The organism is Shewanella morhuae (genome assembly GCF_003028295.1).
GTDB classification, from domain to species: domain Bacteria; phylum Pseudomonadota; class Gammaproteobacteria; order Enterobacterales; family Shewanellaceae; genus Shewanella; species Shewanella morhuae.
Genome location: NZ_PYSG01000002.1, coordinates 519,045 through 634,387, shown reverse-complemented (window position 1 = coordinate 634,387; position 115,343 = coordinate 519,045). Strand labels below are relative to the sequence as shown.

Annotated in this window: 99 protein-coding genes, 1 other RNA gene, 1 pseudogene and 1 other annotated feature (2 of these 102 cut by a window edge); of the genes and pseudogenes, 36 read left to right on the top strand and 65 right to left on the bottom strand. The window is 42.9% G+C overall.

Annotated elements, in window-relative coordinates; all coding sequences use genetic code 11:
- Nucleotides 1–539, bottom strand: partial view of an EAL domain-containing protein gene (locus C9I43_RS03320; protein WP_107882089.1) — the start only. It extends 2,509 nt beyond the left edge of the window; 539 of the gene's 3,048 nt are visible here — the first part of the coding sequence; its start codon is at nucleotides 537–539; its stop codon lies beyond the left edge, outside the window.
- Nucleotides 540–1,056: 517 nt separating this feature from the next.
- Between C9I43_RS03320 and C9I43_RS03315 the strand changes: the two genes are divergently transcribed.
- Entirely contained in the window at nucleotides 1,057–1,692 is a 636-nt protein-coding gene (locus tag C9I43_RS03315) for a peptidylprolyl isomerase (protein ID WP_107882087.1), read from the top strand.
- 96 nt (nucleotides 1,693–1,788) lie between these two features.
- Here C9I43_RS03315 and C9I43_RS03310 read toward each other — a convergent pair whose 3' ends face one another.
- The 6 genes from C9I43_RS03310 to betI form a co-directional block, all read right to left on the bottom strand.
- Nucleotides 1,789–2,265 carry a MarR family winged helix-turn-helix transcriptional regulator gene (locus tag C9I43_RS03310; RefSeq protein WP_076496882.1) on the bottom strand — a complete coding sequence of 159 codons (477 nt, stop codon included), beginning with the start codon at nucleotides 2,263–2,265 and terminating at the stop codon, nucleotides 1,789–1,791.
- A gap of 91 nt (nucleotides 2,266–2,356) precedes the next feature.
- Nucleotides 2,357–3,076 (bottom strand): TorF family putative porin, encoded by a 720-nt coding sequence (locus C9I43_RS03305; RefSeq protein WP_373455337.1) that lies wholly within the window; start codon nucleotides 3,074–3,076, stop codon nucleotides 2,357–2,359.
- Nucleotides 3,076–4,293 (bottom strand): choline transporter, encoded by a 1,218-nt coding sequence (locus C9I43_RS03300; protein WP_107882085.1) that lies wholly within the window; start codon nucleotides 4,291–4,293, stop codon nucleotides 3,076–3,078. The genes C9I43_RS03305 and C9I43_RS03300 overlap by 1 nt, the downstream gene beginning before the upstream one ends.
- A 322-nt stretch (nucleotides 4,294–4,615) precedes the next feature.
- The gene (gene betA / locus C9I43_RS03295) at nucleotides 4,616–6,301 is read right to left on the bottom strand and encodes a choline dehydrogenase (RefSeq protein WP_107882083.1); all 1,686 of its coding nucleotides are present in this window, start codon (nucleotides 6,299–6,301) and stop codon (nucleotides 4,616–4,618) included.
- Nucleotides 6,302–6,311: 10 nt separating this feature from the next.
- On the bottom strand, nucleotides 6,312–7,775 hold the full coding sequence (gene betB, locus C9I43_RS03290; RefSeq protein WP_107882081.1) for a betaine-aldehyde dehydrogenase: 1,464 nt from the start codon (nucleotides 7,773–7,775) through the stop codon (nucleotides 6,312–6,314).
- Nucleotides 7,766–8,371, bottom strand: coding sequence for a transcriptional regulator BetI (gene betI / locus C9I43_RS03285; protein ID WP_076496887.1), 606 nt, complete (start codon nucleotides 8,369–8,371; stop codon nucleotides 7,766–7,768). Before betI ends, betB begins: the two co-directional genes overlap by 10 nt.
- 615 nt (nucleotides 8,372–8,986) lie before the next feature.
- Between betI and yiaY the strand changes: the two genes are divergently transcribed.
- From yiaY to C9I43_RS03270, 3 genes are all read left to right on the top strand, one after another.
- Nucleotides 8,987–10,135 carry an L-threonine dehydrogenase gene (yiaY, locus tag C9I43_RS03280; protein ID WP_107882079.1) on the top strand — a complete coding sequence of 383 codons (1,149 nt, stop codon included), beginning with the start codon at nucleotides 8,987–8,989 and terminating at the stop codon, nucleotides 10,133–10,135.
- Nucleotides 10,136–10,816: 681 nt separating this feature from the next.
- Nucleotides 10,817–11,182 carry a cytoplasmic protein gene (locus C9I43_RS03275; protein ID WP_076496889.1) on the top strand — a complete coding sequence of 122 codons (366 nt, stop codon included), beginning with the start codon at nucleotides 10,817–10,819 and terminating at the stop codon, nucleotides 11,180–11,182.
- A 260-nt stretch (nucleotides 11,183–11,442) separates the two neighbouring features.
- Nucleotides 11,443–11,649: a hypothetical protein gene (locus tag C9I43_RS03270; RefSeq protein WP_107882077.1), complete on the top strand. Its 207-nt coding sequence runs from the start codon at nucleotides 11,443–11,445 to the stop codon at nucleotides 11,647–11,649.
- Between the two features lie 103 nt (nucleotides 11,650–11,752).
- On the opposite strand, the gene C9I43_RS03265 is transcribed toward C9I43_RS03270, so the two are convergent.
- The 3 genes from C9I43_RS03265 to aceB form a co-directional block, all read right to left on the bottom strand.
- Nucleotides 11,753–12,121, bottom strand: coding sequence for an acyl-CoA thioesterase (locus C9I43_RS03265; RefSeq protein ID WP_076496891.1), 369 nt, complete (start codon nucleotides 12,119–12,121; stop codon nucleotides 11,753–11,755).
- A 516-nt stretch (nucleotides 12,122–12,637) separates the two neighbouring features.
- Nucleotides 12,638–13,975: an isocitrate lyase gene (gene aceA / locus C9I43_RS03260; protein WP_076496892.1), complete on the bottom strand. Its 1,338-nt coding sequence runs from the start codon at nucleotides 13,973–13,975 to the stop codon at nucleotides 12,638–12,640.
- A gap of 138 nt (nucleotides 13,976–14,113) precedes the next feature.
- Nucleotides 14,114–15,763 (bottom strand): malate synthase A, encoded by a 1,650-nt coding sequence (aceB, locus tag C9I43_RS03255; RefSeq protein ID WP_076496893.1) that lies wholly within the window; start codon nucleotides 15,761–15,763, stop codon nucleotides 14,114–14,116.
- Between the two features lie 865 nt (nucleotides 15,764–16,628).
- Here aceB and C9I43_RS03250 point away from each other — a divergent pair.
- Nucleotides 16,629–19,070 (top strand): TonB-dependent receptor, encoded by a 2,442-nt coding sequence (locus C9I43_RS03250; protein WP_107882075.1) that lies wholly within the window; start codon nucleotides 16,629–16,631, stop codon nucleotides 19,068–19,070.
- 95 nt (nucleotides 19,071–19,165) lie between these two features.
- Here C9I43_RS03250 and C9I43_RS03245 read toward each other — a convergent pair whose 3' ends face one another.
- The 4 genes from C9I43_RS03245 to C9I43_RS03230 form a co-directional block, all read right to left on the bottom strand.
- The gene (locus C9I43_RS03245; RefSeq protein ID WP_107882073.1) at nucleotides 19,166–20,935 is read right to left on the bottom strand and encodes a monovalent cation:proton antiporter-2 (CPA2) family protein; all 1,770 of its coding nucleotides are present in this window, start codon (nucleotides 20,933–20,935) and stop codon (nucleotides 19,166–19,168) included.
- A 311-nt stretch (nucleotides 20,936–21,246) separates the two neighbouring features.
- Nucleotides 21,247–22,995, bottom strand: a complete 1,749-nt coding sequence (locus C9I43_RS03240; RefSeq protein WP_107884016.1) for a GGDEF domain-containing protein — start codon at nucleotides 22,993–22,995, stop codon at nucleotides 21,247–21,249.
- A 48-nt stretch (nucleotides 22,996–23,043) separates the two neighbouring features.
- Nucleotides 23,044–23,259 (bottom strand): hypothetical protein, encoded by a 216-nt coding sequence (locus C9I43_RS03235; protein ID WP_107882071.1) that lies wholly within the window; start codon nucleotides 23,257–23,259, stop codon nucleotides 23,044–23,046.
- Between the two features lie 59 nt (nucleotides 23,260–23,318).
- On the bottom strand, nucleotides 23,319–24,110 hold the full coding sequence (locus C9I43_RS03230; RefSeq protein WP_107882069.1) for an SAM-dependent methyltransferase: 792 nt from the start codon (nucleotides 24,108–24,110) through the stop codon (nucleotides 23,319–23,321).
- 429 nt (nucleotides 24,111–24,539) lie between these two features.
- Between C9I43_RS03230 and C9I43_RS03225 the strand changes: the two genes are divergently transcribed.
- Entirely contained in the window at nucleotides 24,540–25,031 is a 492-nt protein-coding gene (locus tag C9I43_RS03225) for an outer membrane protein assembly factor BamE (protein WP_107884014.1), read from the top strand.
- 140 nt (nucleotides 25,032–25,171) lie between these two features.
- Here the strand turns inward: C9I43_RS03225 and C9I43_RS03220 are convergent, their stop codons facing one another.
- Together C9I43_RS03220 and C9I43_RS03215 are read right to left on the bottom strand one after the other, a co-directional pair.
- On the bottom strand, nucleotides 25,172–25,504 hold the full coding sequence (locus tag C9I43_RS03220; protein WP_107882067.1) for an RnfH family protein: 333 nt from the start codon (nucleotides 25,502–25,504) through the stop codon (nucleotides 25,172–25,174).
- Entirely contained in the window at nucleotides 25,494–25,931 is a 438-nt protein-coding gene (locus C9I43_RS03215) for a type II toxin-antitoxin system RatA family toxin (RefSeq protein WP_076496899.1), read from the bottom strand. The genes C9I43_RS03220 and C9I43_RS03215 overlap by 11 nt, the downstream gene beginning before the upstream one ends.
- Before the next feature lie 283 nt (nucleotides 25,932–26,214).
- On the opposite strand from C9I43_RS03215, the gene smpB reads away from it, so the two are divergent.
- Nucleotides 26,215–26,706, top strand: coding sequence for an SsrA-binding protein SmpB (gene smpB / locus C9I43_RS03210; RefSeq protein ID WP_076496900.1), 492 nt, complete (start codon nucleotides 26,215–26,217; stop codon nucleotides 26,704–26,706).
- Nucleotides 26,707–26,777: 71 nt separating this feature from the next.
- Nucleotides 26,778–27,133, top strand: a transfer-messenger RNA (tmRNA) gene (gene ssrA / locus C9I43_RS03205).
- Between the two features lie 144 nt (nucleotides 27,134–27,277).
- On the opposite strand, the gene C9I43_RS03200 is transcribed toward ssrA, so the two are convergent.
- On the bottom strand, nucleotides 27,278–27,502 hold the full coding sequence (locus C9I43_RS03200; protein ID WP_107884012.1) for a TIGR02922 family protein: 225 nt from the start codon (nucleotides 27,500–27,502) through the stop codon (nucleotides 27,278–27,280).
- A gap of 305 nt (nucleotides 27,503–27,807) precedes the next feature.
- On the bottom strand, nucleotides 27,808–29,376 hold the full coding sequence (locus C9I43_RS03195) for a methyl-accepting chemotaxis protein (protein WP_107882065.1): 1,569 nt from the start codon (nucleotides 29,374–29,376) through the stop codon (nucleotides 27,808–27,810).
- A 410-nt stretch (nucleotides 29,377–29,786) separates the two neighbouring features.
- On the opposite strand from C9I43_RS03195, the gene C9I43_RS03190 reads away from it, so the two are divergent.
- Nucleotides 29,787–30,509 carry a YebC/PmpR family DNA-binding transcriptional regulator gene (locus C9I43_RS03190; RefSeq protein WP_107882063.1) on the top strand — a complete coding sequence of 241 codons (723 nt, stop codon included), beginning with the start codon at nucleotides 29,787–29,789 and terminating at the stop codon, nucleotides 30,507–30,509.
- A 227-nt stretch (nucleotides 30,510–30,736) separates the two neighbouring features.
- On the opposite strand, the gene hpf (C9I43_RS03185) is transcribed toward C9I43_RS03190, so the two are convergent.
- Nucleotides 30,737–31,093, bottom strand: a complete 357-nt coding sequence (gene hpf / locus C9I43_RS03185) for a ribosome hibernation-promoting factor, HPF/YfiA family (RefSeq protein ID WP_076496903.1) — start codon at nucleotides 31,091–31,093, stop codon at nucleotides 30,737–30,739.
- 835 nt (nucleotides 31,094–31,928) lie between these two features.
- On the opposite strand from hpf (C9I43_RS03185), the gene C9I43_RS03175 reads away from it, so the two are divergent.
- The 4 genes from C9I43_RS03175 to C9I43_RS03160 all read left to right on the top strand — a co-directional run bounded on the left by C9I43_RS03175 (nucleotide 31,929) and on the right by C9I43_RS03160 (nucleotide 34,848).
- Nucleotides 31,929–32,303 (top strand): DUF3649 domain-containing protein, encoded by a 375-nt coding sequence (locus tag C9I43_RS03175; RefSeq protein WP_076496905.1) that lies wholly within the window; start codon nucleotides 31,929–31,931, stop codon nucleotides 32,301–32,303.
- A gap of 1 nt (nucleotide 32,304) precedes the next feature.
- Nucleotides 32,305–33,969 carry a PepSY-associated TM helix domain-containing protein gene (locus C9I43_RS03170; protein WP_107882059.1) on the top strand — a complete coding sequence of 555 codons (1,665 nt, stop codon included), beginning with the start codon at nucleotides 32,305–32,307 and terminating at the stop codon, nucleotides 33,967–33,969.
- The gene (locus C9I43_RS03165; RefSeq protein WP_107882057.1) at nucleotides 33,966–34,316 is read left to right on the top strand and encodes a DUF3325 domain-containing protein; all 351 of its coding nucleotides are present in this window, start codon (nucleotides 33,966–33,968) and stop codon (nucleotides 34,314–34,316) included. Before C9I43_RS03170 ends, C9I43_RS03165 begins: the two co-directional genes overlap by 4 nt.
- 94 nt (nucleotides 34,317–34,410) lie before the next feature.
- Nucleotides 34,411–34,848, top strand: coding sequence for an OsmC family protein (locus C9I43_RS03160; protein ID WP_107882055.1), 438 nt, complete (start codon nucleotides 34,411–34,413; stop codon nucleotides 34,846–34,848).
- A 350-nt stretch (nucleotides 34,849–35,198) separates the two neighbouring features.
- Here C9I43_RS03160 and C9I43_RS03155 read toward each other — a convergent pair whose 3' ends face one another.
- The 4 genes from C9I43_RS03155 to thrA form a co-directional block, all read right to left on the bottom strand.
- Nucleotides 35,199–38,483: a S41 family peptidase gene (locus C9I43_RS03155; RefSeq protein ID WP_107882053.1), complete on the bottom strand. Its 3,285-nt coding sequence runs from the start codon at nucleotides 38,481–38,483 to the stop codon at nucleotides 35,199–35,201.
- Nucleotides 38,484–38,815: 332 nt separating this feature from the next.
- Nucleotides 38,816–40,099 carry a threonine synthase gene (gene thrC, locus C9I43_RS03150; protein ID WP_107882052.1) on the bottom strand — a complete coding sequence of 428 codons (1,284 nt, stop codon included), beginning with the start codon at nucleotides 40,097–40,099 and terminating at the stop codon, nucleotides 38,816–38,818.
- Nucleotides 40,100–40,185: 86 nt separating this feature from the next.
- Complete coding sequence (gene thrB, locus C9I43_RS03145) at nucleotides 40,186–41,148, bottom strand: homoserine kinase (protein WP_107882050.1); 963 nt, start codon at nucleotides 41,146–41,148, stop codon at nucleotides 40,186–40,188.
- Nucleotides 41,145–43,613 carry a bifunctional aspartate kinase/homoserine dehydrogenase I gene (thrA, locus tag C9I43_RS03140; protein ID WP_107882048.1) on the bottom strand — a complete coding sequence of 823 codons (2,469 nt, stop codon included), beginning with the start codon at nucleotides 43,611–43,613 and terminating at the stop codon, nucleotides 41,145–41,147. Before thrA ends, thrB begins: the two co-directional genes overlap by 4 nt.
- Nucleotides 43,614–44,239: 626 nt before the next feature.
- Between thrA and slyD the strand changes: the two genes are divergently transcribed.
- The gene (slyD, locus tag C9I43_RS03130; RefSeq protein ID WP_076496913.1) at nucleotides 44,240–44,899 is read left to right on the top strand and encodes a peptidylprolyl isomerase; all 660 of its coding nucleotides are present in this window, start codon (nucleotides 44,240–44,242) and stop codon (nucleotides 44,897–44,899) included.
- Between the two features lie 186 nt (nucleotides 44,900–45,085).
- Here slyD and trpR read toward each other — a convergent pair whose 3' ends face one another.
- Nucleotides 45,086–45,361: a trp operon repressor gene (trpR, locus tag C9I43_RS03125; RefSeq protein ID WP_076496914.1), complete on the bottom strand. Its 276-nt coding sequence runs from the start codon at nucleotides 45,359–45,361 to the stop codon at nucleotides 45,086–45,088.
- Between the two features lie 189 nt (nucleotides 45,362–45,550).
- Between trpR and C9I43_RS03120 the strand changes: the two genes are divergently transcribed.
- Entirely contained in the window at nucleotides 45,551–46,000 is a 450-nt protein-coding gene (locus C9I43_RS03120; RefSeq protein WP_076496915.1) for a c-type cytochrome, read from the top strand.
- Between the two features lie 78 nt (nucleotides 46,001–46,078).
- On the opposite strand, the gene C9I43_RS03115 is transcribed toward C9I43_RS03120, so the two are convergent.
- A complete protein-coding gene (locus C9I43_RS03115) occupies nucleotides 46,079–46,771 on the bottom strand; it encodes a cytochrome b/b6 domain-containing protein (protein WP_107882046.1) in 693 nt (230 codons plus the stop codon).
- Between the two features lie 299 nt (nucleotides 46,772–47,070).
- Here C9I43_RS03115 and hpf (C9I43_RS03110) point away from each other — a divergent pair, with 299 nt between their 5' ends.
- Both hpf (C9I43_RS03110) and C9I43_RS03105 read left to right on the top strand, forming a co-directional pair.
- Nucleotides 47,071–47,439 carry a ribosome hibernation-promoting factor, HPF/YfiA family gene (gene hpf / locus C9I43_RS03110; protein WP_107882044.1) on the top strand — a complete coding sequence of 123 codons (369 nt, stop codon included), beginning with the start codon at nucleotides 47,071–47,073 and terminating at the stop codon, nucleotides 47,437–47,439.
- A gap of 1,459 nt (nucleotides 47,440–48,898) precedes the next feature.
- Nucleotides 48,899–49,015: a sequence feature (Phe leader region), on the top strand.
- Between the two features lie 41 nt (nucleotides 49,016–49,056).
- Nucleotides 49,057–51,051: a chorismate mutase gene (locus C9I43_RS03105; RefSeq protein WP_107882042.1), complete on the top strand. Its 1,995-nt coding sequence runs from the start codon at nucleotides 49,057–49,059 to the stop codon at nucleotides 51,049–51,051.
- Between the two features lie 130 nt (nucleotides 51,052–51,181).
- Here C9I43_RS03105 and C9I43_RS03100 read toward each other — a convergent pair whose 3' ends face one another.
- The 11 genes from C9I43_RS03100 to ffh form a co-directional block, all read right to left on the bottom strand.
- A complete protein-coding gene (locus tag C9I43_RS03100) occupies nucleotides 51,182–52,486 on the bottom strand; it encodes a cation:proton antiporter (protein ID WP_076496919.1) in 1,305 nt (434 codons plus the stop codon).
- A 43-nt stretch (nucleotides 52,487–52,529) separates the two neighbouring features.
- The gene (locus tag C9I43_RS03095; protein WP_076496920.1) at nucleotides 52,530–52,865 is read right to left on the bottom strand and encodes a hypothetical protein; all 336 of its coding nucleotides are present in this window, start codon (nucleotides 52,863–52,865) and stop codon (nucleotides 52,530–52,532) included.
- 166 nt (nucleotides 52,866–53,031) lie between these two features.
- Entirely contained in the window at nucleotides 53,032–54,150 is a 1,119-nt protein-coding gene (locus C9I43_RS03090) for an FAD-binding oxidoreductase (RefSeq protein WP_107882040.1), read from the bottom strand.
- A 76-nt stretch (nucleotides 54,151–54,226) separates the two neighbouring features.
- Complete coding sequence (gene hcp, locus C9I43_RS03085) at nucleotides 54,227–55,891, bottom strand: hydroxylamine reductase (RefSeq protein WP_107882038.1); 1,665 nt, start codon at nucleotides 55,889–55,891, stop codon at nucleotides 54,227–54,229.
- A gap of 241 nt (nucleotides 55,892–56,132) precedes the next feature.
- Complete coding sequence (gene tyrA / locus C9I43_RS03080) at nucleotides 56,133–57,272, bottom strand: bifunctional chorismate mutase/prephenate dehydrogenase (protein WP_076496923.1); 1,140 nt, start codon at nucleotides 57,270–57,272, stop codon at nucleotides 56,133–56,135.
- 28 nt (nucleotides 57,273–57,300) lie between these two features.
- The gene (locus C9I43_RS03075) at nucleotides 57,301–58,392 is read right to left on the bottom strand and encodes a 3-deoxy-7-phosphoheptulonate synthase (protein ID WP_107882036.1); all 1,092 of its coding nucleotides are present in this window, start codon (nucleotides 58,390–58,392) and stop codon (nucleotides 57,301–57,303) included.
- 255 nt (nucleotides 58,393–58,647) lie between these two features.
- A complete protein-coding gene (gene rplS / locus C9I43_RS03070; RefSeq protein WP_076496925.1) occupies nucleotides 58,648–59,001 on the bottom strand; it encodes a 50S ribosomal protein L19 in 354 nt (117 codons plus the stop codon).
- Nucleotides 59,002–59,035: 34 nt separating this feature from the next.
- Complete coding sequence (gene trmD, locus C9I43_RS03065) at nucleotides 59,036–59,782, bottom strand: tRNA (guanosine(37)-N1)-methyltransferase TrmD (RefSeq protein WP_107882034.1); 747 nt, start codon at nucleotides 59,780–59,782, stop codon at nucleotides 59,036–59,038.
- A 15-nt stretch (nucleotides 59,783–59,797) separates the two neighbouring features.
- Nucleotides 59,798–60,328, bottom strand: a complete 531-nt coding sequence (rimM, locus tag C9I43_RS03060) for a ribosome maturation factor RimM (protein WP_107882032.1) — start codon at nucleotides 60,326–60,328, stop codon at nucleotides 59,798–59,800.
- Between the two features lie 20 nt (nucleotides 60,329–60,348).
- Complete coding sequence (gene rpsP, locus C9I43_RS03055; protein ID WP_006080788.1) at nucleotides 60,349–60,600, bottom strand: 30S ribosomal protein S16; 252 nt, start codon at nucleotides 60,598–60,600, stop codon at nucleotides 60,349–60,351.
- Between the two features lie 217 nt (nucleotides 60,601–60,817).
- The gene (gene ffh, locus C9I43_RS03050; protein ID WP_076496928.1) at nucleotides 60,818–62,191 is read right to left on the bottom strand and encodes a signal recognition particle protein; all 1,374 of its coding nucleotides are present in this window, start codon (nucleotides 62,189–62,191) and stop codon (nucleotides 60,818–60,820) included.
- 304 nt (nucleotides 62,192–62,495) lie between these two features.
- On the opposite strand from ffh, the gene C9I43_RS03045 reads away from it, so the two are divergent.
- Nucleotides 62,496–63,284 (top strand): cytochrome C assembly family protein, encoded by a 789-nt coding sequence (locus C9I43_RS03045; RefSeq protein WP_076496929.1) that lies wholly within the window; start codon nucleotides 62,496–62,498, stop codon nucleotides 63,282–63,284.
- A gap of 99 nt (nucleotides 63,285–63,383) precedes the next feature.
- A pseudogene (locus C9I43_RS03040) lies at nucleotides 63,384–64,657 on the top strand (HlyC/CorC family transporter).
- A 98-nt stretch (nucleotides 64,658–64,755) separates the two neighbouring features.
- Here the strand turns inward: C9I43_RS03040 and C9I43_RS03035 are convergent.
- From C9I43_RS03035 to rpoE, 12 genes are all read right to left on the bottom strand, one after another.
- Nucleotides 64,756–65,280 carry an Mpo1 family 2-hydroxy fatty acid dioxygenase gene (locus C9I43_RS03035; protein ID WP_107882030.1) on the bottom strand — a complete coding sequence of 175 codons (525 nt, stop codon included), beginning with the start codon at nucleotides 65,278–65,280 and terminating at the stop codon, nucleotides 64,756–64,758.
- Nucleotides 65,281–65,474: 194 nt separating this feature from the next.
- On the bottom strand, nucleotides 65,475–65,858 hold the full coding sequence (acpS, locus tag C9I43_RS03030) for a holo-ACP synthase (protein ID WP_107882028.1): 384 nt from the start codon (nucleotides 65,856–65,858) through the stop codon (nucleotides 65,475–65,477).
- Nucleotides 65,858–66,595 (bottom strand): pyridoxine 5'-phosphate synthase, encoded by a 738-nt coding sequence (gene pdxJ / locus C9I43_RS03025; RefSeq protein ID WP_107882026.1) that lies wholly within the window; start codon nucleotides 66,593–66,595, stop codon nucleotides 65,858–65,860. The genes acpS and pdxJ overlap by 1 nt, the downstream gene beginning before the upstream one ends.
- 70 nt (nucleotides 66,596–66,665) lie before the next feature.
- A complete protein-coding gene (recO, locus tag C9I43_RS03020; RefSeq protein ID WP_107882024.1) occupies nucleotides 66,666–67,376 on the bottom strand; it encodes a DNA repair protein RecO in 711 nt (236 codons plus the stop codon).
- 26 nt (nucleotides 67,377–67,402) lie between these two features.
- Nucleotides 67,403–68,419: a GTPase Era gene (gene era, locus C9I43_RS03015; protein WP_107882022.1), complete on the bottom strand. Its 1,017-nt coding sequence runs from the start codon at nucleotides 68,417–68,419 to the stop codon at nucleotides 67,403–67,405.
- The gene (gene rnc / locus C9I43_RS03010; RefSeq protein WP_107882020.1) at nucleotides 68,416–69,096 is read right to left on the bottom strand and encodes a ribonuclease III; all 681 of its coding nucleotides are present in this window, start codon (nucleotides 69,094–69,096) and stop codon (nucleotides 68,416–68,418) included. The genes era and rnc overlap by 4 nt, the downstream gene beginning before the upstream one ends.
- Before the next feature lies 1 nt (nucleotide 69,097).
- Entirely contained in the window at nucleotides 69,098–70,015 is a 918-nt protein-coding gene (gene lepB / locus C9I43_RS03005) for a signal peptidase I (RefSeq protein WP_076496937.1), read from the bottom strand.
- 185 nt (nucleotides 70,016–70,200) lie between these two features.
- Entirely contained in the window at nucleotides 70,201–71,991 is a 1,791-nt protein-coding gene (gene lepA, locus C9I43_RS03000) for a translation elongation factor 4 (protein ID WP_107882018.1), read from the bottom strand.
- 166 nt (nucleotides 71,992–72,157) lie between these two features.
- Complete coding sequence (locus C9I43_RS02995; RefSeq protein WP_076496939.1) at nucleotides 72,158–72,631, bottom strand: SoxR reducing system RseC family protein; 474 nt, start codon at nucleotides 72,629–72,631, stop codon at nucleotides 72,158–72,160.
- 10 nt (nucleotides 72,632–72,641) lie between these two features.
- Nucleotides 72,642–73,574, bottom strand: coding sequence for a MucB/RseB C-terminal domain-containing protein (locus C9I43_RS02990; RefSeq protein ID WP_107882016.1), 933 nt, complete (start codon nucleotides 73,572–73,574; stop codon nucleotides 72,642–72,644).
- Nucleotides 73,575–73,589: 15 nt separating this feature from the next.
- A complete protein-coding gene (locus C9I43_RS02985; RefSeq protein ID WP_107882014.1) occupies nucleotides 73,590–74,195 on the bottom strand; it encodes a sigma-E factor negative regulatory protein in 606 nt (201 codons plus the stop codon).
- Between the two features lie 26 nt (nucleotides 74,196–74,221).
- Nucleotides 74,222–74,800, bottom strand: a complete 579-nt coding sequence (gene rpoE / locus C9I43_RS02980) for an RNA polymerase sigma factor RpoE (RefSeq protein WP_076496942.1) — start codon at nucleotides 74,798–74,800, stop codon at nucleotides 74,222–74,224.
- A 189-nt stretch (nucleotides 74,801–74,989) separates the two neighbouring features.
- On the opposite strand from rpoE, the gene nadB reads away from it, so the two are divergent.
- Nucleotides 74,990–76,603 carry an L-aspartate oxidase gene (nadB, locus tag C9I43_RS02975; protein ID WP_076496943.1) on the top strand — a complete coding sequence of 538 codons (1,614 nt, stop codon included), beginning with the start codon at nucleotides 74,990–74,992 and terminating at the stop codon, nucleotides 76,601–76,603.
- Nucleotides 76,604–76,633: 30 nt separating this feature from the next.
- Here nadB and C9I43_RS02970 read toward each other — a convergent pair whose 3' ends face one another.
- The 10 genes from C9I43_RS02970 to rppH all read right to left on the bottom strand — a co-directional run bounded on the left by C9I43_RS02970 (nucleotide 76,634) and on the right by rppH (nucleotide 85,303).
- A complete protein-coding gene (locus tag C9I43_RS02970) occupies nucleotides 76,634–77,074 on the bottom strand; it encodes a protein YgfX (protein ID WP_107882012.1) in 441 nt (146 codons plus the stop codon).
- Nucleotides 77,055–77,303, bottom strand: a complete 249-nt coding sequence (locus C9I43_RS02965) for an FAD assembly factor SdhE (RefSeq protein ID WP_107882010.1) — start codon at nucleotides 77,301–77,303, stop codon at nucleotides 77,055–77,057. Before C9I43_RS02965 ends, C9I43_RS02970 begins: the two co-directional genes overlap by 20 nt.
- Before the next feature lie 86 nt (nucleotides 77,304–77,389).
- Entirely contained in the window at nucleotides 77,390–78,295 is a 906-nt protein-coding gene (gene nhaR, locus C9I43_RS02960; RefSeq protein ID WP_076496946.1) for a transcriptional activator NhaR, read from the bottom strand.
- Nucleotides 78,296–78,351: 56 nt separating this feature from the next.
- Nucleotides 78,352–78,738 (bottom strand): hypothetical protein, encoded by a 387-nt coding sequence (locus C9I43_RS02955; protein WP_076496947.1) that lies wholly within the window; start codon nucleotides 78,736–78,738, stop codon nucleotides 78,352–78,354.
- A gap of 2 nt (nucleotides 78,739–78,740) precedes the next feature.
- On the bottom strand, nucleotides 78,741–79,910 hold the full coding sequence (gene nhaA, locus C9I43_RS02950; RefSeq protein ID WP_076496948.1) for a Na+/H+ antiporter NhaA: 1,170 nt from the start codon (nucleotides 79,908–79,910) through the stop codon (nucleotides 78,741–78,743).
- Between the two features lie 117 nt (nucleotides 79,911–80,027).
- Nucleotides 80,028–80,822, bottom strand: coding sequence for a thymidylate synthase (thyA, locus tag C9I43_RS02945; protein WP_076496949.1), 795 nt, complete (start codon nucleotides 80,820–80,822; stop codon nucleotides 80,028–80,030).
- Nucleotides 80,822–81,628: a prolipoprotein diacylglyceryl transferase gene (gene lgt, locus C9I43_RS02940; protein ID WP_107882007.1), complete on the bottom strand. Its 807-nt coding sequence runs from the start codon at nucleotides 81,626–81,628 to the stop codon at nucleotides 80,822–80,824. The genes thyA and lgt overlap by 1 nt, the downstream gene beginning before the upstream one ends.
- 36 nt (nucleotides 81,629–81,664) lie before the next feature.
- A complete protein-coding gene (locus tag C9I43_RS02935) occupies nucleotides 81,665–82,465 on the bottom strand; it encodes a sulfite exporter TauE/SafE family protein (RefSeq protein ID WP_107882005.1) in 801 nt (266 codons plus the stop codon).
- 55 nt (nucleotides 82,466–82,520) lie between these two features.
- On the bottom strand, nucleotides 82,521–84,755 hold the full coding sequence (ptsP, locus tag C9I43_RS02930) for a phosphoenolpyruvate--protein phosphotransferase (RefSeq protein ID WP_107882003.1): 2,235 nt from the start codon (nucleotides 84,753–84,755) through the stop codon (nucleotides 82,521–82,523).
- A 23-nt stretch (nucleotides 84,756–84,778) separates the two neighbouring features.
- Nucleotides 84,779–85,303 (bottom strand): RNA pyrophosphohydrolase, encoded by a 525-nt coding sequence (gene rppH / locus C9I43_RS02925; RefSeq protein WP_076496953.1) that lies wholly within the window; start codon nucleotides 85,301–85,303, stop codon nucleotides 84,779–84,781.
- A gap of 689 nt (nucleotides 85,304–85,992) precedes the next feature.
- Here rppH and mutH point away from each other — a divergent pair.
- Nucleotides 85,993–86,664: a DNA mismatch repair endonuclease MutH gene (gene mutH, locus C9I43_RS02920; RefSeq protein WP_076496954.1), complete on the top strand. Its 672-nt coding sequence runs from the start codon at nucleotides 85,993–85,995 to the stop codon at nucleotides 86,662–86,664.
- Between the two features lie 122 nt (nucleotides 86,665–86,786).
- Entirely contained in the window at nucleotides 86,787–87,854 is a 1,068-nt protein-coding gene (locus C9I43_RS02915; protein WP_107882001.1) for an adenylate/guanylate cyclase domain-containing protein, read from the top strand.
- Nucleotides 87,855–87,896: 42 nt separating this feature from the next.
- Here C9I43_RS02915 and oxyR read toward each other — a convergent pair whose 3' ends face one another.
- Entirely contained in the window at nucleotides 87,897–88,808 is a 912-nt protein-coding gene (oxyR, locus tag C9I43_RS02910) for a hydrogen peroxide-inducible genes transcriptional activator OxyR (protein WP_107881999.1), read from the bottom strand.
- Between the two features lie 252 nt (nucleotides 88,809–89,060).
- On the bottom strand, nucleotides 89,061–89,426 hold the full coding sequence (locus C9I43_RS02905) for an Hpt domain-containing protein (RefSeq protein ID WP_076496957.1): 366 nt from the start codon (nucleotides 89,424–89,426) through the stop codon (nucleotides 89,061–89,063).
- 961 nt (nucleotides 89,427–90,387) lie between these two features.
- Here C9I43_RS02905 and gltB point away from each other — a divergent pair.
- The 8 genes from gltB to C9I43_RS02865 all read left to right on the top strand — a co-directional run bounded on the left by gltB (nucleotide 90,388) and on the right by C9I43_RS02865 (nucleotide 100,383).
- Nucleotides 90,388–94,836, top strand: a complete 4,449-nt coding sequence (gene gltB, locus C9I43_RS02900; protein WP_107881997.1) for a glutamate synthase large subunit — start codon at nucleotides 90,388–90,390, stop codon at nucleotides 94,834–94,836.
- Nucleotides 94,837–94,842: 6 nt separating this feature from the next.
- Nucleotides 94,843–96,303, top strand: coding sequence for a glutamate synthase small subunit GltD family protein (locus C9I43_RS02895; RefSeq protein ID WP_107881994.1), 1,461 nt, complete (start codon nucleotides 94,843–94,845; stop codon nucleotides 96,301–96,303).
- A 256-nt stretch (nucleotides 96,304–96,559) separates the two neighbouring features.
- Nucleotides 96,560–97,264 (top strand): 5'-methylthioadenosine/adenosylhomocysteine nucleosidase, encoded by a 705-nt coding sequence (locus tag C9I43_RS02890; RefSeq protein ID WP_076496960.1) that lies wholly within the window; start codon nucleotides 96,560–96,562, stop codon nucleotides 97,262–97,264.
- Nucleotides 97,265–97,292: 28 nt separating this feature from the next.
- The gene (locus C9I43_RS02885) at nucleotides 97,293–98,282 is read left to right on the top strand and encodes a cobalamin biosynthesis protein CobD/CbiB (protein WP_107881992.1); all 990 of its coding nucleotides are present in this window, start codon (nucleotides 97,293–97,295) and stop codon (nucleotides 98,280–98,282) included.
- Between the two features lie 54 nt (nucleotides 98,283–98,336).
- Nucleotides 98,337–98,714 (top strand): DUF2721 domain-containing protein, encoded by a 378-nt coding sequence (locus C9I43_RS02880; RefSeq protein ID WP_076497074.1) that lies wholly within the window; start codon nucleotides 98,337–98,339, stop codon nucleotides 98,712–98,714.
- Nucleotides 98,711–99,337, top strand: a complete 627-nt coding sequence (locus tag C9I43_RS02875; protein WP_076496962.1) for a trimeric intracellular cation channel family protein — start codon at nucleotides 98,711–98,713, stop codon at nucleotides 99,335–99,337. Before C9I43_RS02880 ends, C9I43_RS02875 begins: the two co-directional genes overlap by 4 nt.
- A gap of 1 nt (nucleotide 99,338) precedes the next feature.
- On the top strand, nucleotides 99,339–99,830 hold the full coding sequence (locus C9I43_RS02870; protein WP_107881990.1) for a nuclear transport factor 2 family protein: 492 nt from the start codon (nucleotides 99,339–99,341) through the stop codon (nucleotides 99,828–99,830).
- A 124-nt stretch (nucleotides 99,831–99,954) separates the two neighbouring features.
- A complete protein-coding gene (locus C9I43_RS02865; protein WP_107881988.1) occupies nucleotides 99,955–100,383 on the top strand; it encodes a hypothetical protein in 429 nt (142 codons plus the stop codon).
- 85 nt (nucleotides 100,384–100,468) lie between these two features.
- Here the strand turns inward: C9I43_RS02865 and tyrS are convergent, their stop codons facing one another.
- Nucleotides 100,469–101,662 (bottom strand): tyrosine--tRNA ligase, encoded by a 1,194-nt coding sequence (tyrS, locus tag C9I43_RS02860; protein WP_107881986.1) that lies wholly within the window; start codon nucleotides 101,660–101,662, stop codon nucleotides 100,469–100,471.
- A gap of 126 nt (nucleotides 101,663–101,788) precedes the next feature.
- Here tyrS and C9I43_RS02855 point away from each other — a divergent pair, with 126 nt between their 5' ends.
- Together C9I43_RS02855 and C9I43_RS02850 are read left to right on the top strand one after the other, a co-directional pair.
- Nucleotides 101,789–103,195 carry a peptidoglycan DD-metalloendopeptidase family protein gene (locus C9I43_RS02855; protein WP_076496966.1) on the top strand — a complete coding sequence of 469 codons (1,407 nt, stop codon included), beginning with the start codon at nucleotides 101,789–101,791 and terminating at the stop codon, nucleotides 103,193–103,195.
- 19 nt (nucleotides 103,196–103,214) lie between these two features.
- Nucleotides 103,215–104,324: an anhydro-N-acetylmuramic acid kinase gene (locus C9I43_RS02850; protein WP_076496967.1), complete on the top strand. Its 1,110-nt coding sequence runs from the start codon at nucleotides 103,215–103,217 to the stop codon at nucleotides 104,322–104,324.
- Nucleotides 104,325–104,347: 23 nt separating this feature from the next.
- On the opposite strand, the gene C9I43_RS02845 is transcribed toward C9I43_RS02850, so the two are convergent.
- Nucleotides 104,348–106,507, bottom strand: coding sequence for a winged helix-turn-helix domain-containing protein (locus C9I43_RS02845; RefSeq protein ID WP_258191700.1), 2,160 nt, complete (start codon nucleotides 106,505–106,507; stop codon nucleotides 104,348–104,350).
- 304 nt (nucleotides 106,508–106,811) lie between these two features.
- On the opposite strand from C9I43_RS02845, the gene C9I43_RS02840 reads away from it, so the two are divergent.
- Nucleotides 106,812–109,226 carry an alpha/beta hydrolase family protein gene (locus C9I43_RS02840; protein WP_107881982.1) on the top strand — a complete coding sequence of 805 codons (2,415 nt, stop codon included), beginning with the start codon at nucleotides 106,812–106,814 and terminating at the stop codon, nucleotides 109,224–109,226.
- A 73-nt stretch (nucleotides 109,227–109,299) separates the two neighbouring features.
- Here C9I43_RS02840 and C9I43_RS02835 read toward each other — a convergent pair whose 3' ends face one another.
- Nucleotides 109,300–112,332: a TonB-dependent receptor plug domain-containing protein gene (locus tag C9I43_RS02835; RefSeq protein WP_107881980.1), complete on the bottom strand. Its 3,033-nt coding sequence runs from the start codon at nucleotides 112,330–112,332 to the stop codon at nucleotides 109,300–109,302.
- Between the two features lie 659 nt (nucleotides 112,333–112,991).
- On the opposite strand from C9I43_RS02835, the gene C9I43_RS02830 reads away from it, so the two are divergent.
- On the top strand, nucleotides 112,992–113,372 hold the full coding sequence (locus tag C9I43_RS02830) for a DUF2750 domain-containing protein (protein ID WP_076497075.1): 381 nt from the start codon (nucleotides 112,992–112,994) through the stop codon (nucleotides 113,370–113,372).
- 25 nt (nucleotides 113,373–113,397) lie between these two features.
- Nucleotides 113,398–113,844 carry a hypothetical protein gene (locus C9I43_RS02825; protein ID WP_181317844.1) on the top strand — a complete coding sequence of 149 codons (447 nt, stop codon included), beginning with the start codon at nucleotides 113,398–113,400 and terminating at the stop codon, nucleotides 113,842–113,844.
- Between the two features lie 98 nt (nucleotides 113,845–113,942).
- Here the strand turns inward: C9I43_RS02825 and erpA are convergent, their stop codons facing one another.
- Nucleotides 113,943–114,293, bottom strand: coding sequence for an iron-sulfur cluster insertion protein ErpA (erpA, locus tag C9I43_RS02820; protein WP_076496972.1), 351 nt, complete (start codon nucleotides 114,291–114,293; stop codon nucleotides 113,943–113,945).
- A complete protein-coding gene (locus tag C9I43_RS02815; RefSeq protein WP_107881976.1) occupies nucleotides 114,286–115,086 on the bottom strand; it encodes a DUF6776 family protein in 801 nt (266 codons plus the stop codon). Before C9I43_RS02815 ends, erpA begins: the two co-directional genes overlap by 8 nt.
- A 74-nt stretch (nucleotides 115,087–115,160) precedes the next feature.
- Between C9I43_RS02815 and C9I43_RS02810 the strand changes: the two genes are divergently transcribed.
- A protein-coding gene (locus C9I43_RS02810) for a chloride channel protein (RefSeq protein ID WP_107881974.1) crosses the window boundary here: on the top strand, nucleotides 115,161–115,343 show its start. 1,542 nt of this gene lie beyond the right edge of the window; 183 of the gene's 1,725 nt are visible here — the first part of the coding sequence; its start codon is at nucleotides 115,161–115,163; its stop codon lies off the right edge, out of view.

Genomic DNA, 115,343 nt, shown 5'->3' with positions numbered 1-115,343 from the left:
GTGGCGATGGGATATATGGTCAATACCGGCAAGGTGATGTTACTGAGTATGGATAAGGCGTCTGCGATAGGTAAAAAGAAGAAGAACCACAGCAACATCACTATATGGACAGTGTAAGCAAAAAGAAAAATTTCCAAATCTGAAATGTTGGCTAGCTTAGACTTACTGTATTGGCGCCATAGTATTCCAATGACGCCAGATGAAACTATGGTAGCAACACCGAGCCACATTGCAGTGCCACCAATACTGATGCGATACAGCCCTGTCATCACCACGGCAACAAAGGTCGGAACACCGCCAAAAAAAAGGCCTGAAACACATAAAATAACCGAACGAGTATCAAACACAAAACCAGGTTTATACACCCACGATGTGCTCATAATTGTGATACCAACACCGCCAATCAGCAGCCCAATCACAATGCGCCACAGTAAATAATACTGTCGTTGATGTTTTTTAGGGATCACGTCATACAAAAAGACCAATGCCAGCATTAAAGCCGCATTTTGTACTAACGGGAAGATAATACTTTTATCCATAACCTAGAGAGCGACTCCAAAAATAAGTGGGGTGAATGCTATTTAAATATTTCACTAAATAGTGTAGCAGAATCACTTAGAAATCATGTGTTAATTCTATTAACTGCATCACAATTTAGCCTAGGCAGTGTGGATATTCAGGGTTGTTTTTTTGCAGTAATTTAGCCGGGTTTTATGCAAGGTAAAGCCCATGTGGTGTAGTTATTCTATATAAACGGAGCCTAACACAGCAGAAACATCAGTCAAAAATAGCCCAAAGTGATCGTCTGGCAAGCTTTTACATTATTGATCAAACCTATCTACCTCATCACTCACAAAAACCAATGCAACACTTTGTATCAATGACGTTTTTATCTTGAATAACCTATTACACCTCTGCCATCATCTATAAACACACAAAATACAAACATAACTATAACATTGCGGGTTTATTGATATTGCTGACGCACCAGCAGCAAGTTAATGCTTGTCCGGCCACATTATAAAAAATGACCATAATAAATAATAGGGATATGAAATGAATAAGTTTACCGGATTGCTACTCACTGCTAGCTTAAGTTTAGGGCTGCTAGGTTGTGATGGCAGCGTTGACGACAATAGCACTCCTGTTCCCCCAACACCGTCACCAACGCCACCGACATTATCTGCTGATGTGTGTTATTTGATGAACACTACCAAAGGTAATATCACCCTCGCGATTGACTTAACGAACATGCCTATTACTGGCAAAAACTTTAAGCAGTATGTCGATAAATCTTTCTATAACGGCACGCTATTCCATAGAACAGTCAATAATTTTATGATCCAAGGCGGTGGTTTTACTACAGGGCTTAAAAGTAAACCCACCAGCGCAGCTATCAAGAATGAAGCTGCTATCGGCATTAGTAATAAACGCGGCACTATTGCAATGGCAAGAGGCCAAGCATCTGATACTGCAACATCACAGTTCTATATCAACGTGTTAGATAATTCTCAATTGGATGCATCCGCTGATAAGTTTGGTTACGCCGTATTTGGCAAAGTGGTGGATGGTATGGATGTTGCCGATCAGATAAGCATAGTAAAAACAACCACGATTGATGGTTTCAGAGATACCCCGGTACAAGAAATTTTGATTAACTCCGTAACTGAAACAAGCTGTCCTGCGGCCTAAAAGCGATACGATAAAATCAAAAAAGCACTGAGAATTCAGTGCTTTTTTATTTTAGTACTTTTATCTTTAAAAATTTATCTCAGAATTAATCGAAACTTATTCATCACCCTGGATTTTGCCAACCAGTAGCATAGGCGCTGCATCAATTTTATCGGCGTCCATCATAGTCGCGATGCGCTCAACGGCCGAGAGTAATTGACTCTGCTCCCACTGTTCAAGATTTTGATAACGTTTAATAAAATGCTCTTGCAATGGTTTGGGTGAATCTTGTAATAATACACGCCCCGCATCACTAAGATATAAATGTACCTTACGCTTATCGGTTTCACTGCGTTGGCGGATAACCAAACCCCGCCCCTCAAGACGATCGATAATGGTCGTCACCGTCGCAGGACTCAAGGTAATTTCTTCCGCCACGGTTTTCGCTAATGGCGCATCCAATTGGGCGATTTTTTGCATCACGATCAATTGCGGCCCAGTTAAACCTGAATGTTTATTCAGTTGGCGAGAATGAATGTCGATAGCGCGTATAACACGGCGCAGCGAAATGAGCAGTTGTTCGTACTTTTCCATAATGTCCCATCCAAGTAGTCCAGTGCACCTTACCAGAAAGTGCCACTGAACTCACCCACAGGAAGGACTTTTGCAGTAAAAGTCCTCTCGCTTACAACATGAATTGACGCGATACCGACAACACTAGACGCTCGTCACTGGTGTCTAAGTTCATACTGGTATCTTCAGCAGCCAGACTGAAATTAAAACCACTCCAATCGGTCATATAAGCAATGCGATAATGATTAAAGGATTTACCACCGTCCCATGACCATCTATCTTCATCAAGTGACGTCGAGCGATCAACACTTAGGCGAATATCATGACCTTCAGCGATGCTAATCGTATGGCCGAGCAACATAGTATAATGCCCGCCGCCTAAGCCAAAGTAATCCCACGTATAGGTTAACTTAGCTTCAGAGTGACCCAAGGAAGTATCGTAGCCCAGCTTGCTATATAACTCTGGATAGTTGTAGTCATCAGAAAACGAATCACCATGGTAAGTATAATAAGCCAGACCAATATCGAGATTTAGCTGTTCACTCAGTTGATAAACTTTACCCGCATAGGCATCAAGCTCTAACCATGTGTCATCATCACCACCAAAATCGACGTTAGAGGTAAAACTCCCCACGTACCAGCCAGAATCAAAACCGTAATCCAAACTTCCTTGTAGCGCGGGGCCGTTGTCAGTTTGGCTGACACCGTTAAAAGTGTAATCCGAAGTTGCCTTAATGGTCGCCGATAACTGGGCATTCGCCGCTGCCGGTATTAGTAATAATCCAGCGACAATAGAGTAAAGATATATTGATTTCATTGTAGATTTTTCCATTAATTGGCTAACTCAATTTTAGTAAAGTCGATTTTATTCTCTTTGGGCGAGCGCTCAATCACGCTCACTGTGGATAATTGTGTCATCACAATATAGCCAAAACAGCTAAAGATCAGTCCAAGCGAAACAGCACCAACCCATTGGATTTCAAGAAAATCTAATTTGAAAAGTAAGGTTAAGCTGCACAGTAGCACTAAATTAAAGCTCATATATTTCAGCTTACCAAAACGTTCAATGGTTAGATTTAGGTTGTCGGTATAAAGACGAATAAGTGAATCTAATGAATTAATCACAAAGGTCACGCCAACGATCACCATCGCTAAATTATAGAAACCCGAGGTATCTAAGCCATTAGCGCTGTAGTAATAAAGTACTGTGAACCAAATTGCGATAGGGATAGAGGGAAACACCATCATGGCTAACAACACTTGATAAGTTTTCATCCCGCCGACAAAGCGTGAGGTAAATTGCCCAATCATAATGCTCCACGCAAACCACCAAAATAGATAAAACTCATGGTAGTCATTGATGGGTAATACAAACTTTTGAATATTACCGAAGTAGTCACCTAGTAAGGCAAAGGTGGTAAAGAATTCACCCACACTCGAATCGGCCGATAAAAAGGCATTGCCCCACATCACAGTAATCAAACCTAAAAACAACCAAGTGCTAGTTAAACTCAAAATTCGCACATAACGTATGCTGGTACTGGAATATATCGCTGCGGCAATCACTATAAAAACGATTAAGTAGAAACTACTTATAATCGTTTTTCCATCACCTAACTCGGGTAAATACCAAGGTAAATTGCTCAGTAATAAATAGGCAGTAAAAGCACAAGTACCAATAATGACGACATTATTAATCAGTTTTATCAGCGGGATTTCAAAATACTTAACTCTGGGTTCGATCACGCAAAAATAGAAACAGGTTAAAAAGTAAAAGCCCCAAATCAAAAAGGCCCAAAAGCCAAACTCTAGCGCCAATGGATTGGTAAAGCCGTATTCAGGATTCGCTGCCACATTGGCATAACCGGCAAATTCGGTCAGCGGAAACATGATCAAGCCGACATCTAAGCCTGAGGTAAATAGAATCGCAATAAAGGTGAACGTACGTACCGGCGTCACGCCGATACAACGGATATTGCCCCAACGATAAACAATAAATGCGATGGCAGTAAACGTGAACAGTATTCCTGCAGATAATAACCAGGTCATAAGATGCACTCCACCCCAGTTGATACTGGGTAAAAGTAGGCATGAGGGTATAAATCCATAAAATATAACTCCATGTTTTTATTTAATAATAAAAACTGAACTATTTTTAAAGGCAGCAACTTGCCCTCAAGCCTTAAATATCGCTACTTAAAAACACTTTGCGATAGTTAAACCCTGATAGATGTTCAGTCGTGAAAGTGATCATATGCAGAGCAACTGCGGGTTGACCGACCCTTTCGATAACGTGACTCATTAAAGCCACTTTTAAATGCAAGACTCTAGTCCGCCATTAAGACGAACTAGCGTTAAAACAAACCTATGCTTAATTTGTAGCAGTACTTCTTTGTGTGGTTTGCCAAGCATCTGCAACAATAACGGCACAGTCTACTGGCGCTAACATCTCCACCTCTAAAATCATATCCGCAGCACGCTCGGCTAACATGATGGTCGGCGCATTTAAATTACCGTTCGGAATAGTCGGAAAAATCGAAGAATCCACTACACGTAACCCCTGTAAACCATGTACCCGGGTTTGCGGGTCAACCACAGCCATCGCATCTGTGCCCATCTTGCACGAGCAAGAAGGATGGTATGCACTTTCAACCGATTGGCGCACAAAGGCATCGATTTGCGCATCGGTTTGTATTGCCGTTCCTGGCTGAATTTCTTCCCCTCGATACTCATCAAATGGTGTTTGATTAATGATCTCGCGGGTTAAGCGCACGCAGGCTCTAAAACCTTCAATATCATCGGGATGTTGTAAATAATTGAATTGAATTTTTGGCGCAATCTTAGGATCTGCCGACACTAACGTAACCGCACCACGGCTTTTAGGTTTGTTATGACCCACATGCACCTGAAAGCCATGGCCAGCAAAGGCTTCTTTGCCATCGTAGCGCATAGCTGCAGGTAAAAAGTGGTATTGTAAATCAGGCCACTCAAGGCCTGCTTTTGAACGAATAAAACCACAGGACTCAAAGTGATTAGTCGCGCCTAATCCAGATTTATCTAATATCCAGCGAGCCCCAATTAAGCCTTTACTGAGTGGATCTAATTTGCCATTAAGAGAGATAGGTTTAAGGCATTTGAATTGAAAATAAAATTCTAAATGATCCTGTAAATTCTGACCGACACCGGGTAATGCATGCTGTAACTCAACCCCTGCATCAGCCAATATTTGGGGATCGCCAATACCCGATAATTGTAGTAAATGCGGCGAACCTATTGAACCTGCGGCTAAAATGACTTCTTTATTACAGCGTATGTCTTCAACGCTGCCTTTGTGTTCTATGCGAACGCCAACGGCTGTTTGTCCTTCCAATAACACCTTATGCACTAAGGCGTGAGTTACAACCGTAAGGTTACGTCTAGCCATTGCTGGGCGTAAATAAGCATTAGCCGTCGACCAGCGCACGCCTTTTTTTACTGTCATATGCATAGGGCCAAAACCCTCTTGCTGCGCCGCATTATAATCGGTAGTCGATAAATACCCCGCCGCAATGCCTGCATCAATAAAGGCTTGATATAACGGATTTTGCATCTGATTACCGTTATTAACCCCTAACGGCCCAGATTCGCCGCGGTACTCATCACCACCAAAGGCCCAGGTTTCCGCTCTCTTAAAATAAGGTAAGCAATGGCTATAATCCCAATCTGTCGCCCCTTGCGCCTGCCACTCATCAAAATCACGAGCATGACCGCGGACATACACCATACCGTTAATTGATGATGAACCGCCAAGCACCTTGCCACGGGGGCAATGCATTTTGCGGTTATTTAAATGCGGCTCAGGCTGCGTTTCAAACTGCCAAGCATATTTAGGGCTATTCATCGGGATAGACAACGCGGTTGGCATTTGAATAAAAATACTCTTATCACTGCCACCGGTTTCTAATAACAATACTTCGTTTTTAGGATCCTTTGACAAACGATTAGCCAGTACACAACCAGCAGAACCAGCGCCGACTATGATGTAGTTATAATATCTTTGTGGGATTGATGCGGCCAAAATAGGCTCCTTAAAATGGGCTTTCTAAGGGCTGTAGACCCACGTAAACAGCTTTAACTTGCGTGTAATGCTTGAGTGTCTCACTGCCGTTTTCTCGACCAATACCCGACAACTTATAACCCCCAACCGGCATTTCTGCAGGTGATGCGCCATAGGCATTAATCCAGCAAATTCCGGCTTGTAGCTGATGGATAACTCGGTGAGCACGGCTGATATCTTGGGTAAATACTCCAGCAGCTAAGCCCATGGCAGTATTATTTGCCCGAGCAATCACTTCGGCTTCATCTTTAAAGGTGAGCACCGACATCACAGGGCCAAAGATTTCTTCTTGGCAGATACGCATGTCATCGGTGCAATTAGTGAAGATGGTCGGGGCAACAAAGTAACCGTTAGGCGCATTATCCGGCGTTAACGCCGTGCCACCGGTAAGTAATGTTGCACCATCGTCGAGACCTTGCTGAATATAATCGAGCACTTTTTGTTGGTGATCTTTAGAGATCAGTGCGCCAAAGTTAGTCTCAGGTGACATAGGATCGCCAACGACTATATTGGCTTGGGTACGCGCGAGCAGTTTTTCAATAAAACTAGGATAAACAGACTCATGGATAAATACCCGAGTCCCGTTTGTACAGACTTCACCTTGGGTATAGAAGTTACCGAGCATGGCGCCTGAAACGGCATTATCGATATCGGCATCATCAAACACGATAAGCGGCGACTTACCGCCAAGCTCCATTGTCACGCCTTTAAGCGAACTTGCCGCCGCAGCCATGACCTTTTTGCCGGTACTTACCTCACCCGTGAAAGATACTTTAGCAATATCGGGATGACCCGTTAACCAAGCGCCAACGTTGCCATCGCCCATCACAACGTTAAATACGCCATCAGGCAAACCCGCTTCGCTAAAGAGCTGCGCTAATTTAAGTGCGCCAAGCGGTGTTTCTTCTGAAGGTTTAAAAATCATCACATTACCGCTAGCTAGGGCTGGCGCGGCTTTCCAACAAGCAATTTGCAGTGGGTAATTCCACGCACCAATACCGGCACAAATACCTAAAGGCTCGCGGCGGGTGTAATAAAAATCACCTCCCACTTGTTGCTGCGCGCCTTCTAAACCCGGTGCAATATGGGCAAAAAATTCAATGGCATCTGCGCCTGTGACCACATCAACCACTGAAGCTTCTTGCCAAGGCTTGCCTGTGTCGCGCACTTCTATTGCTGCCAGTTCATCATTACGAGCACGTAACAGCGCCACCGCGTTTAACAAAATACGACTGCGCTCAGTGGCGCTCATGGCAGACCAAATGGCAAAGCCTTTTTTGGCACTGTCGATAGCAGCTAACTGAATTTTCTCATCGGCGACTTGCACTCGATACGCCACTTGCCCTGTGGCAGGATTGACGACATCGAAGGTCTCACCGCTGTCGTTAGCGAGTAATTGCCCCGCAATAAAGTTGTACTGTACTTCTACTGACATGTATTAACTCCATACTGCTTTATCACATTGTGGATAAAGGTTTTGCATAATTTTTCGGCTTGAACAAAATCCTGCTCAGGGGTTTCACTTAAGGCACTACGTAACCAAAACCCATCGATCATCGCCGCCGTTTGCTGCGCCGCCGTCCGCGCCAATTCACTCGGCAATACTTGTCGAAAGGAAAAATGTAAGTTGCTGTATAAACGGCGACTATTGATATTCTGTAAACGAGCTAACTGGGGATCGTGGACGGCCTGCGCCCAAAAACTCAACCAAGTATGAGTTACATTTCGCGAGCGCTGTAACTCGGTAAAATTAGCTTCAACGATCATCATTAAACGCTCTGTTGGCGCCAGAACTTGTCCTTGGATTCGATTGAGTAACGCCTGTTTTAGCTGCTCAAGTAAATGGCGCAACGCTGCTTGGATGAGCCCCTGTTTACCACTGAAGTAATGGCTGATTATCCCAGAGGACATTCCCGCCAACTGACTAATGCTATTAATGGTGGTGTGCTGTAACCCATGCTGGGCAACCGACACTAAAGTTGCATCAATAAGCTGCTGTCTGCGTATTAACTTCATTGGGGTTTTAGGCATAAATACTCAAGAAATGATCACACTCTCAATGTTATAAAAAACGTTAATTGAACGTCCAGTTAACAAACATGATAATGATTAGTGGTGTAACTATCAATATAAAGTACCGCAATAACTAACCCCATAGAGAGATAGCGATAAAAATATCATACCTAAAAAATACAGACTAAAATCTATTTTTCAATAACTTAAAACCAATAGCAGGCCGTCGCATGACGAATCAACTAACATTAGATATCTAACTAATTTATTAATTTAGATGCCGTAAAAATTAAAGTTTTAGGCTTTAGCTAGTTTGAATTTAACAATTAAGCGGCAAGATAGAAAATAAAAACACTAGCGAGAAAAGCTGAAAAGTGAGGGATTAAGACTTGTTTAACCATAGTTTAGCCATAGTTTAACCATACAAAAAAATCATCGCGTATATCAATACTCATACTCGTCATAAAAGCTCGATATTGGGTTACCTAGTTCCAACTTTAGTGGGAAATTACCTGCAAATAAGCACTGAACCCGATCAGGCTCACACTTTTATTACCCCTTAATTGGTAGCTTGATTACCAGAACAGAAAGTAACTTTAAATAACAACAGATAACAACTAACTAGGTGGATTTATGGCTGCTAAATTTTTTATTCCGTCCGTTAACGTTTTGGGTCAAGGCGCAGTTGACGAGGCTATCAGTGATATCAAAACCTTAGGCTTTAAACATGCCTTAATTGTAACAGACAAGCCTTTAGTCAAAATTGGCTTGGTTGGTGAAGTCGTTGAAAAATTGCTTACAAGTGGTGTGACTTCTACGGTATTTGATGGTGTACAACCTAACCCAACCGTGGCGAACGTTGAGGCGGGTTTAGCGCTGTTAAAGGCCAACAAGTGTGACTTTGTAATTTCCCTTGGCGGGGGTTCTCCCCACGATTGTGCTAAAGGTATTGCCCTTGTTGCCACTAACGGTGGCAGCATTAAAGATTATGAAGGGTTAGATCAATCGACTAAACCACAATTACCCTTAGTGGCAATCAATACAACGGCTGGCACCGCCAGTGAGATGACACGTTTTTGTATTATTACCGACGAAAACCGCCACATAAAAATGGCGATTGTCGATAAACACACCACACCTTTACTGTCGGTCAACGATCCTGAACTTATGCTGAAAAAGCCGGCCGGCCTGACCGCGGCAACAGGTATGGATGCGCTCACTCACGCTGTTGAAGCCTACGTGTCGATTGCAGCTAACCCGATCACCGACGCTTGTGCTATCAAGGCGATAGAATTAATTCAGGCTAACTTAGTAAACGCGGTCGAAAATGGCCAAGACATCAATGCCCGCGAACAAATGGCTTATGCGCAATTTTTAGCGGGTATGGCGTTTAACAATGCCAGCTTAGGTTATGTGCATGCGATGGCGCACCAGTTAGGCGGTTTCTACGATCTGCCCCACGGTGTCTGTAACGCGCTATTGCTACCCCATGTGCAGCAATACAACGCGCAGGTCGTTCCTGCACGCTTAAAGGATATTGCCAAAGCTATGGGTGTGGATGTATTAAGTCTGTCAGATGAGCAAGGCGCTGCTGCTGCGATCACGGCGATCAAAAAGCTATCTGTCACGGTTAAGATCCCTGAAAACCTGACTTTATTAGGTGTAAAGGCTGAAGATATCCCGACACTTGCTGATAATGCTTTAAAGGATGCGTGTGGTTTCACGAACCCCAAACAAGCAACTCATGCGGAAATTTGTCAGATTTTTACTAACGCGCTGTAATTTGTAAAATAAGTCATTTAAGCCTTCAGTAACACAAGTATTATTGAAGGCTTTGTATATTTTTAGTCAAGATAACAAACTGAAACAACTACAATAAATAAACAAAAAACAACCAACAAACATCAAATTAAACTCAATTAAAAAAACAAACACTCACAAACAAGCAAGTTACGGGATAAATGCTCTGAAACTCACATATTATTCGCAAAAATGATATAAAAAGTGTGATCTCTATGGGTTACATGTGATTCGAGATCAGATAGAATTTGTTTAGTTCGCTTTTTCCCTGCAAAAGATGAAGCCAGCTGAGAGGCCCGTTCTAACGAATGGGCCTCTGTCCATTTTGCTTTTAAGTAAATATCTATTCAAAGTCCACACGCTTTACTCATCACTTTTATTGCACTCACATTTTAATCCTCACGACCAAGCCATTGGTGCTTTATTAATCAGTAATTCAGCAAATACGAAACTTCATCTCAAACTGAGATCTAGCACATGGTTATTAACATAAAACTCATGCTAAATAGCACTATCAAAAATTAAGTAAATGTTTAATTTTTATGTAATAACAATCTTTATTCGTCCAAAAACATCAAAAATAAATAGAATTAATTAATGATTGACCGAATTCAAAAACGATGCCTATGATGGCAACAATATCCTCGAAAAGGTAGGTACGCTATGACTGCAATCACCCACGTATATAACTACACTGTTAGATGCCCACACTACAAAGACGCTGAAAATCCCGTAACTTGGTTAAACCATATTGAGATGAACCAATCCAGTGAGATCGCATTAAATCGTATAACTAAATGGCATGAAATCTCAGGTGATAAATCTTTCGAAAGCGGTAATTTTGTCGTTCGCAAGGCTGAAAATGAAGATGCCTATTTTTCGATGAAAAGTGACAGACTTAAACATGATCGCCACGCACTAGCCACCTTTAAAATATTTTTAGACAACTGCTGTGACGATGCCGCTCCTGAAGAAATCATGCAACATCTTATTGAAGACTACCAACAGCGTTTAGCTAAAATCGAATAATCTTTGCAGTATTATTTAGCGACCTGAGACGCCAGTGCTAATAACATCACTGGCGTTTTTATTTACCACTCAAGCACTCAGCTCGATTTCATAATCCCTCAAATCAAACCAAAGCATGTAATCACACCAAGATAGATAATCCGCCTAATCGAGTGACTAGCCTGAAGAACTGTTATATTGTCCTGAGCTGTTATATTGTCCTGAGCTGTTATATTGCCCATGAATAGGGTTACGAACTGAAATTGAGGATTAGCATCACAATGAACAAAGCCACGCTCATTATTATTCCTTTATTACTCGCTACATCTGCCTGTGCAGATTTAAAAGATGCGAGCCGTGCCATCGGCACCACCACTAAAGAGGTCACCACTGAGATAGGCCACGCGACTCGAGATACCACAAAAGCCATAGGTCACGCCTCGCGAGATGCGGTGAAGTCGGTAAAAGAAGATTTAACTACAGACTAAGCCACAACCATTGTGCATTGTGCTGATAAATCGTCACTCAGCACAGTGACGTATGGTCACAGTGCTTGGTAGCGGTGATGATTGCAGTAACGCTAAAGCTAGCTTAGGCCGCATTTGCCCTAATACCATGTGGCACTGGTAAACCTTGGGCATTCACATGTACAAACACTATCTTATCAATACTGACCACCGGCGCTTGGGTCATTTTATTACGAACATGACAACTCACTGTAATGGAACTATGGCCGAGACTAACCAGTGCTAACCCAAACTCAATCACATCACCTTGATGTGCAGGGGTCATAAAATTAATCTCTGAAATCAATTTAGTCACATGGCTGGTACTCTTCATCTGGCAAGCCGCAAAAATGGCGGCTTCCTCATCTATCCAACTAAGCAATTGGCCGCCAAAGAGTGTATTTGCTGGATTTAAATGCTCAGGTTTAACTAAACGACGACTGTAATATTTCATGGCTAAGGCCTTATTGTGAATGCGACTAATCCGCTATAACTTCCCACATTATTTAGAGCATTTTTCAGGCCAGAATGAATATCCATTAAATTACAATGCGATAGCAATAAGCTACTGTAAAATAATCTGATTACTGCACCAAGCTGCACCAAGCTGCACCATATTAATCAGCGCGATGGTAAATGAATAAGCAAAAAAATAGCGACTCATAGAGTCGCCAAGCTAAGGCAAGCAAAAACTTACTGGGTAGGAAGTTAAGTCACAAGAGTTGACTTAAAAATCCGTGCTGAACATGTAGGTGAACGGCACGAAGATAACGGCTGCAAAGCAGCTAACACAGGTTTACAGGTAACACTCTTTCACTAACTCGAGATTAAAGTAACAAAGCCGGTAACTCATCACAGCCCGTCTTGCACTTTATATCGAGCTTTATATCACGCCTCACCACAAACATCTGGATGAGGCGTAATCAAAGATGAAACACAATCACTATGTTTCATCCTCAATGCTCACAACTTAGAATTGATCTTCTTCGGTAGAACCTGTCAGTGCGGTCACTGATGAATGGCCACCTTGGATAACCGTAGTCACTTGGTCAAAATAACCTGTGCCCACTTCTTGTTGATGCGCGACGAAGGTGTAACCTTTTTTCGCTGCGGCAAACTCAACCTCTTGAACTTTCTCAACATAATGTTTCATGCCTTCGCCACGAGCGTAGTCGTAGGCTAAATCGAACATGTTGTACCACATGTTGTGAATACCGGCCAAAGTGATGAACTGGTACTTGTAGCCCATGTCTGATAGTGCTTGTTGGAAGCGCGCGATAGTGGCGTCGTCCAGATTTTTTTTCCAGTTGAACGAAGGTGAACAGTTATACGCCAGCAGTTGATCTGGGTATTGAGCATGAATCGCTTCAGCAAAAACACGCGCCTCTTCTAAATCCGGTTTAGCGGTTTCACACCAAATCAAATCCGCATAAGGTGCATAAGCAAGGCCACGAGAAATCGCTTGGTCAAGACCCGCTTTAACACGGTAGAAACCTTCGTTAGTGCGCTCACCTGTCACAAAATCACGGTCATATGGGTCACAATCTGAAGTTAACAAATCGGCCGCGTTAGCATCAGTTCGGGCGATAACCAGTGTATCCACTCCGCTCACGTCCGCCGCTAAACGTGCAGCAACCAGTTTTTGTACCGCTTCTTGGGTGGGCACTAATACCTTGCCGCCCATGTGACCACATTTTTTGACTGATGCTAACTGATCTTCAAAGTGAACACCGGCAGCACCTGCGTCGATCATCGACTTCATCAATTCAAATGCGTTTAATACACCGCCAAAACCGGCTTCTGCGTCAGCAATGATTGGCAGGAAGTAATCAACAAATTTTTCATCTTCAGGATTAACACCATTGCCCCACTGGATTTGGTCAGCACGACGGAAAGAGTTATTGATACGAGAAACCACCGCAGGTACTGAGTTCGCTGGGTATAAAGATTGATCTGGGTACATAGTGCCAGCTAAGTTGGCATCAGCAGCCACTTGCCAACCAGAAAGGTAAATCGCTTCGATACCCGCTTTCGCCTGTTGTACCGCTTGACCACCTGTTAATGCACCTAATGAGTTCACGTAACCTTTTTTAGCGCCGCCGTTCACCAGTTCCCATAATTTTGCCGCACCGCGTTTAGCAATAGTATTTTCAGGCACGATTGACCCGCGAAGTGCAACCACCTCTTCAGCAGTATAAGGACGACGTACATGTTTCCAACGTGGGTTTTCTGCCCAATCTCGCTTGATTGCATCAACTTGTTCTTGACGTGAAGTCTGAGTCGTTGCCTGATTTTTTGCATGAGTCATAGTGTCGCTCCTTGGTCTTTGATGTTGTCGCAAGCATGAAACTGCCCCAGTTTTATGCTTGCTAAATTATAGGGTTAGCGAAAATGCCAACCTCTGTTCAATCCTTTATGTGAAACAGTTAATGCAAAATCATTGCCTTTAAGCCGTCAGCATTTCATAACCGGGTAAGGTCAAAAAATCGACTAGTTCATCGGAGGTGGTAATATCTTCAAGCAACACCGCCGCTTGAGTAAATTTACCGTGGGTAAACCTGTCGTTTCCGAGCTCCTTTTTCACATTGACAAGCTCTTCCACCAACATATCTTTAAACAGCTGTTTAGTGACTAACTTGCCGTTTGACAATGACTTACCATGCTGGATCCACTGCCAAATTGAAGCTCTAGAAATTTCTGCAGTAGCCGCATCTTCCATCAAGCCATAAATAGGTACACAGCCATTACCACTGATCCATGCTTCTAAATATTGCAGCGCGATACGAATATTGAGACGCATACCTTGTTCAGTACGCTCACCGTCACAGGTTTTCAGTAGTTCGCTGGCGAGGATTGGTGCATCCACATCACGGGTGATATGCAATTGATTACAATGATCTTGACCTATGTACTCGTTGAAAATCCCCATTGCTGTATCAGCAAGACCTGGGTGTGCAACCCAAGTTCCATCGTGACCATTACGGGCTTCTAGCTCTTTATCTTTGCGAACCCGTTGTAATACCGCTTCATTTTCAACAGGATCTTTCGTCGGAATAAAGGCCGCCATACCGCCCATCGCTAATGCGCCGCGCTTGTGACAAGTCTTAATCAATAATCGTGAATAAGCGCTTAAAAAAGGCGTATCCATAGTCACCGCTTGGCGATCTGGCAGCACTCGGTCGCTGTGACGTTTTAATGTTTTGATATAACTAAAAATATAATCCCAGCGACCACAATTTAACGCGACGATGTTAGAGCGCAGTTCATAAAGAATTTCATCCATTTCAAATACTGCAGGTAGCGTCTCAATCAAGCAAGTACACTTAATGGTCCCAGGTTGCAGACAAAACCTATCCTCAACAAAAGCAAACACCTTTGCCCACCAACGCGCCTCTATATGACTTTCAAGTTTAGGAATATAAAAGTAGGGGCCGCTGCCTTTTGCCAGAAGTTGACGGTAGTTGTGGTAGAAATACAGCGCGAAATCGAATAGCGAACCAGGGATCGCGTCACCATTAAACTGCACATGTTTCTCTTTAAGGTGCAGCCCACGAACGCGGCAGATAAGCACTGCTGGATTTGGGCCTAATTTGTAATGCTTGCCGGTTTCTGGCGCTGTGTACTCAATATCGCCACGAACAGCATCACGTAAATTGATTTGGCCTTCGACGACTTTATCCCAGCTCGGTGCTAAAGAGTCTTCGAAATCAGCCATAAACACTTTAGCATTGGCATTTAGCGCATTGATTACCATTTTGCGCTCAACGGGACCAGTTATTTCCACGCGGCGGTCAAGCAAGTCATCGGGAATACCGCGAATTTGCCATGCACCATCACGGATAGCACGAGTTTCTGCTAAGAAGTCTGGCAATGACCCTTTATCTATTCGGGCTTGTTTTTCTTTACGCTTAGCCAGTAGCGTTGGCACTTCGCCGGCAAACTCACGGCAAAGGGACTCTAGTAATGTAATAGCACCTTCAGTAAAGATGACGTCTTGCCCAGGGATTTCGCGCCCCACAATATTAAGTGCAAAGTGGTTTGCAGTAGTATCCGGTGCTGAATTTAATTGCTGCTCACTCAAAGTATGTGCCGTCATCTTAATGCCCTCCCAAAAGGCTGAACCTTTACAAGCTTAACTACAGGTTTTGCAGTGATTAATAAAACCGCCATATTCAAAATTATTGCGTTTATAATCTCACCAAAAAACATCAAATGTTTGTTTCGAACTAAAACTTACCGATAAACGTTTGTATTTGCAACAGTCTAACCTGTCATTAAATAGCAGTAATTTTAATCGTTACCTTCATAATAATTGGTCTGACCAAGTAAACAATTAAACATCAAACAACTGATTTTTAAGTAATAAAAACAAGATACCGAACCCGTTCATTTAATGTCGGTTAAACTTGTCAGACAACTTTACCACGCCAACCACAAAGTAATAACTTACGTAATTAAATAACGATTAGTAATTTATTAATTACAGCTAATTCATCCTATTAGACCTAAGTAGAAAATCACCAACGTTTTGAACTCCAGCGAAGGTTAACAAGGTAAACAGATATAAATCATGCAGATAGGAAAGGTCGTACCACTGAATAATTTAAACGATCGTTTATATTTGACGTTTACGTAAACAGGATGTGCGGCGTTTTTAATATGAATGCTGCTTAGGGTTGCGTTTCTCGATCAACAAGGTGGGATGTGGTGGTTAACCCTAAAAATAAATTACTTTTTTCTAAAAAAATTGAAACAAATTTGAAATAATAACGAGGTAGCAGGAAATTCCGCATTTTTACACAAAATCATTACTCACAATAATTCTTGTAAGTCTTACCAAAAACCTCATTTCAAGATATTTGGCGATAGATAATCCGTTCAAACGATAAATAATGAAACATATGTTGCAATTAAAATGCAAATCATTATCATTCGCGACTAATTTAATTAGGGAAACCAAGATGAAACTATTTCCTTTATCGCTAACCGCACTCGCTTGTCTTTCTGTTTTATCTCATATGGCATATGCCGAATCGAATTCTGTTTCAGCAGATACTGAAGCTAATATTGAACGTATTACGGTTTATGGCAGACAAAACTCTGTTGTTAAAAACTCAGGACTTGCTACTAAATCCGATATGTCATTGATGGAAACCCCTGCAGCGGTTGTGATTGTTGATCAGGAACTGATCGAAGCCCAAGGCGCGACTCACCTTCAAGACTTGATCCGCAATATCAGCGGCGTCACTCAAGCAGGAAACAACTATGGTATTGGCGACAACTTAGTGATCCGTGGTTTAGGCGCTAATTACACCTATGACGGTATGTATGGTGGTGCAGGCTTAGGCAATACATTTAATCCAACACGATCTTTAACAAACGTTGAATCCGTTGAGGTATTAAAAGGCCCAGCAACTGGACTCTATGGTATGGGTAGCGCAGGTGGAGTGATTAACCTTATTGAAAAAAAGCCACAATTTGAGTCAAAACATAAATTTTCAGCTGAAGTGGGACAATGGGATACCTACTCCCTTGCACTAGATAGCACCGGTGGACTGAGCGACAATGTTGCCTACCGCTTAGTTGCAAAATCAGCCCGCAGTGATGGCTATCGCGATATCGGCACAGACAGAGACGAAATCTATGGCGCATTAAAATGGGTATTAAGTGATACCCAAGATTTAATGCTTTCAGGTGCTTACATTAAAGATGCTGTGGCTGTGGACTCTATCGGTCATCCAATCCGCATTTATAATGCAGATTCTGTTGGCGGCAAAAATGCAGAGGATGTGACTTGGCAAGATTTGATCAACGATCCTAACGGTAAAGGCATTCAGCTGACCGATGCGCAGCGTCAACAGCTTGCGGCCTCTTTATCAAATGGCGACGGTTTAACGCCCTATTCTTTTGGTGATGCGGGATTAATTTCACCAATGGCTAAGGATAATGAGGGCAAAGAGTTACGATTTAAACTGACCCATAATATTTACTTTAACGATAATTTATTCCTTAATCAGCAATTGCAATATCGCGATTATACCTCGGGATTCGCTCGCCAAACTGGCGCTTATAATTATGTCTATTGGAATAATAAAGGTGCTATCAATGCCGATCCCCGCGCACCTTTGGTTGAAAATGACGTGTTATATCCCTTTGCCGCCAGACGTCAGGAATATCGTAAACTTGATGCCGATGAGACTTCATGGCAGTACTTTGCCGATCTGCGTTATGACTTTCAGCTCGGCAGCATAGATAATGAATTATTGATCAATGCCAATTATGAAGATCGTAATATTCGTTTCAAACAATATTCTATTTATGATGCCGATCAAGTGCTTAAAGACAAATCAGGCAACATCACTTATCAGGGTAGTTTACCGTATATCTACGATATTCGTCGGCCTAATTGGGGCTCTGGCCGTTTTGAAGATTACGACCCACTCAAAACTGCTGACTATGATAAAAAAGTGAGTGCATGGGGTGTAGGCATACAGCATGTGGGATATCTTCCTTACGGCTTTACCACGCGAATTGGCGTAGCTTTTAATGAAATTAAACAAGCCTATGAGCATTTTGGCCTTGATCCCCGTTATAGCATCAGTCAATCCCAAGCAACACCAGAAGCAGATACAACTGACAACGGTATGACCTATAACCTTGGCTTAACCTATATGCCAATTGAAGATTTATCGTTTTTTATCAACCACTCCAAAGGGCGTACCGCCTACAGCGTGTTAGATGCAGTAAAAGGTAGTGATGCAGATCGTGATGATTCTGAATCAATCAGCAACGACTTAGGTATGCGCTTTAAGGCATTTGAAGATCAACTATTGGGATCACTGGTGCTATTTAAAAGTTCACGTACTAATGTGCCTTACGGTAACCCGGATTATACCAATGGGGTGCTAACGCCTAATATCCCTATCTATTTCTATGATGGTAGCGAAGATACTCAAGGGATTGAACTGGATCTCAATGCCCATCTCAATGAGCAGTGGCGCGTTAATCTTAACGGCATGTACCAAGATGCAAGAGATAAACAAAACCCGAATGACAAAGCAAACTACGATAGCCGTCAAAAGGGTGTTCCCTATGTCACCGCTAGTGCTTGGGTAACCTATGGCGCCGACTGGTTTACTTTACCAAGCCCGATTGAGCTGAGTCTAGGAGCTAAATTTGTTGATGATAGAAGCACACATTCAAGTTCTTTCGGTATCCCAGATGGCTATGTACCTAACTACACCGTCCTTGATTCTGCACTGAGTTACAGCACTAATACTTGGAAGGTGCAACTCAACATTAATAACTTGCTTAATAAAGACTACTATAGCAAAGCGATGTTCATCGGTGGTATGCCAGGTGAAGAACGTAACGTAAAACTACAGTACAGCTATAGTTTCTAGCACCAAATAGAAGATAAATGTTGATGTACTAGCCCAATAAAAAGAGAGCATTAACGCTCTCTTTTTATATCGAATAATTAAACAACATCATTGAATTAACTGACGTTTTCCTTATCGCCACGCATTAATGATTCTAACTCCGCCTTACCTCTATTAGATAAATCAACTAAAGCGGCTAAGTCATGCTGATGAGCGACGCTCTCTATAAACAGTTTTTTATCATGGTCAGCAAAAATCTTCACTCGCTGGCTGGCTTGAACTTGAGATAACCCTAAACCTTGCAGCACCTTTTCACTCGCACCGAGTGCAGAACCTAGCGTTTCACGAAATATGTCCGTTACTCCCAAACTCATCAAACGATAAGCATGATTACGATCCCTTGCCCGTGCAATAATATTAACGTGTGGGAAATGCATTTTTACTTGCTGGGCTATTTCGATAGAATCCTCAACACTATCAACGGCAAGTAATAACAAACGCGAGCGGGCAATCCCCGCAGACATCAACATATCTAAACGCCTAGCGTCGCCAAAATACACTTCACCACCGTATTTACGAATAACGTCCACATGGCTAGCATCTTTATCTAAAGCCACAAAAGGGATCCCAGATGATGCCAGAATACGACCGGTAATTTGGCCCACACGACCAAAGCCTGCAATCACCACTTCAGACTCAGTAACATTAATGGTATCAGGCAAACGCGTGTCTACATCCTTAGGTTTAGTGGCGCGAAACAAGGTAAAGAGCAGCGGAGTAATCGCCATAGATAAGCCAATGGCAAGCACTAGTATTTGAGCGATTTTATCGCCAAGGATCCCAGATATCTGTGCTTGCGATAATAGTACAAATGCAAATTCACCACCTTCAGCAAGAATAAGCCCAAGTGCAATACTCGGCCGCCACTTATGGTGCCTAATGCGGCCAAGCAACATTAATACAATGGTTTTAATCAGCAACATACTAATTAAAATGCCTAAGATGACTAATGGATCGGTTAAGAATAACTTCAAATCCATACTCATACCGACTGCCATAAAAAATAGCCCGAGCAATAATCCCTTAAAAGGCTCGATATCAGTTTCGAGTTGATGGCGATAACTGGAGTTTGCAAGCATAATACCCGCAAGAAAAGCTCCCATCCCCGCAGAGAGCCCTAACCACTCCATTAACTCAGCACTACCCATCACCAATAACAATGCAAAAGCAGTCAGCACTTCACGTACTCCGCTGCTTGCAACGAGCCTAAGTATTCTGGGCAATAGATATTTGCCCACGAGTACAAAACCAATTAATGCGAGACTAGTCCAATACCAAGGAACAGTGTGATGCTCAATCTGAGCAGAGTTTGGCGCTAAATATGCCGTCAGCAGTAACATGGGGATCACGGCAAGATCTTGCAGTAATAAAACACCAAAAGCATCACGTCCGAGCGGTGTAGTGAGTAATCTATGCTCATTCATCAGTTGCACTGCAAAAGCCGTTGATGATAAAGATAACGCCGCGCCAACCACTAGAGCGGCCTCTACCGGCAAACCAAAGCCCCAAGCTAACCCGCCAATCGCGGCCCATGACAATAACAACTGGCCGCTACCTAAACCAAAAATAGCACTGCGTAGTTCCCATAATTTACTTGGGTTCAACTCAAGCCCCAGCACAAACAACATCAATACCACACCCAACTCGGCAAAGTGCAATACAGCAGCGGGGTCAGAAACCAATGCCATGCCACCTGGGCCTAAAATAATCCCTGCAGCAAGGTAGGAAAGAATTGGGCCGGCGCCAAAACGTTTGCCCAAAGGAACAAAGATGACTGCAGCTAATAAAAAAAGTAGCACTGAGGTGAGTAAACTCGAGTGTTCCATGAAGGCTCCAACAGAGAAAAGAAAACACATAATTACATCAAGTAACCCCGCCACAGCGAGTGTAACGATCAGCTATGGTATCCCATTTATTTATAAACAAGGTCAAGGCAATTCAGTAAATAGTATAATTTTTTTGATGTTAACAATGTTTAGAGACGAGAAAACACACAAAGGATATGGTTAAAGACAATAAGATCTAATAAGCCCTGCTTATATGGCTAGCAGCCTATAACACTAGCGTAACAAACTCGATGTTGTGAACTTAGGAGTAGCAGTCAATACGTAACCGACCACTTAATAGCTAATACTTTTTAGGATATTGAGGTTGATGCAACATAGCGCCGTAAATCTGTAGCTTGCTGATCGCACTTAAGTGCTTCGGAATAACGCACAACGGTGTTACGACCAAGAGATTTAGCAGCATAAAGCGCCATGTCGGCACGATGAAATAATGGATCGAGACTCAAATCATCAGCCATTAAACCACTCACGCCAAAACTCGCAGTAATAACAAATTTATGACCAGAATGCTGTGTCTCTATCGCTTCGATGCGTGCTCGACACAGCTCCGCCACTTCCATGCCTTTTTCTTCATTCGCGTAAGGCAGCAGAATCGCAAACTCTTCACCACCAATACGGGCAAATACATCTCCATTACGAATATAGGATTTTAAAGAATCTGCGACCTTCTTTAGCACCCAATCGCCCGTACCATGACCATAGGAATCATTGATATGTTTGAATAAATCTAAATCAAATAAAATGACACAAAAATCCCCACCGCGGGCAGTGGCTTGCACAAAAAGGTTTTCCCCCAATTCCTGTCCAGCACCACGATTCAATATGCCCGTCAGTGCATCCATTCTCGCCATACGCATAAATTTACGTTTCTGCGCATGACCAACTGCCAGTAAAATACCGAGAAAGAACAATCCCCCTAAAAGAATAGTGATAAACATCAGCATATTAGTATATTCACGTTCTTTTACTGTTTGCTGAGCGACATAAAGCTCACGTTCCTTATTTAATAAATTAATTTCACGTGACTGTTCATCAGCATTAAACTTTGCCGCCTGATACGCTAACATTTTCATTTTCGCTTCATCAAACATCAGCTGATTGTAATACTGCTCTTTTTTCGAATACACATAGGCTTGTTCAAACTGTTTATTCTCAGCATTTAAGCCAGCTAACACTTTAAAGACAATATGCTTTAAATCAGTATAACTAGGATCATCAGGTAACGACGTAACGAACTTGGCATGCTCGACCGCATCAGCAAATTGCTTGAGTGCAAAATACGCTTCGGTCAACAAAGAATGGACACTATTAATTTCTAGTTGAAAGTTAAAAGACTCGTACCCCTTTAAAGCACTCAAGAGCAAAGGGACTGAAGCAGAGTACTCCTGTAATCTTAACTTAGACTCTCCCATCCCTTTCATTGCAATAAACGAAATCAATGGGAAACCATTCGACTCACAAAAATCGTGCGTGTACTGGAATTCATCAAATGCCTTGTCATATATTTCAAGCTCTAACTGATAAACTGATAAATACAACTTTGCAGTACAAATATCTTTTACATTATCTGCTGAAGCAAGCGATTGTGCCTTAGCCGCGTAGGTTCCCACCTCTTCTTTTACGCCCATTGCAGAGTACAAACTGGCTAAACGTAGATATGCAGCACGTTTTATATCTATATTATCTATTCGATCTATTAACCCTAGGCTTTTGCTCATTACAACAAAAGCGTCTTTAAAGTTCCGTAGGGCTATGTACGCCGTTGCCTCATAGCTATAGGCCGAAAATAAATAATCGCTATTTTGAACTAAATTTTCAGATTGAATTAACTTATCTAGGGCTTCTTGATATTGACCTGAATAAATAAATGAAGTCCCTTTAAATACCAATAAGCGCCCTTGTTGAAAACGCGTCATATGCTCGAAATCAGCTTCAAGCTCATGGAGCTTAGTGATTGCACTTTGCATATCGGTATGTTGTAGCTGCTCCAGATCAGCTAATACCTCATCAAAATTGATAGTTGCAGCAATTAAGGGCATACAATATATGCCCGAAAATAACCACAAAAAAGCGCACAGGAGTTTCAATTACTCACCATTACCATGGGAAATAACTAAGTAGGCTTTACAATCATCATTCCCACTCAAGCTTTTCAGTTTTTCCATGTCTCCCGACATGATGGCTGCAATTTCTTCATCACTTAACCCATGGGCGCGCATTACGGCCTCAGGATCCAGTTGATACGCTTGCATCAACTGTGCATCTTGGCCTAACTGAGTAAAAAAATCGGATAATGCAGACATACTTTTTCCTTATTTTAATAATGACTTCCGAATTCAACTCAGAAGTACGGCACTCGCAATTAGCCTAATTCTTCAGGTCTAATGCCTAATTTGGTTAAAATAGCATAGTTGTATTCGAGTTTTTTTGCTGGCGGGATCAGCAAAGTACTGATGGGAGACAAGTTTGCCTCGGGCAGCTTACTCAACGACAAATACTCAATTCTAGGAGCTTGAATCGGTAAATTAGCAGCCTCGTAGATCACCACTTGATGATCCCATGGATACCATTGATACAGTTGTTCAACCAAAATCTGTAGCCTATCACTCGTAGTATGAAACTGAGTTAAGGTATGTTCGCCAGCAATAGCAATTTGCCATAACAACAAATGAGTTGTCGGATCGGGAACATGATTAAAGAACATAAACTGGCTGGCTTCAAAACTTTGGTGTCCTGAATTACCAGGGTCTATATCTAAATCTGCCCATAAACACGCCTCGGCCGATATCCCAGGCTCCATCTTTGCAGCAAACCCCTCTGCCCTCGCAAGCTTAATCGCTAAGTGGGACACGCAAGCAAATACACCGGGGTGACCATAAAGCGCGCACACTGTTTTTTTTCCGGCTCTCACAGCGTCCAAAATTGCACTCACCATTTGCTCATAGGTCTCACGGCGATTTTTCACTTCGCCATCTTGAGCATAAAACGGCTGCAAATTGATGACATTAGGATTAATTGTCTGGATCCAACGCTGCGAAAAACCATCGGGCAGGAGTGAAAACACGACATCGGCGTGCTCAATATAACTGCGGCTCATCACACTGATCTGTCCGGCCAGCTGTAAACCCGTGCCTACGCAAACTAAAGAACCCAAAGCATCTATCCCAATATTTTATTTCAAACACTGCGAACTCATAACTAAAGCCACAGCACAAGAACATAATAAAAACATATTGGTAACTTTAATCTGATTTACGCAAGATTACTATGGTTATCGCCACATAAACGGTTTATCAACTTACTGACTAATTGCTTGGCTTTAAAGAAGAAATCGAACTCCCATTTCCATTTTTCAATCCTGTCAGCAGTAAAGCAGTACGGTTCAGAGGCTGAAAAATCCCACCCACAGCTGCCAAGTGACTTCCAGTAATAAATATCCTGAAAGATAGAGAACTAAAGCCAACATCACGGGTCGAAAAGTCACACAATTCTATCTATGACGGCAGCAAAGCCCGATTGCCCTTGTCATGAGGGGGAATGCTTGGGTATTATGGCCGCCAGATTTTCAGAAGTAGCGCATACAATGATCAATAAAAAGCAAAGTCTTACCCTGTTGAGCGCTGTAGCGCTCTCTGTTTCGCTCAGTGCCTGTAGCGTATTCGATTGGTTGATATATAAACCTGACATTCCACAAGGTAACTACATGGAACCGCAGCAAGTTGAAAAGTTGCGTATTGATATGACTAAGGAACAGGCCGAATACATCCTTGGGCGCCCTGTGTTACGTGATAGTTTTGCCAACGATACTTGGTATTATGTGTATCATTATAAAAGTGGCCGTGATGCGAGCATTGTTCATAAAGAACTTATTTTGCACTTTACAGGTGACAAACTCACTGCAGTGAACGGCGATTATGAGCTGAACAAAGAATTTAATACACCACTAGAACAAAGTAGTTTACCCACGAGTAATAAAACCGAGTTAGTGCCGCAGATCCCATTACAACGCCCTGATGAAAAACCATTAGTTCAAGAAAACGAAACTGAAGCACAAATAACAAAACCAATAAAGTAGTATCGCAGATTATGTAACTAGCCTAATTGAAAATGCGATAAAAAAGCACTCAACAATGAGTGCTTTTTTCAGCTCACGTTTTTTGATGATAAAGAGCACTGCCATTGCAGGGCTCTTTATTAGCGCTATAAACTTACTACTTACGCTCGCCCGCCCGTCACTTTATTTGCTCGGCCTTCATCCTTCGCTTTATCTGCCCGACGCCGACGAACATCTTTGGGATCGGCAATTAGAGGACGATAAATCTCAACCCTTTGCCCCGGTAAAATCTCTTGGTCATGTTTAACCACATTGCTAAATACACCTAATTTGACGGTATCCAAATCAATCTCAGGGAAAAAGCTGACTATGTTACTCAAACGTACTACCTCTATCGCAGAGGTACCGGGACTGACATTCACCGGAATAACTTTTTGCTGCGTGGGCAATGCATAAACGACATCGACCACAAACTTATCTGTTTCATTTGTCATTATAAATCACCTTAGCTCGGCTGGTAAAAGCGGTTACCATTGACATCATAAGATCATTAAACACTTTGCCAAAAGCCATATCGGCTAACGAGTTTGAAAACTCAAAACTCAATTCAAACTCTACTTTGCAGGCATCTTCAGTCAGTTCGGTAAAACGCCATTGCCCAAGTAAATGCTTAAAGGGTCCATTTTCTAACGTTAAATCAATACGCTTACCAGGAATGACCTGATTACGGGTTGTAAACGTCTTACGGATCCCTGCTTTGCTCACATCCACAGATGCCAGCATAGTCTGGCCATCAAACTCGAGGACCTTGCCTCCTACACACCCTGGTAAAAACTCTTTATATGACTCAACATCGTTGACTAAGTTATACATTTGCATCGCACTAAAACGGACTAACACACTTCGAGAAATTTGCGGCATAGGACCTAGCACTCTTTACTAACGTATTCACGCAACCCTAATAAACTCAAAATACACTAAAAAAATCATGTGCATAAAAGAAGCAATTAAGGAAGCAATCGAAATTTGCTCAGATTTTATCACGATACACAAAAAACGCACCCCTTGCACGGCGCCGCGCAGTTAGCTCAATAACGATATTGCGTTCAAAAAAACAGCAACAACACGATGAAGCCTTGAAATTCACTAAATAAACCCTTATATCAATATCAAATTGATTCTCCGTGCGTATAATGGCGGCACTATGGTAAAGAAAAAATCAAGCAAAGCAGCGCCTGCGACTATCGCACGTAATAAGCGCGCAACCTTCGAATACCGTTTCGAAGAAAAAATGGAAGCTGGACTATCTCTTATGGGATGGGAAGTTAAATCTATTCGTATGGGTAAGGTAAACCTGTCCGACTGCTACGTATTTTTGAAAAATGGTGAAGCCTTCATGCATGGCTGTACCATTATTCCCCTAAATACAGCATCGACACATGTAATCTGTGACCCTTTACGTCTAAAAAAACTACTACTCAACCGTAAAGAACTCGATAAACTAGCAGGCTTAGTCGAGCGTCAAGGCTATTCCATCATTCCTATCTCAATGTACTGGCGTAAAGGTGCGTGGGTGAAAGTGGAAATAGGTCTGGGTAAAGGTAAAAAAGATCACGATAAACGCGAAGATACTAAAGCGCGTGAATGGGAAGTAGAAAAAGCCCGAGTGATGAAAAAAGAGAAAATGCACGGATAATGAACAAACGATTGAACTTGAAGTAAATGATGCTAGGTGATCATTAGACTACGGGTTACAATCAACGTCTTGGGGGCGATTCTGGATTCGACAGGATTCACGAAACCCTGGGAGCATGCCGAGGGGCGGTTGGCCTCGTAAAAAGCCGCACCGTTATAGTTGCAAACGACTCTAACTACTCTCTAGCAGCTTAGGCTAGCTAGCCATCTGACACATGTTTCTCAAATGGGCAGTGTATACAGATGGTCATATTACATTTGATAGCGAGGGAACTCTGTCCGGGGGTGAACCGCGAAATAGTACCGGACTCACCCAATGAAATCCTGTCTTTCGGAGTTTATTCGGGTTAACTAAAAGAGAGACTAAGCATGTAGCGCCTTGGATGTAGGTGTTCTGGACGCGGGTTCAAGTCCCGCCGCCTCCACCAAATAACATAAAGGACTGATTCCGCTAAGGTTTCAGTCCTTTTTCTTATCTGAAATTTAACAAGCCTGCACGACCAAAATGTGCAATATATATCACTATTTTCAGATATAACGAGCTTGAAAGGTTAACCTACTCGTCTGAAAGATTATCCTATATTAGGCTGTGCAAAAACCCGTTCACCTAATGAGTTCAATATCTTACATTCACCTTCGAGTACCGCGATAATTGATTTTCCCTTACGAAAACTTGCAGGTATCATCACGCGCCCCAACTCACTAATCGATAAACCATCGAGTACAGCATTGTGCATAATTAATCCTACAGGCGCGTCATAATATAAAACAGTTACAGTAGCTTGATTTACTTGCATCATTTTAAACTCACATTAAGCAGCGTCAGCTGCGTTCTCAATCACCTAGCAAGAGCGCTCCTGCCCTTGTAGCTAACATAACCCCAAGACACCACCAAAAAACTAAGATATTACCTAGCCGTTTGACACACCGTTTCCGAACTATACGGCATCGTACTGTATATTTTGGATATTTAATCACTTTAACAAAAAGATGCCAAAACATGTCAATAATGTTACTTAAAAACTCGAAATAGATAATGGAGATAAATCAATGTACTTTTATCAATGTAACGTAAGCGTCTTATACGCGAGTTATTCATCATTTATTTCGCTTTAAATCCCACTCTAAAACCGCCCCAGTGTTTTTTGTTAACAAAAATGGGAACAGATAGATCATGCATGACCTCGCCCGTATCACGTTTATAGGTTTGTAGTAATACAGGTTCTATATGACCGCCACAACGGATTCCAGTCGGATCATTAAAAAGGCGTTTAGTACGATTGTGCACTATATCGATATCAATTTTACCTGTCAGGGCTTGGCTAAAACGCTGATTGTGCGTTGGGAAATAACCTTTTTTATCAACCGCTCCCGCATAAATAATTTCACTGTATTTTGCCAATATCGGTTCTTGGATAGCTGGAAAGTGCTGATCGGTATAGCGATCGAATGCCGTGCTGTATTTTTGCGGATTTGTATTCGTAATGGGTTGGTATTGAGGATTAAATAAATCGGATTCACTGAAAACCTTATTGACTAAACCCTGTAATAATATCGCACCACACGCTTGAGCGGCAGCATTAGCCAACTGTAAAACTTGCTGATCAAAAGTGTGCGTGTCCCACTCAGAAAGCGCTCTAAAAATCCCTTCGGTAGTTAAAGACAAGGTAAATGCCTGCTCTGATACACTTAGGCTTTGTTTACCTGTGTTGGCTAAAGAGTCACGAATTTGCGTCACCGAACGGCTAATATCATTTGTGGTGTTGTTATATTGTTTGAATGAATCCTCCATATCCTCAAGGGCTTGAGCAGATTGCGTCACTGAAATTGAAATGTCGGTAAAGTGTTCATCCAACTCGCCCATAGCCGCAACCACATCGGCAGTTTGCGTCACGACTCTTTCCATTAATCCCGAGGTTTTATCCGTTTCGCTGCGGATTTCTAAGAGCATTTTACCAATATCTTGAGTCGCATCCGCCGTTTTACCCGCAAGACTACGTACTTCGTCAGCTACAACAGCAAAGCCTCGCCCCTGTTCGCCGGCTCGTGCCGCTTCTATTGCAGCATTTAATGCTAAAAGGTTAGTTTGCTGTGCAACAGTATCTATCACTTCGGTAATTTTTTGGATTTGCTCAGCTCGTGATTTAAGTGTCTGTACTTGCTCTGCGGCAGTATCAATATCAACACTAAGAGAGCGGATCGCCGTAACACTTTTTTGCGCTTGGCTACGTCCTTGGACGCTAACGCGCTCGGCTTCTTGTGCTTGAGCTAAAATATCAGCTGCATTGTCGCCAAGCTGTGCGGTAGTTTGGCTTAGTTGCCCTGCGGCGACGGCAATTGCACTGGCATGTTCACCGTTAGATTCTATCGATTTATTAAGTAAATCAATAAAGTGAGAAACCTCAGCTGAACCAATTGCGATTTTACTTGTTAGTATACTGATGTCATGGGCTGGGGCATTTTTATCTTGCAATGCCTTGCTATTGGCTTCATCCATGTCGAGCTCAATCTTTGATGAGCGCATCATGAGCCACATCACAATACCCGCGGCGATAATACCTACTAACAGGGCTTGCAAACTATCGGGAAGATTCAACCACGCTAATAATAAATGGCTAAGGGTAACAAGCACTAAACTGATGAATATTAAAATTTTATGCTGGATTTTCATGTTCTTCCCGTAGCAATAATAAGGTCAAGATGAAGAATGAATGCAAAGGGTCTAATCATTCAATAGAAGGCACTGCAACTAAGCGATAACAAGCCCTGTTAGGTTAGCTTGAATAAAAATACTATTCGTTTTTTAGTCTATTCCTCTGAATAAAGTAGATAATTTATTTATCCACATTCATAAAGCTAGCTCAAAACTATCATCAACCGTCTCACCGACGTATGGCGTGAGTCTACATTTATCGCAATGTGACCTTAATTGCTATTGAAATGTTACTTTTTGATAAAGCAAACTTCATGTTGAAATGCGCGCTATGTCGTCTTCTGCACAAGAAATCCTACCGGAACGGCTGCACATATGCCGAGAAAACTGCTAATATCGGCGCAATTTTTTGAGCTAACGAGATCAAGATGGGCAGAGCATATCAAAACAAGAAAGAATCCATGGCGAAAACAGCAGGTCAAAAAACCCGCATTTATTCACGCTACGGTAAAGAGATATACGTCGTTGCTAAACAAGGCGGCGTTGAACCTGATGGAAATTTATCACTACGCCGTTTGATTGAGCGCGCAAAGAAAGATCAAGTCCCAGCACATGTTATTGAGCGCGCAATTGAAAAAGCCAAAGGCAGTGGCGGTGAAGATTACGATACTGCCCGTTACGAAGGTTTTGGCCCTGGCAACTGTATGGTCATTGTTGACTGCTTAACCGATAACGTAAAACGTACCTTCACTGAAGTGCGTCAAGCCTTTGTGAAAAACGATGCCAAACTCGGTAGCCCAGGTACAGTCGGCCACATGTTTGATCATCAAGCCGTGTTCGTGTTTGCCGGCGATGACGAAGATGCGATTTTAGAACTGCTGATGATGGCTGACGTTGATGTAAGCGATGTTGAGCTGGAAGATGGCTTAATCACAGTCTATGCGCCGCACACTGAGTACTTTAAAGTTAAAACGGCACTCACTGATGCTATGCCAGATATCAACTTTGAATTCGACAACATCACCTTCGTACCGCAAGACATGGTAAAAGTTGAAGGTGAAGATGTCGCCATGTTTGAGAAGTTTATCGCCGCATTAGAAGATTGTGACGACGTACAAAACGTCTATCACAATGCAGAAATCGACGAGTAATATCACCTGGTGATACTCATTAAAACGTAGATTTTGAACAATGCCGTCCACTTAAGTTGGGCGGCATTTTTATTTATATGATCGCCAACTGTGCAGCATAATATTGTGCATTAACTGACAGGAAAAATAATATTTGAATTTATTCATTGATGAAAAGCCAGTAATACAAAAAGGGCCGTTTAGGCCCTTTTTGGTGTTCATCTAAAATGATGAGTGATAACTAAAACCTAACGTAGATCCATTTCTTGAATAATTTCATGGGCGATAGCTGGTGTAGTGCAACTTGGCTTTTCATGTAAATCGGCTTTCAGCTGCCCTTTACGATGTTTAAGTGCTGTATCAAGTTTTTTAGCTGCTGCTGCAATTGCAGGATACATCACTTGATCATTACCCGAAGCAGCAATACGTGCACCTTCATAATTGGTACGAATTTCAACTTGATACTCGCCATGTTCCTTCGAGATAATAATATCAAGTGCGACCAAAGAGGGAAAATGAGTAGCGATTTTAGCAAATTTATCGTTAACATCTTCTCTAACAGAATCAGTAACATCAACGTGGTGACCAGAAATATTTATTTTCATAGATTGTCCCTTTTAGTGTCATTACTTTTTTTTCGCTTCACTATTAGAGCTTGGGGCATGCAGGATAAAACACAAGCCTTATTCGTAAATATTTAGCTCAACACTGGTATTAGCACCTCCTAAATATGACATCTATCAAGAAACTGCAACTACCACCCCCGTTAAAACAACATTAAACATCTAATTTTTAAACATTTAATTATTTTTAGCATATTACAAATATTTAAATAACCTAAGAATAGTACGGTTATATTTACATTATACTAATCACATTAACTATCTAATCAGTTCAGAGCCGCACAGGTATTTCAATCCGAGGCGCATTAACGCAGAAATGGTTATTCCCTTTTAAGTCAATGCAACATGGGAGTGGGATGCCTATGAGACTCCCAAAGGGCGGCTGATTTAACTGCATGACAACGCGCTTTATACTACGTTTAAGGCTATCGACAGAGCACCACTATATGCCTTGTCTAAAGCGCGTTGAACTCCCGCTGAATGAACAGATAGTTAATACGATTGGTATTACCTCTTTGCTACTAAAACGCTTGAGTTACATGGGATGTTTCGTTTTGATACTCCCCCTAAGACTGGCCTTGAATAAATTCATGTTGAGCGAGTCGCCAAAGATCACATATTTACGTCTCAATCTAAATGATATCGTTTATCATTTGAGTTAACTGCGTTATACTTCTGCGATGAGCTATCCCTGATATAGCAATGCATTCGATCTTAAGCTGAGTTTTATGTCATTAAATAAAAAACTTAAAACACAATGAGCTACAACGGATAACGATAACAAATCCACATAGGCTAGAAATGAGAAGTGGCACTTATGTCTAATACATCCGCGTTTGAAACCTCAACGCAACCTTCTGCAGATCAAATACGCTCGTTTTCGCAGATTTCACGGCGAATTGTGCAATGGTTTAAACAAGAGCAATCAGTGTTTGCCTTTAAAGTATTTGCCCGCGCGAGCGCCGCCCTGTTGACGGGTTATATTGCTGCTGCGAGCTTGGCCTGCCTATTAACTGTCGTGTTACCGATGCCGAGATTAGAAAGCACGTTAACTGCCAATATGTTGTCATTTCTCTTTTATGCGGTTGCTATTATTTACGCCTTTTGTGTACGTAAGACTTGGCATGCGTGGCGAGATTTAGGCCTTGTTAGTTTATTCTTTTTTGGCTTGCTTCAAATATGTGGACAGTAGGATGAAAGAAACATTTTTCAGAACCTTATCGTGGTTACATACTTGGGCAGGTTTACTGGTGTGTTGGGTATTATTACTTATCTTTTTTGCGGGTAGTTTGAGCTATTTCCGCCATGAAATAACCCTATGGAATGAGCCCGAATTACATCAAGGTGTTTATCAGGACTATCAAGCTAATACCCTAGAAAACCAACTAGATAAAAACCAACAATATATAGAAACACATTCACCAGCGGCGGTGCAGCGCTGGATGATAGATTTTCCGACTGAACGAAAACCCTTTCAAAGTGTTAGCTGGCAACTCCCGCCAGAAAAAGGCCAACGCCGTGGTAAAACTGAAGAACACGTGGCTTTAGCCGATGGCAGCGGCATGATCTCAGAGGTGCGCGAAAGTCGCGGCGGCAATTTCTTTTATCGTCTGCACTTTGACTTACACTATATGTCTGCTATCACTGCACGTTATATCGTCGGTGTTTGCACTATGTTTATGTTGATAGCCCTTATCAGCGGCATCGTTATCCATAAGCGGATTTTTAAAGATTTATTCAGTTTTAGGCGCGATAAAGGTACACGTTCTTGGTTAGATGCCCACAATGTGAGCTCTGTTATCGCTCTGCCCTACCATCTTATGATCACTTATACGGGGCTTATCACCCTAATGCTGATGTATATTCCATGGACAGTTAATACTGCCTATTCCGGTGACAACCAAGCCTTTTTAAAAGAGCTGAACCCCGCAAGACAAACTGAGAAAGCCGCAGGAATTAGTGCGCCACAAATGCAATTGAGCCAATTGCTACCGCAAGTAAAAGCCGCGTGGGGTGACACGCCGATTAAACAAGTCACGGTGTCATACCCTAAAGATCAAAATAGCCAAGTGACCTTTTACCAAAATACAGGTAAAGACGTGACCGACGAGGCCAATATTTTGATCTTTAACGGTGTTAATGGTGAACTCGAGTATGCCAGCCCGCACGATGCCTCGGGGGCATCAGCGACCTACGATACGATGATGTCATTGCACACTGCGCGTTTTGCAGCCCCACTATTAAGGATTTTATTCTTTTTCTGCGGATTATTGGGCTGCGCCATGATTGCAACCGGCACCTTAATGTGGGCTATTCGCATTCGTCAAAAACAGCAAAAAAGACTGGATAAAGGCGACAAGCCGAGCTTGGGATTACATTTAGTTGAAGGACTAAACTTTATGTTTATCTTGGGGTTGCCTTTAGGTACCGTAGCCTTCTTTTATGCTAATCGGTTATTAGCAACCCACTTTTCTGGCCGCTCTGAATGGGAAATTCACAGTTTCTTTATCGCGTTAGTGGCAATGGGAGTATGGGCTTTTTGGGGGCGTTCACGTCGTCAATGGCAGATGGCATTAATACTCATAGGAAGCTTGTATTGTGCACTACCAGTGCTCAATGCTTTTACCTCACCGAGTAATCTCATCGACAATATCCAATCTCACCAATGGCCTTTAGTTGGATTTGACCTGCTCGCCGTTATATTTGGCTGCGCGATGTTATTTGCCAGCAACCGATTAACATTAATAGCAAAATCCCCAGTCGCAAGACCCGCGTTGAATAAAACACATGTAAAGGCGGATAAGACGCGCCGCAGCGAATTAACCTCGCAGTCTTCATTGGAGGAAGCCAAATCATGATGCCAGAATTTATGCCCATAGTGGGGATATTAGGCTTGAGTTATCTCTCACTTGCCCTATTCGCTTTAGCTAAATTTGGTCATTTTAAAGATGTATTCAATCGCCCACCAGCACAGTGGCAGCGCTATCTGCTCACTCTGTTTGCTTGGTTATTACTGGCGTTTAGCCTAAGTGCCTGCGTGAGCGATCAAGGTTGGGCCTATGGGAGTATTTTGTTTATGGGGATCATCTCCCTCGCGGCAATGTTAGTGATTTTAACCTTAAGTTTTAGCCCACGTCATTTACCCATATGGATAGTCACAAGCAGTGTATTAACAAGCACTTTACTATTTGCATCAGGGATATAACGCATCTGACATACCCAGCTAAGGGTGGCAGATCATAGCTATGTGATCACCGCTAGGCTATAGTGCCCTCAAGTCTTTCAGATAGGAGAAAATCATGGGCTTTAAGTTAATGGTCAACTGGCAAACTTCACCTGCCGAAGAAGGCGAATTTTGCCGAGACCACAGCATTACTTTTGGCAGCGGCCAGACCATTCAGGCTTCTGCTGCGCCCGATTACAAAGGTAATGCGCAGAATGTTAATCCTGAGGAAAGTTTATTAGCCGCGTTATCCTCATGCCATATGCTCACATTTCTGACTATTGCTCACCTTAAACGCTTAAATGTGACGTCCTATATAGATAACGCAACCGCAGAGCTTGGGAAAAATGAAGCGGGTAAACTCGCCATTATTAAAATGGTACTCAATCCTAAAATAGTTTTTGCTGACGGGATTAACGTTGATCACGAAACACTAGAAAAGATCCACGAAAAGGCCCATGCAAACTGTTTTATTGCCAATACGTTAGCTACGGATATTCAAATTAAGTTTTAGCGTTAAACATTATCTTTACGGCCTGCTTGAGGTATTCCTAAGCAGGCTTTTTTATTGCCCAACGCTAATCTTTCGCAAGACGGCTAGGCCATCTAAATGCGACAAAAAATATCATTACAACTGGATAATGTTTAAGCCTGAGTCAAATAACGGCACATAAAAGATGTGAGTATGCGCTGATTGTAAGCATTCTGTATAACGACGGGGATGAGTAAGATAATGAATGGACATAAAAATGGGTGTTGTCTCGGGAACTAAGAGACAACACCCTAACTTTGTACGCGGCTATATTAACTGCGATATCTTAAATTTCAGTTAAATCTCGGTTTAATTCTGAATATAAATATCGATTACTTAGCTTTAATATCCTGCGCCATCCCTTTTGCGGGCAGCGGTTGCGCTTTTAAAGCGGGAATAGGCTGCTTGACTAATTCATCTTTTAAATAGCTTATCGCAGCTTCAAGTTGGGCATCTTTACCGTTAAAGGTGGCAAACGGCAGGTTATCGACTTCAATATCCGGCGTTACGCCATGCCCTTCGAGCACCCAGCGGCCATCCATTGCATACTGTGGATACTCGGCCACCCGCGCCATACCTTTATCGGTCAAAGTATTACGTCCAGATAGCCACACACCCGCTCCTGCTGTTTGTTTACCAATTAACGGCGCAATGCCGAGCGCTTTAATCCCCGCGGCGAAGGTTTCGCCATCGGAATAAGTTAGCTCATCGGTTAATACCACTAAATGACCGTGGAAGGTTTGCTGCATATTGGTGTAAGCAGCACCGTGGGTCGGTTGCCAGAAAGCCCACGCTCGGCGTAATAATTTTTCGATAATCCAACTATCGATATTGCCACCACGGTTTCGGCGCACATCGATAATTAAGCCATCTTTATCATAATTGGTATAAAACTCACGGGCGAAACTTTCAATATCACCGCCGCCCATAGCATATAAGTGCAAATAGCCAATCTTGCTCTTACTCGCATCCTCAACCACAGCGGCGTTATGGCTCACCCAATCTTGGTAACGTAACTGGCTATCCACCGTAGCACTAACTGGCATGACGATGGTTTTATGTGTTTGGCTACCGCGTTTTAGCTGTAGCAATACTTGCTTGTCCTGTTGATTACGTAAAAGGCGCGTAACATCAGCCACATTCGCTACTGGCGTGCCATTAATGGCTAACAACATATCGCCTGCTTTGGCATCGACTTCGATACGATTTAACGGTGAAGCATTAGCGGGTAATTCAGGATCGTTACTGTAAATATGCGCAATGTTAACGCCATCTACTGTTTGTTGTAGACGTGCGCCTAAACTTGCCGTTTTAGCGGCATCGGGATCCTGTGGTAAATCCCCGCCACGCACCTGCGAGTGTAAAGAATCTAACTCGCCCATCATTTGCATAAAAATATCATTCAGCTCATTGCGGTCGGTTAGGCGGTCGAGCAAAGGTTGATACTTAGCTTTAGTCGCTTGCCAATCAAGGCCGCGCATCTTTTTATCAAAGAAGGATTCCTTATGCATTAACCAAGCATCTTCAAACATTTGTTGCCATTCAAGCGAAGGAGAAATCGCTAATTGCCATTGCTGCGTTTGCACTTTGGCATTATCCGTATCACCCAACTTATCGCCACCATCGACAATCAGTAGTGCCTTGTCATCACTATGTTTACGCAGCATCAGCTTTTTACCGTTGGCAGAAACTGCGTAATGACCCACATCCTCTGCAAACACTTCGGCCTTAGGGCTCAAGGGATCAAATTCAATGGTCATTAAACTCGGCTCGGTATCATCACCCATCGCTTGGTCAAGCACATAAAGCCTACCATCAACAGCGCGAAGCTCACTGTAATTACCTGAATCAACAGGCACTTGCCATAAGCGCTGCGAAATATCCGCCCAATCGATGGTTAGTGGATTAGCTTTATCTTTAGCTGCGGTTTTGTCAGTTTCGCTCACGCTGAGCTCATTAGGTTTACTAAAGGGGAATTTGGCATTGTTAACTAAGGCAATAGCAAATATTTGGCTGCGTTTATCAAACACGGGTCCCATGTTTCTGTCGCCCCAAGGCGAGCTTGGTGTTGCACTAAATTGGCGATTTGACAGGAAATAGAGCCACTGTCCATCGCGACTAAAGGTGGGTGAATAAGACTCATACTTGTCGCTAGTCAGTGTCTCGGCCTTATTCTCATCCACTGAATAAAGAACAATTTGCGGTCTTTGCTTACCGATTTCAGACTTGGTTAATGCAATAAAACGACTATCACCAGACCAGCGGATATCGGCATAAGGCCCAAGTCCCTCACCGTTAGTGATGATTTTTTGGTTAGTATTTTTCTTTAAATCCAGTAGCCAAACGTTACCATCGTTATCGTCGTGGGCGATAAACCGACCGTCTTGTGACAGGTTAAGGCTCATTCTTAAAGTATGGCCGTCTTTCGTCAACTGTTTAGCACCATTGCTGCCATCGGCGGGGAATTGCCAAATCTCTTGCTGACCCGTCATGTCGCTAATGGCATAAACAGATTTGCCATCTTGGCTCAAAATGGCTTCTCTAACACGATAAGTCCCTGGCAGCGCAACTTGCACTAAGCGCGAGCCATCAATCCCCGCTATGGCGATATGGCTGCGAGCAGTAATCACAACTTTATCGCCAGCAAGTGCCAAATCGGTAGAGGACGCGTAATCCATAGGATATTTCACCCAATGCTCACGGCGCTGGGCAAAATCAGAGAGGAGCTCGATATTAAGTAACGAGTCTTTAGCAGAAGTAATATCAAATACATGAATATCTGCGCCCTGCTGAAAAACCACTTTACCTTTATCCATCCGCGCGCTGCGGACTTGCCAATCTTTAAATTGGGTCAACTGTTTTGCGTCTGAACCATCGAGCGCCATCGACCACAGGTTATCGTTACCATCGCTGTCGCTGATAAAATAGAGTCTGTCCTGCCACAGCATAGGCTGACGTACAGAACCGTCGTGTTGACCGCTAAGTAGCTGTGCTTCGGTTTTACTGCCGAGTTTAAAACGCCATAATTCGCCTTTTGCGCCACCACGGTACACTTTGGCATTATCCCCCGTCACTTGCAGGCCAAAACGGGTGAAATACACGTAATCGTTGTTGTCATCAATCACACCTTCAACCGCATCGGCTAAAGGTAAATCAGTGGTCGTCAGGGTTTTAGGATCAACACTGCGCAGCATCCAATTATTGGCTGGACCAAAGCCACTGTCGGTAGAATATAAAATGTCGCCTTTGGCCGTAAAGCCTTGCACCCGCACACGGCTATTCTCAAAACTTACTCGTTTGGCTACGCCGCCCATAACAGGGATCACATACACTTCGCTCGCGCCTTCATAATTGGCTACATAAGCCACCCACTTACCATCGGCAGAAATACTGGCACCGAGCTCTTCTGCGGGCAAACTAGTTAAGCGAGTCGCGGCCTTTTGACCTAAGGTCTGAGTCCATAAATCGCCTTCTGCGGTAAAGACTAAGGTTTGGTCGTGCAAGGCTGGCGCGCGGTAATACCCTTGATTGCTGGCTGTATCAGCCGCGATGGCTGGTACTGCGCTTAACGTGCCTAGGGCAAGCATACAGCTGGCAACGGAATAGCGAAGTTTCATGTATGACCTCTATTAATTGTTATTTTTAATGTGCTTATTTTTGATGATGGACTATTTTATGACGCACGATTTATAGGTGATAGGCCAAAGTATATACAGCTATACTCGCCTTATTTTCTATCCAAACTAGCAGAATTGAGCCCAAAGTTCAGTAACCTTGAATAAGAGAAGTTTTAGCAAATGTGTCATCTATTTTATCAATACAGATCAAATAGATAAAAAATGAGAAGATAAAATAAACCCGCAGGTTTCGCTTGCATTGCCATCGGGTAATAAAAAAGGGAGCTTAGCTCCCTTAACATATAATCCCCATGCCCATTATGATTTGATATTTAAGATAATATCTTAAATAGGTGGGTTTTTAATGCCGCAAAATCAGCTGGTAACTCTGCCGATAATATCGGTTTATTCGCAACGGCTGCCAATTCTGCTGGCAAAGGTAAACTCAGGCTAAGCTCGCGATCGACTACATCTTTAAACTTTGCGGGATGTGCCGTCCCTAAAAATATGCCCACTTCGTCAGGCAGTAGAGTTAACGACAAGGCTTTAGCTGCAATTGCGGCATGGGGCTCAGATACATAGCCTTGTGCGTATAACTCAGCTAGCGCCTGTGAAGTTTGCTCCTCCGACAAGCGAATACCGACTAAGTCACTCAATGGCCAACATAATTTTTCACAAATTGCCTCCACTCGCGGCCAGTTACTTGGCTCACTGACATCCATCGCATTAGACATCGTCGCTTGAGTTTGATTTGGCTGCCACTGGCCATTAGCTAAATAGCGCGGCACAGTATCGTTAGCATTGGTCGCGGCGATAAAACGTTTAACCGGTAATCCCATCGCTTTAGCAAATAAACCCGCGGTGAGGTTACCAAAATTACCACTGGGTACAGCAATCACCGGATCGGCATCGTGACGTTGCTTAGACTGAGCAACCGCTTCAAAGTAATAACAAATTTGTGCAAGCAATCGACTAATGTTGATAGAGTTAGCGGAGTTCAAGCTTAAACCATCACGAACATCGGCATCATCAAAGGCGCGTTTCACTAAATCTTGGCAGGCATCAAAATCGGACGAAACAGCGACTGTGTGAATATTCTTACCCAAAGTCGTGAACATCTTTTCCTGTAGCTCGCTGATCTTACCCTTAGGATAAAGCACGACGACATTAACCTTCTCAAGCCCATAAAAGGCATCGGCAACCGCTGCGCCAGTGTCGCCCGATGTTGCAGTAAGAATGGTTAAGCGTGTGTCACCCACAAAAGTATTAACGCACTGCGCCATAAAACGCGCACCAAAATCTTTAAATGCCAGCGTTGGACCATGGAACAATTCGAGGCAAGCACGCTGCTCGTCAACAGTAACCAAAGGTAAATTAAAGTTAAAGGCGCGCTCAACCAATTTATCGACCGCATCTTGCCCTAACTCTGAGGCAAGCCATGCCCCGAGCACTTTTTTACTGCGCTCAACAAATGGCAGCGCCAGTAACCCTTCAATATCGTCTAAGACCGGTATTTGGGTTGGAAAAAATAAACCTCTGTCTTTACCTAACCCTAATTGCACCGCTTCTTTAAAGCTCACTTTTTGTGAAGGATGTTTTAAATTATATAGTTCCATACTCACTCAACCTTTTGATGCTAATACTTAAATACTAATTTGTTGATATTTAACCGTGATATTTAGCCTTAATGCCAAAAAAAGCATTAATCGACTCTACGCGTGCCCTGCTCATCAAGGCGACACACATGGGCAAAGCCACCCGCCTCGGTTAAATAATGCTGCTCTAACCAAGCTTTAGCGGCATTAGCTGTGGCTAAATCGTCAGTAATCGAAAACAGTGTGGGACCGCTGCCCGAAATACCCGTAGTCAACATGCCTAAATCGGCTAAGGCAGCTCTAGCATTGTCGTAACCCGGAATGGCAGCAGCGCGATAAGGTTCAGCTAATACATCCTTTAATACGCTGATCGCCAGCTTAGCGTTTTGTTGATAAGACGCATGTACAAAGGCACTTAAGTAACGACCAAAATCAATAGTGACAGCTTTATCATATTGATTAGGCATGAGCTTACGCATCATCGCCGTTGAAAGTGAAATCCCTGGGTAAGCTACAACCCAATACCAGTCTTTAAAACTCGGTATCGCTTCACAAATTGTGCCGGGCACATTAAGCATCAATTGCATGCCACCCAAGTAACAAGGGGCCACGTTGTCGTAATGCACACTACCGCTAATTTTACCTTCAAACTCCCCCATCAACTCGAGCAATGCTTGCTCGTTATAGGGTCGATTAAAATGTTCATTCAAGGCATATAATGCCGCCACGACAGAGCTTGCACTCGAACCTAATCCACTACCAACAGGTAGGTTTTTTTCCAGTGTCAGTGCCACGCCTTCATCTACTTTACCCTGCGCTGTTAAAAACTCTCGACTAAGAGCTTTTAAGAAAAACTCGGCACACTGATACACTATATTGTCTTGCGGATTTTCAGGAAGTTTATGAGCCCAAGCGCCAGTTTGCGCCAAACTCACACCCGATTTTGCTGCAGCAATCGTCACTCTGTCACCAAGTAAACTGCCATCGATAGGCGCCAATGCCGCGCCCAGCAAATCAAATCCTACGCCCACATTACCCATAGAGGCTGGTGCGTAAACAGTCAAACTCATACGCTCACCTCACGAGTCCAATTCAAAGTTCTTAACACATCGGCAAACGCACCAGCGGCGGTCACTTCTGTTCCAGCGCCGTAGCCGCGCAGCACAAAGGGGATTGGTTGGTAATAACGACTATAAAATGCCAAGGCATTTTCGCCGCCTTTAACGCTATATAGCGGATCTTGTGCATCAACTTCTGCAATACGTACACGGCACACGCCATCCTCAATTTGCCCCACATAACGCAGCACTTTACCTTGGGCTTTGGCCTGCGCCACTTTAGCAGCAATAGCAGCATCAACCTCTGGCAAACGCGCCATAAAGCTTTCAACATCGCCTGAATCATCAAACTCGGCTGGCAATACAGACTCAACCTGCACATCACTGAGCTCTAACTTTAATCCCACTTCACGGGCAAGAATTAACACTTTACGCGCCACATCCATACCGCTCAAATCATCACGGGGATCGGGTTCTGTAAAACATTTATCCCTTGCAAGACCAGTTGCTTCTGACAGCGTCATGCCCTCATCAAGCATGCCGAAAATAAAGGATAAGGAGCCCGATAAAATACCGTTAAACTTATGCAGTTTATCACCTGCAAATAACAGTTTTTTCAGGTTATCAATAACAGGTAATCCAGCGCCTACCGTGGTTTCGTATAAGAACTGGCGACGCTGTTTTAATGCCGTTTGGCGCAGCGCTTGATAATAAGCATAATCGCGAGTATTAGACTTTTTGTTCGGCGTGACCACGTGTAAACCTGAGTTCATCACCTCTAAATACCGATCCGATACTTGCTCGCTTGAAGTGCAATCCACCAGCACAGGGTTCAGTAATTGTTGTTCTTGCGCCCATACGAGTAACGCCGGGATATCACAGGCTTGCTGGCTATCGGCAAGCAAGCTAGACCAGTTATTTAAATCGATACCCGCACTATTGAGTAACATCTTGTTTGAATTGACGATACCGCAAACACGAATGCTGATGTGCTGTTCTTTGAGCATGGAAGATTGTTGTTTTATCTGCTCAAGCAGGCCAGCACCTACGTTACCGCAACCGACTAAAAACACATCTAAATATTGCTGCACATCGAAAAAACCTTGATGACAGGCCGCAACGGCATGCTTAGTTTTACGCTGCTCGATGACCGTCGAAATCGACCGTTCAGACGATCCTTGGGCAATGGCAATAATGTTCACGTTTGCCTGTGCTAAAGCTTGGAAAAAACGTGCAGCAACTCCTTTGTGGGTACGCATACCATCGCCAATTAACGAGATTATGGCCAGATCGTGTCGCATTTCAATTGGCTCAAGTAAGTCACTTTTTATTTCTAATTCAAACTCTTGCTCTAAGGCCCATTGCACTTTTTCCGCCTCAGCGGTGGCAACACAAAAACAGATACTGTATTCCGAAGAACTTTGAGTGATTAAAGACACCGACACGCCGCTGCGGGAAATTGCCGCTAAGGTACGGCTCGCCATACCGACCATGCCTTTCATGCCGGGGCCTGAAATATCAAACATGGTTTGATTATCAAGATTAGAAATCGCTTTAACCTGCAGGCCACTCTCATCGGCTTTATCGGATACGAGCGTGCCCGGCGCTTTAGGATTAAAACTATTTTTGATGTAACAAGGAATATGAAACTGGGCGATAGGCGCGATTGTTTTAGGGTGTAATACCTTTGCACCAAAATAAGACAGCTCCATCGCTTCTTGATAACTCAGTTGTGATAATAATTTAGCATCGGCCACAACGCGTGGATCAATATTATAAACCCCATCAACGTCGGTCCAAATCTCACAACTAGAGGCATCTAAACACGCAGCGAGCACAGCGGCGGAGTAATCAGAGCCATTACGCCCTAAAGTGACGACCTTACCGTGAGCGTCTGCAGCGGTAAAACCTGGCATCACCCATACCCGTTTTTCGTCTAGCGGTAATACTTTAAATCTGGGTTTACTCAGCCCAATATCAACCACAGATTCAAGGGGGCTGCCACGACCTAAAAATAAAGCGCGAGGATCGAGTTGAGCCGAAGCGAACCCCTTAGATAGCATGATTTGTTCCATTAAGGCTGCAGATAAACGCTCACCAGCAACCACGATTTCAGCGCGGATGCCATCGGGACATTCTTGCAGTAATGCAACACCTCGTAATCTGTCTTGCCAGATGACTAATTGGGCATTGAGCCCTGAGAAAAGCAGCTCGCTTTGCTCACTCGATAAGACTGAGTTAACCGCATCTTGGTACAAAGACGTAAATACTCGCTCGACATGCTGCAAGACTGGCGCATAGTTTTCACCTTTAACCGCAACATCCACCATTTCTAACAACGCATTAGTCACGGTTGCCGGGGCAGATAAAACAGTCGCCACCGACTCAAGTTGGGATGATTGGGCGATGATATCCGCCGACATAGAGAATCGCTGCCAATTTGCAAGCGAGGTACCACCAAATTTCATTACTTTCATCTTATTCTCCTGCACCACGCCCGCCTAGAAACAAAAAAGCCCGCTTCTTTGTGGGAAGCGGGCTCATTATTAAAATTCTTTAGGGTGTATCAGCCCGCCCCCACTATCGTTGTAGTGGTGGTTGTAATAATGGTAGTTACTACGAAACCGAGGCTATTCATACGTTTGGGCTAATCCATGTTAATTTCTGATAAACAGAATTGCTTTTTTTACCTACACTTGTCAACCCCTTAAATTAATTATTTATTAACAATTTACTGCGTTCGATGAAATAACCATTCAAGATTAGATATTGTGAGGTTTTCTAGGGGTAAAAATGCGATTTATTCAATAGTAAACTTTTAACGTCAACGTCAACGATAGTTGCAAGATAAAGATAAGCTCATGCTTTTAAACAACTTATATTTACCACCTTGATTAAGGCTACATAATTTGTTCTACGTCATGATTCCGTTAAAATCTATAGGCTAAGTGTCAAAAATCACATTCATTATATTGTCGTATACGCAGCGCTATTTAATTCAAGGATAATAAAGCTGTGCTGTATCTAACATAAGCGACTTCAACTTATCGCCAGCGCTAAGAAAGCACGTTATTATGCGCGCACATTCTGAACCGGAGGCGATATGAAGATCACTCAACACAGCGCGGTAACTATTCATTACCGTTTATCAGATGAAGAAGGCAGACTATTAGAAGACTCTTTCGACTCTGAACCTATGCTATATCTGCACGGCACTGAAAACCTGATCCCAGGTTTAGAGGCCGCGTTAGAAGGTAAAACTAAAGGCGAAAAACTCGACGTTACTATTAGCGCCGAAGAAGCCTATGGCCCTTACCACGATGGACTACGCCAAGCTGTGCCATTAGAGGCATTTGGTGATATCGAAGATATCGTTCCAGGTATGCGCTTTATTGCTGAAACTGAAATGGGTCAACGCCCAGTTCAAGTTATGGAAGTTAAAGACGATGTTGTTATAGTCGATGGTAACCATCCTTTAGCCGGCCAAGCATTGAATTTCAGCGTTGAAATTATTGACGTTCGTGAAGGTAGTGCAGAAGAAATAGCACACGGTCACATTCATGCAAAAGGCGGTTGTGGAAGTCATGGACATGATCACGATCATAGTGGTGGTGGATGCTGTGGTGGTTCAGGTAAGGAAGAAGCCGGCGGCTGTTGTGGCGGTTCAGACCACGATCATGGGCATCACCATGAAGAGCACGAAGCCTGCGACACACCTAAAACAGGTTGTGATGGCAATGGCGGCTGTGGTTGCCGCGGCTAAAAAGCTTACGCAAAGGTGAACTAGAAATAGTGTATCCCTGAGCGATTGAACTGATGACATAGTTTAATATTTTAAGATGCATGCCCTTAATTTAAGGTCGTGCATTTTTTATACAAAAAAATCTGTGTGATAATGGTAAATTACTAACGGATAGTTGAGTATTGACTTGAAACTTACACTCAGACATTAGCTAATCAACTTTTGAATTTTGGCTCTATGTTCAGGTGACATATTTTTTAGATAATTAGAACAACGTGTAATAGTGGCGATACTCACCTTATACTCAGCGGCTATGTGTCTTTGGCTCATATTTCCATCCAGTAACAACTGAAATACCTTTAAGCGTCCAGCAACGGCACTACGTTCTTCCTCGGTTAACAATAAATGAAACAACACAGAAAGATCTTCATAGTTGCTATGGCTCAATATTTTTTCTAATACTAAATCCCAATTTGCTCGCATAATTACCCTCATAAGTACTGTTCAAGCATTACGTAAGGCAGTTTAACAGATTTAGCCTCTATAAAATAACTTGTTATGTTTAGATACTAATCTAGAAAAAAACTGAAAAAAATGCTTCTAGTACATCAAGTTAATTTGTGTACAATAGCAAGACAATGTCACACTTCAACGCTAATTTGTGAGAATATAATGAAAAAACTACTACTTACTCTCGTTGCCAGTGCTCTATTCGCTTCAGCTGCGCAGGCACACAATTTTGAAGAACCAAAAGATGCGATTGAATACCGCCAATCTGCATTTGGTCTTATATCTTATAACTTTGGCGACATGGCAGCCATGATGAAAGGTAAAAAACCTTTCGAAGCAGAAACCTTCGCAATGCGTGCAACCAACGTTGCAGCCCTATCAAAAATTCCATTTGAAGGTTTTATTGATGGCTCAGACAAAGGTGACACAGAAGCCTTAGCTAAAATTTGGCAGGACAGAGCTGATTTCGATTCAAAAATGAAAACCTTTCAAGAAAATGCTGCCATTCTTGCCACTGTAGCTCAAAAAGGTAACCAAGCTGAAATCAAGCAAGCCTTTATGGATACAGGAAAAAGCTGTAAAGGTTGTCACGACGTATATAAGAAAGACTAATGTTATTCTGTTTATCTTATCGTCAACAAAAAGCCTGCTATTAGCAGGCTTTTTGTTATTTCAAAACTAAGTATAAATCTACAACACTTGTACTATGGGCCAGATTAAATACACAAAGACCACGGCCGCTAATACAGTCAATAGTGCTAAAGCGAGCCACTCTGACTTAAATGTAAGATCACTTTTTGAGCTTGATGACAATGCCACCTTAGAGACCTTTTTATAACCACTAAACATAGCACCGACTAACTTATCTCCTTTTATGGCATGAATAATCACTGCCAGTATGTGAATAGCACTTAGTAAGAGGATAAGGTTAAAGTTCATTTTATGTAGCCAGGTCAAAAAGCTACTGGTATTAGAACTCACATAACTATAAAGCGGACCTTCGGTAAAAATATCATCAGTCGCAAACAAGCCAGTGACTAACTGAAGGCTAATAATCCCTATCAATGCAACAACCATGTAGCCACCAATAGGATTATGCCCAAGTACAACTGACATGCCCTTAGTCTTAATCACTTTTAAATAGTCCAGCGCAACTTTGGGATGGTGAACAAAGTGGCGAAATCGTGCGGTATCACTACCAATGATCCCCCAGAGGATTCTAAATCCAATAAGAACCAACAAACTATAAGCAAAAATCTGGTGCCACTGCATTTCGCCAGCATCAGCACTCCACCATAAAAGCGCTAATAGACACACCATGCCCCAATGGAAAATTCGAGTGGGTAAATCCCAGACTTTAATTTTAACGTGTTCAGTATTCATAAAATGGGCAAATCCAACGTAAACGAGTGAAATAAGTTCAAGTATTTTATCGGAGTTAAGGGGGGAACCTAAAGTAAATATAAGTAAACAAGGGCAAAGACTGCGGAGTTATCCCATCGAATATGACTCTATTTAGCAGGCAATACAAGACTTTTTGGCTAAGAATTATTGATATTTGTCTAAGCGATCAAATATCCAGCTAACGATATCTAACCAGCACAAAAGTGTGATGTAGATCTCGTTTTATAGTGCCAACCTTGGTAATCTGAAATCCAAGGAAACTGCAGAGGGTTTGAAATATGCTAAAGATTACTAGCAAGCAACTTGAAGTTACAGCTCCTATTCGTGAACGTATTGAAAGTCGTTTCGAAAAACTTTCAAGACATGATGTGCAAATGATAAATCCCCACGTAACCATTACAGAGGAGAAACCAGGTTTCAAAATAGAAGCATCGGTTGGCATCCCAAATGGTGAACTCTTCGCTCAAGCAAAACATGAAAACTTATACACTGCGATTAATGCTATGGGCCAAAAATTAGAGAAGCAACTCAATCGCATAACACATAAACCTGAAGCACTGCGGTCTACATCATTAGCACCGACAAATGATACTGCTAAAGAAGTTAATGACGAGTACAATGAGTACGAAGAAGAGGATGCAATATAAATTAAGCTCACTTAGTACAAGATACGTTTAATCTTGAAAGAATAAAGTATAACTTTAGTTAGATCGCAACTTTATAAGTATATGGTTAATTATTTTTTGTAAAAAACACACTTTAACTAAATATCCACTACACTAAACAAAGAGGCATAATAAGTAAAAGCGATACAATATAAAATAATTTTAGACATGTTAAGTTTCAATGTTCCAATTCAGGCTTAATAACTAAATTTCATATAGTCACCATTAGACATAACTAAGGAGCACTAACAATTTATCATTAACATTTAATTTTCACCTGTGAACCATTAAATACTTTTAAAAAACTAACATATATTACTTTAACATCTTAACAAAAATGGGGTGGAGTAAAAACTAACGTCAACGCAGGCTATTTACATTCACATCCGAATAAAAACAAGGAGCAAACCATTCACATTCGAATAAAAACAAGGAGTTAAATTCTGACCTTGGTACATAGAAACACTTCATCAATATAAATACAAGAGCAGGAGGTTTCACCACATTAAACCGTCTTTATTGCCACTTATCATTGTTACATAAGCTTGATTTGCAATTTGGTTCTAAGCTTTACCCTTAAGATTTAGTTATAATTACTTAGGGAAAAGACAGCCTAATCAATACTTAAACCAACTGCAGCAGTTAAAATAGTTAGTAACAACTTTAAAGAGAGGTAATTTAAAAGAGAGGTAATCTAGTCAAATTCTTTTTAATATAACTATAGGATGTAATTCATTATAAAACTCAACAACGTAAACTCTCACTGCATAGTTTTTAATTTTAAAATTTAGTTTTTACTTGATATTTCAAACGTAAGCATCTATATAATAGTTAACCAACATTGAAAGAGGAGGACATCTAGACTTGATAAATAATGTAATAGTTACAAATGAAAAAGCTTTACATGTTCTATATCTTAATACGTTAGATTCAAATGTAAAAAGTAATAACGTAAGTAGTAATACCTTAAACGCATGACAAGGCTAAGCTGTTTTTACAGCAACATGTACTTAGTACAAAAAATGAGCCGTAAATCGTTTATTCATAAATGTTCATTTTAATGTTATAGCTCCATATTTTAATGTTATAGCTCCATGTAGTTGTTAGTTTTCAAATAAATGCAAGATATATCAACGTAAGTTAGCTGGTACTGTAAACAGCATAGTTTCAACTTTATTCGCTATGCCGTCAAAAGTACTTATTAATGTTCAATGTAAATGCAAGTCGTTACCTAGTTAGTTGTTAACATTTTACTGTTACACGTAAATGTAAGATAAACGAGTGTTTTACCTTGTCCCATATTGACCATAAGGAGGATAAACTAGCTTGACCATATATAATACTCAAACCAGCGCACCTTCGGGTGCGCTTTCTTTTGGTACGCCTTTAGGAAAGTTTTGATTGACAGCTAAGCCCTAGCCCTTTAGCTTAAGACTATGAAAATAATAACTACAATTTTTTTTACTTTCTTTTTTATACCCTCACATTAGGAGGCGGATTTACTGTGTAAAAACGAAAGTAAAAATCCAAAGCCTCCCAACTGGGAGGCTTTTTTGTATTTAACGATTAATAAAATATATAACGGCAATTGAGGTCGAAATGCATACACCACAGCCTTTAAATCAAACCCGAGAACAGATTACTAATCTAGATAATGAACTGCTGGCATTACTCGCAGAGCGTCGTCGTTTAAGTTTAGAAGTAGCTCGTAGTAAAGAAGTCGATATTAGGCCAATCAGAGATACTCAAAGGGAAAAAGAACTACTCGCTCGACTAGTAAAAGAAGGGCGAGAAAAGGGATTAGATGCACACTATGTTATCTCTCTCTACCAGAGTATTATCGAAGATTCAGTATTAAATCAGCAAGCTTACCTTCACGGCCGTGCCAACCCTGAAACACAGAAACAACAGTATTGTATCGCCTATCTCGGTGCTAGAGGCTCTTACTCCTACCTCGCCGCTAGCCGCTACTGCCAACGTCGCCAAGTCGAAATGCTGGATTTAGGCTGCCAAAGCTTTGATGAAATAGTGCAAGCCGTTGAGTCTGGACATGCCGATTATGGCTTTCTCCCGATTGAGAATACATCTTCAGGTTCGATCAATGAAGTGTATGACGTACTGCAACACACGAGTCTATCTATCGTCGGTGAAACGACAATAGAAGTCGGTCATTGTTTATTGGGGAAAGTCGGCAGTAAATTAGCAGATATCAAAACAGTCTACGCCCACCCGCAACCTATTAGCCAATGCAGCAAATATTTAAGCCAGCACAAAGATTTGAGGCTGGAATACTGCTCGAGCAGCGCAGAAGCGATGGAGAAGGTAAACCAAAGCTCTGATAATAGCACTGCTGCGATTGGCAGCACCGAAGGCGGTGCCCTTTATCAGCTAGAGTCTATAGAAGCAGGCTTAGCAAATCAGAAGATTAATCAAAGCCGCTTTATTGTCGTTGCCCGCAAAGCCGTTGCCGTACCAGAGCAGTTACCCGCTAAGACCACGTTGATTATGGCGACTGGCCAAAAAGCTGGTGCTTTAGTAGAAGCCTTGTTAGTACTGAAAGCACATCAGTTAAACATGAGTAAATTAGAGTCACGCCCTATCCCAGGAACACCTTGGGAAGAGATGTTCTATTTGGATATCGACGCTAATATCTCCAGTGAATCTATGCAGGCGGGTTTAAAACAGCTTGAACGGATCACGCGCTTTATCAAGGTATTAGGTTGCTATCCTTGCGAAACAGTAAAACCAACGCAGTTGAGCAACAGCCAGTTACTAATTGAACCTAACACGTCTAAGGGGCAAATTATTAGCGATAATGAAGCAAACACAAACCCTATTAGATATAGTAAAGCCTATAAAGAGCAAGCGAGTGAGATCAGCTGCGGTGCTATGTCTATCGGTGCTGGCCACATTGGTGCCATCGCCCAAATAACATTGAATAACAGTATTTCACACTTAGCGTTATCAGCGTTTGAACAACAAGTAAAGCAGCTTAAGGAAGTGGGGTTCCAAGCCATTTTGCTCAATGCTATTAACCAAGTTCCGATGACAGAAATGACGTTATCTAAACTACGTCAAATCCTGCACCAATATAATCTTGTATGCATTATTGCAATAGAACAAGAAGCTGATTTGCCGTTAGCCATTCAGTATGCTGATATGTTATTTCTCGCAGGCAAGCAGATGTTTAATCGAACCTTGCTCACTCAAATAGGCACATTACCCATGCCATTAATCCTTGAGCGTAATGATATGGCAAGCTTTGAGGAATTACTCACCGCGACAGAGGTGATCTTAAGCCAAGGTAATCAGCAACTCATCCTCTGTGACTCAGGCATTAGAACCTTAAATAGTGCTAACCTGCCCTCATTAGATTTAGCTAGCCTGATCCAAATTAAAGCCACCAGTCATCTCCCTATATTAATTAACCCTAGTTATGCGGTAGCAGAAGACTCATTACTCGTGCAAACTCAAGGTATTAAGCAGCTTAAAGTGGATGGGTTAATACTCAATTGCCCACTTAATAACAGTGATAATAATGAGTCGTTTAACTTAATGAGTGCTGTGGTGCGGGAGCTTTATCGAACTCACTAACTTGAGGCTAAAATTCAAATTAGTGATGATTATCAAAGGCTAATTAAATTTATCTCCATCCCGAGTCGCTTTTAAACCAGCTAGTCTATGTAACGACTAGCTGGTTTAAAATTATAGCCAAAATCATCTTTTATGTATTTTTAACAGCACCGACAGCTTTTGATGTATTGATGACTGAATTACTCCTACGGATAAGCCCTGCCATGGTAGAACCCTGTACTAAAATAGAAAATACGACGACGGCATAGGTCATCACAAGCAGCAACTCCCGTAATTCCACACCACCAATGGCATCTATCACTATGCCTTTAGGTAAACTCATTGCCATAGCAAGGGCTAACCCTCCCCTTAACCCACCCCAAATTAGAATAGTCTCTGCATAGGGGTTATATGATTTGAACAATCTAAAGCTCAAATAGGGTAATAATACACTCAAGGCACGTGCCAGCAGCACAAGAGGAATAGCCACAAACATAAACCACCACAATGGTGCCTTAAAAGTGACGAGCAAGAGTAATAAACCCAGTAACAGGAAGAGTAAGGCATTGAAGAAGGATTCAATTAGCGACCAAAACATGAGTAATTTAACTCGCTCATGGCGGGTAAAAAACTTAGGCACGCTGAAATTACCTATAATGATCCCCGCGCTCACCATTGCCAAAGGTCCAGAAACTCCAAGTACCTCAGCCATCACATATCCCGCGGTTGGAATAAGCAACGTGACCAGCATCAATTGTGTTTCTTCTTCACAATAGCGGAAAAAATGATGCAGTAAAAAACCCAGTACGCAGCCATAAATGACCCCGCCTACGGCCTCGCGAATGAATAACTCAGAGATATGTATAAACGTTAGGGGCTCAGTGGAGAATGCTAATTGCGATATCGCCACAAAAATCACTAATCCTATACCATCATTAAATAAAGATTCACCTTCTACTTGAATAGCAATATCTTCCGGCGCGCCCATTTTCTTTAAAATAGCCAAAACGGCGATAGGATCGGTTGGCGAAATTAGCGCCCCAAACAGCAAGCAATGGCTGAGTAATAAGGGTAACCCCAACATAGGTGCCAGCCAAAATAACAGCCCACCAATGATAAAAGTGGATAATAAGGTGCTAACAAAAGCGAGGATTAAAATCTCCCACTTCTGTTGCCTTAGTATTTTTAAACGGATCTGTAATGCACCGGCAAAAAGTAAAAAACCTAACATGCCATTGAGCAACAGCGCTTGAAAATCGAGCTTCTCTAGTCCTGAAACAAAATACAAATAAACGTCGCCGCCTAATGCTTTCCCTCCGAGGAGTAACAATAAACTCATTCCAAGGGAAATAGCCGTAATGGCCACTGTTTCTTGTAGTTTATGAACGCGAGAAGACATGACAGAAGTGATTAAAGCCAAGGCGCAGAGAAGACAGAGTATTTGGTAACTAGACATAGATGCCTCTAAATATTATCAATTTAGAGACTCTAACATAAGTTTAGATTTCTAAACCATCCAATAGACTTAACCAGCCTCTAATGATTCTGTTACAAAACCAAATAACCCCGAAGAAGTAAATCGAAAGACTGAGCCAAGTTTGCGGCACACAATAACCGAGCACTAATAAACCCAAAAAGGCGATATTAGAATGACGTTGCCAACGCAAATGTGATGCTAACAATGGATTGCCATGGGATTGGCGTTGAGAAAAATTAATAAACAGACTTAGCAGCACGGGGAGTAATAATAAAGGAAAACCCGACATTAAGGCGTACAACAAATGCCCAAGAGTACGATCTTCAATTTTTGTGGCATAAGTGGTTGTCATTGTCATTGAGAAACTCCAGCCAGACTAATGGACTGGGCGCAAACATCCTACGCCCTTGTCTTTAACCTTACGTTCTCACTGAGATAAGCGCAACTAAGGATTAGAAATATTTCCATCCAATTAAAAATGAAGCAAATAAACACTACATGACCAGCACGATTTCACCAGCACATTAGATCTTAAGTGTTGCATCGGAGGTTAACGTTGTGGAGCAAGCTAGCACAAACCCAGCTTCAATTTCAGCAGCGGTGAGAGTGATCACACTCGTCGATACGGTTTCGCCCGCTAATACTTGGCATTTACACGCACCGCAAACTCCCGAACGACAAGCCGCAATAATAGGTAATCCTTCAGCCTCAATCCCTTCCAGCAAACTTTGTCCTAGCTTTAGCCTTGTACTGCGTTCACCAATAGACAAGGTAAAAGCCACCTCTTGTCGATTTGTATTAGTTTTATCCGAAAATTCATCTTGTATAAGCTGACTACGCGCAGCGATCGAAGCGGTAGCAAAGCTTTCATGGTGTAACTGACGCATATCGAAACTAAGTTCATCCAATAATGCTTTTACTGCCTTCATATAAGGCTCTGGCCCGCATAAATAGATGGTTCTATCAGCAAAGTCAGGCACTGCAGTTTGTAGCATTTTCGCCGTTAACCGCCCGAAATCAAAGCTTATCATGGGCGAATGGCTGGTAACGGTTTCGGTGCCAGTCTCTAATGCATAACTGAGTTTGAAAGTATTAAAGCGACTCGCCATAGTATCTAGTGATGATTTAAAAATAATATCGGCTTCTGATCTCGCACTATGTACAAAGGCAATATCGGCATTAATTTGGGTGTCGGTCAGATAACGAGACATTGAATACATAGGCGTAATGCCACATCCCGCACTCAAAAAAAGATATTTCTGTGCAGGAATATCAATTAAGTTAAATTGTCCCGTTGGTGGTAGCACTCTTATACTCTGCCCAGGAATAAGATTTTCAATCAGGTAGTTAGATACCAGCCCACCTTCGACACGTTTTATCGTCACCATCAAAGAATAGGGCCGTGAAGGCGATGAAGATAAAGTATAGCTACGGCATACTTGCTCGCCATTAATCTCGAGTACAAAAGTCATAAACTGACCGGGTTTGTAATCGAACTTCATCGGTTCACCCGCTTGAAAACGAAAACTGACCACATCTGCGGTTTCATTCCAGCGTTCAACACACACCAGTTGATTGACACTTTCTGATCTTTGAGGCGCAACCAATAATGCCCCAGTCCCCGCCATCACGTTCATATTCATAGCATTCTTATCCACACAACACTGCGGTTTTATTGAACAGCCTAAAACCGCAGTTAAACAAGAGTTCTCAGTTGATTTAAGCCACGTTTAACATGGTTTTTAAATCGGCCTCGACTGTAGTGGTATTGCGTAAGCCAAATTTATCTTCCAAAATTTTAGCTAAATTCGCCGTTAGAAATGCCGGAGGTGTTGGGCCTGTACGGATATTTTTAACACCCAATGACAATAACGTCAGTAGAACCACAATGGCTTTTTGTTCAAACCAAGAAAGCACTAAACTCAGTGGCAACTCATTGATATCACATTCAAACACTTCCGATAACGCAATTGCTAACTGGATAGCAGAATAGGCATCGTTACATTGACCCACATCGAGCAAACGTGGAATACCGTTAATGTCACCAAATTCAAGCTTATTAAATTTATACTTGCCGCAACCTAAAGTCAGAATGAGTGAATCTTTAGGTGTCGATTTAGCAAGATCAGTAAAGTAGCTTCTGTCCGCTTTATCGCCATCACAACCACCCACGAGGAAGAAATGCTTAATTGCACCGCTCTTAACATTTTCAACCACTGCAGGCGCTGCCGCCATCAAAGCATTGCGGGCAAAACCAATGGTGATCTGATGTGGGATTTCATCATAACTAAACCCATCTAAAGCAAGCGCCTTATCAATCACCGCAGAAAAATCATCGCCTTCTAGATGAATCACACCAGGCCAACCAACAATGCTGCGAGTAAAGATACGATCGCTATAACTGCCAACATTTGGATCGATAATACAGTTAGATGTCATTACCACTGCACCGGGGAAATTGGCAAACTCTTTCTGTTGGTTCTGCCAAGCACTACCGTAGTTGCCGACCAAGTGTGAATACTTTTTAAAGGCGGGATACGCTAACGCTGGCAGCATTTCGCCATGGGTAAACACGTTAATACCCTTGCCGACCGTCTGTTCGAGGATAAGCTCTAAATCCTTCATATCATGGCCAGAAACTAGAATTGCTTTACCCTTAACCGCTTTAGTATTAACGACTGTTGGTTCTGGGTGGCCAAAAGCTTGGGTTTCGCCCGCATCAAGCATTGCCATGATGCGGTAGTTCAGCTGACCTATATCCATCGCGGTGGTAAATAGCTTGTCAGCATCGACACTCGGTTCGCCCAAGAAAGACATGATTTCATGAAAACGCCCCGCTACCTCTGCATCGGTCTGACCGAGCACATGGGCATGTTCCATATAGGCCGCGGCCCCTTTAAGACCATATAAGCACAATAATCTGAGCCCCATGATATCTTCATGCACTTCATGTTTATCTTTATTCAACAGCGCGATGGGGGCTTGTGCCAGCATTTCGATTTTATTGGTTCCCAGCACTAACTGAGCGACTTCTGGTACCTGCTCAGCAGTAACGCCCGCTTGTACACAAGCCGCCTCGTAAGAAGCCTTTAACTGAGCACGATACTTAGCTGCTTGATGGGCATAAGCCATAATGCGATCATCATCAAAATTGACGTTCGTTAGGGTAGAGAAAAACGCTTTAGGCACAAAACTATCAATTTCGGTATCGACAATGCCCATTTCACGAGCTTTAACCGCATACACTGAAACGCCTTGTAGCATGTAAATCAGCAAGTCTTGCAAGTCAGACGTTGCAGCCAACTTGCCACACATACCTTGAGAATAACTACAACCATTGCCAGCGGGTGTACGAATAGTTTGCTCACATTGAATACAGAACATGGATAGACTCCTAATTTAAATTCATGCTTTATTTTTACATGTTTAAAACTAGTCTACCTAAACACAGCATAAGCGACAGTCATTTTTAAGATGGAATGTTAAATGTTAGAGAGCGATCACCTTAAGCAATTGCTAATAAAAACAAGGGCATTTATTCAGTAGCATAAAAAACGCCCATCAATGATGAGCGTTTTATGGCGCAAGCCATTTAACTTGGGATAAGCTAGTTTCTATTGGTTTATTAATTAGTTTTCATATCATTGACTGATTGCAGCATGATACGACTTTCGCGCTGAAACTGAGGGGCAAAATCACCAAACCATTTTGCTACGGTTTCAAATTGCTTAATAAACTCATTTCTATCGCCACGTTTAAGCAAAGCTAATGCTTCACGATAGTTATCCAAATAGTCACTGATTGCATGTTGACTGGCTTGCTGAGCAAAAATAATATCGGCATAAAGTTCTGGGCTTTGAGCAAATAAACGGCCAACCATAGCTAACTCTAAACGATAAATAGGTGAGCTAAATTGCAACAGAGTTTCAATATCTGCCTCTTCTTTACATAAGTTTAAGCCGTAAACAAAAGTCGAAAAATGACGCATAGCCTGTACTAATTGCATCGCATTATCGTGACGTTCAGGTTCGGCTTCCACAATACGCGCGCCCCAAATAGCAATCTGCTCCAGCAGCCATTGGTATTTTTCCGGTGAGCGACCGTGGCAAACGACCACGACTTGTTTTGCTAGGCTGCCAACATCGGGACCAAACATCGGATGAAAGCCAACAACAGGGCCTGAATGTGCCTCAAGCATGGCTTTTACTGGTTCTGTTTTAATCGAGGTTAAATCGGCTAAAATACAATCTTTGGGCAACTTGGTTAACTTTTCACGGATAAGCTCGCAAGTAATGGCAATCGGCACCGTTACCAACACCATACCCGCATCGGCAAATAAACTCTCAGCTTGTTGCCAATCGTCTTTATCAAGAATGTTAACTTGATAACCCGACAGCTTAAGCATCTGTTGAAACAGGCTTCCCAACTGGCCTTTACCACCCACAATGACCACTGAGCCTAAATCAGTTTTGATTTGCTTAAAGCCAACATCTTTTTCATTAAGATAAGACTCACGCATAAGGCGGCGTAAAATATCTTCAATTAATTGTGGTGCAATGCCCATTATTTTTGCTTCTTCACGGCGTTTAGCCAACATAGCGGCCTCACGCTGCGGCGCATAAATAGGCAATCCAGCAGCATGTTTTACAGTGCCAACCTGCGCAACCAAATCTAAACGTTTACGCAGTAAATGTAATAGTTGCTGATCTACACCATCTATTAGGCCGCGTAAGTGTTCTAATTCAGCGGTAGTTTTTTCGTTCATCAATTAAGTCCATTAGGCTGTGGCTAATTTAAGCTACGGCGACGTTAAGTTCCACAAAGCGTGTTGGGAGTACTGAAGATAACTTTGATGCCCCATTACGTAAAATTGCTTCCGTTTTTTGCCAATTAATACAAGAATCTGTCACAGAAACACCATACGCTAGCTCATGCAGCGGTTTATCACAACTTTGATTCCCTTCGTTTAAATGACTTTCCAGCATGACACCAACAATTGATTTATTGCCATTATGAATTTGCTCGAACACATCTTCACAGACACTCTTTTGGCGGCTGTAATCTTTGGATGAATTACCGTGACTGCAGTCAATAATCAGACGCGCATTAAGCTTAGCCTTATGCAATTGCAGCTCGCACTCAGCTACGCTGGCGGCGTCATAGTTAGGTGTTAGACCGCCCCGTAAAATGACGTGACCATCTGGATTACCTGCAGTTTGTAATAATGCCACTTGCCCCTGCTGGTTAATACCCATAAATCGGTGGCTGCTAGCCGCAGATTTAAGTGCATTAATTGCGACTTCTAACTTACCATCGGTACCATTTTTAAAGCCAACGGGCATAGACAAACCGGATGCCATTTCTCTGTGGGTTTGCGATTCTGTGGTACGTGCACCAATCGCTGACCAAGTCACTAATTCTGAAATATATTGCGGACTGATAGGATCGAGAGCTTCAGTTGCAACTGGTAGCCCTAATTCTGCAAGCCAAATCATCAATTCTCGGGCCATTTTCAAACCCTTTTCAACATCAAAGGATCCATCCATATCAGGATCGTTAATCATGCCCTTCCAACCAACGGTGGTACGCGGCTTTTCAAAATACACGCGCATTAAGATATAAAACTCATCGCTAAGTTCATCGTGTAGCGTTTTAAGCTTTAGGGCATATTCTTTGGCGGCGGCGATATCGTGGATGGAGCAAGGACCTGTGACGATCAATACTCGGCTATCACGTTTATGGACAATATCAGCCACGGTTTTACGGGCATTTAGGATATAACGGTAAGCATGATCAGGCAGCGGCAATGCATTTTTAAGCTCTTGCGGGGTAATTAATACTTTCTCTGAACTGATATGTACGTTGTTAATCGTATCTTGTTGCATGCTTACCACCTAATACTGAGTATTTAATCCGTTGTTGAAGTGATACCTAAGCAACGGGATTTCATTTCATAATGACCAATAGTGTCACCATTCAAAGCGAACTGCTGTAATGGTGCAACATTACAAGCGAATGACTACTATGCCTGCACATACCATCGAGATCAAGTAAGAATACTCAAAAAATAGCAACAAAAAACCGCCACTAGGGCGGTTTTCTGTGCGAACACTACGTCTTTTTTTCTGTAGCGGTAACTATTACTTAGTTCCCAGCTTCTCACGGATACGTGCAGATTTACCTGAACGCTCACGTAGATAGTACAGTTTGGCACGACGAACGCGGCCACGACGCTTAACTTCAATGCTAGCGATCAGTGGGCTGTGCGTTTGGAAAGCACGCTCAACACCTTCGCCATTAGAGATTTTACGTACTGTGAATGCAGAGTGCAGACCACGGTTACGCTTAGCAATTACCACGCCTTCGAAAGCCTGTAAACGCTCTTTTTCACCTTCTTTAACACGAACCTGAACTACTACTGTATCACCAGCACCAAACGCAGGTACGTCTTGTTTCATTTGCTCATCGTTGAGCATTTTAATGATGTTGTTCATAACTTACTCCGTTCTAGAATTAACTGAGCTACGACTAAGCATGCTTGTTCATTGCTTCAACGAACTGCGCTAATTGAGTCGTTTGTTCGTCAGTCAGAGCTAGATTTTGCAATAATTCTGGCCGTCTCAGTAAAGTCCTACCAAGGCTTTGCTGTAAACGCCAGAGTCTAATTTGTTCGTGGTTGCCACTTAGCAGCACTGCCGGTACGTCAAGGCCATCAAGGCTTTCAGGGCGAGTGTAATGTGGACAATCCAGTAAACCGTCGGAGAAAGAATCTTGCTCCGCCGAAGCTTGTTTTCCTAGCACGCCAGGAACCAATCGCGATACTGAATCTATCAGAGTCATCGCTGGTAATTCGCCGCCCGAAAGCACGTAATCCCCAATCGACCATTCTTCATCCACTTCCGTTTGAATGATACGCTCATCAATACCTTCGTATCGACCACACACCAAAATCAAACGCGATGATTGAGCCAACTCAGTGACGCCTTGCTGATCCAACTTGCGTCCCTGAGGTGACAAGTAAATCACCTTCGCACCTTCACCCGCTGCAGCTTTCGCCGCACGGATGGCATCACGCAAAGGTTGCACCATCATTAACATTCCGGGACCACCGCCGTAAGGTCGATCATCTACCGTATTATGTCTATCATGGGTGAAATCACGAGGATTCCACGTGTGCAACTCAAGCAGGCCGTTTTTCACGGCTCGACCCGTAACTCCAAAGTCTGTCACGGCACGGAACATCTCTGGGAACAGGGTTATTACCCCTAACCACATCTGTTGTACCTCGACTTAGAAGTCAGGATCCCAATCCACTAAAATCTGTTTACCTTGCAGATCCACCGTTTTGATGAACTGCTCAGGGACAAAGGGGATCATACGTTCCACTTTGCCGAAACTATCTTTAGCGTTGGCTTTAACAAGTAGTACATCGTTTGATCCTGTTTCCACGATCTGATCGACGACACCCATGTTATAACCTGTTGTATTGACCACTTCGCAACCGATGAGATCGCGCCAATAAAATTCATCTACTGGCAAGTCATTCATCTGTTCCGGCAAAATCGCAATCTCACAATTAGTGAGTATTTGCGCTTGCTCCCGTGTTTCTACGCCGTCAAGTAAAGCCACTAAAGCCTTGCCTTGATGACGCCACTGTGTGACCTTAATTTCGCGCCATTCACCATTTTCTTTAATAAGCCAAGGCGAATAGTCAAAGATACCTTCAACAGAATCGGTATAGGCGGTGATTTTCAGCCAACCTTTAATGCCATGACAGGAGCCTAATTTCCCCAGTACGACTGGCTGTTGGTTACTGCTCATCAATCTATACCTTAACGCTATTAAGCAGTTGCTTTACGAGCGTCTTTAATCAATTTTGCTACACGTTCTGTAGCAGCTGCACCGTTAGAAACCCAGTGCTCAACGCGTGCTAGGTCTAAACGTAACGTTTCTTCTTGGCCACGGGCCAATGGGTTGAAGAAACCAACACGTTCGATGAAACGACCGTCACGAGCGTTACGGCTATCAGCAACAACGATGTTATAAAATGGACGCTTTTTTGCGCCGCCACGAGCTAAACGAATGGTAACCATGCGTTTTCAATCCTCTAATGATTTGCTTGAAGCAAAAATAAAAACTGGAACCCCGTGTTCGCGAAGAGTTCCAGATAGAAAGCCGAAAGATTTTACCTGAGTTTCCAACGAATGCAACCTAAGATGGCGATTATTAAACCTACCACCTTAGTACACTCATCATCACAATCAGAACCTACCGACTGATAACGTATTAAATTCAACCAGAAATGTATGATTAACGCCCAGGAAACTTCATTCCTGGTGGCATCATGCCACGCATACCGCGCATCATTTTTTGCATGCCGCCTTTAGCCGACATTTTTTTCATCATTTTTTGCATTTGGGTAAATTGCTTAAGCAAACGGTTTACATCTTGGATTTGCGTACCAGAACCCGCAGCAATACGACGTTTGCGTGAGCCTTTGATTAAGTCAGGATTCTTACGTTCCTTAGACGTCATCGAATTGATCATGGCTTCCATTTGGCCGGTCATTTTGCCATCTTGGATTTGTGCTAAGGCCTCTGGGGGCAATTGACCTACGCCAGGCAGTTTTTCCAGCATGTTCATCATGCCGCCCATGTTTTTCATTTGCTGTAACTGTTCACGGAAATCTTCTAAATCGAAACTGCCACCTTGCTTCACTTTCGAAGCGAGCTTCATGGCCTTTTCTTTATCTACGCCACGCTCCACTTCTTCGATAAGCGATAATACATCACCCATGCCGAGAATACGTGAAGCAATACGATCCGGATGGAACGGTTCTAGCGCATCCGTTTTTTCGCCCACACCGAGGAATTTAATCGGCTTACCTGTAATATGGCGAATCGATAACGCTGCACCACCACGCGCATCACCGTCGACTTTGGTTAAGATAACCCCGGTCAATGGTAATGCTTCGTTAAATGCTTTGGCCGTATTCGCCGCATCTTGACCTGTCATCGCATCAACAACGAATAAGGTTTCAATAGGCTTAACCGCAGCATGTAACGCTTTGATTTCGTCCATCATGGCTTCATCGACATGCAAACGACCTGCGGTATCGAGGATCACCACATCGATGAACTTTAATTTAGCGTGGGCAATAGCTGCCTTAGCGATATCAACGGGCTTTTGGCTGACGTCCGATGGAAAAAACTCCACAGCGACTTCTTGCGCTAAGGTTTCAAGCTGTTTAATCGCCGCAGGACGATAAACGTCGGCGCTGACAACTAATACTGATTTTTTATGACGCTCGCGTAAAAACTTACCCAGTTTTGCCACACTGGTGGTTTTACCTGCGCCTTGCAGGCCTGCCATCATAATTACGGCAGGCGGCTGAGTCGCTAAATCTAAAGCTTCATTCGCCTCGCCCATAGACTTTTCAAGCTCGTTTTGAACGATCTTAATAAAGGCTTGACCAGGGCTTAAGCTTTTAGAGACTTCTTGGCCAACAGCACGTTCTTTTACGTTATTAACGAATTCGCGTACTACAGGTAGGGCAACATCGGCCTCCAGCAGTGCCATACGCACTTCGCGCAGAGTTTCCTTAACGTTTTCTTCAGTTAAGCGACCACGGCCACTGATATTTTTCAGTGTGCGTGACAGTCTGTCGGTTAGGTTCTCAAACATCGTCCCGTTCTATACCTTTAAAGAGTCTCTATTGATAGATGATATTATAACGATGCATGCACATTATGCTACTACTGCACTCATCTTGATGGTGCTTACTTGATTGTACTTAAGTGTTTTACTTGCTTTGTGTCATGTTTTATCGCTGATGACACATTATTTATGCATAACAATAAGAATCTGCTAAATTTTGCAACTCATGTCACTGCCCATTTGCCAACAGCTCATGTTATTCTAGGGAAAATATTGATCTGTATGCCCCGTTTTTAAGGCACCTTTAACTACACAAATAGGTTAATTACCCATGGTCATCTTTTCTGCCTCAGCCATGTTTTTTTACTGCATTGCATTGGTATTAGTGACGAGTCGATTATTTCATCCAGAAGGGCCAAATCGCCGCGCTGTCGCAAGCTTTGCGGCTATTGCAGTGATATTACATGCAGCTGCACTCTCACAAGTGATTTTCACCACTGATGGTCAAAACTTTAGCCTGACGAATGTGATTTCCTTAGTAAACTGGATTATCGCTTTCACCTTTACCATATTGATGTTTAGGTTAAAAGTGATTGTAGTCGTACCCGTCGTTTATGCCTGTTCGGTACTCTCAGTTGCCTTACTCTGGCTGTTACCACCTAAGTTTATTATTCATTTTGAACTTTACCCTGAAGTATTAGCCCATGTAGTGTTATCGCTCATGGCTTACAGTGCCCTAATGATTGCAGCGCTATATGCGATACAATTGGCGATGATCCAAAATAAACTGAAGAAAAAACAATTTATGCTGAGCCCTGGTATCCCACCACTTATGACGGTTGAGAAACAACTTTATCATTTGGTGATTATCGGCGTTATTCTGCTCAGTTTGTCACTTGCTACCGGATTTATTTTCCTCGACGACATGTTCGCCGATGGCAAAGGTCACAAGGCAATTTTATCTATAATGGCATGGTTTGTTTATATAACTATGTTGTGGCAGCAATATTGGGTAGGTTGTAAGATAAAGACAGCGGTCATTTACACGCTAACTGGCGCAGGCTTACTTTCGCTTGCCTATTTTGGCGCACGTATTGTCAAAGAGTTAATCCTCAGCTAAACATTTAAGTCGGCAAAGGCAGTTAATCCTGCCGCCGACTTGACACTTTTTTTAAATGTCGGTATTTAATTAAGTTTACTGGCCATATTGGAGCCTTTTTTGGACGCTATATCGACAAGCGCACTCCTGATCATTTTATTAGTGCTTATCCTATTCTCAGCCTATTTTTCAGGCTCAGAAACCGCAATGATGACTCTCAATCGCTATCGTTTACGCCACTTAGCCAATAACGGCCACAAGGGAGCGATTCGGGCTTTAAAACTGCTTGAGCGTCCTGACCGTTTAATTGGCTTAATTTTGATCGGTAATAACTTAGTCAACATTTCAGCCTCTGCCATTGCGACTATCATTGGTATGCGCCTTTGGGGTGACTTAGGTGTGGCTATTGCCACTGGTGTACTCACCTTAGTTGTGCTCGTTTTTGCTGAGGTTACGCCAAAGACTATTGCAGCTCTCAATCCTGAACGTATTGCCTTCCCTTCTAGTATATTACTTATCATACTTTCAACGGTTTTCGCCTACGTTGTTTCAGGTGTTAACTTGATAACCACAGCTATTTTACGGCTGTTGGGGATAAAAACGGTAAACAGTAGCGATGCATTAAGCCAAGAAGAATTACGCACCGTAGTGCATGAAGCTGGCGCGCTCATCCCCCAACGCCACCAAGAAATGCTGTTATCAATCTTAGATTTAGAAAAAGTCACTGTTGAAGATATTATGGTGCCGCGCTCTGATATTTACGCAATTAACATGAATGATGAGTTTAAATATATCAACCGTCAGGTCATTCAAAGTCCACATACCCGCGTGCTAATTTATCGCGACACCATCGACGATGCGGTGGGCTTTATTCATTTACGCGATGCGCTGCGCCTACAGTCTAAAAAGCAATTTAGTAAGTCGTCTTTACTGCGGGCAGTAAAAGAGCTCTATTTCATCCTTGAAGGCACGCCACTTAACGTACAGCTGGCTAACTTCCAACAAAATAAAGAACGTATCGGCTTAGTTGTCGATGAGTATGGTGATATTCAAGGTTTAGTCACACTTGAAGATATTCTTGAAGAGATTGTTGGTGACTTCACCACCTCAATGTTAACAGCCCGAGTGACGATATTCAGGTACAACAAGATGGTAGCTATCTCGTCGACGCGGGCATAACTATCCGCGATTTAAATAAAGAGATGAAGTGGAATTTCCCAACCGATGGCCCTAAAACCCTCAATGGTCTTATTCTGGAATATTTAGAAGAAATCCCTTCAGTCAATACCAGTTTACGTTTGGCTGGCTATCCTTTAGAGATAGTCGATGTGGCAGAGAATATGATAAAAACCGTGCGTATTATGCCGCAGTTTTATTATCCACCGAGAACTTAACCCTCAATGACAGAATCGGCCAAGCAACATTGTTATACATACAGCCCAGCCGATGATGTCTATTTCAATTGAAACAATATCCAGCAATACACTCACTGCTATCTAAGTTTTTGAGCCTCAAGCGCACGGCGTTTTTCAATTGCCATCGGCGTTATTTGCGTTTTCAGTGCTTTTTCTAAGCCCAGCATAAAATAGACTTCTGCCATCAAAAAAAATGGCCCAATTAATAGCTGATTTAAATCATCCACAAAAGCAGGTTTGGCTTTTTCATATTGATGACCAATTAACTGCAACGCCCAGCCCATCACAAACACCCCTAGGGCCAGCCAAGTCGCGCCGGCAATATGCGCAGCCCACTGCGTAGTCATTAGTACTGGGATCATAAATAAAATGAGCCCTATTGAGAGCCTTAGGTGTAAACGAACATAATAAGCTAACACAAATACGCCCACGATAACTGCTAAGCTGGTTTCACCAATCCCCCCCAATGGAATACGTACAGTGGCCAGCAACAGGAAAGCAGACCAAATAATCAGTGGGATACCAATAAAATGCGTTTGAATATTACGCTGATTTAGATGCACACTTTTGTAGGTTGATAACTGCTCTACGGCGGATTTCATTTCGGGCCCCTTTAAATTTACAGCTGCTATTATCAGCATCCAATAAGGATATATTGAAGCACCAAGCTAACGTAAAATAACTGGAGTGAACAGTAAAAGTGTATAAATTGTTATGCGCTATGATAAAAACTCTCTGGCAAATAAAAAAGGAACCCGAAGGCTCCCTCATATAATGAATAAATACAGATATTTACCTATTGGGATTCGATGATGACTGTTGCTATTGCGTAAGACTTTTCATCTGCAATAGAGATATGCCCGATCACTGCATTAAGTTGTTGCAAACGCGCTAAAGCCCCATCAGTAAAATGAATCATCGGCGCACCATCATCATTATTGCCAATGTGAATATGCTGAAACGACACACCGCGACCAATACCGGTGCCGAGCGCTTTGGCTGCGGCCTCTTTTGCAGCAAAACGCTTGGCAAGATAGCGACTTGGCTGACTATGGGCAGTATAAATGGCCAACTCAGCCTCGGTCAGCACACGTTTAGCGAGCTTGTCGCCTGCGCGCGCCACATGCGCCTCTATCCGCTCAATTTCAACGATATCGGTACCTAAACCAACAATCGCCATTATTCGCCTCGGCGCCCTTCAAGCATTAACATTTTCATGTCTTTCACTGCTGTCGCTAAACCGTCAATGGCAGCACGTGCGACAATCGCATGGCCAATATTGAGCTCGTATAACTCAGGAATTGCCGCAATAGGCTTGACGTTGTGATAATGCAGGCCATGACCTGCGTTAACGACTAAACCTTTGCCATGGGCATATTTTGCCATTTCGCTAATACGCGCTAACTCAGTGGCTTCTTGTGCTTGCGTTTTAGCATCGGCATAGCAACCCGTGTGGATTTCGATAAGCGGAGCCCCTGATGCAACCGCTGCATCAATTTGGCTTTTATCGGCATCAATAAATAACGAGACTTGAATACCTTCTACGGCTAAACGCCTTACTGCTGCGGTGATTTTATCCAATTGCCCTGCCACATCTAAGCCGCCTTCAGTAGTCACTTCTTGGCGTTTTTCTGGCACTAAACAGACATAAGTTGGCTTAATTTCACAGGCGATATTGAGCATTTCTTCGGTTACCGCACATTCAAAATTCATGCGAGTTTTTAATGTTTTTGCGAGTAGATATACATCACGATCGATGATGTGGCGTCGATCTTCACGTAAATGAATCGTTATGCCATCGGCGCCAGCGTGTTCAGCTACCGCAGCGGCATGCACTGGATCAGGATAGTTAGTGCCACGGGCTTGGCGCAGGGTCGCAATATGGTCGATATTCACGCCCAATAGGATACGGCTCATCGGGAACTCCTTAATTATTAACGCTGATATTGCGGCCTATTGTACTTAGGCTCGCGCTAAAAAACAGGCGCTAAGGCGAATTATTCGCATCAATTTTAGTCGGCGTGGCAGAGTTGATAAACAATTGTCGACTGAGTAAAGGTTTAGCCCCGAGTAATGGCTTTAATAAAGACCGCATCAATAACTTTGCAGTTAAAAACTGCTCATCATTAAGCTGATTATCACTTAAAGCCAAGAGCATAGCCCCCTGGTAGGCATTGCGGGCACGGGAGTTAAGTACAAATTGAAAACCTAACTCGGGCACTAATTGATAGTAATCTTCAGGGTTCAGCGGCTCACCTTGCGTATCACGGCCAAGTGAGGGCATAGCACCCAGTTCTTGCAGTAAGGCCAGTTCAATGTAGCGCAATTGGGATTGGCAAAATCTAGTTGCTAAACCAACTAAAGCCTGATGATAAATGAGGAATAATGCTTCGGCATTGTGCTGTACAGACAAAGTACGCACCAGTAACTCATTGATATACATGCCAGCAAATAAACTATGGCCTGTAAGCGGCACAGCGGGTGCTGCGGCTTCAACTTGGGTTAAGGTTTTTAATTCAGATCTGCCGCTAAATTCAAAAATCAGCGGCTGGAAAGGCTGGAGAATACTCTTAATTGAACGCTTACCGCTGCCCGTTCGGGCAACCACATCAACTCGTCCAATGCCGTCAACTAAAAGGTTAACTAACACACCGGACTCTCGATATGGACGATGATGCAGAACATAACCACGTTTCATCGGTAAGCGCTCGCAGGAATTAAAATTTAATCTTCGCCGTAACCTAAGCTACGTAGGGCACGTTCATCATCAGCCCAACCCGATTTCACTTTCACCCACACTTCGAGGAAAACTTTATTATCAAACATGGTTTCCATGTCTAAGCGCGCTTGGGTTGCAATAGTACGAATACGCTCGCCTTTGCTACCAATTACCATACGTTTTTGGCCTTCGCGCTCGACAAGGATCAAGGCATTAATTTGATAAACACCGTTCTCCATCATCTTAAACTGTTCAATTTCAACCGTAGCATCGTAGGGCAATTCATCACCGAGGAAACGCATCAGTTTTTCACGCACAATTTCCGACGCCATAAAACGCTGCGAGCGATCGGTAACATAATCCTCAGGGAAGAAGAATGGTCCTTCAGGAATTGATGCCGCCGCCAGCTCCAAAATTCGCTGGACGTTGGTGCCTTTACTGGCAGAAATGGGTAAAATCTCGTCGAACGGATATTTTTTAGCCACTTCTTCCAAATACGGGAATAGTGATTCTTTATCTTTGATATTGTCGACTTTGTTGATTGCCAGAATCGTCTGACGCTCTTCGCCGCCACGGCGTAATTTACTCAGCACCATCTCGTCATCGGCAGTCCACGTCATGCCGTCGACCACAAAAATCACCATTGCTACATCGGCAAGCGAACTGGCTGCGGCGCGGTTCATCAGGCGGTTAATCGCCCGTTGCTCTTCAATGTGCAAACCTGGGGTATCGATAAACACGATTTGCTTAGGACCATCGGTATGAATACCCATGATACGGTGACGCGTCGTTTGCGGCTTTTTAGAAGTAATACTCACCTTCTGTCCAAGCAAGCGGTTAATTAACGTCGATTTACCAACATTAGGGCGACCAATGATCGCCACCATACCGCAATAAGTCACATCATATTGGGCCGACGGCGTTGGCGCAGCCGCATTCATCCTTGCCAGTAATTCATCTAAACTCGGCTCAGTGGCCATATTGGCAACATCCTTACCTGACAAGTCTGTTTTTTTGATCATTTCTTTAGTAACTCCAATACTTGAGCCGCCGCGATTTGCTCGGCTTTACGGCGTGAGCTGGCAACACCAATCACGCTTTGACTCAAATCTTCAATGCGACATTCAACGGTAAATGTCTGATCGTGGGCATCGCCTTCGATGTTGATGACTTGGTAGTCAGGTAACGGCTTTTTAAACCCTTGCAAATGCTCTTGCAGTATCGTTTTAGCATCTTTTTGGCTGATACCCGGCTGGATTTCGGCCAAACGTTCAGCATACCATTTCAATAATAATGCCCGGCAAATTTCAAGATTAGAATCAAGGTAGACCGCGCCAATAATGGCTTCGACCGCATCAGCAAGAATTGACTCGCGTCTAAAACCGCCACTTTTTAGTTCACCAGGCCCCAAATATAAATAGTCACCGAGCTTAAATTCTTGAGCGATGACAGTTAACATATCACCGCGCACTAACGTGGCGCGCATCCGGCTTAAATCGCCTTCGGTCGCCTTCGGAAACTGATGGTATAGCGCATCAGAAATCACGATAGATAAAATTGAATCGCCTAAAAACTCTAAGCGCTCATTGTGTTTATTTGCCGCACTTCTGTGAGTCAGCGCTTGCGTCAACAGCTCAATATTATTGAACTCATAACTTAACGTACGACACAAACGTGGCAAATTTTTAATCGGTTCCATGCTATTTAATTCCACCTACACGCTCAAAACGTACACCGCTTGGTACCCAACTAGGGATAAAGTCGGCCTTTGAACGATCAAATTCAAAACTAATCCAAATCGCTACTGCTTTACCAACAAGGTTTTCTTCGGGTACAAATCCCCAGAAACGGCTGTCAGTACTGTTATCACGGTTATCACCCATGGCAAAGTAATGCCCTTCAGGCACTAAAAACTCACCCGCGGGTAAATTACCTTCACGCTTAAAATAGGCCAACATATCGGGACGACCCGGGTTGATCAAAATATCGTGGGTAACCTCGCCTAACTGCTCGGTATAACGCAGTAATGGCACGCCATCTTGGTTGTACTCACCACGGTTGACTTCAGTACGGGCGATAACCTGTGGTTCAGGACAATCGGTTTGCTCAACACCGCAGGCACTTTGAATCATCAACTGTTTGTTACGATAAATAATTCTATCACCAGGTAAACCTACGACACGTTTAATGTAGTCAATGGTAGGATTTTCAGGATATTTAAACACGATCACGTCGCCACGTTTAGGCTCGCCCGTTTCGATCAGTTTATTACGCCATACCGGATCTTTAAGACCATAACTAAATTTTTCCACCAGAATAAAGTCACCCACAAGCAGGGTTGGCATCATAGAGCCCGATGGAATTTGAAATGGTTCATAAATGAATGAACGTAGGATCAGTACGAACGCAATCACAGGGAAAATAGAATGTGCCGTTTCGACAATGGTCGATTCACGAATGATTTGGTACTCAGCTTCTTCAGTCAAATTGGCTTGAGAAGCTTTTGCTAACGCTAAACTTTCACGACGCTTTGGGGCAAAAAAGAGCACATCGACTAACCAAATAATCCCTGAGAACAGGGTGATGATTACTAGAATAATTGAAAAATACGCTGCCATTGATTATTGAACTCCTGCTTTAAAAATAATTAACCTATCCTAACTCAGCGAATATCAAACTTTAGTTAACTTACCGCACTTGTCCTTGATAAATCCAAAGGCATAAATCAACACGATAACCTAACTAAAGCGCCGCAAACAGCGGCGCAATAGTCAACTAAATTGTCACGTTCTTATGCTAACGATTACTCGTTTAGCTTAAGTACCGCTAAGAATGCCTCTTGCGGCACCTCAACGTTACCGACTTGCTTCATACGTTTCTTACCCTCTTTTTGTTTATTTAAGAGTTTTTTCTTACGAGAAACGTCGCCGCCATAACATTTAGCCGTTACATCTTTACGTAGCGCTTTAACGGTTGAACGAGCAATAACTTGACTGCCCACCGCCGCTTGAATCGCAATATCAAACATCTGACGTGGAATCAGTTCTTTCATCTTATCCACTAAGGCTAAGCCGCGATGACGAATATTTGATCTATGGATAACCATAGCTAAAGCATCGACTCTATCGCCGTTAATCAGAATATCTAAACGCACCATGTCAGCAGGTTCAAAACGAATAAAGTTATATTCGAGTGATGCATAACCACGGCTAGTCGATTTTAAACGGTCAAAGAAGTCCATGACCACTTCCGCCATCGGCAGATGATATGTCACAGCCACTTGATTACCGTGGTATACCATATTGACTTGTGTGCCGCGCTTTTCAATACAGAGGGTAATCACGTTACCTAAGTATTCTTTTGGCACTAAAATGTTGGCCTCAACAATCGGCTCACGCATTTCTTCAATATTATTAAGCGCTGGTAAATCAGACGGGTTATCGACGTAAATTGTCTCACCACTGGTCATCACCACTTCGTACACTACGGTTGGCGCTGTGGTGATCAACTCTAGGTTGTATTCACGCTCTAAACGCTCTTGCACGATTTCCATATGGAGTAGGCCTAAATAGCCAATCCGGAAACCAAAACCCAGTGCCGATGAACTTTCGGGTTCAAAGAATAATGAAGCATCGTTTAAACTGAGCTTATTCAGCGCATCACGGAAGTTTTCATATTCATCGGTAGAAATAGGGAATACGCCAGCGTATACCTGCGGTTTAACTTTCTTAAAGCCAGGTAACGGTTTTTCAGCACCATTTTTAGCTAACGTCAAAGTATCGCCCACTGGCGCGCCGTGAATTTCCTTAAGACCCGCAATAACAAAACCTACTTCACCGGTTTTAAGCTCGGTTTTATCGGTTTGTTTTGGTGTAAAAATACCCACGCGATCTGCTGTGTGGTTTTGCCCTGTCGACATCACCTTAAACTTGTCGCCTTTTTTCAGGCTACCGTGTTTAATCCGCACTAAAGACACAACACCTAAGTAGTTATCAAACCAAGAATCGATGATCAGGGCTTGCAATGGTGAGTCAGGATCGCCTTCTGGCGGAGGAATTTTAGCAACAATGACTTCTAAAACTTCGTCGATACCGACACCCGTTTTAGCTGAACAACGCACAGCATCCATCGCATCAATACCGACGATATCTTCAATCTCGGCAGCAACACGTTCAGGATCGGCTTGAGGTAAGTCAATTTTGTTTAAAATGGGTACCACATCCAGATTCATATCCAGAGCGGTATAACAGTTTGCCAGTGTCTGAGCTTCAACGCCCTGACCCGCATCAACCACCAGTAAAGCGCCTTCACAGGCTGCTAATGAGCGCGAGACCTCATAGGAGAAGTCAACATGACCAGGGGTATCAATAAAGTTAAGTTGATAGACGAGGCCATCTTTGGCTTTGTAATCCAAAGTGACACTTTGTGCCTTAATCGTAATACCACGCTCACGTTCTAGATCCATAGAATCTAAAACTTGAGTATCCATTTCACGGTCGGTTAACCCGCCACAAACCTGAATAAGACGATCTGATAGCGTCGATTTACCATGGTCGATATGGGCAATAATTGAGAAGTTTCTAATTTGTTTCATTATGCTGCAATGACTAATACTGAAAATGGATACGGTTTAAAGGAGCGAAATTGTACCTGATTGCGGTTTCAATACCAATCACATTCACTCTTACTTAGGGCACTAGGATAAAACCACGCCCAAAACCGCAGTTAACTGTTATTTAATAAAAAATAACACATTGAAATTATTGAGCTAATTCTCGTAAATTAAGACTCATACCTAAATAAGCCAAAATCACAGGCTGAGCATCTTCTTCTAAACGTTTAGCTTGTTGTTTACCCAAAGTCCACGCCAATAAAGCTCCTAGCACCGCAAAACCCATAGCACCAAGGTTAGAATTAAACTCAAATAGCTGGCCTAAATACTGTCCTAACGCCGCACCAATAAACAAACCTAACAGCGGCATTAAGTAAATTAATGCCGCTGCTTTTAGAATTACACTCTCAGGAAGCCCCAGTTTGAGCAGTTCGCCAGCCTCGCAGCGGCGTTCACTTTGGATAGAGAATTGCTGAGTTTTTGAAGAAAAAGCCTGTGCAATGGCAGAGGTTCCGCAAGACTCACTGCTAGAACAACTCTTACAAGTGCTTTTAAGTTCAACTTCAACCGTCAACCAACCTTGATTATCGCTGGCGACGACCCTAGCCACTTCTTCCATCATAATCTTTGTCCTATTTTAGCGTCAGACTTTTAGCAATACGTGCCAAGGTTTCGGTAGGCACTTTTCCTACTGCAACCACTTCGGCATTACCTACGTTTTCTGATACTAACGATAAACCGTTACGGGTTATCAGTTCTTCAGGTAATTTGCGGGTCCCAGCCCTCGCTACATAAACTGAAATATTTGCCAGTCCATCGGTCAGTGCAATATATTCCACTGTTTCCTGGCTGCCAATCAGTCTATGGTGATCACGTACGACCACGGTAAAACCTGCAGGAAGCCAAGAAAATTGCCAGTTTTGGCCATCTTGACGCTCGGCTTGATCTATCACTGCTGGCCATTCTTGCTTATAGGCCTCGAGTAAAATAGCCGGAGGCTCACTGAGTTCGATAAGTTCAATTACCATGATTTGCTCAAGTAATTGCTTATCTTGAGTCAGCATGTCATATCTGAGTGGCAAATAGGTTTCCATATCGACCCAAACCTGAAAGCCATAACGAAACTCATCATTTGGCAAGAGGCGGATCATTTGACCTGGACGGCCAGCAATGCGGCTTCGACCACCCAATACAAATTGATAACCGACTTCTAAATCAGCCATTTTGGCAGAAAAAGCGGCAGGCCAAACACCTTGAATATGATCAGAAACAATGCTGTAAGCTGGCTCATCGTGCTCTATAAACGTGACTCGATTACCAACACGAACCGCATTTTTAGGCGGCCCGTTAAGATATTCAAGAAAGGCAACCTCTTGATTATTAACCTTACCGTGCAGATAAACCAAAGGCCGAATATGATCGGCCTGAAGTTGAATAATAGATGCTTTAAATTCTTTTTCTTTTAAAGCCTGACTCATTTTATCGAGCCAGACCTTGGCTGCCATGTCTTCTTGCGCCATCGCAGGGAAGACCAAGGCTAATAAAGCCAACAGGATTAGACGCAAGCTAACTCCTCATTATTAATTAGGAACAGGTACAACGTCGTTATTATCCTCAACAACCGCACCCGTGTTCAATCGTTGTTGCAACATATGGTCCTGAATATAAGTATTAATCCGGTGCCGCTGTTCGTTCACCTGATCGCTACTATGACCTTGGTTCTGTTGTACTGATCCCGTTTGCAAACTCACTGGAGACGCGCTACCTATCAGAGGTCGGGTTATTAATACTGGAGACGGCGATGCGGCATCATCAGCAGTTTGATTGTAATTTTGCACACCCACAATCGCAAACATGGCAACGGTTGCTGCGATAGCATATTGACCAAATTGTTTGAACAAAGGCACAACGCGGCTTTGTTCGCTATTAGCGGCAATTTGTGGTGCAGCTGACGCACGACTCTTGGGCGCAACAATTGCGGGCTCAAGTTCGATGGCAGCGGCAATACTAGCAGACAGATCTAACATAATATTCTGAGGCAATTCGCCTCGCATTGCATCACCTATCATATGATAGTTATGCCATTTATCATGTGAATGTGTATCGGCAGCTAACTCTGCCATGGTCTGCGCATCAGTCTCTCCATCGACGGTAGCAGATACCCATTCTTGACCTAATTTATCCATTTTTCACCTGTCTAAATATAAGGATGTCATTCTTCCAGCAAGGGCTGAAGCTTTTTATCTATTGCCTCACGAGCACGGAAGATACGCGATCTTACTGTACCTACGGGACATTCCATGACGATAGCGATATCTTCGTAACTCATACCATCAAGTTCACGCAACGAGATAGCCATACGCAATTCTTCTGGCAACGTCTCTAATGTATCGAAAATCACCTTTTTGATTTCATCCGATAACATTAATCGCTCTGGGGAGGCAAACTCCTTCAGCGCATCACTGCCTTCATAATATTCGGCATCTTCTACATCAACGTCATTAGCAGGCGTTCTACGCCCCTGTGATACGAGATAATTCTTCGCAGTGTTTACTGCGATGCGGTACAACCAAGTATAAAATGCACTTTCACCGCGAAAGTTTGGCAAAGCTCGATAAGCTTTGATAAACGCTTCCTGCGCTACATCAGCAACGTCTGCTTGATTCCGTACATAACGAGAAATCAAACTAATGACTTTACTTTGATATTTAAGCACTAACAGGTTAAAAGCGTTTTTATCACCTTGTTGTACGCGCTCAACTAATTGTTGATCACTTAATTGTCCACTCATCCGAGCCGACTTCTCCTAAATCTAAAAGGCTGATTTCTCAGTCGCTCGAATCATATTCACTTATGTAGACTCGCGTACTTTGAAAAAGTTCTAAAATTGTATAAATAAAGTAAGGTAAAAAGGAAAGTACCCATAATCCGAGAGTTGGTTTACCATAGTTGGTACTCGTCAATCACATCATGATACCCGATGAAACAAGTAGTTGAACACCAATCTGACATATTAGTCATAGGTAGCGGTGCCGCAGGTCTGACACTAGCTTTGCATCTTGCTGAAAAAGCAAAAGTTATTCTGCTTTCAAAAGGCCCACTCTCGGAAGGATCAACTTACTACGCCCAGGGCGGAATTGCCTCCGTTTTCGACGAAAGTGACACTATTGAATCCCATGTTGCTGATACGCTTATTGCAGGGGCAGGATTATGCGATAAAGATGTTGTTACCTTTACCGCCGAAAATGCTAAAAGTGCCATGCAGTGGCTTATTGAATGTGGTGTTGCCTTCGACAAAGAAGAAACCACAGACGGCAATGAAAAAGACGCACCTTATCATTTAACCCGTGAAGGCGGCCATAGCCATAGGCGTATTTTACACGCTGCAGATGCCACAGGTAAAGAAGTCCAAACCACGCTTCAAGCACGCGTACTGTTACACCCCAACATTCAAGTTTTAGAACGCTATAACGCCATCGATCTGATTACCACCCGTAAATTGAATCGCCCAGGTAATCGAGTGTTAGGCGCTTATGTGTGGAACCGAGATGAAGAACACGTCGAAACAATCAAGGCGAAGTTTGTTGCGCTAGCATCAGGAGGCAGCTCTAAAGTATACCAATACACTTCAAACCCCGATGTGGCCAGTGGTGATGGTATTGCTATGGCGTGGCGTGCTGGTTCTCGCGTCGCTAATATGGAGTTTAATCAATTTCATCCCACGTGTTTGTACCATGCCGATGCCCGTAATTTTTTACTCACTGAAGCACTACGCGGTGAAGGTGCTTACTTGCGTCGTCCAGATGGTAGTCGTTTTATGCCAGACTTTGATGAACGTGGCGAACTGGCTCCGCGAGATATCGTTGCCCGTGCCATTGATTATGAGATGAAACGTCTTGGTGCCGATTGTGTGTATCTTGATATCAGTCATAAAGATGCTGATTTTGTGAAGAAGCATTTCCCGACCATCTATAGCCGTTGCTTAGAACTGGGCATTGATATCACTACAGATCCAATTCCTGTCGTTCCTGCTGCGCACTATACCTGCGGTGGCGTGATGACAGATATGCACGGTCAAACGGATCTTAATGGTCTCTATGCCATTGGTGAAGTCGCCTATACAGGTCTGCATGGTGCGAATCGCCTTGCAAGTAACTCATTACTTGAGTGTTTGGTGTTTGCCCGCGCCGCGTCGCAAGATATTGAGAGCCAACTGAATAAAATTAAAATGCCGGGGCACATCCCCGTATGGGATGAAAGCCAAGTATCTAACTCAGATGAAGAAGTCGTTATTGCCCATAACTGGCATGAACTACGGCTATTTATGTGGGATTATGTCGGTATTGTGCGTTCAGATAAACGCCTAGAGCGCGCGCTGCGACGCTGTATGATGTTGCAGCAAGAAATCCAAGAGTATTATAGTAACTTCAGAGTCAGTAATAACTTGCTCGAATTACGTAACTTAGTGCAAGTCGCGGAGTTAATTATTCGCTGTGCTATGGATAGAAAAGAAAGCCGTGGACTGCATTTTAATATTGATCATCCCGAAAAATTAGACTCTCCTCAGCCCACCATTTTACAACCTGAAAAGTAAGATTGTGACTCTGGCTTGATAATAAACAGACTAAATCTCGGAAGAAGGTTTAGTCTGTTGTATTTTAGCTCTTAGTAACAGACGGCATAAATGCCGATACTGCGCATCATTGACCATATCTGCCCAAACCATTAACAAACGTATTTGCGTATCCACATCGATGTAAATCAAGCAAACAAAAGGGGTGACCCAAGTTCGCTTTAGCACTTTAAAATGCTCCCCTGTAGATAAACGTCCCTCGCCTTTATTATTCAGTACAAACTCTAAATGCCAATGCTGCAGTCGCCACATTTGTAATATCAGAAATAGTATCAGCAGTAAGATACACAGGTATTTAAAGAGAGATAACACAATATTACCGCTTTGCGTCCAGAGTAGAAAAGCGCTAGAACAGACACAAACAAAAACGACCAACGAGAGTCGTTGGTCGAGGGAGGCTTTTACACTAAAACTAGGGTGCTGGTCTGCCACGGACTTTAACGACTATGCGGGCCAATTCAGCATCAGGACACACTTCATGGCCCATAAACCAAGCAAATAACTCAGGATCTTCACATTCTAGTAAACGAATAAACGCGGTTTTGTCTTCATCGGACATTTCTTGATAAAAGTTTTCAACGAATGGTTGAAACAAAACGTCTAATTCCAACATTCCGCGTCGACATGCCCAGCGAACCCTTGCTATGTTCATTAATTCCAAGGTATTTCTCCCAACACAAATTTGGCATTAGTCTACCAGTTCACAGGCTAAAGTGTCGATCATCCCTTTGTGACTGAATGATTAAATCAACATTGTTGCAGTTGCGTATCGAGCCCAGCAAAGAGATCGCTAAAATCAGTATCTAACAAGCGTTTTACCGCCGGATGTTGGATCATTCGTTCGGCAAACATCACATGATATTCTTCTTTCACATCGACAGTTTCACCAAGTAAATGCATACCGTGGGAAGTAACCTCTTGGCGGTAAATCGATGGAGTGACAAAAATGCCGCGCTTAAGATAACCAAAAGCTTTCATCATTGCCGCATCGTCAAACTCCCCTAAAATGCTCACCTTAAGATTTTGTTCATCAAACCAGCGATATAACTGCTGCCCGAGTGAAGTTCTGCGACTGGGGATTAGTAATTGACCTTGTTCTAAACAAGCAGGAAAATCAGCACTGTAAGTGTCAGCAGAAAAAAAACTCACACCGCACTCCCCTAATTTTTTAGACAAAATTTCAGGGTATTTCAATGATTCACCCGCACAATCAGAGAGAATCATATCTAATTTATGCTCACGTAAACGCGCCATTAAGCTCTCATGGGTCGCTTCATAGCAAGCCAAATGTATAGAGCTATCATTAGGGACCACTGATAGCAAAACTCGACTAACTAATGCCTTAGACAAGGCATCAGCAATACCCACCTCAAAAAGCATCGCATCCGCTTTTTGATAATTAAGCAAATCGAGCATTTCGTAACTAAGACTAAACATTTTATCAGCATAACGAAACACCAGCTCTCCCAGCTCAGTGGCCTCTAATGAGCGACCTACCCGTTTGAATAAACTCCCGCCCAATCTATCCTCTAAAGCGCGAATTTGACCGGTGACAGTTTGTGGCGTTAAGCATAGTGCTTCAGCTGCCTTAGTGACCGAACCCTTTTTCTTAATCATCCAAAAATAATACAAATGGTTGTAATTAAAATGCATGCTGATCCATTACTTATCATTGCCCTAATAGCTAAGACATTAAAGGGTTTACCGCGTTATTGTAACCGTTGGCAGTCGAGTAAATTTGTCACTATGCCTTGCAATTGCTCTAAATCTGCAGCAGTCCCTAAGCTCACCGCTTCGGTCACACCCGATACTAAAGCATCACGGTTGGGAATACGGTCGGCACAATAGACTCGATTAGCCTCTTGGAAACGTTTACCACCACGATATTTAAGTGCCCTTGATTCATAGCCATTGGTCTCTAATCGTGCCCCTAATGCATCAGACTTAAACATCAAAGCTCCATCGACGATCCCTTCAAGATAGCTTTGACACGTTGCAGAACTGACATCTTTGTTACAAGCTAATATCTGCGAGGCACTCACTGTTGAAGAGAGACATAAAAGTGTCGCCATTGTCATAAATTTCATATTGATCATAATCATACTCCTTTTTGGGGTAATACTTTTGATAACCAGAAATAACCAACTAATGCCGCCACCATAGAGCCAACTAAGGTACCAAGACGGGCTAAATCGCCATACATAGGATCCGCACGCTCAAAAGCGAGTGATGCGATAAACATCGACATCGTAAAACCAATACCGCACATGGCTGCGACTGGCGCTATTTGCTTCCAACCTACACCATCGGGTAATTGAGCTAACTTAAGCTTCACCGCAACGAAACTAAACAACATGACACCAATGGGCTTACCCAGCATGAGGCCCAATGCAATGCCAACGGGCACAGGCGAGATTAACGTCTCTAAGTTCATGTTACCTAAATACACACCAGCATTAGCAAAGGCGAACACGGGTAAGATTAAAAATGTGCTCCATGGGTGCAAACTATGCTCTAAACCTTCTGCAGGTGAGCTACCATCTTTGGCTCGCATTGGGATACAAAACGCAATAATAACGCCAGCAAGTGTGGCGTGAACGCCTGACTTTAGTACAGCAACCCAAAGGATTAACCCTAAAATTCCATAGGGTAAAAGTGAGGTGACACCTTTTCGGTTTAATCCAACTAACCCAACTATCGCTAAACTGGCAATCACTAAGCTGATGGTCGAAAGATCGCTGCTATAGAACAAAGCGATAATCACGATGACACCCAAATCGTCAATAATCGCCAGCGCTAACAAGAAGACTTTTAGAGACACAGGAACACGGCTACCCAGTAATGCCATGATCCCCAAAGCAAACGCGATATCCGTGGCAGCAGGAATCGCCCATCCCGCTTGCGTGACAGGATCGCCATAGTTAAACAGCAAATAGACTCCGGCAGGGACTATCATGCCGCCAATTGCCGCGAAAGTAGGTAGAGATGCTTGAGCGACACTCGATAAAGCGCCTTCGAGTAACTCACGCTTAACTTCAAGACCGATCAATAGAAAAAATATGGCCATTAGACCGTCATTGATCCACAAAAGGAGGGGCTTATGAATATCAAGCACGCCAATTTTGATTTGCACGTCAGTGCTAAGAAAACCTTGATAAAGCGAAGCTAGCGGAGAATTGGCCATCAACATGGCTAAGGCAACAGCAACGAGTAACAAGATGCCGCCAGCGGACTCTTGACTCAAAAAATTTCTTATAGCTTTTTCCATCGTACACTCCTAAAAATCATAATAAATTGAGTGTAGACGAATAATAATAACAAATAAAATCGTGATTTTCGACGAAACACCTCGGTTATTCCGAGGTGTTTGTTGGCAAATAAGACGTTATACGGCGACAGGCGCTTTGATATGGGGATGGGGATTGTAGTTTGTCAGTTCAAAATCATCGAATTGATAATCAAAAATTGATTCAGGTAAACGTCGAATTGTCATCGTTGGCAGTGGCTTAGGTTCTCGGCTAAGTTGCAATGCAGTTTGTTCCATATGGTTGGAATACAGATGAGTGTCGCCACCTGTCCACACAAAATCACCTAAAGCCAAATTGCATTGCTGGGCAACCATCATAGTAAGTAAAGCGTAACTGGCAATGTTAAAAGGTAAACCTAAAAATACATCGCAGCTACGTTGGTAAAGTTGACAAGATAACTTACCGTCAGCCACATAAAACTGAAAAAATGCATGGCATGGTGCCAAGGCCATTTTATCTAACTCACCCACATTCCATGCAGAAACTATAAGACGACGAGAATCAGGTTGAGCTTTTATCTGTGCAATCACTTGTGAAATCTGATCGATAGCATCGCCACTTTGCGTTGGCCAGCTGCGCCATTGGGCACCATAGACAGGGCCTAAATCGCCATTTTCATCGGCCCATTCATCCCAAATACGGACTTTATTCTCACGTAGATAGGCAATATTAGTTTCGCCTTTTAGGAACCACAGCAACTCATGAATAATAGAACGCATATGGCATTTTTTGGTACTCACCAAAGGGAAGCCTTTGCTCAAATCAAAGCGCATTTGATAGCCAAATACTGAGCGAGTTCCTGTGCCCGTGCGATCTGATTTATCGACACCTTCGGCCAAAATGTGCTTCATTAAGTCTATATACTGTTTCATTACTGCTTATCCTGCTTACGAAAAATCAAATATATACCGATTAACACCATAGGTACTGAGAGTATCTGCCCCATGGTTATAAATCCCCAATAGAGTCCAAGCTGCGCATCAGGTTGTCTTACCGTTTCAACCACTATACGGAAAACACCGTAACCGACTAAAAACATCCCCGACACCGCACCCACTTTATTTGTGCGTTTACTAAACCAATAAAGCAGTAGAAATAGCGCCACACCTTCAAGGGAAAATTGATATAACTGCGAAGGATGACGAGCATCTAATCCACCGCTTGGAAATACCATGCCCCAAGGCATATCAGTGGTGCGCCCCCAGAGCTCGCCATTGATAAAGTTACCAATACGCCCTGCCCCTAAACCGATAGGCACCACGGGCGCCACCATATCTGCAACAGCAAAAAATGGTCGTTTTTGTTGCCACGCGATATAAATCATGGCGGTAATTACGCCTATCAACCCACCATGAAACGACATGCCTCCTTCAGATATTTTAAGCAAATACATCGGGCTAGCCAGAAAATAATCGAAATGATAAAAAAGCACGTAACCGATACGTCCACCTAATATCACCCCAAGAAAACCATAAAATAGCAGATCAGAAACTTGCTCTCGTGTCCATAATCCCTGTGAGCGATCTGCTTGGCGGTTAAGTAACCACATCGCCGCCACAAAGCCAACTAAATAGGTAAAACCATACCAGCGCAGCGCTGGCTCAAAAGTTTGTCCAAAAAGATTAAACGGTCCAAAGGATATGATCACAGGATCAATATTGGGAAAACTTAGCGCCATACGATATCCATTAACCACCTCAAGGTGAGGCAAAAATTAGGTCATAATTAACTTAAAACCAACACATAAAAGTAATAGCGCGAATACTTTTTTAAGCACTGGTGTTGGCCAAGTACTCGCTACTTTTACCCCCACTGGCGCCATTAGCACTGACGTCATGACTAAACCCAATAACGCGGGCAAATAGATAAAACCTAAGGTGCCATAAGGTAGCTCTGGCGCATTAAAGCCCGCGATGATATACCCTAAACTGCCTGATAATGAGATTAGCAAACCTGTCGCAGCCGAAAAACCAATGGCGTAACGCATCTTCACCCCAAAGAAGATTAAAAATGGTACTAGCAAAACGCCACCGCCAATCCCCATCAGCCCGGCAATCATAGCGGCTAATGCAGCGACCACGAATAACACTGGCGCACTGGGTAAGTGACGATTAGATTCCGTTTTAAAGGGATAGGCCATTTGAATCGACATAAGCACTACAAATATCGCAAAACCTTGCTGTAGGGTTGTTGCAGAAATTTGTTCCGCTATAAAACCTGAGGTTAACGCCCCTAGCATGATCCCCGGCAGCATCGTTTTAAGTAACGGCCAAGGAACATTACCGCGTAAATGGTGTGCTCGTGCTGACGAAATCGACGTAAGAATAATTGCCGCCAGTGAGGTTGCTATCGCAATATGGGGTAATTGAGCAGAATGAATACCTGCTGATGGCAAAATATAAAGTAGCGACGGCACCATAATCAAACCACCACCAATACCAAGTAGTCCGGCCATAAAACCGACAACCGCTCCTAAAGCTAAGCAGATTAAAAATACCGACAACAAACAATCCACAGGAATACCTAGCCCATGCTAAATCGAGGGCATCAGCTTAAAGCAAAAGGCAGCATTAGTTAAGAATGGTCTCAAGATCTTGCAGACTTAAATATTCTTTAACTAATTCTCGTACTTGGAAACCATTGGATAGACTCAGTGCCTTAGCAAGCAATTGATCTAAATCGGCGCGTGCTACGCGACGTAGTAAATAATTAATTCGCGCTAAACTGCCCTGGTTCATGCTTAATTGATCGTATCCCATCGCAACCAATAAAATGCAGCCCATAGGCTCACCCGCTAACTCGCCACAGATACTAATGTCGAGCTTATGATGTCGACAATCGAGGAGTGCTTGATGTAACGCCCGCAAAATACCCGGATGATAACTATCAAATAACGAACTCACCCGTGGATTATTTCGGTCAACCGCTAGTAAATACTGCGTTAAATCATTACTACCAACTGAGACAAAATCAACCCTTTTGGCCACATCGTTAAGCTGATATAACATGGCAGGTACTTCGAGCATAATGCCAACTCTGGGCATAACAATATCAATATTCACATCATTTTTTAATTCTATATAGGCTTGTCGTAAATAGGCTAAGGATTGATCGATTTCATCTAAGTTACTCACCATAGGCAATAAAATACTCAGTTGCTTACCATCGCCTCCGGCTTGTAGCATGGCCCGTAACTGCACTAAAAATAGCTCAGGATGATCCAGTGACAAGCGGATCCCGCGCCATCCTAAAAATGGATTATCTTCTTTAATCGGAAAATAAGGCAGAGGTTTGTCGCCGCCTACATCTAAGGTGCGCATCACCACAGGTCGACCCGACGCCGCCAATAACACTTGCTGATATACTTTTACTTGCTCAGATTCACTCGGAAAACGTTGTTGCAGCATGAAAGGGATTTCAGTACGGTAAAGCCCAATCCCATCAGCGCCGCTAGCGATCTCAGAAGCCACACCACTGAGTAATCCGGCATTTAAATACAAACGGATGCGCGAACCATCAAGCGTAACTGAAGGTAAAGCTAATTCTTGAGCGTATTGACGTTGCAACGCTTTTTGCGCTGAAATCAAACTGCGATACTCACCAACAACAGCTGGGGATGGCGACACTAATAACTGGCCACGGCTCGCATTCACCACCAAGAGTTTTTGGTCAATATTGGCCGATAATAATTGCTCCACGCCTGTAATGGCCGGTACACCTAAAGCGCGGGCTAAAATAGCGGCATGGGAGTTCACGCCGCCAAGCTCAGTGACAATGCCAGCAAGCTTTTGCCTTGGAAACTCGGCCAACATAGTCGCGTCGGCTTCACGGGCAATCAGGATCACCGGTTTATCGGGTTCACGTTCAAGCCGTTCAGGCTCAATTAACTGGCGTAATACTTTTTGCCCTAAGTCGCGGATATCACTCGCACGCTCCTTAAGGTAAGGGTCTTCCATCGCTAAAAATTGTTGGATATAACGCAAAGACACTCGACTCACTGCCGACTCAGCCGCCCATCCTAATTGTACTTCACGGGCGTATTCGCCACCTAAACTTGCATCATCAAGCAGTAATTGTAATGCATTGAAAATAGAGACGACTTCGTCATCTTGTTCACGGTCAAACCGTTGTGACAATGCGCCAATCGCTTCTTTACAGCGTGCCATTGCCACCGTTAAGCGGCTCGACTCATGGATAATATTGTCACAACGTACATCGGGCTGTTCGAGGGAGATTTCGCCACCCAGCACAAAGGCGTAAGCAATGGCGATACCGTTCGATGCGGAGGTACCTTGAAACAGTATTTGATGTTGATGGGAACTGACTTGTGCTTTTTGTTTTAAACCACGTACTGCCATTGCTAACTGAGCGGCGAGGGTCATCAAGAAGGCCTCTTCACCTTCGCTGAATTGACGCGCACTCGCCTGCTGCACCACGATGACCCCAACTACCGCCTTTTGGTAGATGATAGGCACAGCTAAAAAAGCACGATATTCTTCTTCTGCTACTTCAGGAAAGTGTTTGAATCGAGGATGAAGCCTAGCGTCAGCTAAGTTAACCGCTTCTTCGCGCTGGGCAGTAAGTCCAACTAATCCTTCGCTCAACGGCATGCGCACACGACCAACAGCACTTTTTTTAAGGCCATCTGTTGCAGATAGCACTAATTCTTGCTCCTCTAATATGTAGATGGAACAACATTGGGTAGCCATAGCCGCTTTTGTCGAGGTAACTAAAGTCTCTAATGCAATATCTAGGCTATTGGCTGATGCCACCGCCTGAGTTATATCCCTGAGCGTATTTAACACTGTTTTCAATCCTATTTTGAAAATCAGCCCGTTGTTTTTTGCCTTCCCCGTTTTCTCGGTATTTCCTGAATCTGGAATGACAATGCCGTTACTGCGAACTCTTTCATCACTTTACGATAAACATCACGTTTAAAGGAGACAACTTGTCGTACAGGATACCAATAACTGACCCAGCGCCAATCGTCAAATTCAGGATGCCCAGATAAACTTAAATTAATCGCACTGTCTTGGCTTTTAAGCTGTAACAAAAACCACTTTTGTTTTTGCCCAATACACACAGGTTTACTGTCTTGTCTTACTAAACGTTTTGGCAAACGATAACGTAACCAAGAACGTGTTGAAGTTAAGATATCAACGTGTTCGGGTCTTAGGCCAACTTCTTCATATAATTCACGATACATCGCCTCTTCGGCAGTCTCGCCCTCATCAACACCACCCTGAGGAAATTGCCATGAATGTTGACCAAAGCGTCTGGCCCACATGACTTGGCCATATCTGTTACAAATTATAATGCCCACATTTGCGCGAAAGCCGTCGCTATCAATCACATGGACTCCAAATCACATTAAATTCTAATAAACTGATTGTTTCATAAAGCTAGTCTCTCAGCAAACCTCTATTTCACCCTAAGCCTTGGATAAAATGACTCTTGCAAGATATTTATCAACAAGCGGCAGGCGTAAAACGGAGGGATATCCACATTTTCTGTGGATATCTCTGTTTGAAACTTCAGTGAACTTGTTATAACGCTCAAAAAACATCAGTTTAGGTCTATTTAAAAAACAAACAGCAAACCAATAAAGATCAACATATATAATGAGTTAAAAACAACCCTCCCTTTAAAAAAGTAGCCAACACCGATAAAGCTCACTATTTAACCAGTTAAAGACCTTTTTATTATTCTGACGATATAACTCAATTTTATACACAATATGTGTTCAACAAGGTTCATAAAAGCTCAAATAAACACTGTTTTTAGCATTGACGTGGCGATTTCATTAGGTTAAGCAAACTAATTTATCAACTTATCCCAAATATCTGTGGATAAGTATGTGGGGAACACAAGGGAAAGCAGAGAGTAACTTTGAACACTTTTTCACAAAATGGGAATTAACTCACATATGAATTTTAAAATCAGTTACTTAGAATAAAAAAAAACAGAGTAAGTTCACTTGAATATCACTGCTCACATTTTAACCACCATTGCTAAGTGGTTATTTTTAAGTAAAATCCAACCATGAATAAAATCATTCCTCCCGAAAATCTCCCTGAATTACTTGAACGCGCCTATTTAATGGCTGGCGTAAATTTGGCGCACATTGCCGCTCAAAGAGGTTTGTCTGTTCCCAAAGATCTTAAACGCGATAAAGGTTGGGTCGGTCAGTTAATTGAAATGGAACTGGGGGCAATTGCAGGCTCTAAACCCGAGCAAGACTTTCTGCACTTAGGCGTCGAGCTTAAAACTATCCCGATTGATTCGCGGGGGCATCCACTAGAAACCACTTATGTGTGCGTGGCGCCGTTGCATAATATCCAAGGCTTAACTTGGCAAAACAGCTTAGTCTGCCACAAGCTACAACGCGTACTGTGGGTGCCAATAGAAGGTGAGCGGTGTATTCCCGTGGGCGAACGCCGCATTGGTACCCCAATATTGTGGGAACCCACGCCCCATGAGTTACAATTATTACAACAAGATTGGGAGGAAATCATGGAGCTTATCGCTCTGGGTAAAGTCGATAAAGTGACTGCACGCCACGGTGAAGTGCTGCAATTACGCCCCAAAGCAGCAAATAGTAAGGCCCTAACGCAGAGTATCGCTGCAGATGGCAGTCTAAAAATGACTAATCCTAGAGGCTTTTATTTAAAGAAAAACTTCACTGCCAGCATACTTAATCGCGTTTTTGGTTAACTTTAAGCAACGATATAGACTTGGATTGATCCAGATCACAAATATCACTGGCACTTAGGTGACACTTTTCTATAAACTACGGCATTCTGAAATCACAGCCGTATTCGGATACCCATCAAGCAGTGAGAGCACGTAGACAAGCGAAAAAACTCCTTTTTGCGATTTTAGCTTGGGCGATAGCCATGGCTGCATTCGTGTTTTTTCGATATGCCCAATCACCAGACTTACCCCAATGGGCGGTAGGCTCTGCTGATCTTGCTACACTGGCTATTTATATGGGAATAATTTTTGGCAGTCTACATTGGATGTCAAACGTCATCGCTGATTTCAGTGCCATAAATCGACTCCCTTATATGTTCTCTGTCATTTTTAAGGGACTATTTTTATTCCTTGGCGCAACGACATTAGCTTACATGACTCAGTTTTTAAATATGTGGGCTATCGAAAACCACATGTCAACGCTCAGGCAAATGTTAACAACCCACATACTCTACAGTCCTTCATTTCAAGCATTAATTGTTTATCTGGTGGTTGTACGCGTTGGTTTAGCCTTCGTCGAACAAATGGCGCTGCTAGTTGGGCCACGTATCCTACTCAACATTGGCCTAGGTAAATATCACAAACCCAGATATGAACAGCGATTATTCCTATATTTAGACATGGTTGCCTCAACCACTCATGCTGAATCATTAGGCGATTATCGTTTTAGCCGCTTAATCCAAGACAGCTTTAGCTTACTGTCGGATACCGTCACTAATAACGAAGCTGAAATTTATCGCTATATGGGCGATGCGGTATTAATCCATTGGCCATTAGAAGAAGGGATTGTGCACGACCGCTGTATGAACATCTATTTTGAATTCAGCCAGCATCTCAATTGGCAAAGGCATTATTTTGAAAAACACTACGGTTTTGTACCTAAATTTAAAGCCGCAGCACATTGTGGACAAGTTGTCGCAGCAGTAGTTGGGGTGCAAAAACAAGAAATTAGTTTCTTTAGTGATGTGATTAACACCCTTGCTAGGCTGCAAGATCAGTGTAATCCACTGGGGCAACGCATGTTGATTTCAGGTGCATTGGCCGGACGTTTAGATAACCCTAATACTGCGTATCATCTATCCAACTTAGGCCCAGTCAAATTAAAAGGGAAACAACACTCAATCGAAGTGTTTGGCGTTTCCCCGCTTTAAATAATGCCTAATAATCGCTATAACATTATTTGGTCATCAGCGTTATTCAGTGTCTTTAGTAAGCAACTTTTGGATCATCAAACCTAAAGTACGGAAGGTTAAAATCCGACTGGTTGTTTGGCGCCAAACAAGGCCGATATCACGATAAGGCGCTTCACCTGGCGGCGTCATCACTACCAAATCCGTATCATTTAAAATACCCGCATCAATCGCCATTTGCGGTAAGAATGTAGTACCTAGTTTACTGTTCACCATCTGTACTAACGTATGCAGACTGGTGGCGGCAAACGGATTCACTTTTGCACTGTCGCCTAACTGACACGCTGTAATCGCATGGCCCGTAATGCAATGCTCACTTTGCAGTAAAAAAATACTTTCATCGGGCAGTGCATGATAATCAATTGGTTGATGGATATTTCCGGCTAAATCTTTGTGGATCACCATTTTAAAAGGGTCGATACCGACTTTCATGCTGTGATAACCGCTGGTGTCTACCGGTAAAGCCAGAATCAATAGATCCAGCTCGCCTTTTCCCAAAGCCTCTAACAAACGTTCAGTGGTGTCTTCCTTCAATAATAAACTCATCGCAGGATAGGACTGCTGACACTCACGGATCACGCGGCTCAATAGAAAAGGGGCAATTGTTGGGATACAACCTAAGCGTATATCGCCCGTCATTGGCTCGCCTTGGTTTTTAACCAATTCAACCAAATCATCGACATCGGTGAGAATCTTCCGGGCGCGTTGCACCACTTCTTCACCTATTGCAGTAAACATAAAAGACTTATGGTCTCGCTCAATCAACTGATGGCCTAATTGCTCCTCTAAATTTTGGATCCCACTTGAGAGCGTTGACTGGCTCACAAAACACACCTTGGCGGCGCGGTTAAAATTTTGCTCTTGATAGAGATTCACCAAATAAAATAAATTTTTTAAGCTAGGTAAACTTTTCATTTTCTCGATTGCCATTAAGGTTATGAATTAAGAAATCAAATTTACTGTAGCATAACTGATTAATGATAACGTGACATAAAATATCAAGAATGTGACCTAAATCGATATTCAATTGGGTGTAATTGCAGACAAAACAGGAGAAAATAACAACGAGGTAAAATTAAGCAGATTAAAAAAGAATATAGGATAACTAACATCCAGGATTAGGGCGCAACCATTCACGTAATTGCGGCGCCCTACGCATAATCTAATTTATGCTTTAGCCTGCAAAAAAAGTTTTAGCTGTTGTAAATCAGCGCTCGCATGCTCAACAATTTGCGCAACCCAAGTGCCATGTTCAGCATCCCATTGTGGCTCTTCGCCATGTTGTAATAGCTGAGCAATTTGCTGAATACGTTTTAAGCCCACCGAACCCGCCGCACCTTTAAATTTATGCGCTTCTGAACATAAAGTCTCTTTGTCTGCAGCCTCGTTAGCTTTCACTAGATTTCCCACATATTCAGGCATGAGCTGCTCAAATAGCACCACACTCTTGAGCAAAGTACCGGCACCAATCGCGCTGCAGTATTGTTCGAGAGTATTGAGATCGAGTATTGCTTCTAATTCAACTGTGGCCATGAGGCCTCCCTTAAGTGGTTCAATGCTTAAAAAGAATTTACCACATAATACTCACTAAAATTGACTGTGCAACTTATAGCGATATTCTAGCTCCAATAAGCGCTGCATTTAACAGAATAGTCACTCGTCACTGACAAATTCTGCCCATAAAATAAGAGCTATAACAGTAGGTTTTAGAAAAATGCTAAAGCCTCTTTCGCGATATTAATACCGGCCTTGCCCACAATAAAGCAGCTAATTATACACAATCGCCACTAATCCAAACCAGCGATAGACTCACTCATCGCTTGTGAGACAATTACAGCAATCAATGTACTTTTAAAGCTGAGTGTCCTATCACGCCTTACAAACAGCTAAAGACATTTATGTATGCATTAAGTCCCATCAAAAGACCAAGCTAATTTCATATCAGAACATTAACAACAACCAAGATGAAACGACTAATAGATAAGCACAACATTAATACGCTGAATAAAAAAGTTACTAATAAACAAATGGATAATGGTTTATTTACACTAAATTATGCCCTCATATTACGCATAATTTTATTTTCATAAATGGATGCTCATTCAGATAGAGTAATCAGCTACCGAGTTCCGCCCACGCAAGCATGCATTAAAATTCAATAATCATAGATTTTTACCCAATCAGTTGTTGATGAAAAATAACTTTATCTACATGAAAAATAATTCATCACTGAGTTTCTTTCATGCCTCAATAGTTAAATTACTTATAAAACTCTTTTTATTCATATCGTTACATAGTATCCATCACACTTTACGTCAACGTAATGCAATTATGCTTTATGTATAAAATGTGAAGAAACATCGTTTTTTATGCAAAATTTTGGTTTGACCTTTGATGAATCTCAGGATAATTTGAGTAATCGGGTGCATATCCATAGAAAGTATTACACTTTTGCCCGAGTCGTAATTAGTTGAGGTCTAGGGGGTTTTTTTGTATGAGCTTATATCATCCCAGTTTTGAGCGGGACAATTGTGGTTTTGGGTTGATAGCGCAGATGGATGGCGAAGCCAGCCATCGTATTGTGCGCACGGCTATTCATGGACTCGATCGCATGAAGCACCGTGGCGGCATTGCCTCCGACGGTCGCACTGGCGACGGCTGTGGTTTATTAATGCAATTACCCGTACAGTTTTTTGAAGCGATTGCCGCAGAAAATGATTGGCATTTGAGTCGTAAATTTGCCGTAGGCATGCTGTTTTTAAGTCAAAATGATGAACTAGCTGAACAAGCTAAGCATCTACTTGAGCGTGAGCTTGAGCGTGAAACATTAAGCATTGCCGGCTGGCGCAAAGTGCCTATCAATGCCGATGTGTTAGGCGAAATAGGTAAAGCTAGCTTGCCGCAGATTTATCAAGTGCTGATCAACGCGCCAATCGGCTGGCGTGAAAAAGACTTAGAACGCCGTCTTTATATGGCTCGTCGTCGCTTAGAACAACAAATCATCGATGACAATGACTTCTATGTCGCGAGTTTATCTGGCCAAGTAATTGTCTATAAAGGCTTGATGATGCCAGTAGACTTACCCGCATTTTATCCTGATCTCGCTGACATTCGTTTAAAAAGCTCTATTTGTCTATTCCATCAACGCTTCTCAACCAATACTTCTCCTAAATGGCCATTAGCTCAGCCGTTTAGATATTTAGCCCATAACGGTGAAATCAATACAATTACGGGTAACCGTCAATGGGCCCGCGCCCGTGCCTATAAATTTAATTCCCCCCTATTACCTGATTTGCAGCAAGCAGCGCCCTTTGTGAATGAAACAGGCTCAGACTCTTCCTCTTTAGATAACATGCTAGAAATGTTGTTATCTGGTGGTATGGATTTATACCGTGCCATGCGTTTATTGATCCCGCCTGCTTGGCAAAGTAATCCAGAAATGGATGATGAATTAAAAGCCTTTTACGACTTTAACTCTATGCACATGGAGCCCTGGGATGGCCCAGCTGGTATTGTAATGACCAATGGTCGCCATGCCGCTTGCGCCGTTGACCGTAATGGTTTGCGTCCATCACGTTATGTGATCACTAAAGATCGTATTTTGACCTTAGCCTCCGAAGTCGGTATTTGGGATTACTCCGCCGATGAAGTCATTGAAAAAGGCCGCGTTGGCCCAGGTGAACTACTGGTATTAGATACCTTAAACGGCCGCTTATACCAATCCTTTGAGATTGATAACGACCTTAAACGTCGCCACCCCTATAAAGAATGGATGGCAAAAAACAGCCAAACTTTAACGCCCGCCGAAGACTTGGCCTCAGAGCAACATGGTGCAGGCGAGTTTACCCCTGAACTCTTGTTGCAATATCAAAAACTCTTTGGCTATACCCGCGAAGAGTTAGAACACGTTATTTGGGTCATCGCCAAACAAGGCGAAGAAGCCACGGGCTCTATGGGCGACGATACGCCTATGGCGGTGTTGTCGAAAAAATCACGTTCACTATATGACTATTTCAGGCAAAAATTTGCTCAAGTGACTAACCCCCCCATTGACCCCTTACGTGAAAAACACGTGATGTCGTTGACCACTTGTATTGGCCGTGAGCAGAACCTGTTTAATGAAACAACGGGCCACGCTTACCGCGTGACGTTCAACTCACCTATTTTATTATTCAGTGATTTCAATCAGTTATTGGGATTAGATAGCACTTACTATCGTGCCAATATTGTGGATTTAAATTACGAACAACAAGAAGGCTTAGAAAGCGCCATTCGCCGCATTACTGCTGAAGCTGAGCGCTTAGCCCGTAGCGGTACCACTTTGCTTATACTATCGGACAGAGCAATTGCTAAAACAGCGCAAGTGATACCTGCAGCAATGGCGGTCGGTTCAGTGCAACAAATGCTGGTGAATAAGAGCCTGCGCTGCGATACCAACATCATAGTTGAAACCGCATCGGCGCGAGATCCACACCACTTTGCCGTATTACTGGGCTTTGGTGCCACGGCGATTTATCCGTACCTTGTGTATGAATCAATTTCTGAGTTGGCCAAACGCCATCAGTTAACTGACACCACAGCACTGATGCTGAATTTTCGTTATGGTATCGAAAAAGGCCTGCGAAAAATCATGTCTAAAATGGGCATCAGCACGGTCGGCTCTTACCGTTGTAGTCAACAGTTTGAAGCTATCGGTATCGCCAGCGACGTCATTGAATTGTGCTTTAAAGGCGTAATCAGCCGCATCGAAGGTGCCGGATTTACTGACATTGCCCAAGATCAAGCCATTCTGCACAAAGCGGCCTACCGCGTCCATGTACCATTGCCGCAAGGTGGTCTGCTGAAATATGTTGAGGGTGGTGAGTATCACTGCTTTAACCCCGATGTGGTTAACACATTGCAAGCATCATTGATTGACAAAAACTTTGCCACCTACAAAAAATTTGCCGAGCTCGTCGATAATCGCCCAGTGGCTACGCTACGTGACTTAATCGGCATCAAGGGTGTACAAGCATCGATTGATGTCGCTAACGTCGAAGGCGCTGCAGGCTTGTATCAACGTTTTGACAGTGCAGCCATGAGTATCGGTGCCCTCAGCCCCGAAGCCCATGAAGCTCTGGCAATTGCCATGAACCGTTTAGGCGGCCGCTCTAACTCAGGTGAAGGCGGTGAAGATGCACGCCGCTTTAATACTGAGCGCAACTCTGCCATTAAGCAGATTGCCTCGGCGCGCTTTGGCGTTACGGCGCACTACTTAGTTAATGCCGATGTGTTGCAAATCAAAGTCGCCCAAGGGGCAAAACCTGGTGAAGGTGGCCAGTTACCCGGCCATAAAGTGAGTGTTGAAATCGCCGGACTGCGACATGCGCGCCCAGGTGTGACCTTAATTTCACCGCCGCCGCACCACGATATTTACTCTATCGAAGATTTAGCCCAGCTTATTTTCGACTTGAAGCAAATCAATACTAAGGCACTGATTTCAGTCAAACTGGTATCAGAACCCGGTGTCGGCACTATCGCGACCGGTGTGGCTAAAGCCTATGCGGATATGATCACGATTTCAGGTTACGACGGCGGCACAGGCGCCAGCCCAATCACCTCAGTCAAGTATGCGGGGAGTCCTTGGGAGCTGGGTTTAGCGGAAGTGCATCAATCACTAGTAGAGAACGGCCTGCGCCATAAAATTCGTTTGCAGGTCGATGGCGGTTTAAAAACTGGTACCGATGTGATTAAAGCGGCGCTCTTAGGAGCAGAAAGTTTTGGTTTTGGTACTGTGCCTATGATCGCACTTGGCTGTAAATACCTGCGTATTTGTCACCTGAACAACTGCGCCACTGGCGTGGCAACGCAAGATAAAAATCTGCGCGACAACCATTACCACGGCCTGCCAGAGCGAGTGATGACTTACTTTGAGTTTGTCGCAGAAGAAGTGCGTCAATGGATGGCAACCTTAGGAGTGAGCAAATTTGAAGATTTAGTCGGCCGTAGCGAATGGTTATATGCCTTAGAAGGTAAAACCACAAAGCAGCAAGGCTTAGATTTGTCGCCAATTTTGTATCAACCCAAAGTCCCTGCAACTTCGTCACGCACATGGCAAGAAACCAATCCACCAGCGGATTTAGGCCGACTAAACCAACACCTACTAAATGAGTGCAAAAGCGCTGTCGATAACGGTGAGGGTTTTGATGCAACTTACAGCATTAACAACACTGACCGCTCAGTGGGCGCGACCTTGTCGGGCTATATCGCAAGTACCCTCGGCGTAAACGGCACTAAAGCACCGGTAAAACTGAACTTTAACGGCAGTGCTGGCCAAAGTTTTGGTGTATGGAATAGCCCAGGTCTTGAGCTAAAACTCTGTGGTGATGCCAACGACTATGTCGGTAAAGGTATGTCTGGCGGTCAAATCGTCATTTACCCTCCGATTGGCAGCCCGTTCCAAAGTGAGCGCAGCGCCATTGTCGGTAACACTTGTCTTTACGGCGCGACTGGCGGCAAGTTCTTTGCTGCAGGTCAAGCGGGCGAGCGTTTTGCCGTACGTAACTCAGGTGCGATAGCGGTAGTTGAAGGCTTAGGTGATAACGGTTGTGAATACATGACCAGCGGCATTGTGGTCGTCCTTGGTAAAACCGGAGTAAATTTTGGCGCGGGTATGACGGGCGGCTTTGCCTATGTGTTCGATCAATTCGGCCGTTTTCATCGCCGTGTGAATAATGAATTAGTCGATACGCAAAAACTTGAGTCCACTATTCATCAACAACATTTAAAAGGCCTGATTGAAGCCCACGTGGCTGAGACGGGTAGTGAACATGCCAAGATGATCTTAAGTGATTTTGATAACTGGTTAGATTGTTTTGTATTAATAAAACCTAAAAACATTGCTGTGGCCGATTTACTCAAGTTAGAAAAGTCGAGTCCAGAATTAGTTGTCAAGGCGGGGTAATGGCGTATGAGTAACGATTTTCAATTTATCGAAGTGGGCCGTAAAGACCCCATCAAACACCCTGCGGCAAAACGTGCAACTCAATTTATTGAGATTTATCAGCCGTTTGTTCAGGCTCAAGTCGCTGAGCAAGCAGACCGTTGTTTAGATTGTGGTAATCCCTATTGTGAATGGAAATGCCCACTACACAATTATATCCCCAACTGGCTCAAGCTGGCCGAGCAAGGCCGCATCATGGAAGCGGCAGATTTAGTGCATGAGACGAATACTCTGCCAGAAATTTGTGGCCGCGTTTGTCCGCAAGATAGACTCTGTGAAGGCGCTTGTACTCTCAATGATGACTTTGGCGCTGTCACTATCGGTAATGTCGAAAAATACATTACTGATACCGCTATCGCCCAAGGCTGGCGCCCCGACATGAGTAAGGTAACGCCGCGCCCTGAACGGGTGGCAATTGTGGGTGCGGGCCCTGCAGGCTTAGGCTGCGCGGATATTCTGTCCCGTAATGGCGTTAAAGCGGTGGTCTTTGATAAATATCCACAAATTGGTGGCCTACTCACCTACGGCATTCCCTCTTTTAAACTCGATAAGGCCGTTATGGCAACCCGTCGTAGTGTGTTAGAAGGTATGGGTATTGAGTTCAAACTCGGTGTCACTGTGGGTAAAGACATCCCATTTACACAGCTGCTTGAAGAATACGATGCGGTTTTCCTTGGCATGGGTACTTACACCGCCATGAAAGCCAACCTTGAGGGCGAAGATGCCCAAGGCGTATATCAAGCTCTGCCCTATTTAGTGGGTAATACTCATCATTTAATGGGCACACAAAATGCTGAAACGCCCTATTTAGTGGGTAATACTCATCATTTAATGGGCACACAAAATGCTGAAACGCCCTACCTGAACCTTGAAGGTAAACGTGTAGTGGTATTAGGCGGCGGTGATACCGCGATGGATTGCGTGCGCACCGCAATACGCCAAGGTGCTAGCAGCGTAGTGTGTGCTTACCGCCGTGATGAGGTCAATATGCCGGGCTCACGCCGCGAAGTGCAAAATGCGCGCGAAGAGGGCGTTAATTTCCTATTTAACCGTCAACCTGTGGCAATTAAAACCCAAGATGGCAAGGTTGTTGGCATTGAGTGTATCGAAACAGCCATGGGCAAAGCCGATGCAAGTGGTCGCCAATCTGCACAGGCTATTGCAGGTAGCGAGCAGTTACTTGAGGCAGATGCGATTATTATCGCCTTTGGTTTTCAACCTAGCCCAGCGCCTTGGTTTGCCGACCATGGTATCGAACTTGATCAATGGGGCCGAGTTAAAGCAGATAAGTTAACCGACAATCCATTCCAAACCACTAATCTAAAAGTGTTTGCTGGTGGTGATATGGTGCGCGGATCAGACTTAGTGGTGACCGCCATTGCCGAAGGTCGCGATGCCGCCCAAGGTATTTTGAACTACTTAGACTAAGCACTGACTTGCTTCGTTGAGCACTAAGGTGTTTGTTTAAAATTTAGATATTTTTTAGCTGTAAAACCATTTTGCCGCTATCCATTTACCGTTAGCGCTTTAACCCAGCGCATCTTAGGATGCGCGTTTTTTTACCCCCCATTATCAACCAAATCACGCAATCCAAATCACGCCATAACGACTGCACAAAACTGTGTGGTATATTAGCCAGTATTATTGTGTCCCACTCTTACGTGTTGAATAAAAAAGGTCTCCCATGAAAATTGGAATTATTGGTGCAATGGAGCCAGAAGTTGCTCATTTAATTGCCGCTATGACAAATGCAACATCGCAAACTATTGCAGGTATTGAATTTATTGCAGGTACTCTCGCGGGTAAAGACGTTGTCGTGACGCGCTCTGGTATAGGTAAAGTTGCCGCCAGTATCGCAACAACGCTGCTTATTGAAAAGTACGCGCCAGATGCGGTGATCAACACAGGCTCTGCCGGTGGTTTTGTCGATACGTTAGCGATTGGCGATATCGTCATTTCTTCCGAAGTACGTCATCACGATGTAGATGTCACCGCTTTTGGTTATGAAATTGGCCAAATGGCGCAGCAGCCTGCCGCGTTTATTCCTGCGGCTCATTTAGTTGAAGCTGCCAATAAGGCGATAGCTCAATTAGGTGAAGTTAAAGCGATTGAAGGATTGATTTGTACGGGTGATAGCTTTATTTGCGATCCTGTTCGCACTCAAACTATGCTAAAAAACTTCCCGACTATGGCCGCCTGTGAAATGGAAGGCGCTGCAATTGCCCAAGTTTGTCATCAATTTGGAGTGCCATTTGTAGTGATCCGTTCATTATCAGATAACGCCAATAATGACTCACCAGTTGATTTTGACTCTTATATTGTCAAAGCTGGTTATCACTCAGCACTGATGGTGATGTTACTGCTTGAGCAATTAACTCCAGCTCAGTAAAATAATCACTTAAGCGGAAAAGTATCAAATGCATACCTCATTTTATCAACAACTTGTCGTGAACGATGGCACTTTGTTTACAGGTTTTTTGGTACTTTTTTTTGCTTTATTATTGGCACGTTTAGCGCCATTACCACGGGAAATACAACCGCTTATTTGGTTTAGCCATTTAGCAGAACAACTCGCGGTTAAAGTAAATCGCCCCGAGCGTTCACCAAGGCAACAAGCTATAGCAGGTTTTTTAGCGATGTTGCTGTTAGTATTTCCATTTTGGGCCATCATTACCTTTTTGCTCGAATTAGCCGAGTTCCCATGGTTCTTTGAGTTCTTAGTCCTTTACCTGTGCTTAGCTGATGCAGGATTTAGCCAAATAGCCGATGAAATCGCTAAAGCCTTAAAGCGTGGAGACAATACCCGCGCCAAAACGCTTTTACAGCCTTGGGTAGTACGCGATACCGATAGTTTATCGGAAGTTGGCCTAGCCAAAGCCACCATAGAAAAACTAGCTACTGCACCCATTTATGGCATTGCTGCGACGATTTTCTTTTTTGCTATCGCTGGGGCACCGCTAGTACTGGCGGTGCGTATGCTAAAACAGCTCGAATTGAGCTGGCCGCCTATTCAGCCAAAGTATCAACACTTTTGCAGTACAATAAATAGCTTATCAACTATCTTATTAGCAATCCCCGCTTGGCTCTGGGGTTTATCACTCGCCATTCAAGGCGGCCCTAGCGCGTTAACTAAGCTGTTTACTGCACCGAAAAATCATCCCACGATTCGAAGCGATATTCTCTGTGTGAATATCGTTGCCAATATTTTAAGAATAGAACTTGGTGGACCACAAAAGTTTGCTGGCATACGTATCAACGTGGATAAATTCTGCTATGGTCAGCTGCCAAACAGTGATGCCATCGCGCCAGCTATTAAGCTAACCACGCGCGCCTGCGCCATCTGGTTTAGCTTTATTATTCTACTCCCCGTGTTATGGGCAAGTTTACGTTGGTTACATAGCTTGTGATATGATCTAGCCCTCTGTTAGCACGAGGTAAAGGCGGTTATTGTGCTCGAAAGTATGCATGTTTCACTAACAACGCCGGCGTTGTTATTTCCCGCGATCTCATTGCTATTGCTTGCTTATACCAACCGTTTTTTTGCTTTAGCAGCACTAATTCGAAACTTAAGTCATGGTGATAAGCCGGTGCATAAAGATCAACTTAAAAACCTGAGCCAACGCATCACTATTATTCGCCGCATGCAAGAGGCAGGAGTATCAAGCTTCGCCCTGTGCGTATTGTGTATGATATTTATCTATATCGGCTTCAATAAAACCGGTTCAGTGATTTTTGGTGCTAGCTTGTTGTTACTGCTCTATTCACTGATTTTATCTGTGATTGAAATTCGCATCTCCGTTGATGCTCTCAATATCCATATCAAAGAGATGAGTAAATGAATCAGTGGATTTATTTTTTTGATTTATGTGGTACTGCAGTATTTGCTTTATCTGGTGCGCTAGCTGCTGGGCGTCATAAAATGGATCCTTTTGGCGTTATTGTACTCGCCTCAGTTACCGCCGTTGGCGGCGGCAGTATCCGTGACGCCTTAATTGGCGCTACGCCCGTTTTTTGGATCCGCGATCCTAATTACATCATAGTGATCCTTGCAACAGTGCTCGCCTGTTTATTATTAGTACGTCGTCCCCGTAAGGTACCAGAGTATATTTTACCGGTTGCCGATGCCTTTGGATTAGCTCTGTTTACGGTAATAGGTGCAGAAAAAGCCTTCAGTATGGGCTTAAGTGGCATGATTGCTGTCGTTATGGGCTTGATCACAGGCGTGGGAGGAGGCATTATTCGAGACGTACTGTGTAAACAAATCCCTATGGTATTACGTACAGAAATCTATGCCACAGCTTCTATTGTAGGTGGTATCGGCTATACCGTCAGTTTAGCCTACGGTATGGGCGAAAAAACGGCGCTATTTTTAGCAATGACCAGCATCTTAATTATCCGTTTAAGCGCAATTAAATGGCATCTATCATTACCGGCGTTTGATCTCAAAACCAAGAGGGAATAGTTTGCGAATATTGGGTTTTATTTTGAGTCTTATTTTTGGATTAGCCTTCAATCCTACATTGGCGCATGCCAACACAGGTGAAATGCCACAAGAACAGCTGTTAGCAGTAAAGTACATGAATGCACTCACTGAGCACGACTACAAGACGCTACGAAAATTCTATAATCGTGACAGTGTTTTTTTTGACAAAACCGCTAACCGAAAATACACCGGCGGCCGCTTCATTATCGACTTTCTCGAGCGCGCCCATGAGGGGGTGCTCGAGTATAATTTCAATATAGAACACATGTATAACGCAGGCTCTTTGGTAGTAATGATAGGTAACTACCATTTAAAAGGACCTGGCGAGCAATTTGGTAAACCAGGTAAAATCATTGATATTGCCATTCCAGGCGTCACTAGCCTTAAACTCGATATGCTCAATCATAGGGTGATTGAGCATATGGATCTGCTCGATTACCAAACCATGTCTGATCAATTAGCTATGCAGTAGAGATAAAATTTGTACATCTTTGAAACTTGCCCCCTAAAAACAGGTCGAAACTAACAGTAGGTCAAAACCTAAGTGTGATGTTTTAGGTCGGTTGACTGAGTCAGTTCGTTTCGATGAGGTTCATATGAAGTTTTTGGGGTTACTTACTTTACTCATTCTTAATAGCCTAGTACTGGCACCCAAAGCATTGGCATTGCAACCCATCATCGTCTCTTACGCCGTTCAGCCAGTGAGTCATTTTAACCAACAATTACGGGTCGCTCAGGAACAACATCAACCGTGGACGGAAGATCCCAGTAAAATCAGTAACCAGTACGCAGGCGGCAAATTTACTTTAGTGAGTACTCAGGCCAATAAAGACAGTATCTTAACTTATCAAATAAGTGAGTTGTCTAAACAACATCCGCAGATGCTGTTGATTATCTCTTTAAAGCAGGACGCTAAACTGTGGCAAATAAGCTCGGCGCAATTAGCATGGAAATGCAATGATGGGCAGCATTTTGGCACGGATAGATGCAAGATTGCCGAGCATGACATGAATGCAACGCCTTAATCTTGTGGAATACAAACAACTTAAAAACAAAAAGCACCCTAGGGTGCTATTTGTTTAGTTTAAATTGACTCTGACTTAAAGCATTTTAAACCAACGTCACTTTGGCAAACTTGCGTTTACCGACTTGGAATACCGCGACAGTGCCAGCAGACAGCGTCATACGGCTATCATCCAACTTGGCGCCATCCATCTTCACCGCACCTTGCTTTATCATCCGCATGGCTTCTGAAGTCGACGAGACTAAGTCGGCATCTTTCAGTAAATTAGCAATTGCTAGACCTTCGCCAGCAACTAACTCAAGTTCTTCAATATCATCGGGGATAATCCCCTTGGCGCGATCAACAAAAGCTTGATGCGCACTCTCGGCAGAAGCGGCATCGTGAAAACGTGTAATGATTTCCTTCGCCAAGATGATTTTAGTATCACGTGGGTTTGAACCATTGGCGACATCTTGCTTAAACTGTTCAATTTCAGCCAATGGACGGAATGACAGCAGTTCAAAGTAGCGCCACATCAAATCGTCCGAAATTGACATCAACTTACCAAACATTTCGTTGGCAGGTTCACTTACACCAATATAGTTGAATGCCGATTTAGACATTTTCTTAACGCCATCTAAACCTTCGAGCAGTGGCATCATGATCACCGCTTGTGGTTTTTGACCTTCTGCTTTTTGTAGTTCACGGCCCATCAACAGGTTGAACTTTTGATCTGTGCCACCTAGCTCAACATCGGCTTTTAATGCAACTGAATCATAACCTTGCAATAAAGGATACATAAACTCATGAATCGCAATAGATTGGCCCGAAGCATAACGTTTTTTAAAGTCGTCACGCTCCATCATACGGGCAACCGTTTGCTGAGAAGCAAGGCGGATCATGCCCGCAGCGCCCAATGGCTCTAACCAACTAGAATTAAATTCAATGCGTGTTTTGGCTGGGTCGAGAATTTTATAAACTTGTTCTTTATACGTTTCTGCGTTGGCTAATACTTGTTCACGTGTCAGCGGTGGCCGCGTGCTATTTTTACCACTAGGATCACCCACCATACCGGTAAAGTCACCAATCAAGAAAATGACCTCATGACCTAACTCTTGGAATAACCTTAATTTATTTAAGATTACTGTGTGTCCAAGGTGAATATCCGGAGCCGTAGGATCGGCGCCTAATTTAATCCGCAGTGGACGCCCTTCTTTGAGTTTTTCGAGCAAATCCGCTTCGAGTAAAATCTCATCGGTACCACGTCTAATTTCTGCTAATACTTGGTCTAAATCAGCCATTTCGGCAAGGACTCCTAAGGCCATGGTCATAAAATAAAGAGACTTATGTTACTTGTTAGCCACCACAATTGAAAGTGTGTACACTAAGGGGATTATTCAAGTTTCTGGTTATTGGTATCGGCGTCAATGGCAAAGGTTATAACGTTATTTAAATTGTTGCCTAAAAAGCATCAAATTCTTCTCAGCATTCTTTCTGTTATCACTATGATAACTATGCTGCTACCTGCTGAAGAGGCCCAAGCTTCAAAGCAAACTGCTAGCCTAGGTGAACACACTCAAATCAATACTCGTTATGATGTGCCTTTAGCTTTTCGCTCACCTGAACGGCCTGAATCACTTGAACATCAAACAAACAATGCTGTAGAAGATGCAACACCTCTATCTTCAACCGCTGCACTCGCTGCAGGTGAGTCCAATAACCAAGCCATAGAGTCTCTCGAAAGTGCTCATCATAGAGACGTAGAACATTTTAACGTCAAAAATGGGGATACCTTAGCGGCAGTATTTAATCGTGCGGGCTTAACCAGTAAAGACGTGTATGAAATTACCCAGTTACCTTTAGCAAAACAAAATTTACTGAAAATCATGCCGGGCGAAGAAATCGTGATATCCAAGGATATCAATGGTAATTTAACTGAGGTACGTTATCGAGTTAATGCCATTTCGACACTTGTTATCACTAAAAATCAAGATCAATACCTCGAAAAAATCTCAGAGAAAGATGTCGAAATCCGCAGCCATTTCACCAGTGCGAATATTAAAAGCAACTTTTGGAGTGCTGCCGTTGATGCAGGTATGACCGCCAACCAAATCATGCAATTGTCGACAGTATTTGGCTGGGATATCGATTTTGCCTTAGATTTACGTGAGGGTGACAGTTTCGCCATAATCTATGAGCAAGAATATGCCGATGGAGAGTTTTTACGTAACGGCAATATCTTAGCCGCAGAATTTATTAACCAAGATGAACGCTATACTGCTATTCGCTATACCGACGGAAACTATTACTCCGAGAATGGTACTAGCATGCGAAAGGCTTTCTTGCGCTCACCCGTTGATTTCAAATATGTCAGCTCCAACTTTAATCCAAGACGTTTGCATCCTGTGACAGGGCAAGTTAAAGCTCATCGCGGCGTAGACTACGTTGCCGCCATTGGCACGCCGATTAAGGCAGCAGGTAGTGGTAACGTAATTGAGGCGGGTTATAATCAATTTAATGGTAACTATGTTTTTATTAAGCATAACAACACTTACACTACCAAATACCTGCATCTGACTAAACGTAATGTGAGTAAAGGTGCTAGCGTCAAGCAAGGGCAAATTATCGGTACTTTAGGTAAAACGGGCCGCGTGACAGGGGCACATTTACATTACGAATTTATCGTTAATGGCGTACACCGTAACCCAAGAACGATTACGCTACCGAAATCAGAATCAATTGCGAGAAAAGAAAAACCTCAATTCGATACGCTCAGCAAACAGTTGATGGCCACGCTTTCGCAAAACAAGCAAACGCAATTGGCAATGCAATAACGAAGGACGACTCCTCCACATGAAAAATGCGTATTATATTGGACTAATGTCAGGCACCAGCATGGACGGTGTTGATGCTGTATTAGTTGATTTTTCAGGTATAAAACCGCAGCTAATTTGTAGTCATACGGAGGCCATTCCTAGCCATTTACTCAAAGGCTTGCAACGTTTATGTTTACCGAGCACAGATGAAATCAATCGTCTCGGGCGCATAGATCGCAGCGTCGGTCAATTATTTGCCCTAGCCGTTAATAACCTAATGGCAAAATGCGCTATTGCTAAAGAAGATATTATTGCGATTGGTAGTCACGGTCAAACAGTGCGCCACATGCCAAACCTCGAAGTGGGTTTTACCCTACAAATTGGCGATCCAAATACTATTGCGACCGAAACCGGTATTGATGTTATTGCTGATTTTCGCCGAAAAGATATTGCGCTCGGTGGCCAAGGTGCGCCTTTAGTACCAGCATTTCACCAGCAGACTTTTGCTGAAATCGGTAAAAAACGTATTATTTTGAATATTGGCGGTATAGCCAATATCACTTATTTACCCGGTAATAATGAGCAGGTACTCGGGTTTGATACCGGTCCAGGTAATAACTTAATTGATGCGTGGATCCAACAGGTTAAAAGTGAGCCCTTCGATCAAAATGGTGAATGGGCCGCATCGGGTAAAACAGATCAAAGCCTATTAGCCCATCTATTATCGCACCCCTATTTCTCACTAACTCACCCGAAAAGCACAGGCCGAGAGTTATTTAACCAAGCATGGTTAGAGCAACAGTTGTCGCCCTTTAATCATTTAGATGAAGCAGATATTCAATCGACATTATTAGATTTAACTTGCCACAGCATAGCCCAAGACATCCTTAAACTGTCTAAAGAAGGGGAATTATTCGTTTGTGGTGGTGGCGCGTTCAACGGTCAACTGATGCAGCGTTTAGCTGTTTTACTACCGGGTTATCAATTAGATACAACCTCAGCCCTTGGTGTTGATCCTAAATGGGTAGAGGGCATTGCCTTTGCGTGGCTTGCCATGCGTAATCACTTAGGCTTACCCGCCAATCTACCCGCAGTGACAGGCGCCAGCCGCGAAGCTGTACTCGGTGGATACTTTAGCGCGAAGTAGACTAACTAAGCATACACCACCGATTATCGGATTAATTTATGCTTTAGTAACATAATATCGCGCTGAGGGTAACCATCAAGCGTCATCAATAAGCGACTAGACTCAGGAATATAAGTCATAGAACCAAAGGAGCTTAAACTTGAGCGCGGCACTTGCAATACTGGCATGATATTTTTAGATTTAGCATCCCAAAAATTTAATCTCTGTTCACCAATATGATCCGATTTAAAATAAACCCCCTCCTGCGTTAATGTCCAATTATTAGTTGTTTTAAAGTCCGTATTAGCAATCAAGGTTTCAACAACATCAGGCTGATTTAAATTAACTAACCATAGCCCTTGAGTATCAGAGCGAGTAAATACTAACTCTGACGCTGAGCTTGCAAAACCAACGCCCATGTTCAGTGAGTTAACGACTCTTGGAGCTTGATTATTTAAATAAAACTCCGTAATGCCTGCGCTTGTTGAGGCATAAACAGATTTCCCCTGCCAACTCCAAGCTGGTCTGCCATGATTATGGTAAGTAGATGCTAACGCGATAATATGTTTACTTGCTAAATCTAGAATGTAAATACGATTGCCTTCATGATTGTCATCTGGAGCAATAAAAGCAATTTTAGTACCATCCGGAGACCAGCGCGGATAAGCGACTCGAGTTTTAAGCTTAGTGTGTTGTTCCAGCTTCTGACCATTAAAGTCTGAGGTCCAAATCTCATTAAAACCACTCTCATTAGATACAAAAACAAGACGTAAGGCTTGCGTTGAGTAATCTGGATTACGATGATTAACCCCTGAATATAACAAAGGAAATAAGGTCGTTGGCACTTTATTATTAAGGGAGAGGTAAGCTATTTCAAACTGGCGGTGATATTGATGGTAGACAAGTTCTCCGCTGTCTCCAATAAGCCTTGGATAACTCATGCCCTCAACATCTAAAGAGCTAATATTTTTAGATTTTATATCAATAATAAAACCATTACGACTTCCAGACTCTTCTGTGGCAAACACTAAACGCTTACTATCATTGGTCCAACCTAAACCTCGTACATCTTCAATGCCATGGGTGAGCCGTTGTTCATTGCCAGAAGAAAGCTCTCGAATAAAAATATCCTCTGAAATATTGCTATAACGGCGAACGATAGCCATCCAATATCCATCAGGACTATAGGCCAAATCTCTGTCTTCATAACTACAATTTATCTCGCATGATTGGCGAATCAGTTGGGTATTATCAAGTCCAAGGGATTGAACATAAATACCTCCCATTTTATTTTTTTCATGTGAAGATATATAAGCTAATGACTTTCCATCTGGTGAAACATCGATGGCGGACATATCACTACTACAAGGAGCTAAAGATATGATTTCATTGGTTGACAGCGTTAACTGCATGATACGGCACTCTGCAGTCGTTACTGTGCGAGAGGTAAAATACAAACGCGTATCATCGATACTCCAAGCGGCACGCAATTCCGTTGAAGATGAAGATGTTAACTGCCGTACAGGAAGATCGTCATTGGTTAGGTCCTTAAGATATAGACTTGGAACAAAGCCTGGTCTATAAGCACCATAAACAAGCCAACGTCCATCATGAGAAACGACAGGATAACGCTCAGAACCCGGATCGCGGGTTAAGGCGGTAACCTGAGTCTCCAGCATTTTCTGTTTATCTTGGTAAAGATGTATCCCAGTAAAAAGCATACCCAAAAAAATCAATAAGGCCATCGAAGTCATGATAACGCGCATACGTTGCGTCATATGAAGTAATTTACCCGAGGTTAATTGGAGTAAGTCTTGCTCCTCTGAAATAGCCTCGACATCGAACTCTGGCTCAATGAGTAAGCGATAGCCTGTTTTACGCACGGTTTCAATCACTGCACCCACTTCAGCTAAGGGCGATAATTGCTGTCTCAAATGCCAAATGGCATTCGTTAAAGCCTTAGCTCCCACATAGCTATTCCCGTCCCATACCTGAGTAATTAATTCATCCCGAGTAACGACCTCAGGGTAGTTTCGTGCAAGAACATTGAGCACTTCAATAAATTTAGGTTGAAGAGATAGCTTCGTCTGCTCGATAGCAGACTCATTCATATCTGTCTTGGATTGGAATACGACTGAGTTATCTGAGGGATCTATTCTACATAGACCTAAACGATAGCTTAACTTACGCTGGTCCTTCATCATTTTCCTAACACCGCAATTCTTAGCCTTATTATGGTTATGAGTACTAAGTAAGTCTTTAATACTACCGAATAACCAGATCGAATAGCAACTGACCTTTTTTATTAATTATTTAAAATTCATAATATTACGCCATAATATTTATAAAATAGAGATTTAAACAATATAGAATCGAGCTATGAAAGATTGCAGAGGGTGGCCATATTACTTACAAAGGAACTCACTATAAATGTAAAAAGCTCTACAGCTTAAAACGGTACTCCTTTGAGAGTTAACCTCAACAGAGAAACCCTGCAAGGAATGAAACATGCGGCGCTTAATATTTAATAATATCTGGATAATTCTATTAATCACTTTTAGCTACCACAGCTTCGCGCAGGAATATAAAACACCCGCAAAAGCCCTACAACAAACGGTTGAAAACAACACAACTGTCGTGACGCGACTTTCAAATAATCATGAATGGATGGCTATACTTACCCCAATTTCAGCCCCTGCTATTTCCACTTTTGCAACTGCAGAGCAAAAACTCGCAGGGCTAAGAATATCACCACAGCAACTTATACCCAGTAGATTGCCCACACGTTATAATCAGCTCAAGCTCATCAATATTAAGAACAATGAACAACGCACCATTAACTTGCCTAACGCTAATGACATTACTGAAGTAACCTTTTCACCCAATAACCGTTACTTAAGCTTTGTCAGTCTGAACCAGAGCGGTGGCTATCTTTATGCTTATGACATTGAAAAAGACCTAAATAGACAACTCACGAACCAACGCCTAAATGGCAGTATCAACTTAAATTATCAATGGCTTGGAGAATGTGGCGTAGTGGCACGTTTTGCCAATGAACAGAACGGCCAATGGCGACAGTCACAAGCTTCGTATTCTCCTATGGTAAAGGAAACTCTCTCAAGTAAGACTCAGCAACGAACCTATCAGGATTTGCTTAAAAACTCTGCAGATGAACAACGATTTACCGACTTAACAATGAGTCAACTCGCCCTAGTTAAACTTGATGGCACTATTTCGACAATCGCTAAGGCACAAATTTTTCTCGATTTTTCTATTTCACCAGATGAAAAATATATCCTCGCAACTCATCTCACCCCGCCATTTTCCTACAAAGTTAAGTACCATGATTTCCCTAAGTTAACCGCAGTTTATCGCTTAAATGATGCGCACATTACAACCATTCATCAAAGCCTAAGCGGTGAGCAACGTCCCACAGGTAGTGATGCTGTTTTAAGTGGCCCTAGGATGATCCAGTGGGTACAAGGTCAAGCGGCAACATTAGCTTTTACCCAAGCATTAGATTTAAGCGATTCACGTCAAGCAGCTGCAAAGCGCGACAGCCTCTGGACTCTTTCGGCGCCATTTACTGATAAAGCAAAGCTAATCGGTAATACACAGTGGAGAATTGTCGATATTGAGTGGGCTGAACATGATCTAGTATTGGTCACAGAGCGCAATACTAAATTGCAACGACTGAGGATGGGTCATATAGATCTCAACCAAGAGAAAACCTCGTTACACACATTTAGCGAGCGAAACATGCGCGATAAATATCAAGATTTAGGGCAGTTTTTTAAAGTATATATTCCTAATAAAGGCAAACTTATTCACATCAGCCAGCATGCTAACTCGCCAGAACTAATGCATTATGGGCAAGGTGCTTCAAATACAGGGAATCGGCCTTTTTTAAAACACACATTATTAGTCAACGGCACCTCAACCTTACTATGGCAGTCGGCCAATGATAAATTGGAGTCGGTACGTTATATACTCGATGTCAATCCACTAAGAATGATCATCAACCGCGAAAGCCCAAATCAGGCACCTAGCCTAGTGCTAATCAATGTCAACGATGCATCTGAGACTGTGCTATATCAGCAACCGGAAGGATTACAAGCCTACAAAGGGATCCAAAAACAACTCATTACCTACCAAAGAGCCGATGGTGTACCACTCTCAGGGACATTGTACTTACCTGCTGGCTATCGCAAAGAGCAAGGCCCACTACCAGTGTTGATGTGGGCCTACCCAAGGGAATTTAATGATGCTGAAATCGCAGGGCAAGTCAGTTTCAGCCCCAATCAATATTTAAAAATCAGTCCTAAAGGTCCAGTGCCTTTCGTGGCTGAAGGCTTTGCCGTATTCGATAAAGTTTCTATGCCTATAATTGGTCAGAATGATAAAGCACCTAATGATGACTTTAAACAGCAATTGACGGCCAATGCACAAGCCGCTGTAGATGTATTGGTCAATTTAGGGATTGCCGACCCCAAGCGAATTGCTATTGGTGGCCATTCTTATGGTGCATTTATGGTGGCAAATTTACTTGCGCATACGGATTTATTCTACGCGGGAATAGCCAGAAGTGGCGCTTATAATCGCAGTCTAACGCCATTTGGCTTTCAAAATGAAGAACGTAATTATTGGCAAGCCAATGATATATACCAACAAATGTCACCTTTTAATTATGCCAATCAAATCAAGTCGCCCTTGTTATTAATTCACGGGGAGATGGATCAAAACTCGGGCACTTTTCCAATGCAAGCAGAACGGATGTTTGACGCAATTAAGGGCTTAGGCGGTACTGCAAGACTCGTTATCCTGCCTTTTGAAAGTCATAGTTACAGTGCTAAAGAATCGTTAAATCATATGTTATGGGAACAAAGCCATTTTTTAAAAGCGCACATGCTAGCAACACATTAATACTCTCTATAAAATAAAAAAACCGCATGCTAAAAACATGCGGTTTATATAAAAATAAAAGCTACAATAATGGTTAGAACTTCATCTCTGCACCTAAGTAACCGTAACGTCCAACACCGCCACCATAAGCGCTACTATAGTTACCTGTTCCTGACTCAACAAGATCTCCCGTATCAGCTACCCAAGGACCTTGATTATCGAAAATATTACGCACGCCACCGTATAAGCGTAATTGCGCACTATTATTAATATCCATAGTATAAGACACTGATAAATCATGAGTCACATATGAGCCGTAGTATAAGAATGCCGGTGTCTCAGGATTCAGAATTGCGGTTGCATCACCCGCATCTATTTTTGCCTGATTTGCAGCGTTCAGATCCTGCCACTCATTGACTCTATCATGGCTATCAACCATATCGCTCTTGTATTTGGTACTCCAGCGAATGCGCCAGTCATCATTGCTCCAGGTTAATGAAGCAGTGCCCCTATCTTCAAAAATACCACTAGCAAGTTCACCAACGTAATCATCTTCTACAAGCCCATCAGCGCCCATGTAGCTTGAGCTATATTCAAGCACATGAGTCCAGTTAGTCTTAAAACTGAGATCACCGTATTCAGCAAGCTCCCACTGATAAGCAAGGGCAATATCCACACCACGAGTGCTTATATCATTCAAATTGAGCTCTTGCTGAATGATTTGCGTTAACTGACCTTCGGTATCACGGCTAACCACACCACAGTATTGGTTGTCTGCACCATAAGCATTACTTGAGTTATAACACTCGGCAAGAATATCTTCATTGCTTAGCGAACCAATAGCATCGGCGACTTTAATATCATAATAATCCACCGCTAAGTTAAAGCCCTCAAGAAAATCAGGAGCCATAGTGAAGCCTAATGTATAGGTATCAGCAGTTTCCTCGGTAAGCTCTTCATTACCAGCATTAGGAGAATATTTAGAACCACCTGTATCTTCAAAAATACCGTCAGTCGCAATTGCAGCAGCAATACCAGCATCAAGACGACAACTATCGTGACCCGCATTGGTAGAAGTCGCTGTAACACCATCACAAATATCACGAACACTGTCATAATCTCCACGAGGTGGCGAAATTAACTCAGTAATATTAGGTGCACGTTGCGCACGTGAATAGTTGGCACGCAGCGCATAATTTTCGATAGGCTCCCACAATAAACCAGTACGATAGCTAGACATTAAATCAATGTTTTTCTGGCTATAATCCGCAATACGCAACGAGACATCGAGATCAAGTTTATGAGCAAAATCAGCATTTCTTAGTAGCGGTAAACTCGCCTCACCAAACGCTTCCCATACCGTTACCTCACCTTCAAATGGTGGTACATCGTTAAAGGTAATGGCATCAGCACGCATTGCTTTATCTGTTTGCACTTCTTGCGTATCACGGCGATATTCAACTCCAAATGCAGACTGAACGCCCCCTGCTGGTAATTCGAATAACTCGCCCGAAATAAATCCTAAAGCGTTAAGTTGAGTAATATCTGTATTGATGTAGGGATTAGCACGAATATAATCGGCGCCTTCTTTGCTGATAGAACCTTCACCAAAAATATTGACCGGCACGCAGCCTTCAGCTCTAGCATCTTCACTCGCACATTGAATAGTGACACCATCATCAGCGTATTCAGCATCAAGCGCATTCCTTAAACGACGAATACTTACCTCGTTGCTACGACGTTGGCGCTGTTCAAATTTACCGTATCCAACAGAGGCATCCCAAGTCCAAGTATCAAATAAACTTCCTTGTAATCCAGCCCAAGATCGTAATGTTGTACGTTCGTTATTACTTTCAACAGGACCTACTTCTTGGAAGCGGCGATCCCACGTAACACTTTTACCTGCCATTGCGGCAATTTCAGATGGCACATAGGGATTATTAGGCGATATCGTTCCCGCATCAATCATACCTGGCAGCCCAGTGATAGGATCGATATAAAGCTCTGCATCATTATAATCTTGGCCTTCTGCATCGGTGCGACGAAATGCAGTATTACGGCTAAATTGAACTTGAACATTGGCTTTTACATCATCAGAAATGTCGTAGTTCATTTTTATTGCAGCAGACAAACTGTCTTCAGGAACTTTCAATAATGCCGTTTCATAGGTGTTATAACCATCACGTTCCTCTTTAAAATCTGGCTTTAAATTGGCGCCGTCATACCACCAGGCATTAGTTTCAAAACGACCACCATTGATATCGTTACTGCGTTCACGCCACTCATCTGGTGTTATATCTCGCATGCATTGATCACCATCTACCGTGTTCATTGCATTACACATCGTTTTAGTATCATATTCAAAGCTAGATTCGTATTTAGAACGACTTCTATCACTAGCAAATAATCCATACTGCTTGTCGTAAGTAGCACTTGCGTAGATATAGCCTTTATCGCTTGCAAAGTCAGCGCCATAACCTACATCAACGGTACGCTCTTGACCGCCGCCATTGGTCGTTTCTCCGCCTCTAGCATTAATTTCAAAGCCAGTTTTATCGCTTTGTGTGATAATATTAACAACACCTGCAATAGCATCAGAGCCATACACCGCTGATGCGCCACCGGTGATAATCTCAACCTTTTCAACCATTGCCGTAGGTATCGTGCTTAAACTGACATAGTTACCACTATAGCTGTTTGATACAACACGACGTCCATCGATTAAAGTTAAGGTTCTATCGGTGCCAAGACTACGTAAATCAATCGTCGAAAGCCCCGTATTCTGAACGCTAGATTGACTGTTGGTACTACTAACGCCTTCTGAAAGTGCAGGCACTTGATCAACAAGAATATCTGCTAGCGAGCCAATACCACTATCAGCAATATCTTTAGCATCAAGACCTACCATTGGCGTGCTCAACGAAAAACTATCACGCTTAATACGTGATCCTGTCACTGCTACTTTCTCAATACTAGCTTCATCAGCATCTGCGACGGGTAAATTTCTATTGGCATTCATGTCCTTTTGCGCGGTACTCACTTCTATCGGATCTGCAGCAAACACCATCGAAGGCACAACACTAAGCATCGCCGCTTGTATTGCTAAAGTTAATATTTTTATTTTCATCACTTTACCTTTATTAGTTCTGCACTGATGGCAGTTATTATGTTTATAGTTTTAGAGAACTAGGGAGTAACTCGGCAACCTGGCAGTATCATTTTTAACCACTCACTTTTACCAATACTGTTATTTTTCACACAACCAAATTCATTAACACTGAAGATTAATTTAATTAACAAAAAACAATCACAAACTTGTACTTGGCTCCAGCAAATGCAGCAATGCTTAAGGGCTCGTTTATTTGCCTCTTTTATATCTATTAATTATCTATTCATTAAAAATCATATGCTTGCGTTTAATTCGCAGTGGTAAACTTGAAGTGGCAGGTTTTAGGCGTTTTATAAAAGTTGATATAATAAATTGAGACGAAATAAACGTTAGCTATTACCTCTCTTCAGGCTAAGTAAAAAACGAGGCGAATTAAATTGAGGTAGTGGTTTATTTATATGCATAGGAACCTACAAATTGTTCCTTATCGATAGGCTTGATTTAGTGCGATTTCTACGCAGTAAAATAAAGGGGCAATTCCAACACAACTACACACTTAGTGCTGTTGTTCTTTTTCTAATCCCGCGCTAATGTTACCATTTGCACAACTGGTGAATTTTGCTGTGCGACTAAAAACACATCTGGCTCACCCTATTCAAGCAAAAGAGATATTTTTCATGAGTAAGACTGTTAAAACCCTCGCTGAGACAGCAGCAATGACACCTGAAGCACGTTACGATTATCTTGTTGAACAAGTTAAAGAACACCAGATCATTTGGACGTTACAGGACCAAGACGGTTGCGTCATGCTGACCACGGAAGAAGAAGATTGTATTCCAATGTGGCCAACTGAAGAGGCTGCAGAATCTTGGGCTGTGGACGAATGGAGCGATTGCCAAACTTTGGCTATCCCCTATGACGAATTCCACGATAGATGGGTGCCAGGCATGGAAGATGATGATTTATTTGTTGCCGTGTTCCCAGTATTAGATGATTTAGGCGTAGTGATCCCACCTTACGAACTTGATCAAAAATTAGCGCCTAAGCAAAGCCATTAATCTGCAGCGCTAAGCGAGAATATCTATGAGCGAGCAAGAATCGACGACAATACCTCAAGCAAGCACAATGATGAGTCAACGCTTACCGAAACGACTCATTGCGCTGTTGCTGGTGTATACCGCTGCGTCAATCAGTGGCTTAGTCGCTAAGCAGGGCGTGTTATTTTGTCTACTGACACTCTTTATGGTGATTGCTATTATCGGCCGGCAAAAGGCAGCGCTTATTATGCTGAGGGGTTACACCTTAGTACAGCTGGGATTGATTAGTATGCTGCCAGTGATCATGTACGATCCTGACAACTTAATTGTCGGCCCGACGACAGTGTACTTAGGAGAATGGCAGAGCAAGCTACCTGACTATGTCATTTTTATCGCTTTGATCGTTTTGTCGTTACTGCAAGTTTGGATAGCCTTTGATAAAAAGGTAAAGGCGTGGTTTAAACCTAAACTTAACTTGAATATCATGGGTTAAGTCGTGATAGGTGACTAAATTGCGCCCAACAAAAAGCCGTCATTACGACGGCTTTTTTGATCTAACACTATGCCTTTAGGCACTGCATTAGCAATGTATTAAACAGAAAAGCTGGCACCACAACCACAGGTCGAAGATGCATTAGGGTTTTTCACGAAGAAGCGAGAACCTTCAAGGCCAGAAGTATAATCGACTTCTCCACCCACTAAATATTGTAGGCTCATAGGATCAACAACTAAAAGAACGCCTTGTTTTTCTATCGTAAAATCGCCTTCATTGACCTTTTCATCAAAGGTAAAGCCGTACTGAAATCCAGAACAACCACCGCCAGTCACATAGACTCGTAGCTTAAGTTCAGGATTTTGCTCTTCTTCCAGCAAACCTTTTACCTTAGCGGCTGCCGCATCGGTAAATTGGATTGGCATTGCTGTATCAGCTTGATCAGTCATTACTACCTCTTACATCAGTTTTCTGGGGCAAATTATCCTTTACCTGACTGTTTTGTTCAAGTATTACCCGCGGTTCTTTTTCACCCTGTAATAACTCAGGGGCACTATAGATTTGTTCAGTCTGTGAATTCTTAGTCCAGCGGCTCGAAGGCACCAACACCTTAACCTTCACTTGCTGTAAATTAAAGCCTGCGGGAACAGTTACCTTGGTATCTATGACCTGAAAATAACGAAAATCAAACTCGAGTTTAGAACCCGTGATTTTGTTCACATTTAAGTTAACTGATTTGCCATTTTGCACACCAATTAATGTCAATTCGGCTCGACCTTGGATTGACTGCTTACGCTTTTGCAACTGAGTTAACACCAGCTTAAGGTTATATTCATCGGTCAAAGCGCCTGGCGTAATTTCAAGTCCGTGAATTGCGACACCTTCAGCATTATCATCTGGCGTCATAATGCTACGATAGAACGCCAGCTCGTGTTCTAACTCTTTTTGCTTTTTCAGTTGCTGACCAAACATATCTTGCATCTGCGCATTCGCTTCACGCTCAACGGATAGCTCTAGATTTCTGGTGGCGAGTAACTGGGTTTGAGCTTCTAATTCGACGCTCAAGCGCTGGGCTTTACCGTTGTGTTTAACAACGGGATCATCGCTGCTTAACAGCAAAAAACTGATCCAAGCCCCTAAAAGAAGGGCCACTAAGACTAAACACGATAAATATATTGAAGATGGACGATACTTTCGGTCCATCACTTGTAACCGATTTCGCCAATGAGAATAATTTGGCATTAGGTAACAACCCCTTATATAAAATATAATCAACTCAAGAACGAGTTCGATACAATACAACTCAGGCCAACGCAGTGCAATTACCTATAAACAAAGTCGCGATGCAACGTGCCATCATAGTAGCTAAAAAGTATTTTGCTAATGAGCTACGTGATCATTTATCCCAAGCCCGTATCAGTGCGCAACTGTGCATACTGGCGCTGCTATTTGCCATTTTCTCATCTTGTGTCATTTTACTGTTTCGACTTTTACTGGTT

What these genes read in the sequence shown, in the direction of transcription:
- C9I43_RS03200 (WP_107884012.1), bottom strand. Translation starts at nt 27,502, where the DNA reads ATGCAAGTAAATCAAGCTACTGTAACTGTTTTATATTATGACGCGCCT.
- gltB (WP_107881997.1), top strand. Translation starts at nt 90,388, where the DNA reads ATGAGCTTATATCATCCCAGTTTTGAGCGGGACAATTGTGGTTTTGGG.
- C9I43_RS03315 (WP_107882087.1), top strand. Translation starts at nt 1,057, where the DNA reads ATGAATAAGTTTACCGGATTGCTACTCACTGCTAGCTTAAGTTTAGGG.
- smpB (WP_076496900.1), top strand. Translation starts at nt 26,215, where the DNA reads ATGGTAAAGAAAAAATCAAGCAAAGCAGCGCCTGCGACTATCGCACGT.
- hpf (WP_107882044.1), top strand. Translation starts at nt 47,071, where the DNA reads ATGCTAAAGATTACTAGCAAGCAACTTGAAGTTACAGCTCCTATTCGT.
- hpf (WP_076496903.1), bottom strand. Translation starts at nt 31,093, where the DNA reads ATGAAAATAAATATTTCTGGTCACCACGTTGATGTTACTGATTCTGTT.
- C9I43_RS03155 (WP_107882053.1), bottom strand. Translation starts at nt 38,483, where the DNA reads ATGAAACTTCGCTATTCCGTTGCCAGCTGTATGCTTGCCCTAGGCACG.
- erpA (WP_076496972.1), bottom strand. Translation starts at nt 114,293, where the DNA reads ATGACTGATCAAGCTGATACAGCAATGCCAATCCAATTTACCGATGCG.
- hcp (WP_107882038.1), bottom strand. Translation starts at nt 55,891, where the DNA reads ATGTTCTGTATTCAATGTGAGCAAACTATTCGTACACCCGCTGGCAAT.
- C9I43_RS02830 (WP_076497075.1), top strand. Translation starts at nt 112,992, where the DNA reads ATGAGTAAGACTGTTAAAACCCTCGCTGAGACAGCAGCAATGACACCT.
- nadB (WP_076496943.1), top strand. Translation starts at nt 74,990, where the DNA reads ATGAAACAAGTAGTTGAACACCAATCTGACATATTAGTCATAGGTAGC.
- era (WP_107882022.1), bottom strand. Translation starts at nt 68,419, where the DNA reads ATGATCAAAAAAACAGACTTGTCAGGTAAGGATGTTGCCAATATGGCC.
- C9I43_RS03090 (WP_107882040.1), bottom strand. Translation starts at nt 54,150, where the DNA reads ATGAATATGAACGTGATGGCGGGGACTGGGGCATTATTGGTTGCGCCT.
- C9I43_RS03120 (WP_076496915.1), top strand. Translation starts at nt 45,551, where the DNA reads ATGAAAAAACTACTACTTACTCTCGTTGCCAGTGCTCTATTCGCTTCA.
- aceB (WP_076496893.1), bottom strand. Translation starts at nt 15,763, where the DNA reads ATGACGGCACATACTTTGAGTGAGCAGCAATTAAATTCAGCACCGGAT.
- rpoE (WP_076496942.1), bottom strand. Translation starts at nt 74,800, where the DNA reads ATGAGTGGACAATTAAGTGATCAACAATTAGTTGAGCGCGTACAACAA.
- rpsP (WP_006080788.1), bottom strand. Translation starts at nt 60,600, where the DNA reads ATGGTTACCATTCGTTTAGCTCGTGGCGGCGCAAAAAAGCGTCCATTT.
- C9I43_RS03300 (WP_107882085.1), bottom strand. Translation starts at nt 4,293, where the DNA reads ATGACCTGGTTATTATCTGCAGGAATACTGTTCACGTTTACTGCCATC.
- C9I43_RS02880 (WP_076497074.1), top strand. Translation starts at nt 98,337, where the DNA reads ATGCATGTTTCACTAACAACGCCGGCGTTGTTATTTCCCGCGATCTCA.
- C9I43_RS03265 (WP_076496891.1), bottom strand. Translation starts at nt 12,121, where the DNA reads ATGAAATATTACAGTCGTCGTTTAGTTAAACCTGAGCATTTAAATCCA.
- recO (WP_107882024.1), bottom strand. Translation starts at nt 67,376, where the DNA reads ATGAAACGTGGTTATGTTCTGCATCATCGTCCATATCGAGAGTCCGGT.
- C9I43_RS02845 (WP_258191700.1), bottom strand. Translation starts at nt 106,507, where the DNA reads ATGATGAAGGACCAGCGTAAGTTAAGCTATCGTTTAGGTCTATGTAGA.
- C9I43_RS02995 (WP_076496939.1), bottom strand. Translation starts at nt 72,631, where the DNA reads ATGATGGAAGAAGTGGCTAGGGTCGTCGCCAGCGATAATCAAGGTTGG.
- aceA (WP_076496892.1), bottom strand. Translation starts at nt 13,975, where the DNA reads ATGACTCATGCAAAAAATCAGGCAACGACTCAGACTTCACGTCAAGAA.
- C9I43_RS03045 (WP_076496929.1), top strand. Translation starts at nt 62,496, where the DNA reads ATGGTCATCTTTTCTGCCTCAGCCATGTTTTTTTACTGCATTGCATTG.
- C9I43_RS03275 (WP_076496889.1), top strand. Translation starts at nt 10,817, where the DNA reads ATGACTGCAATCACCCACGTATATAACTACACTGTTAGATGCCCACAC.
- acpS (WP_107882028.1), bottom strand. Translation starts at nt 65,858, where the DNA reads ATGGCGATTGTTGGTTTAGGTACCGATATCGTTGAAATTGAGCGGATA.
- C9I43_RS03195 (WP_107882065.1), bottom strand. Translation starts at nt 29,376, where the DNA reads ATGAAAATCCAGCATAAAATTTTAATATTCATCAGTTTAGTGCTTGTT.
- C9I43_RS02890 (WP_076496960.1), top strand. Translation starts at nt 96,560, where the DNA reads ATGAAAATTGGAATTATTGGTGCAATGGAGCCAGAAGTTGCTCATTTA.
- lgt (WP_107882007.1), bottom strand. Translation starts at nt 81,628, where the DNA reads ATGGCGCTAAGTTTTCCCAATATTGATCCTGTGATCATATCCTTTGGA.
- C9I43_RS03250 (WP_107882075.1), top strand. Translation starts at nt 16,629, where the DNA reads ATGAAACTATTTCCTTTATCGCTAACCGCACTCGCTTGTCTTTCTGTT.
- ffh (WP_076496928.1), bottom strand. Translation starts at nt 62,191, where the DNA reads ATGTTTGAGAACCTAACCGACAGACTGTCACGCACACTGAAAAATATC.
- C9I43_RS03270 (WP_107882077.1), top strand. Translation starts at nt 11,443, where the DNA reads ATGAACAAAGCCACGCTCATTATTATTCCTTTATTACTCGCTACATCT.
- C9I43_RS02850 (WP_076496967.1), top strand. Translation starts at nt 103,215, where the DNA reads ATGAAAAATGCGTATTATATTGGACTAATGTCAGGCACCAGCATGGAC.
- C9I43_RS02855 (WP_076496966.1), top strand. Translation starts at nt 101,789, where the DNA reads ATGGCAAAGGTTATAACGTTATTTAAATTGTTGCCTAAAAAGCATCAA.
- C9I43_RS03240 (WP_107884016.1), bottom strand. Translation starts at nt 22,995, where the DNA reads ATGCCCTTAATTGCTGCAACTATCAATTTTGATGAGGTATTAGCTGAT.
- C9I43_RS03190 (WP_107882063.1), top strand. Translation starts at nt 29,787, where the DNA reads ATGGGCAGAGCATATCAAAACAAGAAAGAATCCATGGCGAAAACAGCA.
- rplS (WP_076496925.1), bottom strand. Translation starts at nt 59,001, where the DNA reads ATGAACAACATCATTAAAATGCTCAACGATGAGCAAATGAAACAAGAC.
- thrB (WP_107882050.1), bottom strand. Translation starts at nt 41,148, where the DNA reads ATGAGTTTGACTGTTTACGCACCAGCCTCTATGGGTAATGTGGGCGTA.
- C9I43_RS02885 (WP_107881992.1), top strand. Translation starts at nt 97,293, where the DNA reads ATGCATACCTCATTTTATCAACAACTTGTCGTGAACGATGGCACTTTG.
- C9I43_RS02825 (WP_181317844.1), top strand. Translation starts at nt 113,398, where the DNA reads ATGAGCGAGCAAGAATCGACGACAATACCTCAAGCAAGCACAATGATG.
- C9I43_RS02815 (WP_107881976.1), bottom strand. Translation starts at nt 115,086, where the DNA reads ATGCCAAATTATTCTCATTGGCGAAATCGGTTACAAGTGATGGACCGA.
- trmD (WP_107882034.1), bottom strand. Translation starts at nt 59,782, where the DNA reads ATGTGGTTAGGGGTAATAACCCTGTTCCCAGAGATGTTCCGTGCCGTG.
- lepA (WP_107882018.1), bottom strand. Translation starts at nt 71,991, where the DNA reads ATGAAACAAATTAGAAACTTCTCAATTATTGCCCATATCGACCATGGT.
- C9I43_RS03095 (WP_076496920.1), bottom strand. Translation starts at nt 52,865, where the DNA reads ATGACAATGACAACCACTTATGCCACAAAAATTGAAGATCGTACTCTT.
- C9I43_RS02895 (WP_107881994.1), top strand. Translation starts at nt 94,843, where the DNA reads ATGAGTAACGATTTTCAATTTATCGAAGTGGGCCGTAAAGACCCCATC.
- thyA (WP_076496949.1), bottom strand. Translation starts at nt 80,822, where the DNA reads ATGAAACAGTATATAGACTTAATGAAGCACATTTTGGCCGAAGGTGTC.
- thrA (WP_107882048.1), bottom strand. Translation starts at nt 43,613, where the DNA reads ATGAAAGTAATGAAATTTGGTGGTACCTCGCTTGCAAATTGGCAGCGA.
- C9I43_RS03310 (WP_076496882.1), bottom strand. Translation starts at nt 2,265, where the DNA reads ATGGAAAAGTACGAACAACTGCTCATTTCGCTGCGCCGTGTTATACGC.
- oxyR (WP_107881999.1), bottom strand. Translation starts at nt 88,808, where the DNA reads ATGAAAAGTTTACCTAGCTTAAAAAATTTATTTTATTTGGTGAATCTC.
- C9I43_RS03075 (WP_107882036.1), bottom strand. Translation starts at nt 58,392, where the DNA reads ATGCAACAAGATACGATTAACAACGTACATATCAGTTCAGAGAAAGTA.
- C9I43_RS02840 (WP_107881982.1), top strand. Translation starts at nt 106,812, where the DNA reads ATGCGGCGCTTAATATTTAATAATATCTGGATAATTCTATTAATCACT.
- C9I43_RS03105 (WP_107882042.1), top strand. Translation starts at nt 49,057, where the DNA reads ATGCATACACCACAGCCTTTAAATCAAACCCGAGAACAGATTACTAAT.
- nhaR (WP_076496946.1), bottom strand. Translation starts at nt 78,295, where the DNA reads ATGCATTTTAATTACAACCATTTGTATTATTTTTGGATGATTAAGAAA.
- C9I43_RS02905 (WP_076496957.1), bottom strand. Translation starts at nt 89,426, where the DNA reads ATGGCCACAGTTGAATTAGAAGCAATACTCGATCTCAATACTCTCGAA.
- C9I43_RS02955 (WP_076496947.1), bottom strand. Translation starts at nt 78,738, where the DNA reads ATGATCAATATGAAATTTATGACAATGGCGACACTTTTATGTCTCTCT.
- C9I43_RS03035 (WP_107882030.1), bottom strand. Translation starts at nt 65,280, where the DNA reads ATGAAATCCGCCGTAGAGCAGTTATCAACCTACAAAAGTGTGCATCTA.
- betB (WP_107882081.1), bottom strand. Translation starts at nt 7,775, where the DNA reads ATGTCAGTAGAAGTACAGTACAACTTTATTGCGGGGCAATTACTCGCT.
- C9I43_RS02985 (WP_107882014.1), bottom strand. Translation starts at nt 74,195, where the DNA reads ATGGATAAATTAGGTCAAGAATGGGTATCTGCTACCGTCGATGGAGAG.
- pdxJ (WP_107882026.1), bottom strand. Translation starts at nt 66,595, where the DNA reads ATGAGCCGTATCCTATTGGGCGTGAATATCGACCATATTGCGACCCTG.
- thrC (WP_107882052.1), bottom strand. Translation starts at nt 40,099, where the DNA reads ATGGAACTATATAATTTAAAACATCCTTCACAAAAAGTGAGCTTTAAA.
- C9I43_RS03115 (WP_107882046.1), bottom strand. Translation starts at nt 46,771, where the DNA reads ATGAATACTGAACACGTTAAAATTAAAGTCTGGGATTTACCCACTCGA.
- C9I43_RS03245 (WP_107882073.1), bottom strand. Translation starts at nt 20,935, where the DNA reads ATGGAACACTCGAGTTTACTCACCTCAGTGCTACTTTTTTTATTAGCT.
- tyrA (WP_076496923.1), bottom strand. Translation starts at nt 57,272, where the DNA reads ATGAACGAAAAAACTACCGCTGAATTAGAACACTTACGCGGCCTAATA.
- C9I43_RS03175 (WP_076496905.1), top strand. Translation starts at nt 31,929, where the DNA reads ATGTCTAATACATCCGCGTTTGAAACCTCAACGCAACCTTCTGCAGAT.
- C9I43_RS03305 (WP_373455337.1), bottom strand. Translation starts at nt 3,076, where the DNA reads ATGGAAAAATCTACAATGAAATCAATATATCTTTACTCTATTGTCGCT.
- trpR (WP_076496914.1), bottom strand. Translation starts at nt 45,361, where the DNA reads ATGCGAGCAAATTGGGATTTAGTATTAGAAAAAATATTGAGCCATAGC.
- betI (WP_076496887.1), bottom strand. Translation starts at nt 8,371, where the DNA reads ATGCCTAAAACCCCAATGAAGTTAATACGCAGACAGCAGCTTATTGAT.
- C9I43_RS03170 (WP_107882059.1), top strand. Translation starts at nt 32,305, where the DNA reads ATGAAAGAAACATTTTTCAGAACCTTATCGTGGTTACATACTTGGGCA.
- yiaY (WP_107882079.1), top strand. Translation starts at nt 8,987, where the DNA reads ATGGCTGCTAAATTTTTTATTCCGTCCGTTAACGTTTTGGGTCAAGGC.
- nhaA (WP_076496948.1), bottom strand. Translation starts at nt 79,910, where the DNA reads ATGGAAAAAGCTATAAGAAATTTTTTGAGTCAAGAGTCCGCTGGCGGC.
- C9I43_RS03165 (WP_107882057.1), top strand. Translation starts at nt 33,966, where the DNA reads ATGATGCCAGAATTTATGCCCATAGTGGGGATATTAGGCTTGAGTTAT.
- C9I43_RS02875 (WP_076496962.1), top strand. Translation starts at nt 98,711, where the DNA reads ATGAATCAGTGGATTTATTTTTTTGATTTATGTGGTACTGCAGTATTT.
- tyrS (WP_107881986.1), bottom strand. Translation starts at nt 101,662, where the DNA reads ATGGCTGATTTAGACCAAGTATTAGCAGAAATTAGACGTGGTACCGAT.
- slyD (WP_076496913.1), top strand. Translation starts at nt 44,240, where the DNA reads ATGAAGATCACTCAACACAGCGCGGTAACTATTCATTACCGTTTATCA.
- C9I43_RS03100 (WP_076496919.1), bottom strand. Translation starts at nt 52,486, where the DNA reads ATGTCTAGTTACCAAATACTCTGTCTTCTCTGCGCCTTGGCTTTAATC.
- mutH (WP_076496954.1), top strand. Translation starts at nt 85,993, where the DNA reads ATGAATAAAATCATTCCTCCCGAAAATCTCCCTGAATTACTTGAACGC.
- C9I43_RS02865 (WP_107881988.1), top strand. Translation starts at nt 99,955, where the DNA reads ATGAAGTTTTTGGGGTTACTTACTTTACTCATTCTTAATAGCCTAGTA.
- rimM (WP_107882032.1), bottom strand. Translation starts at nt 60,328, where the DNA reads ATGAGCAGTAACCAACAGCCAGTCGTACTGGGGAAATTAGGCTCCTGT.
- C9I43_RS03215 (WP_076496899.1), bottom strand. Translation starts at nt 25,931, where the DNA reads ATGCCGCAAATTTCTCGAAGTGTGTTAGTCCGTTTTAGTGCGATGCAA.
- C9I43_RS02835 (WP_107881980.1), bottom strand. Translation starts at nt 112,332, where the DNA reads ATGAAAATAAAAATATTAACTTTAGCAATACAAGCGGCGATGCTTAGT.
- C9I43_RS03220 (WP_107882067.1), bottom strand. Translation starts at nt 25,504, where the DNA reads ATGACAAATGAAACAGATAAGTTTGTGGTCGATGTCGTTTATGCATTG.
- C9I43_RS03160 (WP_107882055.1), top strand. Translation starts at nt 34,411, where the DNA reads ATGGGCTTTAAGTTAATGGTCAACTGGCAAACTTCACCTGCCGAAGAA.
- C9I43_RS03235 (WP_107882071.1), bottom strand. Translation starts at nt 23,259, where the DNA reads ATGTCTGCATTATCCGATTTTTTTACTCAGTTAGGCCAAGATGCACAG.
- C9I43_RS03225 (WP_107884014.1), top strand. Translation starts at nt 24,540, where the DNA reads ATGATCAATAAAAAGCAAAGTCTTACCCTGTTGAGCGCTGTAGCGCTC.
- lepB (WP_076496937.1), bottom strand. Translation starts at nt 70,015, where the DNA reads ATGGCAGCGTATTTTTCAATTATTCTAGTAATCATCACCCTGTTCTCA.
- rnc (WP_107882020.1), bottom strand. Translation starts at nt 69,096, where the DNA reads ATGGAACCGATTAAAAATTTGCCACGTTTGTGTCGTACGTTAAGTTAT.